111 protein-coding genes, 2 tRNA genes and 1 pseudogene (1 of these 114 cut by a window edge) are annotated in these 113,203 nt (G+C 69.0%); 54 read left to right on the forward strand and 60 right to left on the reverse strand.

All coding sequences use genetic code 11. The features are described 5' to 3' along the window. Positions 1–66: 66 nt before the first annotated feature. Genes IEY88_RS19670 through IEY88_RS19695 form a run of 6 tightly spaced genes read left to right on the forward strand, consistent with a single transcriptional unit; the run spans position 67 to position 6,781 of the window. Positions 67–1,278 carry an ROK family transcriptional regulator gene (locus IEY88_RS19670; RefSeq protein ID WP_189156248.1) on the forward strand — a complete coding sequence of 404 codons (1,212 nt, stop codon included), beginning with the start codon at positions 67–69 and terminating at the stop codon, positions 1,276–1,278. A gap of 16 nt (positions 1,279–1,294) precedes the next feature. Next, positions 1,295–2,620, forward strand: coding sequence for an extracellular solute-binding protein (locus tag IEY88_RS19675; protein WP_189156249.1), 1,326 nt, complete (start codon positions 1,295–1,297; stop codon positions 2,618–2,620). 12 nt (positions 2,621–2,632) lie between these two features. Beyond that, on the forward strand, positions 2,633–3,607 hold the full coding sequence (locus tag IEY88_RS19680; RefSeq protein ID WP_189156250.1) for a carbohydrate ABC transporter permease: 975 nt from the start codon (positions 2,633–2,635) through the stop codon (positions 3,605–3,607). Continuing rightward, entirely contained in the window at positions 3,604–4,497 is an 894-nt protein-coding gene (locus IEY88_RS19685) for a carbohydrate ABC transporter permease (RefSeq protein ID WP_189156251.1), read from the forward strand. Before IEY88_RS19680 ends, IEY88_RS19685 begins: the two co-directional genes overlap by 4 nt. Continuing rightward, on the forward strand, positions 4,494–5,762 hold the full coding sequence (locus IEY88_RS19690; RefSeq protein WP_189156252.1) for a 6-phospho-beta-glucosidase: 1,269 nt from the start codon (positions 4,494–4,496) through the stop codon (positions 5,760–5,762). The genes IEY88_RS19685 and IEY88_RS19690 overlap by 4 nt, the downstream gene beginning before the upstream one ends. Positions 5,763–5,767: 5 nt before the next feature. Continuing rightward, positions 5,768–6,781 (forward strand): N-acetylglucosamine kinase, encoded by a 1,014-nt coding sequence (locus IEY88_RS19695; RefSeq protein WP_189156253.1) that lies wholly within the window; start codon positions 5,768–5,770, stop codon positions 6,779–6,781. A gap of 176 nt (positions 6,782–6,957) precedes the next feature. Here the strand turns inward: IEY88_RS19695 and IEY88_RS19700 are convergent, their stop codons facing one another. Next, positions 6,958–7,212 carry a hypothetical protein gene (locus tag IEY88_RS19700; RefSeq protein ID WP_189156254.1) on the reverse strand — a complete coding sequence of 85 codons (255 nt, stop codon included), beginning with the start codon at positions 7,210–7,212 and terminating at the stop codon, positions 6,958–6,960. Positions 7,213–7,435: 223 nt separating this feature from the next. Between IEY88_RS19700 and IEY88_RS19705 the strand changes: the two genes are divergently transcribed. Beyond that, positions 7,436–8,233, forward strand: a complete 798-nt coding sequence (locus tag IEY88_RS19705) for an SGNH/GDSL hydrolase family protein (protein ID WP_308426001.1) — start codon at positions 7,436–7,438, stop codon at positions 8,231–8,233. Between the two features lie 12 nt (positions 8,234–8,245). Here IEY88_RS19705 and IEY88_RS19710 read toward each other — a convergent pair whose 3' ends face one another. After that, positions 8,246–8,860 carry a polysaccharide deacetylase family protein gene (locus IEY88_RS19710; RefSeq protein WP_189156636.1) on the reverse strand — a complete coding sequence of 205 codons (615 nt, stop codon included), beginning with the start codon at positions 8,858–8,860 and terminating at the stop codon, positions 8,246–8,248. A gap of 196 nt (positions 8,861–9,056) precedes the next feature. Continuing rightward, positions 9,057–11,822 (reverse strand): AfsR/SARP family transcriptional regulator, encoded by a 2,766-nt coding sequence (locus IEY88_RS19715; RefSeq protein WP_189156256.1) that lies wholly within the window; start codon positions 11,820–11,822, stop codon positions 9,057–9,059. Positions 11,823–11,944: 122 nt separating this feature from the next. Here IEY88_RS19715 and IEY88_RS19720 point away from each other — a divergent pair, with 122 nt between their 5' ends. Further along, positions 11,945–12,958, forward strand: coding sequence for an ADP-ribosylglycohydrolase family protein (locus tag IEY88_RS19720; RefSeq protein WP_229693560.1), 1,014 nt, complete (start codon positions 11,945–11,947; stop codon positions 12,956–12,958). A gap of 225 nt (positions 12,959–13,183) precedes the next feature. Here IEY88_RS19720 and IEY88_RS19725 read toward each other — a convergent pair whose 3' ends face one another. Genes IEY88_RS19725 through IEY88_RS19735 form a run of 3 tightly spaced genes read right to left on the reverse strand, consistent with a single transcriptional unit; the run spans position 13,184 to position 15,800 of the window. Further along, positions 13,184–13,924 (reverse strand): FAD:protein FMN transferase, encoded by a 741-nt coding sequence (locus tag IEY88_RS19725; RefSeq protein WP_229693561.1) that lies wholly within the window; start codon positions 13,922–13,924, stop codon positions 13,184–13,186. A gap of 2 nt (positions 13,925–13,926) precedes the next feature. After that, positions 13,927–14,427, reverse strand: a complete 501-nt coding sequence (locus tag IEY88_RS19730; RefSeq protein WP_189156258.1) for an FMN-binding protein — start codon at positions 14,425–14,427, stop codon at positions 13,927–13,929. A gap of 14 nt (positions 14,428–14,441) precedes the next feature. Further along, positions 14,442–15,800 carry a ferredoxin reductase family protein gene (locus tag IEY88_RS19735; protein WP_229693562.1) on the reverse strand — a complete coding sequence of 453 codons (1,359 nt, stop codon included), beginning with the start codon at positions 15,798–15,800 and terminating at the stop codon, positions 14,442–14,444. Between the two features lie 135 nt (positions 15,801–15,935). Here IEY88_RS19735 and IEY88_RS19740 point away from each other — a divergent pair, with 135 nt between their 5' ends. Both IEY88_RS19740 and IEY88_RS19745 read left to right on the forward strand, forming a co-directional pair. After that, a complete protein-coding gene (locus IEY88_RS19740; protein WP_211335635.1) occupies positions 15,936–16,634 on the forward strand; it encodes a response regulator transcription factor in 699 nt (232 codons plus the stop codon). An 8-nt stretch (positions 16,635–16,642) separates the two neighbouring features. Beyond that, positions 16,643–18,058 (forward strand): sensor histidine kinase, encoded by a 1,416-nt coding sequence (locus IEY88_RS19745; RefSeq protein ID WP_189156639.1) that lies wholly within the window; start codon positions 16,643–16,645, stop codon positions 18,056–18,058. Between the two features lies 1 nt (position 18,059). Here the strand turns inward: IEY88_RS19745 and mgrA are convergent, their stop codons facing one another. After that, on the reverse strand, positions 18,060–19,088 hold the full coding sequence (gene mgrA / locus IEY88_RS19750) for an L-glyceraldehyde 3-phosphate reductase (protein WP_189156259.1): 1,029 nt from the start codon (positions 19,086–19,088) through the stop codon (positions 18,060–18,062). A 40-nt stretch (positions 19,089–19,128) separates the two neighbouring features. On the opposite strand from mgrA, the gene IEY88_RS19755 reads away from it, so the two are divergent. Then, positions 19,129–20,790, forward strand: coding sequence for a hypothetical protein (locus IEY88_RS19755; RefSeq protein ID WP_189156260.1), 1,662 nt, complete (start codon positions 19,129–19,131; stop codon positions 20,788–20,790). 63 nt (positions 20,791–20,853) lie between these two features. Here the strand turns inward: IEY88_RS19755 and IEY88_RS19760 are convergent. Further along, a tRNA-Thr gene (locus IEY88_RS19760) sits at positions 20,854–20,926 on the reverse strand. A 259-nt stretch (positions 20,927–21,185) separates the two neighbouring features. Between IEY88_RS19760 and IEY88_RS19765 the strand changes: the two genes are divergently transcribed. The 3 genes from IEY88_RS19765 to otsB all read left to right on the forward strand — a co-directional run bounded on the left by IEY88_RS19765 (position 21,186) and on the right by otsB (position 26,614). Continuing rightward, positions 21,186–22,529 carry a threonine/serine exporter family protein gene (locus IEY88_RS19765; protein ID WP_229693563.1) on the forward strand — a complete coding sequence of 448 codons (1,344 nt, stop codon included), beginning with the start codon at positions 21,186–21,188 and terminating at the stop codon, positions 22,527–22,529. Positions 22,530–22,598: 69 nt separating this feature from the next. Beyond that, positions 22,599–24,032 (forward strand): alpha,alpha-trehalose-phosphate synthase (UDP-forming), encoded by a 1,434-nt coding sequence (locus IEY88_RS19770; protein ID WP_189156640.1) that lies wholly within the window; start codon positions 22,599–22,601, stop codon positions 24,030–24,032. 50 nt (positions 24,033–24,082) lie between these two features. Next, positions 24,083–26,614, forward strand: a complete 2,532-nt coding sequence (otsB, locus tag IEY88_RS19775; protein WP_189156262.1) for a trehalose-phosphatase — start codon at positions 24,083–24,085, stop codon at positions 26,612–26,614. Between the two features lie 78 nt (positions 26,615–26,692). Here otsB and IEY88_RS19780 read toward each other — a convergent pair whose 3' ends face one another. Genes IEY88_RS19780 through radA form a run of 3 tightly spaced genes read right to left on the reverse strand, consistent with a single transcriptional unit; the run spans position 26,693 to position 29,136 of the window. Further along, entirely contained in the window at positions 26,693–27,226 is a 534-nt protein-coding gene (locus IEY88_RS19780) for a hypothetical protein (protein ID WP_189156263.1), read from the reverse strand. After that, positions 27,195–27,743, reverse strand: a complete 549-nt coding sequence (locus tag IEY88_RS19785; RefSeq protein ID WP_189156264.1) for a hypothetical protein — start codon at positions 27,741–27,743, stop codon at positions 27,195–27,197. Before IEY88_RS19785 ends, IEY88_RS19780 begins: the two co-directional genes overlap by 32 nt. Beyond that, positions 27,736–29,136, reverse strand: coding sequence for a DNA repair protein RadA (radA, locus tag IEY88_RS19790; RefSeq protein ID WP_189156265.1), 1,401 nt, complete (start codon positions 29,134–29,136; stop codon positions 27,736–27,738). The genes IEY88_RS19785 and radA overlap by 8 nt, the downstream gene beginning before the upstream one ends. A gap of 154 nt (positions 29,137–29,290) precedes the next feature. Between radA and IEY88_RS19795 the strand changes: the two genes are divergently transcribed. Next, complete coding sequence (locus IEY88_RS19795) at positions 29,291–29,722, forward strand: DoxX family protein (RefSeq protein ID WP_189156266.1); 432 nt, start codon at positions 29,291–29,293, stop codon at positions 29,720–29,722. Positions 29,723–29,854: 132 nt separating this feature from the next. Here the strand turns inward: IEY88_RS19795 and IEY88_RS19800 are convergent, their stop codons facing one another. Beyond that, positions 29,855–30,613: a hypothetical protein gene (locus IEY88_RS19800; protein ID WP_189156267.1), complete on the reverse strand. Its 759-nt coding sequence runs from the start codon at positions 30,611–30,613 to the stop codon at positions 29,855–29,857. A gap of 254 nt (positions 30,614–30,867) precedes the next feature. Here IEY88_RS19800 and IEY88_RS19805 point away from each other — a divergent pair, with 254 nt between their 5' ends. Genes IEY88_RS19805 through IEY88_RS19820 form a run of 4 tightly spaced genes read left to right on the forward strand, consistent with a single transcriptional unit; the run spans position 30,868 to position 32,952 of the window. Next, complete coding sequence (locus IEY88_RS19805) at positions 30,868–31,356, forward strand: CarD family transcriptional regulator (protein WP_012782996.1); 489 nt, start codon at positions 30,868–30,870, stop codon at positions 31,354–31,356. A 42-nt stretch (positions 31,357–31,398) separates the two neighbouring features. Continuing rightward, positions 31,399–32,091 carry a 2-C-methyl-D-erythritol 4-phosphate cytidylyltransferase gene (ispD, locus tag IEY88_RS19810; protein WP_189156268.1) on the forward strand — a complete coding sequence of 231 codons (693 nt, stop codon included), beginning with the start codon at positions 31,399–31,401 and terminating at the stop codon, positions 32,089–32,091. Further along, positions 32,088–32,555: a 2-C-methyl-D-erythritol 2,4-cyclodiphosphate synthase gene (gene ispF / locus IEY88_RS19815; protein WP_189156269.1), complete on the forward strand. Its 468-nt coding sequence runs from the start codon at positions 32,088–32,090 to the stop codon at positions 32,553–32,555. Before ispD ends, ispF begins: the two co-directional genes overlap by 4 nt. A 4-nt stretch (positions 32,556–32,559) precedes the next feature. Next, the gene (locus IEY88_RS19820; RefSeq protein WP_189156270.1) at positions 32,560–32,952 is read left to right on the forward strand and encodes a PPOX class F420-dependent oxidoreductase; all 393 of its coding nucleotides are present in this window, start codon (positions 32,560–32,562) and stop codon (positions 32,950–32,952) included. 13 nt (positions 32,953–32,965) lie between these two features. Here IEY88_RS19820 and IEY88_RS19825 read toward each other — a convergent pair whose 3' ends face one another. Next, the gene (locus IEY88_RS19825; protein WP_189156271.1) at positions 32,966–33,262 is read right to left on the reverse strand and encodes a DUF6191 domain-containing protein; all 297 of its coding nucleotides are present in this window, start codon (positions 33,260–33,262) and stop codon (positions 32,966–32,968) included. A gap of 52 nt (positions 33,263–33,314) precedes the next feature. Here IEY88_RS19825 and IEY88_RS19830 point away from each other — a divergent pair, with 52 nt between their 5' ends. The 6 genes from IEY88_RS19830 (at position 33,315) to IEY88_RS19855 (ending at position 40,774) form a co-directional block, all read left to right on the forward strand. After that, positions 33,315–34,259 (forward strand): toll/interleukin-1 receptor domain-containing protein, encoded by a 945-nt coding sequence (locus IEY88_RS19830; protein ID WP_189156272.1) that lies wholly within the window; start codon positions 33,315–33,317, stop codon positions 34,257–34,259. Between the two features lie 26 nt (positions 34,260–34,285). After that, positions 34,286–34,909 (forward strand): HAD family hydrolase, encoded by a 624-nt coding sequence (locus tag IEY88_RS19835; protein WP_189156273.1) that lies wholly within the window; start codon positions 34,286–34,288, stop codon positions 34,907–34,909. Beyond that, positions 34,906–36,300, forward strand: a complete 1,395-nt coding sequence (gene cysS / locus IEY88_RS19840) for a cysteine--tRNA ligase (RefSeq protein ID WP_189156274.1) — start codon at positions 34,906–34,908, stop codon at positions 36,298–36,300. The genes IEY88_RS19835 and cysS overlap by 4 nt, the downstream gene beginning before the upstream one ends. 5 nt (positions 36,301–36,305) lie before the next feature. Beyond that, positions 36,306–37,277, forward strand: a complete 972-nt coding sequence (gene rlmB / locus IEY88_RS19845; protein ID WP_189156275.1) for a 23S rRNA (guanosine(2251)-2'-O)-methyltransferase RlmB — start codon at positions 36,306–36,308, stop codon at positions 37,275–37,277. 591 nt (positions 37,278–37,868) lie between these two features. Further along, on the forward strand, positions 37,869–39,098 hold the full coding sequence (locus IEY88_RS19850; RefSeq protein WP_189156276.1) for an MFS transporter: 1,230 nt from the start codon (positions 37,869–37,871) through the stop codon (positions 39,096–39,098). A gap of 317 nt (positions 39,099–39,415) precedes the next feature. Beyond that, positions 39,416–40,774 (forward strand): GGDEF domain-containing protein, encoded by a 1,359-nt coding sequence (locus tag IEY88_RS19855; RefSeq protein ID WP_229693564.1) that lies wholly within the window; start codon positions 39,416–39,418, stop codon positions 40,772–40,774. Positions 40,775–40,898: 124 nt separating this feature from the next. Here IEY88_RS19855 and IEY88_RS19860 read toward each other — a convergent pair whose 3' ends face one another. The 7 genes from IEY88_RS19860 to IEY88_RS19890 all read right to left on the reverse strand — a co-directional run bounded on the left by IEY88_RS19860 (position 40,899) and on the right by IEY88_RS19890 (position 47,862). Beyond that, positions 40,899–41,714 (reverse strand): metal ABC transporter permease, encoded by an 816-nt coding sequence (locus IEY88_RS19860; protein ID WP_189156278.1) that lies wholly within the window; start codon positions 41,712–41,714, stop codon positions 40,899–40,901. Next, the gene (locus IEY88_RS19865) at positions 41,711–42,502 is read right to left on the reverse strand and encodes a metal ABC transporter ATP-binding protein (protein ID WP_189156279.1); all 792 of its coding nucleotides are present in this window, start codon (positions 42,500–42,502) and stop codon (positions 41,711–41,713) included. The genes IEY88_RS19860 and IEY88_RS19865 overlap by 4 nt, the downstream gene beginning before the upstream one ends. Further along, complete coding sequence (locus tag IEY88_RS19870) at positions 42,499–43,410, reverse strand: metal ABC transporter solute-binding protein, Zn/Mn family (RefSeq protein ID WP_189156280.1); 912 nt, start codon at positions 43,408–43,410, stop codon at positions 42,499–42,501. The genes IEY88_RS19865 and IEY88_RS19870 overlap by 4 nt, the downstream gene beginning before the upstream one ends. Before the next feature lie 98 nt (positions 43,411–43,508). Next, the gene (locus IEY88_RS19875; RefSeq protein ID WP_189156281.1) at positions 43,509–44,603 is read right to left on the reverse strand and encodes an ABC transporter ATP-binding protein; all 1,095 of its coding nucleotides are present in this window, start codon (positions 44,601–44,603) and stop codon (positions 43,509–43,511) included. A gap of 126 nt (positions 44,604–44,729) precedes the next feature. After that, positions 44,730–45,626 carry a sugar ABC transporter permease gene (locus IEY88_RS19880; RefSeq protein WP_189156282.1) on the reverse strand — a complete coding sequence of 299 codons (897 nt, stop codon included), beginning with the start codon at positions 45,624–45,626 and terminating at the stop codon, positions 44,730–44,732. Further along, entirely contained in the window at positions 45,626–46,543 is a 918-nt protein-coding gene (locus IEY88_RS19885; protein ID WP_373294144.1) for a carbohydrate ABC transporter permease, read from the reverse strand. The genes IEY88_RS19880 and IEY88_RS19885 overlap by 1 nt, the downstream gene beginning before the upstream one ends. Before the next feature lie 59 nt (positions 46,544–46,602). Further along, a complete protein-coding gene (locus IEY88_RS19890) occupies positions 46,603–47,862 on the reverse strand; it encodes an extracellular solute-binding protein (protein WP_189156283.1) in 1,260 nt (419 codons plus the stop codon). A 222-nt stretch (positions 47,863–48,084) separates the two neighbouring features. Here IEY88_RS19890 and IEY88_RS19895 point away from each other — a divergent pair, with 222 nt between their 5' ends. Next, the gene (locus tag IEY88_RS19895) at positions 48,085–49,122 is read left to right on the forward strand and encodes a LacI family DNA-binding transcriptional regulator (protein ID WP_189156284.1); all 1,038 of its coding nucleotides are present in this window, start codon (positions 48,085–48,087) and stop codon (positions 49,120–49,122) included. 134 nt (positions 49,123–49,256) lie between these two features. Further along, positions 49,257–50,360 carry a LacI family DNA-binding transcriptional regulator gene (locus IEY88_RS19900; RefSeq protein ID WP_189156285.1) on the forward strand — a complete coding sequence of 368 codons (1,104 nt, stop codon included), beginning with the start codon at positions 49,257–49,259 and terminating at the stop codon, positions 50,358–50,360. Between the two features lie 3 nt (positions 50,361–50,363). Here the strand turns inward: IEY88_RS19900 and IEY88_RS19905 are convergent, their stop codons facing one another. Next, a complete protein-coding gene (locus tag IEY88_RS19905) occupies positions 50,364–51,035 on the reverse strand; it encodes a hypothetical protein (RefSeq protein WP_189156286.1) in 672 nt (223 codons plus the stop codon). A 153-nt stretch (positions 51,036–51,188) separates the two neighbouring features. Between IEY88_RS19905 and IEY88_RS19910 the strand changes: the two genes are divergently transcribed. From IEY88_RS19910 to IEY88_RS19920, 3 genes are all read left to right on the forward strand, one after another. After that, the gene (locus tag IEY88_RS19910) at positions 51,189–51,701 is read left to right on the forward strand and encodes a beta-class carbonic anhydrase (protein ID WP_189156287.1); all 513 of its coding nucleotides are present in this window, start codon (positions 51,189–51,191) and stop codon (positions 51,699–51,701) included. Positions 51,702–51,759: 58 nt separating this feature from the next. Further along, positions 51,760–52,629, forward strand: a complete 870-nt coding sequence (locus IEY88_RS19915; protein ID WP_189156288.1) for an HhH-GPD family protein — start codon at positions 51,760–51,762, stop codon at positions 52,627–52,629. A 306-nt stretch (positions 52,630–52,935) separates the two neighbouring features. Further along, complete coding sequence (locus IEY88_RS19920; RefSeq protein ID WP_189156289.1) at positions 52,936–53,445, forward strand: 2'-5' RNA ligase family protein; 510 nt, start codon at positions 52,936–52,938, stop codon at positions 53,443–53,445. On the opposite strand, the gene IEY88_RS19925 is transcribed toward IEY88_RS19920, so the two are convergent. Next, on the reverse strand, positions 53,394–54,140 hold the full coding sequence (locus IEY88_RS19925; RefSeq protein WP_189156290.1) for an alpha/beta fold hydrolase: 747 nt from the start codon (positions 54,138–54,140) through the stop codon (positions 53,394–53,396). The genes IEY88_RS19920 and IEY88_RS19925 overlap by 52 nt on opposite strands. 15 nt (positions 54,141–54,155) lie before the next feature. Between IEY88_RS19925 and IEY88_RS19930 the strand changes: the two genes are divergently transcribed. The 3 genes and pseudogenes from IEY88_RS19930 to IEY88_RS19940 all read left to right on the forward strand — a co-directional run bounded on the left by IEY88_RS19930 (position 54,156) and on the right by IEY88_RS19940 (position 56,721). Next, a complete protein-coding gene (locus tag IEY88_RS19930; protein WP_189156291.1) occupies positions 54,156–55,604 on the forward strand; it encodes a M1 family metallopeptidase in 1,449 nt (482 codons plus the stop codon). A 10-nt stretch (positions 55,605–55,614) separates the two neighbouring features. Beyond that, positions 55,615–55,926, forward strand: a complete 312-nt coding sequence (locus IEY88_RS19935) for an antibiotic biosynthesis monooxygenase family protein (protein ID WP_189156292.1) — start codon at positions 55,615–55,617, stop codon at positions 55,924–55,926. Then, positions 55,923–56,721, forward strand: a pseudogene (locus IEY88_RS19940) (SIR2 family NAD-dependent protein deacylase). Before IEY88_RS19935 ends, IEY88_RS19940 begins: the two are co-directional and overlap by 4 nt. On the opposite strand, the gene IEY88_RS19945 reads toward IEY88_RS19940, so the two are convergent. From IEY88_RS19945 to IEY88_RS19970, 6 genes are all read right to left on the reverse strand, one after another. Next, entirely contained in the window at positions 56,693–57,715 is a 1,023-nt protein-coding gene (locus tag IEY88_RS19945; RefSeq protein ID WP_189156293.1) for an endonuclease/exonuclease/phosphatase family protein, read from the reverse strand. The pseudogene IEY88_RS19940 and the gene IEY88_RS19945 overlap by 29 nt on opposite strands. A gap of 62 nt (positions 57,716–57,777) precedes the next feature. Next, on the reverse strand, positions 57,778–58,512 hold the full coding sequence (locus IEY88_RS19950) for a hypothetical protein (protein WP_189156294.1): 735 nt from the start codon (positions 58,510–58,512) through the stop codon (positions 57,778–57,780). A gap of 32 nt (positions 58,513–58,544) precedes the next feature. After that, the gene (locus tag IEY88_RS19955) at positions 58,545–59,705 is read right to left on the reverse strand and encodes a WXG100 family type VII secretion target (protein WP_189156295.1); all 1,161 of its coding nucleotides are present in this window, start codon (positions 59,703–59,705) and stop codon (positions 58,545–58,547) included. Positions 59,706–59,715: 10 nt separating this feature from the next. Next, on the reverse strand, positions 59,716–60,036 hold the full coding sequence (locus IEY88_RS19960) for a WXG100 family type VII secretion target (protein WP_189156296.1): 321 nt from the start codon (positions 60,034–60,036) through the stop codon (positions 59,716–59,718). Then, positions 60,033–60,710, reverse strand: coding sequence for a YbaB/EbfC family nucleoid-associated protein (locus IEY88_RS19965; protein WP_189156297.1), 678 nt, complete (start codon positions 60,708–60,710; stop codon positions 60,033–60,035). Before IEY88_RS19965 ends, IEY88_RS19960 begins: the two co-directional genes overlap by 4 nt. Positions 60,711–60,908: 198 nt before the next feature. Further along, on the reverse strand, positions 60,909–63,470 hold the full coding sequence (locus IEY88_RS19970; RefSeq protein WP_189156298.1) for an ATP-dependent Clp protease ATP-binding subunit: 2,562 nt from the start codon (positions 63,468–63,470) through the stop codon (positions 60,909–60,911). Positions 63,471–63,787: 317 nt separating this feature from the next. On the opposite strand from IEY88_RS19970, the gene IEY88_RS19975 reads away from it, so the two are divergent. The 5 genes from IEY88_RS19975 (at position 63,788) to IEY88_RS19995 (ending at position 66,904) form a co-directional block, all read left to right on the forward strand. Next, positions 63,788–64,585, forward strand: a complete 798-nt coding sequence (locus tag IEY88_RS19975; protein WP_189156299.1) for a (2Fe-2S)-binding protein — start codon at positions 63,788–63,790, stop codon at positions 64,583–64,585. A 215-nt stretch (positions 64,586–64,800) separates the two neighbouring features. Then, positions 64,801–65,118, forward strand: a complete 318-nt coding sequence (locus IEY88_RS19980; RefSeq protein ID WP_189156686.1) for a helix-turn-helix domain-containing protein — start codon at positions 64,801–64,803, stop codon at positions 65,116–65,118. After that, a complete protein-coding gene (locus tag IEY88_RS19985) occupies positions 65,115–66,314 on the forward strand; it encodes a helix-turn-helix domain-containing protein (RefSeq protein WP_229693565.1) in 1,200 nt (399 codons plus the stop codon). Before IEY88_RS19980 ends, IEY88_RS19985 begins: the two co-directional genes overlap by 4 nt. Next, positions 66,311–66,658, forward strand: coding sequence for a toll/interleukin-1 receptor domain-containing protein (locus tag IEY88_RS19990; protein WP_189156300.1), 348 nt, complete (start codon positions 66,311–66,313; stop codon positions 66,656–66,658). The genes IEY88_RS19985 and IEY88_RS19990 overlap by 4 nt, the downstream gene beginning before the upstream one ends. A gap of 15 nt (positions 66,659–66,673) precedes the next feature. Next, positions 66,674–66,904, forward strand: coding sequence for a hypothetical protein (locus tag IEY88_RS19995; RefSeq protein ID WP_189156301.1), 231 nt, complete (start codon positions 66,674–66,676; stop codon positions 66,902–66,904). 4 nt (positions 66,905–66,908) lie between these two features. On the opposite strand, the gene IEY88_RS20000 is transcribed toward IEY88_RS19995, so the two are convergent. The 5 genes from IEY88_RS20000 to lysS form a co-directional block, all read right to left on the reverse strand. After that, positions 66,909–67,706 carry an ABC transporter ATP-binding protein gene (locus IEY88_RS20000; RefSeq protein WP_189156302.1) on the reverse strand — a complete coding sequence of 266 codons (798 nt, stop codon included), beginning with the start codon at positions 67,704–67,706 and terminating at the stop codon, positions 66,909–66,911. Continuing rightward, positions 67,703–68,770 (reverse strand): FecCD family ABC transporter permease, encoded by a 1,068-nt coding sequence (locus IEY88_RS20005; protein WP_229693566.1) that lies wholly within the window; start codon positions 68,768–68,770, stop codon positions 67,703–67,705. Before IEY88_RS20005 ends, IEY88_RS20000 begins: the two co-directional genes overlap by 4 nt. A gap of 11 nt (positions 68,771–68,781) precedes the next feature. After that, positions 68,782–69,774, reverse strand: a complete 993-nt coding sequence (locus tag IEY88_RS20010) for a FecCD family ABC transporter permease (RefSeq protein WP_229693567.1) — start codon at positions 69,772–69,774, stop codon at positions 68,782–68,784. A 303-nt stretch (positions 69,775–70,077) separates the two neighbouring features. Further along, positions 70,078–70,428 (reverse strand): histone-like nucleoid-structuring protein Lsr2, encoded by a 351-nt coding sequence (locus IEY88_RS20015; RefSeq protein ID WP_189156303.1) that lies wholly within the window; start codon positions 70,426–70,428, stop codon positions 70,078–70,080. A gap of 114 nt (positions 70,429–70,542) precedes the next feature. Beyond that, positions 70,543–71,997 (reverse strand): lysine--tRNA ligase, encoded by a 1,455-nt coding sequence (lysS, locus tag IEY88_RS20020; protein WP_189156646.1) that lies wholly within the window; start codon positions 71,995–71,997, stop codon positions 70,543–70,545. Positions 71,998–72,340: 343 nt separating this feature from the next. Between lysS and IEY88_RS20025 the strand changes: the two genes are divergently transcribed. After that, positions 72,341–73,096 carry a class I SAM-dependent methyltransferase gene (locus IEY88_RS20025; RefSeq protein WP_189156304.1) on the forward strand — a complete coding sequence of 252 codons (756 nt, stop codon included), beginning with the start codon at positions 72,341–72,343 and terminating at the stop codon, positions 73,094–73,096. Here IEY88_RS20025 and IEY88_RS20030 read toward each other — a convergent pair. From IEY88_RS20030 to IEY88_RS20050, 5 genes are all read right to left on the reverse strand, one after another. Then, a complete protein-coding gene (locus tag IEY88_RS20030; protein ID WP_189156305.1) occupies positions 73,086–73,883 on the reverse strand; it encodes a type III pantothenate kinase in 798 nt (265 codons plus the stop codon). The genes IEY88_RS20025 and IEY88_RS20030 overlap by 11 nt on opposite strands. A 10-nt stretch (positions 73,884–73,893) precedes the next feature. Next, positions 73,894–74,364, reverse strand: coding sequence for an aspartate 1-decarboxylase (gene panD, locus IEY88_RS20035; RefSeq protein WP_189156306.1), 471 nt, complete (start codon positions 74,362–74,364; stop codon positions 73,894–73,896). Positions 74,365–74,374: 10 nt separating this feature from the next. Next, positions 74,375–75,265: a pantoate--beta-alanine ligase gene (panC, locus tag IEY88_RS20040; protein WP_189156307.1), complete on the reverse strand. Its 891-nt coding sequence runs from the start codon at positions 75,263–75,265 to the stop codon at positions 74,375–74,377. Between the two features lies 1 nt (position 75,266). Continuing rightward, positions 75,267–76,157: a Rossmann-like and DUF2520 domain-containing protein gene (locus tag IEY88_RS20045; protein ID WP_189156308.1), complete on the reverse strand. Its 891-nt coding sequence runs from the start codon at positions 76,155–76,157 to the stop codon at positions 75,267–75,269. A gap of 102 nt (positions 76,158–76,259) precedes the next feature. Continuing rightward, positions 76,260–77,405: a PrsW family intramembrane metalloprotease gene (locus IEY88_RS20050; protein WP_229693568.1), complete on the reverse strand. Its 1,146-nt coding sequence runs from the start codon at positions 77,403–77,405 to the stop codon at positions 76,260–76,262. Between the two features lie 30 nt (positions 77,406–77,435). Here IEY88_RS20050 and IEY88_RS20055 point away from each other — a divergent pair, with 30 nt between their 5' ends. From IEY88_RS20055 to IEY88_RS20065, 3 genes are read left to right on the forward strand one after another with little or no spacing between them, the layout of a single operon-like run. After that, positions 77,436–78,350 (forward strand): SAM-dependent methyltransferase, encoded by a 915-nt coding sequence (locus IEY88_RS20055; protein ID WP_189156309.1) that lies wholly within the window; start codon positions 77,436–77,438, stop codon positions 78,348–78,350. Next, positions 78,344–78,790 carry a DUF1203 domain-containing protein gene (locus IEY88_RS20060; RefSeq protein WP_189156310.1) on the forward strand — a complete coding sequence of 149 codons (447 nt, stop codon included), beginning with the start codon at positions 78,344–78,346 and terminating at the stop codon, positions 78,788–78,790. The genes IEY88_RS20055 and IEY88_RS20060 overlap by 7 nt, the downstream gene beginning before the upstream one ends. A gap of 31 nt (positions 78,791–78,821) precedes the next feature. Next, on the forward strand, positions 78,822–79,907 hold the full coding sequence (locus IEY88_RS20065; RefSeq protein WP_189156311.1) for an NADH-quinone oxidoreductase subunit D: 1,086 nt from the start codon (positions 78,822–78,824) through the stop codon (positions 79,905–79,907). 76 nt (positions 79,908–79,983) lie between these two features. Here the strand turns inward: IEY88_RS20065 and IEY88_RS20070 are convergent, their stop codons facing one another. Genes IEY88_RS20070 through ftsH form a run of 7 tightly spaced genes read right to left on the reverse strand, consistent with a single transcriptional unit; the run spans position 79,984 to position 86,525 of the window. Continuing rightward, positions 79,984–81,498, reverse strand: a complete 1,515-nt coding sequence (locus tag IEY88_RS20070; protein ID WP_189156312.1) for a DUF6779 domain-containing protein — start codon at positions 81,496–81,498, stop codon at positions 79,984–79,986. 50 nt (positions 81,499–81,548) lie between these two features. After that, on the reverse strand, positions 81,549–82,001 hold the full coding sequence (locus tag IEY88_RS20075; protein ID WP_189156313.1) for a DUF3180 domain-containing protein: 453 nt from the start codon (positions 81,999–82,001) through the stop codon (positions 81,549–81,551). Then, the gene (gene folK, locus IEY88_RS20080; RefSeq protein ID WP_189156314.1) at positions 81,998–82,492 is read right to left on the reverse strand and encodes a 2-amino-4-hydroxy-6-hydroxymethyldihydropteridine diphosphokinase; all 495 of its coding nucleotides are present in this window, start codon (positions 82,490–82,492) and stop codon (positions 81,998–82,000) included. Before folK ends, IEY88_RS20075 begins: the two co-directional genes overlap by 4 nt. Further along, positions 82,489–82,878 (reverse strand): dihydroneopterin aldolase, encoded by a 390-nt coding sequence (folB, locus tag IEY88_RS20085; protein WP_189156315.1) that lies wholly within the window; start codon positions 82,876–82,878, stop codon positions 82,489–82,491. The genes folK and folB overlap by 4 nt, the downstream gene beginning before the upstream one ends. Continuing rightward, positions 82,871–83,656, reverse strand: coding sequence for a dihydropteroate synthase (folP, locus tag IEY88_RS20090; RefSeq protein ID WP_189156648.1), 786 nt, complete (start codon positions 83,654–83,656; stop codon positions 82,871–82,873). The genes folB and folP overlap by 8 nt, the downstream gene beginning before the upstream one ends. A 32-nt stretch (positions 83,657–83,688) precedes the next feature. Then, on the reverse strand, positions 83,689–84,336 hold the full coding sequence (gene folE, locus IEY88_RS20095; protein WP_189156316.1) for a GTP cyclohydrolase I FolE: 648 nt from the start codon (positions 84,334–84,336) through the stop codon (positions 83,689–83,691). Then, positions 84,333–86,525, reverse strand: coding sequence for an ATP-dependent zinc metalloprotease FtsH (ftsH, locus tag IEY88_RS20100; protein ID WP_189156317.1), 2,193 nt, complete (start codon positions 86,523–86,525; stop codon positions 84,333–84,335). Before ftsH ends, folE begins: the two co-directional genes overlap by 4 nt. A gap of 326 nt (positions 86,526–86,851) precedes the next feature. Between ftsH and IEY88_RS20105 the strand changes: the two genes are divergently transcribed. Then, positions 86,852–88,549, forward strand: a complete 1,698-nt coding sequence (locus IEY88_RS20105; protein ID WP_189156318.1) for a substrate-binding domain-containing protein — start codon at positions 86,852–86,854, stop codon at positions 88,547–88,549. Positions 88,550–88,729: 180 nt separating this feature from the next. Here the strand turns inward: IEY88_RS20105 and hpt are convergent, their stop codons facing one another. The 4 genes from hpt to dacB are packed head-to-tail and all read right to left on the reverse strand — an operon-like array spanning position 88,730 to position 93,333. After that, positions 88,730–89,278, reverse strand: a complete 549-nt coding sequence (gene hpt, locus IEY88_RS20110; RefSeq protein WP_030477529.1) for a hypoxanthine phosphoribosyltransferase — start codon at positions 89,276–89,278, stop codon at positions 88,730–88,732. Positions 89,279–89,295: 17 nt separating this feature from the next. Beyond that, a complete protein-coding gene (tilS, locus tag IEY88_RS20115) occupies positions 89,296–90,207 on the reverse strand; it encodes a tRNA lysidine(34) synthetase TilS (RefSeq protein WP_189156319.1) in 912 nt (303 codons plus the stop codon). Further along, positions 90,204–91,247 (reverse strand): Rv3626c family coenzyme F420 biosynthesis-associated protein, encoded by a 1,044-nt coding sequence (locus IEY88_RS20120; protein ID WP_189156320.1) that lies wholly within the window; start codon positions 91,245–91,247, stop codon positions 90,204–90,206. Before IEY88_RS20120 ends, tilS begins: the two co-directional genes overlap by 4 nt. A 28-nt stretch (positions 91,248–91,275) precedes the next feature. Then, on the reverse strand, positions 91,276–93,333 hold the full coding sequence (gene dacB, locus IEY88_RS20125; RefSeq protein WP_189156321.1) for a D-alanyl-D-alanine carboxypeptidase/D-alanyl-D-alanine endopeptidase: 2,058 nt from the start codon (positions 93,331–93,333) through the stop codon (positions 91,276–91,278). A gap of 124 nt (positions 93,334–93,457) precedes the next feature. Between dacB and IEY88_RS20130 the strand changes: the two genes are divergently transcribed. Continuing rightward, positions 93,458–93,964 carry an inorganic diphosphatase gene (locus tag IEY88_RS20130; RefSeq protein WP_189156322.1) on the forward strand — a complete coding sequence of 169 codons (507 nt, stop codon included), beginning with the start codon at positions 93,458–93,460 and terminating at the stop codon, positions 93,962–93,964. Positions 93,965–94,024: 60 nt separating this feature from the next. Here the strand turns inward: IEY88_RS20130 and IEY88_RS20135 are convergent, their stop codons facing one another. Together IEY88_RS20135 and IEY88_RS20140 are read right to left on the reverse strand one after the other, a co-directional pair. Beyond that, a complete protein-coding gene (locus tag IEY88_RS20135) occupies positions 94,025–95,659 on the reverse strand; it encodes an MDR family MFS transporter (RefSeq protein ID WP_189156323.1) in 1,635 nt (544 codons plus the stop codon). A 2-nt stretch (positions 95,660–95,661) separates the two neighbouring features. Further along, the gene (locus tag IEY88_RS20140; protein ID WP_189156324.1) at positions 95,662–96,189 is read right to left on the reverse strand and encodes a MarR family winged helix-turn-helix transcriptional regulator; all 528 of its coding nucleotides are present in this window, start codon (positions 96,187–96,189) and stop codon (positions 95,662–95,664) included. A 174-nt stretch (positions 96,190–96,363) separates the two neighbouring features. On the opposite strand from IEY88_RS20140, the gene IEY88_RS20145 reads away from it, so the two are divergent. The 3 genes from IEY88_RS20145 (at position 96,364) to IEY88_RS20155 (ending at position 98,617) form a co-directional block, all read left to right on the forward strand. Next, positions 96,364–96,816 carry a DUF4442 domain-containing protein gene (locus IEY88_RS20145; RefSeq protein ID WP_189156325.1) on the forward strand — a complete coding sequence of 151 codons (453 nt, stop codon included), beginning with the start codon at positions 96,364–96,366 and terminating at the stop codon, positions 96,814–96,816. Between the two features lie 118 nt (positions 96,817–96,934). Then, on the forward strand, positions 96,935–97,630 hold the full coding sequence (locus IEY88_RS20150) for an excalibur calcium-binding domain-containing protein (RefSeq protein WP_229693570.1): 696 nt from the start codon (positions 96,935–96,937) through the stop codon (positions 97,628–97,630). A 24-nt stretch (positions 97,631–97,654) separates the two neighbouring features. Then, positions 97,655–98,617: a TIGR03617 family F420-dependent LLM class oxidoreductase gene (locus tag IEY88_RS20155; RefSeq protein ID WP_189156327.1), complete on the forward strand. Its 963-nt coding sequence runs from the start codon at positions 97,655–97,657 to the stop codon at positions 98,615–98,617. Here IEY88_RS20155 and IEY88_RS20160 read toward each other — a convergent pair. Then, a complete protein-coding gene (locus tag IEY88_RS20160) occupies positions 98,599–98,772 on the reverse strand; it encodes a hypothetical protein (RefSeq protein ID WP_189156328.1) in 174 nt (57 codons plus the stop codon). The two genes, IEY88_RS20155 and IEY88_RS20160, sit on opposite strands and share 19 nt — an antisense overlap. A gap of 144 nt (positions 98,773–98,916) precedes the next feature. Between IEY88_RS20160 and IEY88_RS20165 the strand changes: the two genes are divergently transcribed. Beyond that, positions 98,917–99,522 (forward strand): ArsR/SmtB family transcription factor, encoded by a 606-nt coding sequence (locus tag IEY88_RS20165; protein WP_189156329.1) that lies wholly within the window; start codon positions 98,917–98,919, stop codon positions 99,520–99,522. Beyond that, a complete protein-coding gene (locus IEY88_RS20170) occupies positions 99,519–100,259 on the forward strand; it encodes an SRPBCC family protein (RefSeq protein ID WP_189156330.1) in 741 nt (246 codons plus the stop codon). Before IEY88_RS20165 ends, IEY88_RS20170 begins: the two co-directional genes overlap by 4 nt. Here IEY88_RS20170 and IEY88_RS20175 read toward each other — a convergent pair. After that, complete coding sequence (locus IEY88_RS20175; protein WP_189156331.1) at positions 100,232–101,050, reverse strand: endo alpha-1,4 polygalactosaminidase; 819 nt, start codon at positions 101,048–101,050, stop codon at positions 100,232–100,234. The genes IEY88_RS20170 and IEY88_RS20175 overlap by 28 nt on opposite strands. A 152-nt stretch (positions 101,051–101,202) precedes the next feature. Between IEY88_RS20175 and IEY88_RS20180 the strand changes: the two genes are divergently transcribed. Next, complete coding sequence (locus IEY88_RS20180; RefSeq protein ID WP_189156332.1) at positions 101,203–101,859, forward strand: HNH endonuclease family protein; 657 nt, start codon at positions 101,203–101,205, stop codon at positions 101,857–101,859. 92 nt (positions 101,860–101,951) lie between these two features. Here the strand turns inward: IEY88_RS20180 and IEY88_RS20185 are convergent. Continuing rightward, positions 101,952–102,025, reverse strand: a tRNA-Thr gene (locus tag IEY88_RS20185). Between the two features lie 108 nt (positions 102,026–102,133). Here IEY88_RS20185 and IEY88_RS20190 point away from each other — a divergent pair. From IEY88_RS20190 to IEY88_RS20205, 4 genes are all read left to right on the forward strand, one after another. After that, on the forward strand, positions 102,134–103,480 hold the full coding sequence (locus IEY88_RS20190; RefSeq protein ID WP_189156333.1) for a hypothetical protein: 1,347 nt from the start codon (positions 102,134–102,136) through the stop codon (positions 103,478–103,480). 97 nt (positions 103,481–103,577) lie between these two features. After that, positions 103,578–104,405: a 5-dehydro-4-deoxy-D-glucuronate isomerase gene (kduI, locus tag IEY88_RS20195; protein WP_189156334.1), complete on the forward strand. Its 828-nt coding sequence runs from the start codon at positions 103,578–103,580 to the stop codon at positions 104,403–104,405. Then, on the forward strand, positions 104,402–105,127 hold the full coding sequence (locus IEY88_RS20200; protein ID WP_189156335.1) for an SDR family oxidoreductase: 726 nt from the start codon (positions 104,402–104,404) through the stop codon (positions 105,125–105,127). The genes kduI and IEY88_RS20200 overlap by 4 nt, the downstream gene beginning before the upstream one ends. Then, entirely contained in the window at positions 105,124–105,861 is a 738-nt protein-coding gene (locus tag IEY88_RS20205) for an IclR family transcriptional regulator (RefSeq protein WP_189156336.1), read from the forward strand. The genes IEY88_RS20200 and IEY88_RS20205 overlap by 4 nt, the downstream gene beginning before the upstream one ends. Before the next feature lie 6 nt (positions 105,862–105,867). Here the strand turns inward: IEY88_RS20205 and IEY88_RS20210 are convergent, their stop codons facing one another. The 6 genes from IEY88_RS20210 to IEY88_RS20235 form a co-directional block, all read right to left on the reverse strand. After that, on the reverse strand, positions 105,868–107,064 hold the full coding sequence (locus IEY88_RS20210; protein WP_189156337.1) for a DNA polymerase III subunit delta': 1,197 nt from the start codon (positions 107,062–107,064) through the stop codon (positions 105,868–105,870). Positions 107,065–107,087: 23 nt separating this feature from the next. Beyond that, positions 107,088–109,124: a bifunctional MFS transporter/dTMP kinase gene (locus tag IEY88_RS20215; protein WP_189156338.1), complete on the reverse strand. Its 2,037-nt coding sequence runs from the start codon at positions 109,122–109,124 to the stop codon at positions 107,088–107,090. A 72-nt stretch (positions 109,125–109,196) separates the two neighbouring features. Then, positions 109,197–109,622, reverse strand: coding sequence for a hypothetical protein (locus IEY88_RS20220; RefSeq protein ID WP_189156339.1), 426 nt, complete (start codon positions 109,620–109,622; stop codon positions 109,197–109,199). 10 nt (positions 109,623–109,632) lie between these two features. Further along, positions 109,633–112,398 (reverse strand): type I DNA topoisomerase, encoded by a 2,766-nt coding sequence (gene topA, locus IEY88_RS20225; protein ID WP_229693571.1) that lies wholly within the window; start codon positions 112,396–112,398, stop codon positions 109,633–109,635. 141 nt (positions 112,399–112,539) lie between these two features. Next, positions 112,540–113,112 (reverse strand): hypothetical protein, encoded by a 573-nt coding sequence (locus IEY88_RS20230; protein ID WP_229693572.1) that lies wholly within the window; start codon positions 113,110–113,112, stop codon positions 112,540–112,542. Positions 113,113–113,177: 65 nt separating this feature from the next. Beyond that, positions 113,178–113,203: the 3' end of a hypothetical protein gene (locus IEY88_RS20235; RefSeq protein ID WP_189156342.1), read on the reverse strand. It continues 538 nt past the right edge of the window; only the last 26 of its 564 coding nucleotides appear in the window; the start codon falls outside the window, past its right edge; it ends in the stop codon at positions 113,178–113,180.

Consider the following 113,203-nt stretch of genomic DNA (forward strand, 5'->3'; position numbering starts at 1 on the left):
GGGTGAAGCAGGTCACTACCGTCTCCTCGAAATCGTCTGGAAAGTTAACAGACAGGAGCGGACCTAATGCGTGCCGGAAGCCCACGACTGCTGCGGGAGATCAACGACCGCGCAGCCATCGAGGCTCTGCTGCGCAACGGGCCGCTGACCAGGTCGGAGTTGGAAGGTCTGATCGGCCTCTCCAAGCCGGCGACCGCACAGCTGCTCACCAGGCTCGAAGACGCCGACACCGTGGTTCGCAACGGACTGCGTGGCGGTGGCCGCGGACCGAGGGCTCAGCTGTGGTCGGTCAACGGGGCGCTTGCGCACATCGCCGCTGTCGATCTCACCCCCGAGACGGTCGACATCGCGATCGCGGACATCTCCGGTGCCGTGCTCACCGAGCACAAGGCGCCGATGCCCGCGAAGCACGGCGTGCTGGAGGCGTTCGTGAGCGCGGTCGGCAAGGCCTGCGGTCAGGCAGGTCTGAGCTCCGACCAGTTGCTGCACGCCGTGGTGGGCTGCCCGGGAGCGGTGAACCCCGCGAACGGCGAGCTCGCCTACGCACCACACCTGCCCGGCTGGAGCGGTTTCGACGTGCCCGGCCAGTTGCGGGAGCGGCTCGCGACGTCGGTGAGCGTCGAGAACGACGTCAACCTCGTCGCGCTGGAGGAGATGGTCGCCGGACGGGCCACCGAGGTGAACGACTTCGTCGTCATCTGGCCCGCGGACCTCGTCGGTGCCGCCGTCGTCGTCAACGGATCGCTGCTGCGCGGCGCTTCGGGTGGCGCGGGTGAGATCGACGGGTTGATGATCCCCGACCGCGCGGCGGCCGACACGGACACGGACCGCTCCGGCGGGACGTTCGGTGAGCTGCTCAGCAGTACAGCGATCTGCAAGCTCGCACGCGCCCACGGGCTCGCCGCGCGCAACGGTCATGGTGCCGTGCGCAAGGCGTTGGCCGCGGGTCCGGCGGGCCGTGAGTTCATGGCCGATCTCGCCAAGCGCATCGCCACGGGCGTGGCTAGCGTCGTCGCGGTGCTCGACCCGGAACTCATCCTCCTGTCCGGCGACATCGCGCAGGCAGGCGGAACCACGCTGAACGACCTCGTTGCCGCGGAACTGCGGCAACTGGTGGTGCCGAGAACACCCATCCAGCTGGCCTTGGTGACCGGGAAACCGGTGCGCAGCGGCGCACTGCACTCGGCCCTCGCCGTGGCACGTGAACAGGTGTTCGGCCTCCCGGCAGCCACCACGGCTCCATTCCGCGGCCCAGTGGTCGCCGGGTCCCCACGTTGATCGAGAAGGAGTGCACATGCGCAAGCACACCCGTGCTGCCTTGCTCTGTGTCGCCGCAGCGCTGACCCTCACCGCATGTGCGGCGGGCAAGGGTGGTGGCGCGAATTCCGACGCCGCAGCTGCTCCTGGCAAGGACGAGAAACTCACCCTCACGGTCTGGAGCAACTACTCCGACCGCGAGTACGAAGAAGTCACGAAGGCCCTCAAGACGTTCAACCAGAAGTTCCCGAACATCGAGATCAAGCACGAGGGCTCGCAGGACGACGACAAGATCACCGCGGGCATCCGGTCGGGCAACACGCCGGACGTCGCGCTGTCGTTCACGACGGACAACATCGGCCAGTTCTGCTCCTCCGGGGCGTTCCAGCCGCTGAAGTCCTACATCGACCGCGACAAGGTCGACCTGAACCAGCTCACCCCCGCGGTGCAGCAGTACACCGAGTACAAGGGCAACCGCTGTGCGATGCCCATGCTCACCGACGTGTACGCCATGTACTACAACAAGGACAAGCTCACCGAGGCCGGCATCACGGCACCGCCGAAGACCCTGGACGAGCTGTACGACGCGGCCGTGAAGGCGACCAAGAAGGCACCGAACGGTGACATCGAGGTCGCGGGTTACCTGCCCACGATGGGCTTCTACGCGAACCGACCGACCATCCTCGCGCCGACGTTCGGCGCGGAGTGGGAGAAGGACGGCAAGTCCTCGCTCGCCACCTCCGCCGGCTTCACCGAGATGATGACGTTCCAGAAGAAGCTCGTCGACTTCTACGGCTACGACGCCCTCGAGCGGTTCCGCGCGGGTCTCGGCCAGGAGTACTCGGCCGACCACGCGTTCCACCAGGGCAAGATCGCGATCATGGTCGACGGTGAGTACCGCACCGCGTTCCTCAAGGCGCAGGCACCGCAGATCAAGTTCGGCACGGCACCGTTCCCGACGAGCAAGAACGCCGAGTACGGCACCGCCTTCACCACGGGCACGATCATGGGCATCCCCAAGGGCGCCAAGAACCCCGGCGCCGCCTGGGAGCTGATCAAGCACCTGACGTTCGACACCGACACGATCGTCGGCCTGTCCAACGCCATCAAGAACGTCCCGAGCACCAAGGCCGCCATGGAGAGCCCGAAGCTCGAGGTGGACGAGCAGTTCAAGACGTTCATCGACCTGGCCAAGAGCGACAAGCTCAAGGGCAACCCGGTCACCCCCATCGGTGACGCGCACATCAAGGCCGTCACCGACTTCTCGGTCTCCTACCAGTCCGGCAAGGTCCCGGACCTGGCGGCAGGCCTCAAGGAAGTCGACAAGAACATCGACGACCTGATCGCCAAGAGCGGCAAGTAGAGGATTCGCAAGATGACCGCCACGCTCGGCGCCAAGCCCGCCCCCGGCAGGGGGCGGGCACGGTCCCGCCACCGATTGGCCGTGCTCGGGTTCATGGCCCCGGCAATCATCGGCTTCGTCCTGTTCTTCGGTTATCCCCTGGTCACCACGATCGTGCTCTCGTTCACGAAGTACGACCTGATCAACCCGCCGGAGTTCAACGGCCTCGACAACTACGCGTTCATGTTCAAGGACCCCTTGCTCGGCAAGGCGATCGCGAACACGCTCTGGTTCGTCGTGGTGCTCACGATCGCGCGGACCGTGTTCGCGCTGGGCGTGGCGTCGGTCATCGCTCGTCTGAAGTCGGGCGTCGGCTTGATCCGCACGCTCTGCTACCTGCCCTCACTGGCACCGCCGGTGGCCGCGACCCTCGTGTTCTTCATGGTGATGCGCCCCAACGGTGGTCCGCTCGACACCGTGCTCGGCTGGTTCGGGGTCGACTCGCCGCTGTTCTTCTCGGACCCGGCGTGGGCCAAGACCGGCATCACCGCGATCATGCTGTGGATCTCCGGCGACCTGATGATCATCATCCTCGCCGCGATCCTCGACGTGCCGCAGGAGCAGTACGAGGCGGCCGAGCTCGACGGCGCCGGCCCGATCCGGCGCTGGTGGCACGTCACGCTCCCGACGATCTCCCCGGTGCTGCTCTTCGGCATCGTGAACTCGGTGATCCTCGCGTTGCAGCTCTTCACACAGGCGGTCGTCGCGGGGTCGGCCGGCTCGGGAGCGGCGGACGCGACGGGATCGACCAAATATCTCGGTTTCCCGGACAACTCCACGCTGACGTTCCCGGTTTACCTGTACACGCAAGGCTTCCGCTACTTCGACATGGGCTACGCGGCCGCCATGGCCACGGTCCTGTTCATCATCTCGTTCGCCTTGACCATCGTCCTGGTCCAGCGGATGCGCAAGAACTCCACCGCTGAGGAAGGGGGGCCGGGAGCATGACCGCCACGCTGGCCAAACCACCGGTCGACGTCCCGGCGGAACCGGAGCAGCCGCGCAGGAAGCTCAACGTCAGCGCAGTTCTCAACTGGGTCGCGACGCACGCGATCGGTCTCGCGCTCGGCCTGATGTTCGCGACGCCCGTCGTGTTCGTCTTCCTCACCGCCGTGATGTCGGACAACCAGGCGTTCACCTCGGACCTGTGGCCGCGCGAGTGGCACTGGGAGAACTTCGTCGAGGTCTTCGACAAGGCCCCGCTGTTCCAGTACCTGGTCAACAGCCTCACGTACTCGCTGCTGGCGACGCTGGGCATGCTGATCTCGTCGATCCCCGCCGCCTACGCCCTGGCCAAGCTGCAGTGGCGCGGCCGGAACGTGGCCTTCATCCTCGTCATCGGCGCGATGATGCTGCCGCCGCAGGTCGTGGCCGTGCCGCTGTACGACACGTGGTCGGGCCTGGGCCTGACGGGCACGCTGGTCCCGCTCATCGCGCCGTACTTCCTGTTCGACGCGTTCAGCATCTTCCTGCTGCGCCAGTTCATGCTCACCATCCCGCAGTCCTACGTGGACGCGGCGCGGGTGGACGGCTGCTCGGAGTTCCAGGCGCTGGTGCGGATCATCGTGCCGATGGCGAAGCCCGGCATCGCGGCCACCGCGCTGTTCTGCTTCCTCTTCACCTGGAACGACTACTTCGGTCCGTTGCTCTACACCGGTGAAGTGAAGGACCAGTGGACGTTGTCGCTGGCTCTGGCGACGTTCAAGGGCATGCACATCGTCCAGTGGAACTCCTCGATGGCCGTCACGTTCCTGACGATGATCCCGGCCGTCGTCCTCTTCGTCTTCGCCCAGAAGTCGTTCGTCAAGGGAATCACGTTCACGGGGGTCAAGGGATGAAACTCACCGTCGTCGGTGGCGGGTCCACCTACACACCAGAGCTGATCGACGGCATCGCCGGCCGCCGCACCAGCCTGGCGGTGGACGAGATCGTCCTCGTCGACCCGGACCAGCACCGCCTCTCGCTCATCGGCCCGTTCAGCCAGCGCCTGCTGGACCACGCGGGTCACCCGGCGAAGGTGCGCACCACCTCGTCGCTCGAGGAGGGCATCGAGGGCGCTTCCGCTGTCCTGCTGCAACTGCGGGTCGGCGGGCAGAAGGCGCGTGCCTCGGACGAGACGTTCCCGCTGAGCTGCGGGTGCGTCGGCCAGGAGACCACCGGCGCGGGAGGCCTCGCCAAGGCCCTGCGGACCGTGCCGGTGGTCCTGGACATCGCGGACAAGGTGCGCCGGCTCGCCGGGCCCGACACGTGGATCGTGAACTTCACGAACCCGGTCGGCATCGTGACGCGCGCCCTGCTGCAGGAGGGCCACAAGGCGATCGGCCTGTGCAACGTGGCGATCACGTTCCAACGTTGGACCTCCGCGTTGCTCGGCGTGGATCCGTCCACTGTGGAGCTGGAGCACGTCGGCCTGAACCACCTCACGTGGGAACGCGGCGTGTACGTGGACGGCGTCGACCGCCTGCCGGAGCTCCTCGCGGACCACGTCGAGGGCCTGGCGGAGCACATCGGCATCGACGGCGAGCTGATGCGGCGCCTGAACATGGTGCCGTCGTACTACCTGAACTACTTCTACAACCACGACGCCGTCGTGAAGAAGCAGCTCACGGAACCGCCGCGCGCCGAGGTCGTGGCCGCGGTCGAGAAGGAACTGCTCGACATCTACGGCGACCCGTCGGTCGTGACGAAGCCGGAGCAGCTGTCGCAGCGCGGCGGCGCGTACTACTCCGAGGCGGCCGTGCAGCTTGTGCACGCGCTGACCGGTGGCGAGGGCGCCGAGAAGCACGTGGTGAACGTGCGGAACAACGGCTCGCTGCCCTTCCTGCCCGACGACGCCGTGGTCGAAGTGTCGTCCACTGTGGACGGAAACGGTGGCAGGCCGCTGCCGATCCGCCCGGTGGAACCGTCCATCTCCGGCCTGATCTCGCACGTCACCGCGTACGAGTACCTGGCGCTGGAAGCCGCGAAGCACGGCGGCCGGGACCGGGTGGCGAACGCGCTGCTCGCTCACCCGCTGATCGGGCAGCACGCCATCGCGGACCAGCTGGCCGACGAGCTGATCGCGCAGAACCGCGATCTGCTGCCGTGGGTGAAGGGAAATTGACAACGATGACCGACCGGGTGCTCGCCATCGACGGCGGGAACAGCAAGACCGCGGTGCTCTTGGTCGACGCGGACGGCAAGGTGCTCGCGCAGGTGCGCGGGCCCGGTGCCCCTCCGCAGACCGTGGGCATGAAGCGCGGACTCGACGTGTTCGAGGGACTGGCACGCGAGGCCGCGGCTCAGGCGGGACTGTCCCCCGACGAGCCGATCGCCGCGCACACGTCCGCCTACCTCGCGGGAGCGGACCTGCCCCGCGAGGAGGAGGACCTGACGCGGGCGATCACCGAGCGGGGCTGGTCGAGGACGACGTTCGTCGGCAACGACACGTTCGCGTTGCTGAGGGCAGGGACCGCCGCCGCTGGGGGTGTGGCGGTCGTCTGCGGAGCCGGGATCAACGCCGTGGGTGTGGCCCGTGACGGTCGTACGCACCGCTTTCCCGCCCTGGGCGCGATCTCGGGTGACTGGGGTGGCGGTGGCCAGCTCGGCAACGACGCCCTCTGGCACGCGGTGCGCGCCGAGGACGGCCGGGGCAAGCCGACCCTGCTGCTGCCCGCGCTGTTGAAGCACTACGGCGAGACCTCGATCTCCAACGTGGTGGAGAAGATCCACTTCGAGGAGATCGAGCTGGACCCGCACGCGTTGTGCCCGTTGGTCTTCGAGGTGGCCGCGCAGGGTGACGCCGTGGCGCTCGCCCAGGTCGACCGGCTCGTCGAGGAGATCGTCGTGCTCGCCACCGTCTCCCTGCGCAAGCTCGACCTGATGGACGAGCCCGTGGACGTGGTGCTGGGCGGCGGGGTCCTGACGCACACCGGTGACACGGTGGTCGGCCCGGTCCGGCAGCAGATCCTGGAAGCCGCCCCGCTCGCCCAGGTCCGCCTGGTCGACGTGCCACCCGTGGTGGGCGCGGCGCTCCTCGGCCTCGACCACATCGGGGCCTCGCCGGGCGCGGAGCTGAGGCTGCGCTCGGCGTACAGCGAACAGGTGCCGGCGGCCGCCCTGGACGTGGCCGTCAGCGGCTGACCCCCAGACCCCGTCTCAGGGGGTGGATCGGCGGCGGCGCCCCCTGAGACGGTCCCAGTCCCACTGCTCGGGGCAGATCGGCGGCGGCGTCCCGGGCAGTGGTCCCACCCCTTTCCGAGGGGGCAAGTCCGGCGGCGGCGCCCCTTCGGAAAGGCCCAGCGACCCCCGCGGTGACCTCACGCGCCGAGGTCGCCGCGGGGGTTTTCCGCGTTCTGGGCAGCGGGAGGCGTCACGGTCGTGCCCACCACGCTTTCGCGGGGCGGCACGGTCTCCGGCCTGACGACGGGGTTGGAGTGCGGGGGTGGTGTGACCTCGAGGCTCCCGCCAGCCCCAGGAGAGGCGGGGCCACCCAGGGCGACGGCGGTCAGAGCCCCGGCTGTGAGAAGCGCGACACCGACCGAAACGAACGGAAGCGGCAAAACAGAACGCATCCGGCACAAGTTAGCGAGCGAATCAGACGAATCCGCTGGAACGTGCTCAAGCTTCCCTCGATCGAGTGGTAAAAGAATCGTCACGCACTGCGACCAAACTTACGATGCCATAACCGACGGTGGCGTAACCACGGGTTCGTTGTACATGCTAACCAGTCGCCTTCGGACGGGAGCCCGCCGGCGAGTGGTCAGACCGGCACTTCGCACGATCAAGGGGGATGTTGTGCTGCTGCGATGGAACAGTCTCGTGTCCCTGGGGGACAGCTTCACCGAGGGCATGGATGATCCGGGCCCGCAAGACACCTACGTGGGCTGGGCGGACCGCCTAGCGGGCATGATCGCCCAGCAGGCACCCGAGTTCAGGTACGCCAACCTCGCCGTCCGGGGCAAGATGCTGCAGGAGATCATCGACGACCAGGTGCCGCTCGCGATCTCGCTCAAGCCCGACCTGGTGACGTTCTGCGGTGGCGGCAACGACATCATGCTGCCCAACAGCGACCCGGACGCGCTGGCCGAGGTCTACGAGGTGGCCGTGGCCGAACTCCGCTCCACCGGCTGCGACGTCGTGATCTTCACCGGGTTCGACACGCGCTCCACGCCGTTGCTCCGGAGCATCCGCGGCAAGGTCGCCATCTACAACACGCACCTGTGGTCGATCGCCGAGCGCTACCACTGCCGGATGGTCGACCTGTGGGCCATGCACCCGCTGCACGACCGGCGCGCGTGGAGCGCCGACCGGCTGCACCTCTCGCCGGAGGGGCACCAGCGGGTCGCGCTCAAGGCCGCCGAGGTGCTCGGACTGATCGACGACCGCTCCTGGGACGCGCCGTGGCCCGCCGCCTTGGAGCAGGCGGACTGGGTCACGCAGCGCAAGGCGGACCTGAAGTGGGCGCGCGAGTACGTGGTGCCGTGGATCGGCCGCACGCTGCGCGGTGAGTCGATGGGGGACGGCCTGGCGCCCAAGCGACCGGACCTGCTGCCCGTCGCCCGGTGCAGCGACGAGAGCCGCATCGGCGGCTGAGCAGAGCGCGGTTCACAGCGCCGTGAACCGCGTCCCCCGGTCTCGCAGCACGGGCAGGACCTCGCGCAGGGCCGCCACCGTGCCGGACCTGTCACCACCGCCGTCGTGGCACAGCACGATGTCCCCCGGCCGGCTCCCGCCGACCACCCGCGCCACGTGTTCCGCGCCGGGCTCGCTCCAGTCCTCCGGGTCGACGCTCCAGTCGACGCCTCGGAGCCCGTGCGCGTGAAGTCGCCGCAGCACCAACGGCGACCAGTCGCCGTAGGGCGCGCGGAACCACGTCGCCGCGACTCCCGTCACGTCCTCGATGCATCGCTGCGCGTCCACGACCTCCTTCTCCAGCAGGGTTTCCGGCAGGGCCGCGAACGACTGCGGGTGGTGCATCGTGTGGTTGCCGACCGAATGCCCTTCGGCGACGATCCGCCGGGCCAGCTCGGGGTGGGCGCGGACCTCGCTGCCGATCAGGAAGAACGTCGCGCGGATCTCGTGGCGCGCCAACAGGTCGAGCAGCTCCGGTGTCCAGAGCGGGTGCGGGCCGTCGTCCACCGTGAGCGCGACCGCTTCCGGGTCCGCGCCGAGATCACCGAGCACGTGGGCGGGACCACCGGACCCCGGCCACTCCGCCATGTCTCCCACGCACCGCAGGCTAACGGCTCCGCCGCCCACCCGGAGGTGCCCGAACAGAGGAAGGCCCGACCGGCACTCTCCCCCGAATGCCGGTCGGGCCCTCCAGAAGCAGGCGCCTTACCCCCTCGGTAATCCCCCACTCGGCGGCCTGCTCGTCCAACATCCCATGCTTTGGGACCAGATGACTAAACGTCCGCTAAACCTCGGACGACAACGAGTCCAGAGCGGCTCTGACCGCGACCGCGCGGGCCGAGTTGACCTGCGCGTACAGGCGCAGCGCCTCCGTCAATTCCGCTGCCGCAGCAACCCATTCCGCCCGACGGAGCAACACCCCGCCCAGCACGTGCCGGCCGAAGCCCTCCAGGTAGGTCACCTCGGCGACGGCGGCCTGGTCCACGACCTGGCGGGCCAGCATCTCGGCCTGGTCCAGGGCGCCCGCCTGCAGGTTCAGTTCGGCGAGGTTCGCGAGACCGCGGATCAACGCGACGTTGTCACCGGAGCGCCGGTACACCTCGACCGCGTGAGCCTGGTGCCGCAGCGCGATTTCCACGTGCCCGCGGGCCTGCTCGACCTGCGCCACGTTGTTCAGGCCGTGCGCCTCGCCCACGACGTCGCCGGACTGCTGCGCGAGCTGCACGGACTCCCAGAAGTGCAACAGGGCCTCGTCGTGCTGCTCCAGCCGGAACAGGACGTCGGCGAGCTGGGCGAGCGTCAGCACGAGGTACTGGCGCTCACCCAGTTCCACGGCGAGCCGGTGCGCGCGACGTGCGTCCGGCAGCAGGACGGGACGGCCCAGCCGGGCGTTCGTCGTGTAGGTCGTGTCCAGCATGAGGACCTGGCCGAGGCGGCTCCCCGTCACCTCGGCCGCGGCCAGCCCGAACCCGACCAACGCCACCCACTCGCCGGTGAGCGCGCGCACGGTCGCGTAGTGGTGCAGCAGCCGGACCAGCTGCCATACCTGGTCGTGCAGGCCCCTTTCGGCGGACGCGTGCACGACCGCGACGATGTTGGGCCACTCCTGGTCGAACCAGTCGACCGGGTCGCCGAACGCGGGCAACGCGGTGGAACCGTTGTCCGCCACCACGAAGTCGAGTCCGTCGCGCGCCGGCCGGATGGCCCTGCGGACGTGGTCGCACGCCACGAGGTAGTAGTCCACCAGGCGCCGCAACGAGTCCAGGTCCGGACGGCCCGCTCCGCGAACGTACAGGCGCACCAGCTCGTGCATCGTGAAGCCGTCCGGCCACGGTTCGACCAGCAGGTTCACCCCGACGAGCTGCGCCAGCCGGGACCGGGCCGCCTCGACCTGGACGCGGGTCAGCGCGGCGACGGCGTGCGACGACATCCACCGGCCGGGCGCCATGCCGACGGACTGGAAGACCTCGCCCAGCTCCGACGGGAGGTCACGGGTCGACAGGTCGAGCGCCCGCGACACCCCGAGTCCCGCCTCCGGCAGGTCGAGGCCGCGCATCCGCTGCCCGTCGTCGGCCAGCTCCCCCACCAGCTCCTCGACCGTCCACTCCGGACTGATCACGAGCTTCGCGGCGGCCACCCGCAGCGCGAGGGGCAACCCCCCGCAGAGCTCCGCGAGCTTCTGCGAGGCCGCCGGGTCCCGCACGGACAACGGCTTGCCCAGCACGTCGTCCACCAGCGCACGGGACGACGAGTCGTCCAGCGGGCCGAGCTTGCGCACGCGGGCGCTGTTGGTGACGACCAGCCGTTCCAGCTGCGACCGCGACGTCACCAGGACCACCGAGCCCGAGCCCGGCGGCAGCAACGGCTGGACCTGGTCGAACGCCGTCGCGTCGTCCAGCACGACCAGCACGCGGCGGCGGTTGAGCAGTGAGCGGTACAGCCCGACGCGGTCCTCCACGCCGACCGGCACGCCGTCCGCCGGCACGCCCATCGCCACCAGGAACCGGGTCAGCACCTCGCCCGGTTCGGTGTCGCCCAGCGAGGCGAACAGCACGCCGTGCGGGAACAGCTCGGAGTTCTCGTGCCCCCACGTGATCGCGAGGGCGCTCTTGCCGACACCGGGGGCGCCGGTCAGCACGGCCACCGCCGTCGCCAGCAGGTTCCTGGTCGCCACCACGGTGTCGAGCCACGCCCTGTCGTCGTCGCGGCCGAACAGCCGGGACGCCGACGCGGGCAGCAACGCGGGCGCCACGATCCCGGCCCGCGGCGCCACGGGACGGGACTCGACCGGGCCGATCACGCTCAACGACGGGTCGTCGCGCAGCACCTGCTCGTGCAACGCCCGTAGCTGCGGACCGGGGTCGATGCCCAGTTCGTCCACCGCACGGCGCTGGAAGCGCTGGTAGGCCTCGAGGGCGTCGGCGCGCTGGCCGGACCGGTAGAGCGCCCGCATGCTGTGGGCGACCAGGCGTTCCCGGAACGGGTACTCGGTGCACAGCCCGCGCAGCTCGCCGACCAGCTCCAGGTGGCGGCCGAGCTCGAGCTCGGCGTCGATGCGCTCCTCCAGCGCCGACAGCCGCAGCTCCTCCAGGTCGGACGTCATCGGGTCGCCCGGCACGTCCGCGAGCACCGGACCGCGCCAGAGCCCCAGTGCCTCGCGCAGCAAGCCCGCCCTGATGGCGGCGGGCTTGCCGCGAGAAGACGCCACGAGCTGCTTGGCGCGGTGCAGGTCGAGGCGCCAGGGATCCACCGTCAGCTGGTAGCCCGTCGGCGTGGTGCGGATGGTCGCGGAGCCCGCGGGATCGGACTCCTCGAGCACCTTGCGCAGCCGCGAGACGTACCCGTGCACGATCGTCCGCGCCGTGGCCGGAGGCGTGTCCGTCCACAGCGCGTCGACGATCTGGTCGATCGAGACGGGTCGGTTCGCCTCGACGACCAGCATGGCGAGCAGCCCGCGCATGCCGCGGCGGCCCAGTTGGACGAGCCGTCCGTCCGCGAGCACCTGGAGTGGACCGAGCACGCCGAACTCGAGTCCGGTTTTGCTCCGCATGCCCCTCCTCAGGTGCGCTGACCTCGTCACTTCAGAAGGTGCGCAAGCCCGAGTCTCAGATACAAGTAAGGGCCAAGTTCGCGGGACGCTACTGTTCACCTGTGCCGCGAGACAGGAATTCCGTGGTTGACCGCGGCGCCGGGTGCCTTCTCGGCGGCGCTCTCGGTGATGCGCTCGGTGCCCCCGTGCAGTACCTCGGCTGGGCCGACATCCAGCGCGAACACGGTTCCGAGGGCGTCATGGGGCCGCCGAAGCCCGCGCTGTTCACGGACGACACCCAGCTGACCCTGTTCACCGCCGACGGTTACCTGCGCGCCTGGGTGCGCGGCAAACGCACCGGCGAGTGGGAACCGTCGCAGATGGTCTGGCACAGCTACCGGCGCTGGCTGATCACCCAGCAGCAACCGGCCCCCGAGCGGGGTGCGATCGGGCTGCTCGCCGACGAACGGCTGTACGAGAGCCGCTCACCGGGCCTCACGTGCCTGCGCGCGCTGGCCGCCGAGACACCGTCCACTCCGGAGAACCCGCACAACGAGTCGTCCGGCTGCAACGGCGTCACGCGCACCGCACCGGCGGGCTTCGCGCCGTCCGCGGCGATCGCGTACGACCTCGGCTGCCGGTTCGCCGCCCTGACGCACGGCGGCACGGGCGGCTGGGTCTCCGGCGGCGCGCTGGCGTTGCTGGTCCACCTGCTCGCCGTGAAGGCGCGCCCGTTGCGCGAGGCGATCGACCAGGTCATCGGCCGCGTGCTGCGCGACGACACGTACACGGCGACGGTGCTGACACGGGCCGTGGTGCTGGCGGACGAACACGACGGTTCGTCGCCCGTGCGCGTCGACCGGCTCGGCAGCGGCTGGACCGGTCCGGAGGCGCTGGCCATCGCGGTCTACACCGTGCTGACGCACCCGAAGCCGTCGCAGTTCGTGGACGCCATGCGCGCCGCCGCGAACCACTCCGGCGGCAGCGACGCCACGGCGGCGTTGACGGGCAACGTGCTCGGCGCGTTGCACGGTACGGAAGCGTTGCCCCGCGACTGGCTGATGGGGCTGGAGATGGTGGACGTGCTGGACGCGATGGGCCGCGATCTCGGCATGTCCGCGGTGAACCTGGACTTCAACGAAGACCGCTACGCGTAAGCGAGTTCGCGACTTCCCGGCGAACTCGCCGCCGTCTGCGGAGCAGCGACCAAAAAACACAGAAAAGGCCCGCTGTGGCGCGCTCCCGAATTCGCGCCACAGCAGGCCTTCTCGCACGATCACTTGGTCAACAGCAGGCCGGGACTTGCCCCGAGCGCGAGCTCCGATCAGCTCTTGATCAACGAAAAACGTGCCCCGGAGTCAAGGCTCCGTTGGGCGAGCATGTTAACAGATGTGTACGGGAAGTCCAGGACTCGAGTACACGCGACGATCTTCGTCGACGATGAAGACCTCGCACTCCTCCTGCGCCGCCGCCCACTCGATCCCGTCCCTGCCCAGCGCAAACGCTGCTGTGGCAGTGGTATCCGCGATCGCGAGGTCGTCGGAGAAGACCGTGACCGACAGGAGTCCCGACACCGGCTGACCGGTGCGGCCGTCGAGGATGTGCTGTCCGCGTTCGTACAACGCTGACGTGGCAACGGCTCCGTCCCGCACGCCGAGCACGACGCTGAGCTGGTCGGCGACGTCGGGATGCCGAACGCCCACGCGCCAAGGCTTTCCGGGCTCGGGCTCGCCGGCCGTCACGACGTCGCCGCCCGCGTTGACGCAGAACGACGTCGCGCCGCCCGCCCGCAGCATGTCCGCCGTCCGTTGCACGGCCCAGCCCTTCACCACCGCGCACGGGTCGAGCCCGCGGCCCGGCACCCGCGCCGTGAACGCGCCGCCCGTCGACTGCTCGTACCAGTCGCACAGTGAGAGCACCTCGACCAGGTCCGGGGTGAGCTCTTCCCTGGTGAGCTCACCCCGGTCCAGCCGCGAGACCTCGCTGTCGGGCTTGAACGGCGAGAACCGGGCGTCCGCCTCGCGCAGCCAGGCGAACGCCCTCTCGGCCAGTGCGGCGTCCCCGTCACGCAGGTCCACCGAGATCGGCAGGCCCATGATCTGTTCGACGCGCCGCACGGCCACGGTTACTTCGCCCCGTCGAGGGCGGCCTGCAGCGACTGCTTGTAGCCGTCGGAGGTCGCGGTCGCGCCGGACACCGTGTCGATGTCCGCGCTCTGCGCCTTCAGCGCCGACTCGCGCAGCAGCGGCAGCGCCATCCTGGTCGGGTTGCTGTTGGGCGCCCGCAACGCCTTCACGTCGACGATCTTGGTGCCCTGCAACGTCACCTGCACCTGCACGGTGCCCTCGGACGTGTTCACCGCAGGCCCGGGCACGGTGCGGTTCTGCGCTTGCTGCTGCGGAGTCGTCGTCTTCGGCGCGGCTCCGATCGTCTTCGGTGCGGCGCCGGTGGCCTTGGGCGCCGTGGTCTGGGGTGCGGTGGTCTGCGGCACGACCTGCTGCTGTTCCTGGGCCGGCGGCGCGGCGGCCTCGTTGATCTCGCCCTCGTGCGCGGCGCCCGGTGAGTAGAGCCAGACCGGAACCAGGCCGGCCACGCTGAGCACCGCTACGGGAATTGCCCACTTCACGTCGTCGAACCCCTTCAGTTGGCCAGCGCGAAGCGCTCGGCGTGGATCTGGCTGCTGGGCACTCCCAGTTCGTCGAGGCTGGTGATCACCGCGTCGGTCATGCCGTTCGGGCCGCAGATGAAGACGTCGCGGTCCTGCACGTCCGGCACGAGCGCGGCGATGTTCTCCGGGCCGAGCAACGGGCCGTTCGCGGTGATGGACTTCGACGAACCGGTGACCAGGCGCAACACCGCGCCCTTCGCCCTGGCGAGGCCTTCGAGCTCGCGCAGCAGCACCGCTTCACGCGGGTCGCTGACCCGGTAGAGCACCACGACGTGGCCCTTGATCTCCTCCAGCAGCGCGCGGACCGGCGTGACGCCGACACCACCCGCGACGAGGAGCGCGTTCGGCTTGGTCTGGTGCATCGTCGTGAACGCGCCGTACGGGCCCTCGGCGAACACGCGGGTGCCGACCTTGATGTTGCGGATGTCCGCGCTGCCGGTGCCCAGGGCCTTCGCGGTGAGCCGCAGGTACTTGCCGTTCGGCGCCGCGGACAGCGAGAACGGGTTGGCCTGCCACCAGCGGTCCTTGGTCAGGAAGCGCCACAGGAAGAACTGGCCCGCCTTCGCGCCCAGCTGGTCGAGGTCCTTGCCCTCGATGTAGACCGAGACGACGTTGTGCGCCTCCGGCACCACGGCGGCGACGTGGAACTGGTGCTTCCAGTTGCGGTAGAGCGGGAGCACGACGCGGCCGAGGAGGACGGAGCCGAGCGCGAACGCCCACAGGCCCCACCAGTAGCCGGTCGCGAGCGCGGACTTGCGGAACGTGCTGCCCACCGCGACCTGGTGCGAGAACGCCAGGAAGATCGCGATGTAGGTGTACAGGTGGATGAAGTGCCAGGTCTCGTAGGCCATCCGGCGCCGCGCGAAACGGGCCGAGACGGTGCCGACGACCATGATGATCGCCCACGCCACCAGCGCGCGGAGGATGCCCTCCAGCTCGGTCGCCTGCCGCACGACCTCGGCGATCGGGCCGTCGGCGCCGGCGTTGCCGAACGCGATGAAGACCAGGTGGCCGATCAGCGTGAAGAAGATCGTGAAGCCGACCCAGCGGTGCCACGAGGTGAGCTTGTCCATGCCGAGCCGCCGGTCGAACCAGGGCAGCCGCGCCACCAGGAGCAGCTGGAAGGCCATGGCGAGCGCGCCGTACAGACCCGCCAGCCGGCCGAGGTTGACCAGCTTGTTCGAGCCGACACCCGCCGCGTTGAACAGGTACGTCACGAACGCCGCGTTGGCCAGGAGGAACACGTACAGGCCGGCTTTGGCCAGCACCTTGTGCGGCGTCGCACGGCCGGCCGCAGCCGGTCGCACAGGAGGCTGCAGGGTGGTCGTCACGGCGGGCTCCTCGGTCAGGCGGTCTCTGGCGGTCGGTCTCGATCCTTGGCGTTCGAGCTGTGGCTCCGCTTTGCACCCGCTGTCGACTTCCTGTCGATCGAGCGCCGGGGCCACCAGGTGACGCACCATGAGCACGTGGACAAGGGGAACTCGGTTCGATTGCTCGTCGTGGACGACGAGCCGCACATCGCTGACCTGGTCGCGACGGTCGCCCGCTACGAGGGCTGGCAGGCCGCGACCGCACTCAACGGCGAAGAGGCGTTGAGAGAGGCGGCCGAGTTCCAGCCGGACATCGTCGTGCTCGACCTCATGCTGCCTGACCTGGACGGATTCACCGTTCTTGATCGGATGCGGGCGGCCGGTGCGATGGTCCCGGTGGTCTTCCTGACGGCCCGTGACGGCACCGCCGACCGGGTCGCGGGGCTCACCAGGGGCGGCGACGACTACCTCGTAAAACCTTTTTCGGTCGAGGAGCTGATGGCCCGGCTCAGGGCCGTGCTGCGCCGCTCGACGGGTCCGTCGTGGAAGCGTTCGGTGCTGAAGGTGTCCGATCTGGTGATGGACGAGGACACGCGAGAGGTCCGTCGCGGCGGCAAGCTCGTGACGCTGACGCCGACCGAGTACGAGCTGCTGCGGTACCTGATGCGGCGCTCGCCGGCCGTGCTGACGAAGGCGCAGATCCTCGACCACGTGTGGGAGTACGACTTCGGCGGCCGTTCGAACGTGGTCGAGCTCGTCATCTCCCACCTGCGCCGCAAGCTCGACGACGGCCGCGAGCCGTTGATCCACACCGTGCGCGGTGTGGGGTACGTGCTCCGCCGAGCAGCTGAGTGAGCACCTCGATGAAGTTCCGGTTGAAGCCGGTCCGCGACTGGCGTCTCGGCACCCGCCTCGCCCTGGGCCTGGGCGCGCTCGCGCTGACGGTGTTCGTGATCGTCGGCTGGGTCATGGTCACGTCGATGAAGGACTTCCTCGACCGCCGCCTCGACGACCAGATGATCATCAGCCAGCAGGGCTCGGTGAAGGAGCTGGAGTACTCCGGCAAGATCACCAAGATCCCGCCGGACTGGTTCGCGGTCGTCTACAAGATCGACGGCGGTGAGCTGCGGCCTCAGCCCGGCGACCAGCAGCCAGAGGACCGCGAGGAGTTCGACGCGCTCGCCAAGAGGGCGCTGACCGCGGACGAGTTCCAGACCGAGTACCTGCGCGACGAGGGCAAGTTCCGGCTGCGCGCCTGCCAGGTGATCAAGGGCGAGTACATCGTGGTCAGCGCGGCCCCGATGCAGGACCGCGACGGCACGATCTCCCAGCTGGTCACGGTCGGGGTGATCGCGTTCCTGGCCGCGCTGGTCGCGTTGGTCGTGGGTGGTCAGGCGTTGATCCGCAAGGGCATGCAGCCGTTGTCGGACATGGCCGACACCGCGCACGACATCTCGTCGCACGACCTCACCGACTCGGGCGACCTCACCGTGCGCGTGGACGGACGCGGCGGTGGCGTCGAGGTCGAGGAATTGCGCGAGGCGTTCAACAAGATGCTCGCGCACATCGACTCTTCTTTGGCCGCCCGCACGGCCGCAGAGCAACGCCTGCGCCGGTTCATCGCCGACGCCTCGCACGAGCTACGCACGCCCCTCACGTCGTTGCGCGGCTACGCCGACCTCTTCCGGTACGCGGCGGCCAACGAACCGGGCGAGCGCGAGAAGCACCTGGAGAAGCTGCGGTCGGAGGCCTCGCGCATGAGCGTGCTGCTCGACGACCTGTTGTTGCTGGCCCGCCTGGACTCCGCGGCGACCGAACCGCCGTTGCGCCCGGAGGAGCTGGACCTGTCGGTGGTCGCGGAGGCGGCGGCGGACGCGTTCCGCGCGGGCAGGCCGTCCCACGAACTGTCCCTGGACGCCGACACCGTGCGCATGACCGCCGACCCGACGCGACTGCGGCAGGTGCTCGACAACCTGCTGACCAACGCGGCCGTGCACACGCCGGCGGGCACGTCGGTGGCGTTGAAGGTGACGGCGGAGAACGGCTGGGCGGTGATCAGGGTGAGCGACACCGGCCCCGGCATCCCGGCCGCGGACCAGGCGCGGATCTTCGACAGATTCTACCGCGTGGACGACTCGCGGACCCGCCAGCGCGGCGGCAGCGGCCTGGGGCTCGCCGTGGTCCAGTCGCTGGTGGAGGCGCACGGCGGCACGATCGAGCTGGCCAGCCGGCCGGGGTCGACGGTGTTCACGATCCGTCTCCCCCGGCACCAGGCCTAGATCATTCGGCCTGCGAGCTCGTCGCCCACAGGTCGATGCCCGACTCGACGGCGTACTTGTCGATCTCGGCGAGCTCGTCGTCGGTCAGCGGCGGCGCCTGCAGGGCCGCGAGGTTCTGCTCCAGCTGCCCGACCGAGGACGCGCCGATCAACGCCGACGTGACGCGCGGGTCGCGGATCGTCCACGTGAGCGCGAGCTGGGCCAGCGACTGCCCGCGCGACTTCGCGACCTCGTTGAGCGACCGGATGCGGCCGAGGTTCTGCTCGGTCAGCAGGTCCGTCGACAGCGACTTGCCCTGCGACGCGCGCGACCCCTCGGGCACCCCGTCGAGGTAGCGGTCGGTCAGCATGCCCTGCGCGAGCGGCGAGAACGCGATGCAGCCGGCGCCGACCTCCTCCAGCGTGTCCAGCAGCTCCGGCTCGATCCAGCGGTTGAGCATCGAGTACGACGGCTGGTGGATCAGCAACGGCACGCCAGCGCTCTTGAGGAGTTGGGCGGCCTCGCGGGTCTTCGCGGGCGAGTACGACGAGATGCCGACGTAGAGCGCCTTGCCCTGCTGGACCGCGCTGACCAACGCGCCCATGGTTTCTTCGAGCGGCGTCTCCGGGTCGAACCGGTGCGAGTAGAAGATGTCGACGTAGTCGAGGCCCATCCGGGTCAGCGACTGGTCGAGGGAGCTGAGCAGGTACTTGCGGCTGCCCCACTCGCCGTACGGCCCGTCCCACATGTCGTAGCCGGCCTTGGTCGAAACCACGAGCTCGTCGCGGTACGGCCTGAGATCATCCTTGAGGATCTGCCCGAACGTGATCTCCGCCGAACCGTAGGGCGGACCGTAGTTGTTGGCGAGGTCGAAGTGCGTGACACCGAGGTCGAACGCCCTCCGCGCAATCCCGCGGCCCAGTTCGTAGGGCCGGTCACCGCCGAAGTTGTGCCACAGGCCGAGCGAGATGGCGGGCAGCTTGAGGCCGCTGCGTCCCGTCCGCCGGTAAGTCATCTGGTCGTAGCGCGCGCTATCCGCGAGGTAGGACATGGTGCCCACAATGTCACGTCCTAACGAGACAGTGCAGGACATGAATCGCGCCGCTGAGGCGGGTGAGGTGCTCAACCTCTCACGGCGTGGGAACAACGTGGTGCCGGCCACGGCGATCCGGGATCTGGTGCGGTCGGGCGACGTGGATCCGCGCGGGCTGCGGGTGCGAGGGGCGCGAGTCACCGGCGCGCTGAACCTCGACTTCATCACCACCTCGACGGCACTGCAGCTGGACGACTGCGTCTTCGAGGAACCGCTCTCACTGCACGACGCCGACCTGCCGGCGCTGTCGCTCGACGGGTCGACGTTGCCCGAGATGAACGCGGAGAACCTGCGCACCCGCTACCTCACGATGGAACGCACCCGTTGCACCGGGACCGTCGACCTGGAGAACGCGCGCATCGACGGTTCGTTCCTGCTGGACGACGCCATGTTGAGACGGTTGTTCGCGTCCGGACTGCACGTCACCAGGACCATGTGCGCCGACCGGTTGTTCACGCACCGGATGTGGCTCGACGGCTGCGAGATCGGCGGCGACCTGGACCTCTGGAACGCGGTGATCGTCAACGACGACCGGTTCGCGTTCTACGCCAACAACGCGAGGATCGGCGGGGACATCAGGCTCGTCCGCGCGTTCGTCAAGTCGGGCGGCGAGGGCTCGGCCGTGGTGCTGACCGACGCCACGTGCCGCATGCTGCGGCTGCAGGACACGGTGCTGCGGGCGGCATCGGGTTCGGCGCTCCTGCTCGACGGCGCCGAGTTCGCCCAGGAGGTCTGCCTGCTCGGGCTCGACGCCCGCTCCTCCGGCGAGGACGCCGTCCGCATGACCGACACGCACGTCGGCGCCGGGCTGATCGTCCAGGGAACCGTGCGCGCCGACGACCGCCAAGCCGTCGTGCTGCACCGGACCGCGATCGGGGCGAGCGTCACGATCACCGACTCCGTCATCTCGGCGGACAGCAGGCTCTCCGCGCTGGACCTCACCGGCGCGAAGGTGAACGGCGAGCTCTCCCTGCACGCGACGAAGCTCGTCAACCACGGCCCCGGTTACGAGCTCGGCCTGGTCGGCACGAAGGTCGGCAACAGGCTCGACCTCGGTGAGGCGGAGCTGATGGGCGCGGGCGTCTTCACCACGACGCTCGACGGCCTGACCTATCCGCAGCCGCCGCGCAGCACCGACGTGTGGCTGCGGATGTTGAGCGACCACACCCGCCACTACGAGGCCCAGCCGTACCAGCAACTCGCCGCCGTCCACCGCGCCGCGGGCCACGAGCACACCGCCCGGCGCGTGCTGATCGCGCAGCAGAAGGACCTCCGCCGCTACGGCGACCCCGGCAACAAGCTGTGGCACTGGTTCCTCGGCGTCACTCTCGGCTACGGCTACCGACCGTCGCGGGCGGTGATTGGCCTACTCGTGACGTTCCTGCTGGCGCTCTGTCTCGTGTGGACAACGAACGCCTATAACGGCCTGACACCGGCCAAAGACCGCCCGGCCGACGCGTGTTCACCTGTGAACAGGATCAGTCTTGCGGCGGATCTCGCGATCCCGCTGGTGAAGCTCGGTGGCACACCGAGATGCGAACTGGCGAACGGTCCAGCCGGGCAGTGGGCGACCGGAGCAGGCTGGGTGGTGCAGATCCTCGGGTGGTCGTTCGCCACGCTGAGCGTCGCGGGCTTTACCGGACTCGTTCGCAAAAGCTGACGGACCGTGCGGCTGAAATGAGAAGAGGGTCCGCCCACCTGGGCGAACCCTCTTCTCCGAAAGAGCCGGCGAGGGGAATCGAACCCCTAACCTTTCGCTTACAAGGCGAGTGCTCTGCCAATTGAGCTACGCCGGCCGGCGCGTGTTCGCGAACATCGTAAGCGCCCGTTGCGGGTGCTACCTGCGGCGAACGGTCTGCTCTCAGTGTGATCGGATTGCTCCAACAGGAGTCAGACCAACCAACCGAGTGGATCAATGCGTCGGAGTGACCGCCCTGACCAGGTCAGGAGGGTAACCAACGGACAGTGATCATGTCCTCCTTTTCGGGTCGCCCGATCGGAGGTGGCAGACGACACAGCAACAGTCGAACTGCCTGCCACGATCACACGACGGAGGTGCACGAGATTTCCACGAACAGCCTGCACGGCCCTGCTCTGCCCGATGACACCACGGTTCACCTGGTACTCGATCTCGCCCTGAAGATCGGTGAGGTCCAAATGTCCAGCGGAGCCGGCGCGGCCGATGTGACAGCCACGATTCTCTCGGTCACCGAGAGCTATGGACTTCCGCACACGGAAGTCGACGTGATCTACACCTCTATCAGCGTGTCGTGTCATCGCGGCACAGAGGCGCTGCCGATCACGTCGATCCGTGTCGTCCGCCAGCGCAGTCTCGACTACACGCGGCTCGCGGACGTCGAGCACCTTGTGCGCAATCTGGGGCCGATCGAGGAAGCGCACGCACGGCTCGAAGACATCACGAACGCCGCGCACCCGTATCCGCGTTGGGTCGCGACGGTCGCGTGGGGTGGCATGGCCGCCGCGGTCGCGTTCCTCGTGGGCGGCGGACTGGTGCTCGCGCTCACCGCCGCGGTCATCACCGCCGCGGTCGACCGGGTCGGCCGGATCCTCAACCGGCGCAACCTGCCGTTCTTCTTCCAGCAGTTCGTCGGCGGCGCGCTCGGCACGGGCGCGGCGCTCGCGATCTACTCGACCGGGTTGCTGCAGGTGCGGCCGAGCCTGCTGGTCGCGGTCGGGATCGTCGTGCTGCTGTCCGGGCTCGCGCTCGTCAGCACCGTGCAGGATGCGATCTCCGGCTACAACGTCACCGCCGCGGGCCGCACCGTCGAGACCGTGCTGCTCAGCGCCGGTCTGATCGCGGGCGTCGCGCTGGCGATCCGCGCGGCCGTCCACTTCGGACTGGACATCCGGCTCAGCGACCCGTTGCCCGCGCTGATCTCCGCGGTGCCGATGCAGTTCGCGGCCGGTGCGGCGACGAGCGCGTTCTTCGCGCTCGCCTGTTACGCCCGGCCCCGCGCGCTCGTCGCCGCCGCCATCTCCGGCGCGATCGGCACGGCCGCCTACGGCCTCATGACGAGCCTCGGCCTCGACGCGCTGCTGAGCTCCGCCGTGGCCGCCGCGATCACCGGGTTCGGCGGCGCCACGATGACCCGCCGGCTGCGCATCCCGACGCTCGTCGTCGTGCAGGCGGGCGTCGTCCCGCTGCTGCCCGGCTGGACCACCTACCGGGGTCTGTTCCAGCTCACCGCCGAGGGCGATCCGGCCGGTCTGAGCACGCTCGTGTTCGCGAGTGGCATTGCTCTCGCGCTGGCCGGAGGGGTCGTGTTCGGCGAATACCTGGCCCAGCCGGTGCGCACCGGACTGGGTCGTCTGGAGCGCAAGTTCGCAGGTCCGCGCATGTCCGGGCCGCTCAAACCCTCGAAGCGTCGTTTGGAGTGAAACTCGCTGTGACGGGGGTTACACGACACGCCGACCGGACGCGCAGCGACTAGCGTCTTTCGGGTGAGCATGGACATAGGCGAGAACGGGGCAGAGTTCGTAGTCGTGGCCAACCGGCTGCCGGTTGACCTGGAGCGCCTCCCTGACGGGACGGAGCGCTGGAAGCACAGCCCGGGAGGGCTGGTGAGCGCGCTCGAGCCGTTCCTCCGCTCACACAGCGGCGCCTGGGTCGGCTGGCCCGGAGTGTCCGACACGGAAGTGGCGCCGTTCGAGGACGACGGCCTGCTGCTGCACCCCGTCGAGCTCTCGGCCAAGGAGGTCGAGGACTACTACGAGGGCTTCTCCAACGGCACGCTCTGGCCGCTCTACCACGACGTCGTGGCTCAGCCCGCCTTCCACCGGCACTGGTGGAACACGTACGTGAAGGTCAACCAGCGGTTCGCCGACGCGACCGCGAAGGTGGCCGCCCAGGGCGCGACGGTGTGGGTGCAGGACTACCAGCTGCAGCTCGTCCCGGCGATGCTGCGCGAGCAGCGGCCCGACCTCAAGATCGGCTTCTTCCTGCACATCCCGTTCCCGCCGGTCGAGCTGTTCATGCAGCTCCCGTGGCGCACGGAGATCATCCGCGGCCTCCTCGGCGCCGACCTGGTGGGCTTCCACCGGCCCGGCGGCGCGCAGAACTTCCTCTGGCTGGCCCGCCGCCTCGTCGGCCTGGAGCCCAGCCGGGGCACCGTCGGCGTCCGGACCCGCCCGGGTGTCGTGCAGGTCGGCGACCGCACCGTGCGCGTCGGCGCGTTCCCGATCTCGATCGACAGCGCGGGCCTCGACGCCGTGGCCCGGCGCAAGGACACGCAGGCCCGCGCGAGGCAGATTCGAGAGGATCTCGGCAACCCGAAGCGCATCCTGCTGGGAGTGGACCGTCTCGACTACACGAAGGGCATCGACGTCAGGATCCGCGCTCTGTACGAGCTGATCGCGGACGGACGCGTGGACCCGGAGGACGTCGCGATGATCCAGCTCGCGACACCCAGCCGCGAGCGGGTCGACCACTACAAGACGATGCGCCAGGACATCGAGCAGTCCGTCGGCCGGATCAACGGCGAGTTCGGCCGCGTCGGCAAGCCCGTCGTGCACTACCTGCACCAGTCGGTGAACCGCGAGGAGCTCGTCGCGTTCATGAGCGCGGCGGACGTCATGGTCGTCACACCCGTTCGGGACGGAATGAACCTCGTGTGCAAGGAGTACGTGGCCTGCCGATATGATCTTGGTGGAGCTCTGGTGCTCAGTGAGTTCGCCGGTGCTGCCGCAGAACTGACCAGCGCGTTCCTGGTGAACCCCCACGACCTGGACGGTGTCAAGAACGCTCTGCAGGCCGCCCTCGACATCGATCCCGCCGAAGGCCGCCGTAGGATGCGCGCGCTGCGCCGCCAAGTCCTCACCCACGACGTTGACCGCTGGGCGAGGTCGTTCCTGGAGGCGTTGGGCACGCAGACCTCGGTCTGAATCCTTTCAGACCGTTTTTATCCGACCCATCGAGTGCTCCAGGAGGGGCGTTGACCGCCGAGGCCCTCCCCGCCGAACTGCGCCGAGCGATCGTCCAGCTCGCGCGGACCCCGCGACTACTTGTAGCCAGCGACTACGACGGAACACTCGCGCCGATCGTGAGCGATCCGGAGGCGGCCCGCCCGCTCCCGGAGTCGGTGAACGCGTTGCGTTCACTGGCGTCGCTGCACGAGACCACATCGGCAGTGATCTCCGGCCGTGCGCTGCGCGACCTGGCCACCCTTTCCCGCCTGCCGGGCGAGGTCCACCTGGTGGGCTCGCACGGTTCCGAGTTCGACGTCGGCTTCGTGCACGCGCTCGACGGCGACGCCAAGGCGTTGCTGCGGCGCATCGAGGCCGACCTCGAAGAGATCGTCGACGGCCAGGAGGGCGTGCACCTCGAGGTCAAGCCCGCGTCGATCGCCGTGCACGTCCGCCGCGCGGCGACCGAGGCCATCGGCGCGGCGGTGCTCGACGCCGTGCGCTCCGGCCCGTGCACCTGGGAGGGTGTGCAGGTCACCGAGGGCAAGGCCGTCATCGAGCTGGCCGTCGTCGAGACCAACAAGGGCCACGCCCTCGACATCCTGCGCCACCAGGTCGGCGCCACCGCGGCGATCTTCCTGGGCGACGACGTGACGGACGAGAAGGCGTTCGAGCGCCTGCACGGCCCGGACCTCGGCATCCGCGTGGGTGCCGGCGAGTCGCTGGCCCAGCACTACGTGTCCGACCCCGCCGACGTGGCGACGGTGCTGGCGTTCCTCCTCGAGGAGCGCCGCGCGTGGCTGCACGGCGACCAGGCCGTGCCGATCGAGCGCCTGACGATGCTCGCGAACGAGCGTTCGGTCGCTCTCGTGACGCCGGACGCCAAGGTCAACTGGTTGTGCCACCCCGAGCCGGACTCCGCGGCGATCTTCGCGGACCTGCTCGGCGGCCCGGCCGCCGGCCACTTCTCGATCAAGCCGGAGCACGGTTCGCTGCCCCTGGGCCAGCGGTACCTGCCGGGCACGATGATCGTGGAGACCCGCTGGTCGCGCCTCCTGGTGACGGACTACCTGGAGCACGACCTAGCGTCGCACCGCACGGACCTCGTCCGGCGCATCTCCGGCTCGACCAACGCGGTGATCACATTCGCGCCGCGTCCCGAGTTCGGCCAGGTGCCGGTGCGGCTGCTGCGCGAACGCGAGGGCCTGCGCGTCGTCGGCACCTCGGACCCGATGGTGCTGCGTTCGCCCGGCGTCGACTGGGAGATCACCTCGGACGGCGTGCAGGAGACCGCACGCGCCGTGGTGCGCCCTCGCGAGGGTGCACCGGTGTTGCTGGAGCTGCGTTGCGGCACGGACGACCTGTCCGAGCACGAACAGGCCGAGTCGGTCCGCCGTGACCGCGCCGCGGGCTACTGGTCGGACTGGGCCGCGGGTCTGCACCTGCCGAAGGTGCAGACCGACCTGGTGCTGCGTTCGGCGCTGACGCTGCGCGGCCTGGTCCACAAGGACTCCGGCTCGATCATGGCGGCGGCCACCACGTCACTGCCCGAGGAGCTCGGCGGCGTCCGGAACTGGGACTACCGCTACTGCTGGCTGCGCGACGGCGCGATGACCGCCGCCGCACTCGTGTCGGTCGGCTCGTTCGCGGAGGCCGACGGCTTCCTGGCGTGGCTGCACGGCGTCCTGGAGACCATCCCGGGCCCGGAGCGCCTGCACCCGCTGTACACGCTGCACGGCACCCAGCTGGGCGCCGAGGCCGTCATCGAGTCGCTGCCCGGCTACGCGGGCTCACGGCCCGTGCGCGTCGGCAACCTCGCGAACCAGCAGGTGCAGCTCGACGTGTTCGGCCCTGTCGTGGATCTCGTGGTCCAGCTGGCCACGGCGCGGGGTGCTTTGTCGGACGCCGACTGGACGATGGTCCAGGCGATGGCCGAGGCCGTCTCACGGCGCTGGCACGAGCCCGACCACGGCATCTGGGAGGAGCGGCACGCGCCGCGCCACCACGTGTACTCGAAGGTCATGTGCTGGCTGACGATCGACCGCGCGATCAAGCTCGGCGAGCAGTTCGGCCGCTCGTTGGACCAGTCGTGGGTGCCGCTGCGCGACACGATCGCCACCGACGTGCTCAAGAACGGCTGGAACGACGAGGTCCAGTCCTTCACCACGGCCTACGACGGCGACGACCTCGACGCCGCCTCGCTGTTCGTGGGCCTGGCGGGCCTCATCGACCCGGCCGACGAGCGCTTCCAGTCGACGGTGACGGCCATCGAGGCGGAGCTGCGGTCCGGTTCCACCGTGTACCGCTACCACCGCGACGACGGCCTGCCGGGCGACGAGGGCGGCTTCCACCTCTGCGCCGCCTGGATGATCGAGGCGTACCTGCTGACCGGTAGGCGCACCGAGGCCGAGGAACTGTTCGCCCAGATGGTGGACGCGGCCGGTCCCACCGGCCTGCTGCCAGAGGAGTACGACCCGGTCGCGGAGCGCTCGCTGGGCAACCACCCGCAGGCGTACTCGCACCTGGGCCTGATCCGGTGTGCTCAGCTGCTCTCGCAGTGATCTAGTAGTTCTGCTGCCGCCGCGGTCCTGTTCAGGGCCGCGGCGGTGCCATGTTCCCGGTTGTCGCGGGTCCGGCGTTCAGGGCCGCGGCGGTATCTTTTCGATGATCTTCGCCGTCCCCGGTGAGCTGCCCAGCAACGTGATCGTGTCGCCCCGGATCAGGTGCGCCCACGCCGGCGGCACGAACGGCCTCAGCCGGGCCGTGGCGCGTTCGCCGGGCCCCAGCACCGGCTTGGACTCGATCCACAGCGCGGCCACCCGCTGGTGCTTGCCCGTGACGTCCCACGACGGGCGCTCTCCCCTGGCCCGCAGCGGTTCCGCGGTGACGGCCGTGGTCAGCTCGACCCGCAGCACGCCTTGGATCGACTCCACGCACCGCCACTGGAACCAGGCGTCGTCCTGGTCCATCTGCGTGGCCGCCTCGGCCAGCAGGGCCCAGTAGCGCGGTGTCTGCCAGGTGTTGCCGTCGGACTCCCCCAGCAGCTGGAGCACCAGCTCCCACTCTTCGAGGTCGAGGTAGTCGAGCAGGTCCGCGCTGCGCACCTCGGAGGGCACCAAGGACGCGGCGAACCGCAACAACTCACCGATCTCGCTGTCGTGTCTCCCCAACACCGGCCAATTCGATCACAGTCGCCACACCCGCCACGGGCTGGCGTTCGTGAAACGCGATCACGGCGCCCTCGGCGAGGTGCGGCCACGGGTCCGCGGGCCTGAGCCGGACGACCGCCTTCCGGCCTGGTTCCAGCACCGGCATCGACTCGATCCGCATCGTCGCGAGCCGGAGCACGCCGTCCCCGAGGTCCCAGCGCGTCCCCTGCCTCTCCCCGGCGGTGATCGGGGCGGCGTCCGTCGCCAGTTCGAGTTCGGCGCGGAGGAGTCCGTGCCTCGTCTCCCCTCGGCGCCAGGTGATCCAGTCCGTGCTCAGGCGCATCTGCCGCGCGGACTCCGCCAGCAGGTCCCAGAACTCGTCGGTCTGCCACGCGATGCCGTCGAAGTCCTCCAGGATGCCGTGCGCCACCTCCGGCTCGTTGTGGTCGAGGTAGTCCAACACGTCCGCGGAGGTGCACCCCGCGTCGCTGCGCGCGTCGGCGGGGATCAACGCCGCCGCACGGCGCAGCGGGTCAGTCATCCTCGCTCTTGTCCTCGCCGCCCTTGCCACTGCTGCGCTTCCGGTTCAGGCCCAGCACCTCGAGCGCCGACACCAGGTCGTTCGCCACCAGCGCCCGCACGCCGTCCGGCAACGGGCCGTGGTCCGGCGGCACCAGGGCCTTCTTGAACCCCAGCCGCGCGGCCTCGCTGAGGCGCTTGCCCACGCCGTTGACGCGGCGGATCTCGCCGGCCAGGCCGACCTCGCCCAGCACCACCAGGTCGGCGGGCAGTGCGATCTCCCGTTCGGCCGAGGCCACCGCCAGCACCACCGCGAGGTCCGCGGCCGGCTCCACCAGGCGCATGCCGCCGACCGTGGCGGTGAAGACGTCCTTCTGGAACAGGTTGACCTTGCCGCGCTTCTCCAGCACGGCCAGGGCCATCGAGATCCTGGCCGAGTCGAGGCCGCTGACCGCGCGCCGGGGCGCGGGCAGGTTCGTCTTGGCCACCAACGCCTGCACCTCGCCGAGCATCGGGCGCTTGCCCTCGACGATCACCGTGACGCAGGTGCCCTCGACGGCCTTCTCCCGGCGCGTGAGGAAGAGGCCGGACGGGTCCGGCACGCACGCGATTCCGTCGTCGCGCAGCTCGAAGCAGCCCACCTCGTCCGCCGCGCCGTAACGGTTCTTGATGCCTCGCAGCAGCCGCAGACTGGAATGCCGGTCGCCCTCGAACTGCAGCACCACGTCGACCAGGTGCTCCAGAACCCTCGGCCCCGCAACGGATCCGTCCTTCGTCACGTGTCCCACCAGGACGACCGGGAGGCCGCGTTCCTTGGCCATCGCGATCAGTCCTGATGCGACGGTCCGCACCTGCGTGACGCCGCCGGGCACGCCCTCGACGCTCACCGTCGACATGGTCTGGATGGAGTCGACGATCAACATCGACGGCTTCACCTGGTCGACCTGCCCGAGCAACGCGCTGAGCTCGCTCTCGGCCGCCAGGTACATCTCGGCGTGGAGGTTCCCCGTGCGCTCGGCGCGCAGCCGCACCTGCCCCGCGGACTCCTCGCCCGTCACGTAGAGGCAGCGGCCGTGCTCCTCCGCCCACCGGTGCGCCGTCTCCAGCAGCAGCGTCGACTTGCCGACGCCGGGCTCACCGGCGAGCAGCACTACGGCACCCGGCACCAGGCCGCCGCCCAGCACCCGGTCGAACTCGCTGACGCCCGTCGAGAGCGCCCGCGCCGACTCGATGTCGACCTCGCCGATCGGCCTCGCCTTGGAGGTCGGCGCTCCCGCCACGACACGGGTCACCGAGGCTGTGCCCCGTTCCTCGATGCTGCCCCAGGCCTGGCACTCGGGGCAGCGGCCGAACCACTTCGCCACCTCGTGCCCGCACTCGGCACAACGGAAGATCGGCCGCGCTGTCTTCGCCACGACCAGAACGGTAGAGGACAGGTCTGACACTTCCGATCGCCGCAGGTCACAGCCACGCACAGAAGTTTCGGAGATTTTATGGGGCGTTGTGTCGATCCGGTGCGGGGCCCGTTCGACGCATCAGTGGAAGGACACGACACACCTGGAGGACACAGTGAGCACCGCAACCGCTTCCGCGACGCAGACCCGCAAGTTCGCCATCGGCCGCTACGCCACCGTCGTCACCCGCGTGCTGACCGGCCTGCTGTTCGCCACGACCGGCCTGAACGGCTTCCTGATGTTCATGCCCGCCCCGGACCCCAGCACCATGGCGGCCGACGGCGTGGCGTTCAACGCGGCCCTCTACGCGACCGGCTACATGGTGCAGCTGACGTCCGGCGTCCAACTGCTCGCCGGCGTCCTGCTGGTGATCGGCCGGTTCGTGCCGCTGGCGCTGGCCCTGCTCGCCCCGGTGGTCGTGAACATCTTCCTGTTCCACGTCTTCCTGGAGCCGAGCGGCATGGTGATGGCACTGCTCGTGGTCGCCGCCGAGATCGGCCTCGCGTGGGCCTACCGCGACAAGTTCGCCCCGATGCTCAAGCCCTGACCCCTCGACAGTCCGGACCCCCCAACGCCGAACGCCGCCCCCTGGATGCCAGGAGGCGGCGTTTCGCACGTCGTTGCGAGCTCGCGACTTCCCGGCGAACGAGCCGGAGTCTGCGGAGCAGCGACCAAAAATTCAGTGACCGCCGGACTCGTGGTTCTCGCTCGTGCGCTTGTGGTCGGACGGCGCCATGGGCACCTCCAGCGTCAGGGAGCCGGCCTTCTCGAACAGGAAGGTGATCTTGACGGTCTGGGCCGCCACCACCTCGCGGTTCAGCTTCTTGAGCGTGCAGCGGATCTGCAGCACCTCGAGGTCCGGGTCGACCGCCACCGGAGCAGAGGAGGACGGGCGGCCGGTCGTCGACGGGGCACCGGACGAGGACGCGTTCGACGACGGGGCGCCGGACGACGACGGGTTGCCCGACGTCGAGGACGGGGTGCCCGCGCTGGACGACGGCGTGCCCGCGTTCGACGAGGGGGCGCCCGAGGTCGGCGCGACCGACGAGGACGAGACAGCAGAGGACGACGGCGAAGAGGACTTCACCGGGGCCTTCGAGGCGTCGTACTCGGCCCGCAGCGCGAACTGCGCCGGGATCTCCTTCGAACCGACGATCTCCGCCTCGGCCTCGGACGCGTCCGACTTGATCGACAGCAGCTTGTCCGGGGTGGACCCCGTGTTCGCGATGACGAACGTCAGCGGCACATCAGCGCCGTCGGGGTACCGGTTGCCGTCCGGCGGGAAGGCGAGCATGGCGTTGCGCACCGCGATCGGGCCAGCGTTGCCGCTCGCACCGTCCACGGCGGCGACCTGGGTGTCGGTCTGGGTGACCTGACCGGCGCTGCAGCCGACCGCCACCAGGCCGAGGCCCGCGGCCAGCGCTGCCGTCACGATCATCCGGCGAGACACTCCTGAGTTCACGGCTCCAGCGTCCTTCCTAGGGAACAACCACCAGGCAAGGAGCCTAACCGGGACCCGAATCGAGGGCGCGACTGGCTGCCAGTCGATCTTCGATGAGACGTACCTTGCACGCGAACAGGTGGTTTGTCAACCCCCCGCATGGCCCTGACCAGCGCTAACGGATCATCGAGCAGCGATCGGAGGGTTGCCGGACGTGTTAGGATGGAGGCATCGAAAGGGGCAGAGGACACATGGTTTTCAAGGTCGGAGAGACCGTCGTCTACCCGCACCACGGTGCCGCTCTCATCGAAGCAATCGAGACCCGCGTGATCAAGGGCGAGGAAAAGAAGTACCTCGTTCTGAAGGTAGCGCAGGGCGACCTCACCGTACGGGTTCCCGCTGACAACGCCGAAATCGTAGGCGTGCGTGACGTTGTCGGCCAGGAAGGGCTCGACAAGGTTTTCGAGGTCTTGCGTGCTCCCCACACCGAGGAGCCGACCAACTGGTCTCGGCGGTACAAGGCCAACCTTGAGAAGCTCGCCTCCGGCGACGTGAACAAGGTTGCGGAAGTGGTGCGCGACCTCTGGCGGCGCGAAAAGGATCGCGGGCTTTCCGCGGGCGAGAAGCGGATGCTGGCGAAGGCGCGGCAGATACTGGTCAGCGAGCTGGCGCTGGCCGAGGGCACCGACGAGGACAAGGCCGAGGTTCTCCTCGACGAAGTTCTCGCCACTGCCTCGTAATTCTCGAAGAACCACAACTGAGCATCGGATGTTGTCGCGAACATGAGTGTTGTCGCGCTCGTGCCCGCGGCAGGGCGGGGTGAGCGTCTGGGCTACGGGATGCCCAAGGCGCTCGTGCCGGTCAACGGTGTACCGCTGTTGACTCGTGCCGTGCGGGGCCTGTTCGAATCGGGCCACGTCCAGCACGTCGTCATCGCCGCTCCACCGTCCGATGTGGACCAAGTGCACACCGCAACCGCCTCGCTGGCCCCGGCCGGCGGGGCGGTGCACGTGCTTTCAGGGGGAGCGCAGCGCTCCGACTCGGTGCGACTCGCCCTCGAACACGCGCTCCGCGTGATTCCGGACACCTCGATCGTGCTGGTCCACGACGCCGCTCGTGCCTTCACCCCTCCCGAGGTCATCGCCGGTGTGGTCGCCGCCGTGCGCGACGGGTTCGACGCCGTCGTCCCGGTGCTCCCGGTCGCCGACACGATCAAGCAGGTGGACGAGGCCGGAGTGGTCGTCTCCACACCTGATCGAGCCGGTCTGCGGGTCGTGCAGACCCCGCAGGGTTTCCGCGCAGAGACTCTCAAAGCCGCCTACAGCTCCGGTATCGCCGCGACTGACGACGCCGGTCTCGTGGAGAAGAACGGTGTCGCGGTGCACACGGTTCCCGGCCACCCCCACGCCATGAAGATCACCACCCCGTTCGACCTCGCGGTCGCGGCGGCACTGTTCAGCGGAGGCCAGCGGTGAGGATCGGCCAGGGCGTCGACGTCCACCCGATCGAGGCAGGACGTGAGTGCTGGGTCGCCGGCCTGCTGTGGGAGGGCGTGGACGGGTGCGCCGGTCACTCCGACGGCGACGTGGCCTCGCACGCCCTGTGCGACGCGCTCCTCTCGGCGGCGGGCCTGGGTGATCTGGGCGCTGTCTTCGGCACGTCCGACCCGCGCTGGTCGGGTGCGCACGGCGTGGTCCTGCTCACGGAGGTGCGCCGCCTCGTCGAGGAGGCCGGCTTCCGTGTGGGAAACGCCACAGTGCAGGTCATCGGCAACCAGCCGCGCATCGGCAAGCGCCGCGAAGAGGCCCAGAAGACGCTCTCGGAGGCCGTCGGCGGGCCCGTCTCGGTCGCCGGCACCACCACGGACGGCCTCGGTCTCACAGGGCGGAACGAGGGCATCGCGGCGATCGCGACGGCTCTGCTGTTCCCCGTAGCCTGACCTCATGGCCACGCTTTCAGATGCACAGCGCGAACTCCTGGACAGCCCCAACTACGGCACGGTCGCGACGCTGACCAAGGACGGCAGCCCGCAGACCTCCGTCGTCTGGGTCAAGCGCGACGGTGACGACGTGCTGTTCTCCACGGTCGTCGGCCGCGCGAAGGAACGCCACCTGCAGAACGACCCGCGGGTGAGCATCACCGTCATCAACAAGGACAACCCCTACCAGTACAGCGAGTTCCGCGGTGACGCGTCGCTGACGACCGAGGGCGGCGCCGAGCTCATCAACGAGCTCTCGCACAAGTACCTCGGCAAGGACTACCCGGGCGACGCCGGCACGGACAACGTCCGCGTCATCGTGCGCGTGAAGGTCGCCAAGACCACCGGCAACGCATAAGGCGTGTCCCGCCCTAACGGGGCTGCCTCTGCACGGGCACCTTCAGCACGGCCGTGCCGCCGTCGAGGTCCACCCGGCTCCGCGGCGGCGCGTGATCGCCCTCGTCGTCGCGCAGCTGCCGTTCCTCCTTGCGGAACTCCAACTCGTCGCGCTTGCCGGCCTCGAACGTGGCTCCCAGCTCACCGATCCCCGCGCTCGACATCGGCATGCCCTTCTTCCTGCCGCGGACGAACCTCTCGAACACGGCGAGGAAGAACAGGGCCGCCACCAACGCGGGTAACGACATCGCGAACAGGAACCCCAGGCTCATACCTTCCCAACTCCCCGCACAGCGGTGTGGTTCCCGCCACTACGATCGCCTGGTGCCCAAGTACGACGTGTGCCTCTCCTTCGCCGGCGAAGACCGCCCCTACGTCGACGAGGTGGCCCGCCACCTCACCGAACTGGGCGTGACCCGCTTCTACGACACCGACGAGCAAGCCGATCTCTGGGGGAAGAACCTCGTCGAGCACCTCGACCAGATCTACCGCCACGACTCGCGCTTCTGCGTGATGTTCGTGTCGCAGCACTACGCCAGGAAGATGTGGACCAAGCACGAGCGGCAGGCCGCGTTCGACCGCGCGCTGGTCTCCGACACCGAGTACGTGCTGCCCGTCCGCTTCGACGACACCGAGATCCCCGCGCTGCGGGCAGGCACCGGCTACCTGGACATCCGCCACAGCACTCCGCGCGAGCTGGCGGAGATGATCGCCAGGAAGGTCGGCACCGCGGTTCCCGGGCCGAAGGCCGGCTGGGAGTACCAGCTGTTCGCCGACACCGTCGGGCTGCACATGCGCAACCTCAAGGACAAGCGGACGCGTCACGAGATGGGCGGCGCGAAGCCGACGCGCATGATCACCCAGGACGTCGACGCGCTCGACACGTTCATGGCGCGCAGCCGGGCGTTCGACAAGATCATCAACGGCGTCGCGGACCTGCTCTCCCCCGGCAGGTTGCAGAGCGCGTTCGGTCCGGCCGGGCGTCCCGGCGACAGCGACAAGATCAAGTACCTGGCCAACAGCTTCGTGGAGGCCTACGAGAGCCTGCTCGACTGGTCCGCCGAGCTGCGCGGCACCACGACGCCGGACCGGTTCACCGCGCTCTACTCCACCGCGGCGCACCTCTCCGACCAGCCGCTGAAGCAGATCGAACAGTTCGTCGAGGAGTTCCAGGCCGCGAGCAACCGCGGCGCGGGCGACCTGCAGCTGACCCTCTCCTACGACGCGTCCGCCGTCGAGGCCGAGCTCAAAAAGGTCCAGACCAACTAGCCGCTCGGGCACGTAGAGTCGGGGGCGTGACGATCCGCGCCGCGCTCTTCGACTTCTCCGGCACGCTGTTCCGGCTCGAGCACCCCGAGCTCGAGTCCAACGGTGCCCTGATGCGTGCCCTCACCGCCCCGGTCGGCATCGCCGACGACATGGACCCCGAACTGGTCGACGCCTGGCACCGCCGCGACCTCGACCCCGACGTGCACCGCTGGGTGCACGTGAAGGTCCTCAGGGACTCGCTCGTGCCCGACGCCGAGGCGTTCTACGACCAGCTGCTCGCGCCCGAGTCCTGGGTGCCGTACCCGGACACCAGGGCGACGCTGGAGCACTTGAAGGACGTCCCGGTCGCGGTCGTCAGCAACATCGGCTGGGACATCCGCACGGTGTTCGAGCTGCACGGCCTGACGCACCTCGTCGACGAGTTCGTGCTGTCCTACGAAGAAGGCGTCATCAAGCCGGACCCGAAGATCTTCACCACCGCGTGCGAACGGCTGGGTGTGGATCCCCGGGATGCCGTGATGGTCGGCGACAGCGAGGAGGCGGACGGCGGCGCGGAGGCCATCGGTTGCTCCTTCCGGCTCGTCAACCCGGTTCCGACGAGTGACCGCCCGGACGCTCTTTTGGATGTGGCCCGTACCATTCCCGTGTGAGCCTCCACATCTACGACACCGCGAGCCGGTCCATGCGGGAGTTCCACCCGCAGGTCAACGGAACGGCGTCGATCTACGTGTGTGGGGCGACGGTGCAGGGTGTGCCGCACATCGGGCACGTCCGCAGCGGTCTGAACTTCGACGTCCTCCGTCGCTGGCTCGCCCGCGACGGGGTCGACGTCACGCTGGTCCGCAACGTCACGGACATCGACGACAAGATCCTCACCAAGGCCGCCGACCACGGCAGGACCTGGTGGGAGTGGGCGTACACGCACGAGCGCGCCTTCGAGGACGCGTACGACGCACTGGGCTGCCTGCCGCCGTCGTACGCGCCGCGCGCCACCGGCCACGTCACGCAGATGGTCGAGCTGATGCAGCGGCTGATCGACAAGGGCCACGCCTACGACGTCGACGGTGACGTCTACTTCGACGTGCGCTCGTTCCCCGAGTACGGCGCGCTGTCCGGGCAGAAGCTCGACGCCGTGGAGCAGGGTGAGACGGCGGTGCGCGGCAAGCGCGACCCGCGTGACTTCACGCTGTGGAAGGCCGCGAAGCCCGGTGAGCCGTCCTGGCCGACGCCGTGGGGCGAAGGCAGGCCCGGCTGGCACCTCGAGTGCTCGGCGATGGCCACGACGTACCTCGGCAGCACGTTCGACATCCACGGCGGCGGGCTCGACCTGATCTTCCCGCACCACGAGAACGAGCAGGCCCAGTCCCGCGCGGCGGGCGACGGCTTCGCGAACTACTGGATGCACAACTACTGGGTGACGCTGTCCGGCGAGAAGATGGCCAAGTCGCTCGGCAACACCGTGTCCATCCCGGCGATGCTGGAGCTGGTCCGCGCCCAGGAGCTGCGGTACTACCTGGTGGCGCCGCACTACCGTTCGCACATCGAGTACTCCGAAGAGGCCCTGCAGGAGGCGGTGACGTCCTACGGGCGCATCGAGTCGTTCCTGCGCCGGGTCGCCGAGCGCACTGGTCAGGTCCAGCTGCGCGGCGACATGTGCCCGGACTTCGTGGTCGCGATGGACAACGACCTGAACACGCCCCAAGCCGTGGCCGCACTGCACAACAAGGTGCGCCAGGGCAACACGGCGCTGGCCGAAGGTGATCACGACAAGGCCCGTGAAGCGGCCGAGTGCGTGCGCCGGATGGCCGACATCCTCGGCGTCGACCCGTTGTCGCCGAAGTGGAACGACCAGTCGTCTGCCGACCTCGGCATGCGGCAGGCGTTGACCACGCTGGTGGACCGACTGCTGGTCGAACGCCAGGAAGCCCGCAAGAGCAGGGACTTCGCACGCTCTGACGCGTTGCGCGACCAGCTGCACGACGCGGGCATCGCCGTCGAGGACACCCCCGACGGTCCGCAGTGGACTTTGAAGGACGACTGACTTCCGTGGCTGGCAATTCCAAGCGCAAGGGCGCGATGCGCAATCCGGGCTCGAAGAAGGGCGCGGTCGCCGGCTCCGGCGGGCAGAAGTCCAAGGGCCTGCAGGGCAAGGGTCCGACGCCGAAGGCGACCGACCGCCCGAACCACCCGGCGTACCGCAACGCCAAGATGGCGGCGAAGTCCAGTGCCGCCAGGACCCAGCGCAGGCAGACGAAGGAGAAGGCCTCCGCGGAGACCGTGGCGGGCCGCAACCCCGTCGTCGAGTGCCTGCGCGCGGGCACGCCCGCGACGGCGCTCTACGTGGCGCTGGGCATCGACACGGACGACCGCGTGCAGGAGGCCGTGCAACTGGCCGCCGAGCGGGGGATCTCCGTGCTGGAGGTGTCCCGCGGTGAGCTCGACCGGATCACCGCCGGCGCGATGCACCAGGGCCTCGGCCTCCAGGTGCCGCCGTTCGAGTACGCGACGCCGGACGAGCTGCTGGAACTCGCCCAGCGCTCCACCCGGCCGCCGCTGCTGGTGGCGCTGGACGGCGTGACGGACCCGCGCAACCTGGGTGCCGTCATCCGCTCCGCCGCCGCGTTCGGCGCGCAGGGTGTCGTGGTGCCGCAGCGCCGCAGCGCGTCGATGACGGCCGTGGCCTGGCGCACCAGCGCGGGCACGGCGGCCAAGCTGCCGATCGCGATGGCCACGAACCTCACCCGCACGCTGCGCGACTGGGCGGAGGCGGGCCTGATGATCGTGGGCCTCGACGCGGACGGTGACGTCGACGTCGACGGCCTCGAGCTCGCGACGGGTCCGCTCGTCGTCGTGGTGGGGTCGGAGGGCCGCGGTCTCGGCCGTCTCGTCAAGGAGACGTGCGACCAGACCGTGTCGATCCCGATGGCCACCGGCGTCGAGTCGCTCAACGCGTCCGTCGCGGCCGGTGTCGTGCTGGCGGAGGTCGCTCGTCGCCGCCGCATCGATGCCCAGGGCTGACCCTACTTTCGGCCCTTGTCCGGCGGTTGCCTGACGTTATTGATCAGTTTGCGACGCCATGCGCGTCCATAACCGACGTTAGTGATCGTTTTCCTCGCCCGCGAAACCGGTTTCGTCACGCGGGCGAGGAAACGAGATCTCCACACTTGCCAGAACTCCACCGCTCAACGGGATGACAAACCGCGTGGCCTATTTCGCGCCACTCCCGAGCGCGGGTACCTTCGTGCAGATCGGAATTCGCAGGTCACCCGGGGCAGGAGTCGGAGCAGGTTGCACCGGTCGGCCGAGCCGCCGACGCCCGTTTGGCACCAGCTGACACGGAACGTGACCATTTGGGATCCAATCAGGCGACCCCCAGGTCAACTGTCAAGAAGATCAGCTCTACGTTTCGCTATTGTAACTACTTTATGTAACTGCTCTGCTCCGTTTAGGTACACACTGTGGTAGGACAGACGTTGAACGGTCAGGCAGCTTCTACCGTGATTGTCGATAGGAATTGATTACCACCGGCGGGGGCGACGTGACTCGGCGTAGAGCGAATCGGGACGTGCCGATTCGCCGCGCGCGGGCAGCGGCCCCGCGAGGTACCGCATGACGACGCGCGGGACCCTCCGCGAGCTCGCGGGTATGCGCGAGTTCCGTGCGATGTGGATCGGTTCGACGCTTTCGACCGCCGGTGACCAACTCGCCGCTGTCGCATTGTCACTGCTCGTATTCGAGCGGACACAATCCGTTGCCGCGACCGCTCTCACCTGGTCTTTGACACTCTTCCCGCCGCTGATTTCGGGCCCGTTGCTCGGCTGGGTCGCCGACCGGTTCCCCCGGCGCACGGTAATGGTGACGACGGCCTGGTTGCAGGCGGCGCTGATGGCCGCGATGGCCATTCCGGGCATGCCGCTGTGGGCGATGATCGTGCTGCTGGTGGTGGTGCTGGCGATCTCCTCGCCGTACCTCGCGGCCCAGGAGGCGAGCCTCCCGAACGTGCTGCCACCCAAGCGCTACGACGACGGGGTGGCGTTGTTCGGCACGTCCGTCGACATAGCCCAGATGGCAGGCCTCGCGGCCGCGGGCTTCCTCGTCGCGCACACGAGTCCGGGCCTGGCGCTCGCGATCAACGCCGGCACGTTCGTCGTCCTGGCGATCTTGGTGCAGACGTCGGTGAAGCACCGCCCGGCCGCGGATCCGCTGGGCCGCAAGAAGAAGGACGACGGGGAACAGCCCCGCGGCGTGCTGACGCTGATGGTGGCGGAACCGCGCCTGAGGACCCTGCTGGGCGTCCGGATGCTCGCGGGCCTCGCGATGGTCCCGGAAGGCCTCGCGGTCCCCCTGGCGGCGAGCCTGAACGCGGTCTGGGCGGTGGGCCTGATCCTCGCCATCGAACCCGCCGCGAACGTGCTGGGCGTGGCGCTGCTCTTCCGCCTCGTACGAGATCCGGCGAAGCGAGAACGCCTCATCGGCCCGCTGGCGATCCTGTCGCTGGCGCCGTTGATCATGTTCGCTTTCAACCCGAACCTGACCTGGACGATCGTTTTGCTGGTGATTGCCGGTATAGGCGGGGCTTATCACACACCCGCTCGTTCGGCGTGGATGCGGCTGCTACCGGACCAGTACCGCGGAAGGGCTTATGGCATTGGGCGTGCGGCGCTGCGCTCGAGCCAGGGCGGCGGAATGGCGCTGGCGGGCGTGGTGGCCCATTCGATCGGGTCGGTGACGGCCACGATCGCGGGAGCGGGCGGCATCGGACTGCTGCTGGCAACACAAGCTACCTTCGCCTGGCGACGCGCTCGGGGTCGCAACGACACGAAGGTGGTGGCAATCTGAAACAGAACAGTCACCAATAGCGATATCCGTCGTGAGGCACCAAGATGATCCAGGTGCGCTTTGAAGCCGGGTAGAGGAAGGGTGGCGTTCAGAAGTCTCGGTTGCACATGGAAGGACACCTCCTCGTTGCGACGAGCGGCAGCGTGGTGGTCTACGACCTGGTCAGCGGCGGCTTAGCTCATGAAGTTCCATGAGCGTAGGGGGTCGTGGTGAAGAACAGTTTGACTGATCGCAGGCGATCGCGGGCACTCGGCTTGACTCCGATTCGCAACTGGGACCTTTGGACCGTTGCGCCTAGTGCGATCGCATACTTTTTCGTGCTCGAAGCAGCCGTAGCCGTAGCGGCCATCTGGCTCCTGACGAAGCTCACCGCCGTCTCGAACGACGACTGGCTCCGCTTCGCCGCACTCATCGCCGCCATCACGATCCACCTGACCGTCGTGCGCAGAGCCGAAGAGGCCCGCCGCAACGAGGCCTCGGGCCCACACATAGACCTGACCTCGGTCTGGACGTTCGCAGCAGCCGTGGCACTACCGGGCGGCCTGGCCGTGATCGCCACGATCTGGATGCGCATCCTGATCCAGCCGATCGCCAGACGCCAGCCGTACCGCTTCGTCTTCGGCACCGCCTCCATGCTCGCCTCCACGCTCCTGTCGTGGGCACTCGTCCACCTGTCAGGTGTCTCTTTGGCGGCCACGGGAAACGTCCCGGCAGACCTGAGCCTCGTCCTGATCCTCGCGATAGCCGCAGTCGTCTACTGGTTCGTCCAGGTGATGACCGTCGCCGCGGCCTTCAAAATCGTCACCCCGAACTCGAAGGTCCTCGACTTCCTGGGTTCCAAGGTCGACAACATGCTCGAAATGAGCACCCTCGGCGCCGGCGCGATGCTCGGCATGCTCATGACGAGCCACTGGGTGGGCCCACTGCTGCTGATGGTCCCGGTGATCCTCGTGAACGCCCTGCTCTCCAGAGCAGGCGAACGCCGCACCCACCTCGAACGCCTCCTGCGAGAACAGGAACAACTCCACCAGCGCCTGGCAGCAGACGCCCACACCGATTACCGGACGGGCCTGCTGAACACCAACGGCCTGACCGAGTACGCGGGCCGCCTGGCAGAACGCTGCCGCCTGGACGGCGAACCGATGACAGTCCTGGTCATCGACCTCGACCACTTCAAGCGCATCAACGACACCTGGGGCCACCCAGCAGGCAACGCAGTACTAGCAGAGGTGGGCAGGATCCTCCGCGAAAAGCTCCGCCCAGGAGACGTAGCGGGCCGAGACGGCGGCGAGGAATTCGTAGTAGCGCTGAAGGACACCCCGGTGGCCCAAGGCGTGACGATCGCAGAACGCATCCGCGAGGCAATCGGCTCCCTGGCAGTCCCCACCACGGACAAGCACCGCAACGTGGTCACCCTCTACGGCCGCGAAATCCAGCCACCAGAACCAGAAGGCGAGTCGCTGCAAGCGATCTCAGCCTCGATCGGCGTAGCGGTCATCCCGGACAACGGCCCGGACATGGCCACGGCCCAACACTCCGCAGACGCCGCCTTGTACAAGGCCAAGGAGAACGGCCGCAACCAGGTACGAGTAGCAGGCCTCGACATTCCCCCGCGCCTGATGCCAGCCCCACGACAAGACGACGTGACAAAGCCGATCGGCTCCCGCACAGCCTGACGCCTGATCGAACGCGATGCCGCAGGCGTGCATCTACCTACGGGCGGCGTGGACCCCGGCTTTGGATCAGATTGGCGGGGTCTGGGGCCGGAGCCCCAGGTCCTTCAGCCCGAACGCCAGTCAATCAAACAGACCGCCGCTGAACAGCCCCAACCCCCCGGCAAACCAGATAAATCACAAAACTGACCGCCGTAACCAGAGCAGAAACCGGCAACCCAGGCTGCAACGACAACAAAATCCCACCAACAGCCGCAACCTCCGCGAACACCACGGACAAAACCGTGGCCCGCACCGGCGAAGCGGTGACGCGCATGGCAGCCGCAGCAGGCGTGATCATCAACGCCAGCACCAGCAACGCCCCGACAACCTGAACCGACAACGCTGTGGCGATACCCACCAGCACAGCGAACACGATCGACAACGTCCGCACCGGAACCCCGCGCGACACAGCCACATCAGGATCGACCGACGCGAAGAACAACGGCCGATAGATCACCGCGAGCACCGCCAGCACAGCAACAGACGAGATCACCAGGAGGTTCAGGTCGGTCGAGTCGACCCCGACGATCTGCCCGGTCAACAACCCGAACTTGTTGGACGCACGCCCTTTGTAGAGCGCGAGCATCAAAATGCCCATGCCGAGTCCAAAGGCGAGGATCGCCCCGATCACCGAGTCACGATCACTCTCCCGCCGGGACAGCACCCCGAGCAGCACCGCGGCGATGATCGACCCGGCCAGCGCGCCGTACCCGATCCCCACCCCGAGCAACAGCGCCGCGGCGCCACCGGTGAACGCGAGCTCACTGGTCCCGTGCACGGCGAACGCCATCTTGCGGGTCACCACGAGCGGGCCGAGCACACCGGCGACCAGGCCCAGCACGGCGGCCGCGATCAGGGCGGTCTGCACGAAGTCCAGTTCGAGCAGGTCGAGAAAGCTCACGACGCGGCCCCCGCCGAGAGGTGGTGCGTCTGCTCCTCGCAGGCGCCGGCGCCGACGACCAGGATCTGGTCGCGCACCCGCACGACGTCGACCGGCGTCCGGTACAGCTCGGACAGCGTGCGGGAGTTCATGACCTCTTCCGGCGTGCCGATCCGGAACCGCCCGCCGACCAGGTACAGGACCCGGTCGACCAGCGGCAGCACCGGGTTCAGCTCGTGCGTGACGAACAGGACGGCCGTGTCGGCCTCACGACGGCGCTTGTCGATCAGCTCGGACACCACCCGCTGGTTCGCGAGGTCCAACGACAGCAGCGGCTCGTCGCAGAGCATCACGGTGGGGTCGCCGACCAGCGCCTGGGCGACCCTCAGCCGTTGCTGTTCACCACCGGACAACACCCCGACGGGCGAGTCCGCGTACCGGGTACCGCCCACGGCCTCGATGGCCGCGTCGACACGGATCCGGCGTTCACGACGGCCCCGCAGGCCGAAGCCCCACGAGTGGCCGTCGAGTCCCAGGCCCACGAGGTCGCGGCCGCGCAACGTCATGGACTGGTCGAGCGCTCGCTGCTGCGGGATGTACCCGATGGCGTGGTTCCCGCCGGCGATCGAGACCGTGCCGGACGACAGCGGCTGCAGACCGAGCAGCACGCGCATCAGGCTGGTCTTGCCGGAGCCGTTCGGCCCCAGGACCGCGAGGAACTCACCGGGCTCGACGTCGAGGTCGAGCCCGTCCCACAGCACCCTGTCCCCGTAGGACAGCCGTGCTCCGCGCAGCGAGATCGCGCTCATGCCTTGAGCGCCTGCGTGAGCGCGTCAACCTGCTTGCTCATCCAGTCAAGGTAGCCGGTCACGCCCTCGGGCAACGTCTCGGTGACCGGGACGACCGCGATGCCGGCCGTCTTGGCCTTCTCGACGACGCCCTTGGTGACCTGGTTCTCGGTCTGGGTGTTCTCGACCAGCACGGTGACCTGCTTGCCTTCGACGAGCTGGTTCATCGACGCGAGGGCGGCGGCCGGCACGTCGGTCTCCTCCTCGATCGCCTCGCTGAACTCCTCGGGCGTCACGTCCTCGGCGCCGGTCGCGTCGATCAGGTAGTGCGCGATGGGCTCGGTGGAGGCCACCTTCTTGCCCTTGCCGATGCCGTCGACCTTCTTCTCCAGCTCTTCGAGCTTGGCCTTGAAGTCCGCGGTGTTCTTCTCGAACGCCGGCTTCTTGTCGGGAGCGATCGCGCCCAGCTCGTTCGCCGCGGCCTCGGCCACCGCCCCGACGGTGTGCAGGTCGTACCAGACGTGCTCGTTGACGCTGTGGTCGTGACCGTCGGCGTCGGGCGCACCGGTCTGCGGCTCCGCGTGGTTGTCGGCCAGCGGGAACGCCTCGACCTTCTTGGTGGCGTCGCTGGTGATCAGCTTCGCGAAGAAGTCGTCGTAGCCGCCGCCGTTGAAGACGACCAGCTTGGCGTCCTTGACCAGCGCCGCGTCCGCGGGCTTGCTCTCGTACGAGTGCGGGTCGGCGCTCGGGTCGTCCAGCAGGGCCTTGACCTCGACGTCGTCGCCGCCGACGGCCTTGACGACGCTGCCCCAGACGTTCGTGGAGGCGACGACCTGGATCTTGCCGCTGTCGGAAGACGGCGTGGAGGTGCCGCAGGCGGCCAGGCTCACGACGGCGAGAGTGCCGACCAGAGCGTTGCGGAGAGTCATCACGCCGTCCCTCGATCAGGTAATGGAAACCGTTGTCGAGTTCAGCTTACGACACGAAAAAGCCCCCGACGGTCACGCCGGGGGCTTGAACGTGTGAATCACGCCTCCAGGCGCTCGCCCGACTCGGGGTGGAACAGGTGGATCTCGGTGGTGTCGCGGACGGCCACCTTGACGTGCTGACCCAGGGTCGGCGGCGTGCGGCCGTCGACGCGGACGACGAAGCGCTGCGACGAGTCACCGATCTTCACCGCACCGTGCACGAGCGCGTCGGCGCCGAGCTCCTCGACCAGCTCGACGGTCATGTCCATGCCCTCCTCGCTCGACGGCACGATGCCGAGCGCCTCGGGCCGGATGCCGAAGGTGACCTCGTCCAGCCCACCGGCGGCGGCGATCGCGTCACGCGAGAGCGGCACGATGACGCCGTCGAGCTTCGCGCCCTCGGACGTGATCGGCACGGTCTTGAGGTTCATGGCCGGCGAGCCGATGAAGCCCGCGACGAACGCGTTGGCCGGGCGGTCGTACAGCGCGCGAGGCGTGTCGCACTGCTGCAGCAGGCCGTCCTTGAGCACCGCGACGCGGTGGCCCATGGTCATGGCCTCGACCTGGTCGTGCGTGACGTAGATCGTGGTGGTGCCGAGGCGCTGCTGGAGGGCGGCGATGTTCGCACGCGTCTCGACGCGCAGCTTGGCGTCCAGGTTGGACAGCGGCTCGTCCATGAGGAACACGGACGGCTCGCGCACGATGGCGCGACCCATGGCGACGCGCTGACGCTGACCACCGGAGAGCGCCTTCGGCTTGCGCTCCAGGTACTTCTGCAGGTCGAGCATCTTGGCGGCCTCTTCGACCTTCGCCTTGATCTCGGGCTTCGGCACACCGCGCAGCTTGAGCGCGAAGCCCATGTTCTCCGCGACGGTCATGTGCGGGTACAGCGCGTACGACTGGAACACCATCGCGATGTCCCGGCCCTTCGGCGGCACGTTCGTGACGTCCTTGCCACCGATGTGGATGGCGCCCTCGTCGATGTCCTCGAGGCCCGCGAGCATGCGCAGAGCGGTGGACTTGCCGGAACCGGACGGCCCGACCAGCACCAGGAACTCGCCGTCTGCCACCTCGAGCGAGAGCTCGTCGACCGCGCGGACCGGCGGGTTGCCGGAGAACACGCGTGAAGCCTTGACGTAGGACACCTCTGCCATGTGACGCACCTTTCACCGCTTGTCTGGGGGCGACGTTAGGTGTTGCAAGCGCTTACGTGAACAGACGTAAGCGCTTACGTTTCGGGATGGGGAAACGTAAGCGCTTACGTTCAGAGGTGTGAACGATCAGCCCTTCACGGCGCCGGACGCGAGGCCCTGCACCAGGAACTTCTGCACCAGGTAGAACACGACGATCGCCGGGATCGCGACCAGGATGGACGCGGCGGCGAGGTGCCCCCACTCGGTCCTGTTCTGCTGCACGAACACCTGCAGCCCGACCGCCAGCGTCTTCGACTCGTCCGCGGCGGACAGGAAGGCGGACGCGAACGCCACCTCGCCCCAGGCCGTGAGGAACGCGTAGAAGGCCGTGACCGCGAGACCCGGCTTGGCCAGCGGCATGATCAGCCGCCAGAACACGCCGAACGGCGACAGCCCGTCCACGCGGCCGGCCTCGTCGATGTCGCCCGGCACCGTGTCGAAGTAGCCCTTCAACATGTAGGTGCAGAACGGCACCGCGGTCGTGCAGTAGACGAGCACGAGGCCGAGCGAGGTCCCGTTGAGCCCCAACGCGATCAGGATGTTGTACAGCGGCACGATGAGCACCGCGAACGGGAACATCTGCACCAGCAGGAACGACATCATCAGGCCGCGCTTGCCGGGGAACCGGAACCGCGACGCCGCGTACCCGGCGGTGGCCGAGATGAACACACCGATGACGGTGGTCATCAGCGCGATCAGCACGGAGTTGCCGAACCAGGCGAGGAAGTCGCCCTTCTCGCCGGACAGCACGCGGGTGTAGTTGTCCAAAGAGGACTCGTTGAACAGCTTCGGGGTCGGCTCGACCGCACGCGCGTCCGGCTTCAGCGAGGTGACGAGCACCCAGAAGACCGGGAACACCGCGATGATCGACGCGACGATCAGCGTGGCGTGCAGGGCGATCGAGGCGCCCTTGGACCGGTCGGCCCGGCTCAGCCGGCGGCCGGTCCCCTGCACCATCTTGAGGGACGAAGCGTCGAGCGTCATCACCACACCTCGCCCTGCTTGCGCAGCGCTCGCCGGTAGATCGTGGCGAACACCAACAACACCGAAAGGATCAGCACGCCGTACGTCGACGCGACGGCGTAGTCACGGGACGCGCCGGAGAAGAAGCGCTCGAACGCGTAGGTGACCAGGATCCGGGCGTTCGGGTTCGGTCCGGCGATCAGGTAGATGATCGGGAACATGTTGAACGTCCAGATGATGCCCAGCAGGACCACCGTCGACGACACCGAACGCAGGCCCGGCAACGTGACGTGGCGGAAGCGCTGCCACGGCGTCGCACCGTCCACTTCGGCCGCTTCGTAGAGGTCGCCCGGGATCGACTGCAGGCCACCGAGGAGCGCCACCATCATGAACGGCACGCCGAGCCACACGTTCACGATGATCACGGACACCAGCGCCCAGTTCGACTGGCCGAGCCACACCGGGTCCGGCAGGCCGACCGAGCGCAGGAGCTGGTTGATGATCCCGTACTGCGCGTTGAACATGTACTTCCACGCGAACGCGCTGATGAACCCGGGCACGGCCCACGGCAGGATCAGCAGCACGCGGTAGAGCGTGCGGCCCTTCACCTGGCGGTTCAGCAGCATCGCGAGGCCGAGACCGATGGTGTAATGGAAGAACACGCACGAGAACGTCCAGATCAGCGTGCGGACGAGCGTGCCCCAGAACGCGCCGAACGACTCGCCGCCCGACAGGACGTTGAGGTAGTTCTTGAACCCCACCACGTCGTAGGTCGCGGGCCGATCGAGGATCGGGTTGGCGATGTTGCCCTCGTTGATGTTCGTGAAGGTGAAGAACACGCCCTGTGCGAGCGGGTAGAGCACCAACACCGCGATGACCACCACGACCGGCAGCACCATCGCATACGCGTACCAGTACCTGTCCAGGAACCGACGCACCGAGACTCCCCTTCCGGCGAACGGCCGGGGCTCTCGCGAACCCCGGCCGTTCAACACGATCAGCCGATCGAGTACTCGGTGACGACCTTCTCCTTGTACGCCTTCGCGACGTCGTCAAGGGCGGTCTTGGCGTCCTTCTTGCCGGCCAGGAAGTCCGCGTAGCCGACCTTCAGCGGGTCGAACAGCTCGCCGCCCTCGGGGATCCACGGACGCTCGTGCGCGACCTTCGTGACCGGCTCGAACGCCGCCACGACCTCGTTGGCCTTGACGTCGGCGTTCTGGTAGGCCGACTTGCGGGTCGGCAGCAGGCCCAGTTCCTTGGCGATGGTCGCCTGCGACTCGACCGAGGCCATGCAGGTGATGAACTTGATCGACGACTGCTTCGCCTTCGTGCCCTGGCGGATCACGTAGTCGTGGCCACCGACCGGCGCGCTGCCCTTGCCCGCGGACGGGCCCGGAACCGGCGCGATGCCGAGGTTCGCCTTGTCGGTGAACGCGGCGCCCTTGAGGTAGTCGGCGACGGCCCACGGACCGTTGACGACCATGGCGGCCTCACCGGACGAGAACGCGGCCTGCATGTTCGAGTACGAGTTCGTCGCGTCGAGCGCCGTGGTGGCGGCCTTCGCGTCGAGCAGGCCCTTCGCGGTCTCCAGCGCCTTCACGTTGGCGGCGGAGTTCACGACGATCTTCTTGGCGGCCGCGTCGACCAGGTCGCCGCCCTCGCCGTAGATGAACGGCAGCGCGTAGTACGCGTCGTTGTTGAGGAAGAACGACTTCTCGCCGCCCAGCTTCGCGGCCGCGGCCTTGAGCTCGTCCCACGTCTTCGGCGGCTCGACGCCGGCGTCGGCGAGCTTCTTCTTGTTGTAGAGCAACGCGAGCGAGTCGGTCACCTGCGGCACCGCGTAGGTCTTGCCCTCGTACTTCGTGGAGCCCAGCGGGGCCTCCAGGAAGTCGGAGGTGTCCTTCGCGAGGTCGGTGTCGGACAGGTCCGCGACGTAGCTCAGCTTCGCGAGCTGCGGCACCCACGCGACCTCGGAGCGGAAGACGTCGGGGCCCTGACCACCCTGGGCGGCGGTCTTGTAGTTGTTGAGCGCGCCGTCGAAGGCCTGCGTCTCGACCTTGACCTTGTAGCCGTCCTTGGTGGCACAGCCTTCAGCGATCTTCTTGAACACCGGGCTCTCGTTGGGACCACTGGTGTCCCAGAAGGTCACCTCACCCGAGTCGGATCCGCTGTTGCTGCTCGATCCGCCGCTACCGCACGCGGTGAGCACGAGGGCGACACCCGTCGCCATGGCGGTCACGAGGGTTGTCCGTCGCATCGTTGCTGCCGTTCCCTCCAGCTGGGGCCCCGACTCCGAGTGAGACGAGGGTGTTGCAAGGTTTTGCGATAATGTTGCGGGCGATTTCACTACCCGAACCATGGTCAGGTCAAGACATGGACCGTAACCAAGCCGTAACGGCCCTGTCTTGCAAACGCTCGTTGCAAAATTTTTCCGAACCGGGCAGGCTTGCGCCGAACCTGATCTGAGCTGGGAGGCAACGTGTCCGGACTGTCCGAGATCGCCAGGGCAGCCGGGGTGTCCATCTCGACCGTGAGCCGAGTTCTCAACAGGCGCGCGGGTGTGAACGAGGAGACCCGGCAACGGGTGCTCTCGGTGCTCGCGGAGATGCCGTACACCCCACGAGGCCTCGGTGCGCTGCAACGCACCGGCGTGATCGGCCTGCTCGTGCCGGAGCTCTCGAACCCGGTCTTCCCCGCGTTCGCCGAGGCGCTGGAGACGCGGGCCGCGCGCCTGGGCTACTCGTCGCTGCTGTGCAACACCCGCAGCGGCGCGCCGATGGGCGAGGAGGAGTACGTCCGCATGCTCCTGGCCCGCGGGGTCGAGGGCATGGTGTTCGTGTCACCGGAGATCACCAACGTCGAGGTGCCGCTCGGTCAGGCGCCACGCCCGAGCTACTACGCGAAGCTCCTCGCCGACGGCGTCCACATGGTCTTCCTCAACGGCGCCACGCCCGCGCTGGACGTGCCCGACGTGACGGTCGACGAGCAGCTCGCGGGCTACATGGCGACCCGGCACCTGATCGAACTGGGCCACCAGCGCATCGGGTTCGTCTCGGGTCCGGCGCGCTCGCTGCCGTCGCGGCTCAAGCGCGCGGGCTGGGCGGCCGCGCTGGAGGAGAACCACCTGCCGGCCGGTGGTGAGTACGTCGCGCACGCGCCGTTCAGCGCGGAGGGCGGCGGCCAGGCGCTGGCGCACCTGCTCGACACGGTGAACCCGACGGCGGTGATCTGCTCGTCCGACCACATGGCGCTCGGCGTCATGCGCGAGGCGCACCAACGAGGGATCTCGGTACCGGACGAGCTGTCGGTCGTCGGGTTCGACGACATCCCGCTGGCTGCCTACTCGTCGCCCGCTTTGACCACGCTAGCTCAGCCGATCGAGGAGATGGCGGCGGCCGCGATCGACGAGCTCGTACTGCGCCTGGACCCGGATCGCCGCAGGCAGAGCACCGACAACTACACCCGCGTGTTCCGGCCGCGGCTCGTCGTGCGGGAATCGTCCGCACCGCCGAAGTGAGATGACCTGTTGACCTAATTGGTCTGGACCAAATTCTGAACAAGGCAGATGGGTCAACCTGCGCGGATGCGTCATTGGAGGGACGCAGGTCACCCTGACTTCACGAATTGGTTCTGAACCGTTACGGTCCTTTCATGGCGCGGTCGATGCATGTGCGACGTCCGGCAACGTTGGCCTCACTGGCCGCTGAGCTGGGCGTTTCCCGGACAACGGTGTCCAACGCGTACAACCGGCCCGACCAGCTCTCGCCCGAGCTGCGTCGGCGGGTGTTGGACACGGCCCGAAGGCTGGGTTATCCCGGCCCGGATCCTGTGGCGCGCTCGTTGCGCACGCGCAAGGCCGGTGCGGTGGGCCTGTTGCTCACCGAGAACCTGTCGTACGCGTTCCGCGACCCGGCCGCGATCGGGTTCCTGGAGGGCCTCGCACTCGCGTGCGAGGACGCCGGGACCGGTCTGCTGCTGGTGCCCGCGAACCCCGAGCGCGAGGACGTGGCGTCCGTGCACCGCGCCGGTGTCGACGGCTTCGTCGTCTACTCGGTGCCGGACGACGACCCGCACCTCGCCGCCGTGCTGGAGCGCCCGGTGCCCACCGTCGTCTGCGACCAGCCGGACCTCGGCACCGTGGACCGCGTCGGCATCGACGACCGCGGCGCGATGTACGAGCTCGCGAAGCACCTGATCGATCTGGGCCACCGCCGCATCGGCGTCGTGTGCATGCGTCTCGCGCGTGACCGCAACGACGGCTTCGTGACGCCGGACCGCCAGCACGCCGCGCACTTCCACGTGCAGCGCAACCGCCTGTCGGGTCTCGCCGAGGCGTTCAGCGAGGCCGGTGTCGACTGGTCGCAGGTGCCCGTCGCCGAGCGCTTCGACCACAACACGGCCTCCGGCGCGTCCGGCGCGGCCCAGGTGCTCGACCGCGACCCGCAGATCACCGCGTTGATCTGCACCTCGGACGTGCTGGCACTGGGTGCGATGAACGAGGCGGCCCGCCGCGGCCTGCGCGTGCCGCACGACATCACCGTCACCGGGTTCGACGGCATCCGCGCCGGCGAGGAGGCCGGACTCACGACGGTCCGCCAGCCGGTGCTCGAGAAGGGCCGGGCGGCGGGCAAGCTGCTGCTCGACACGAACGAGCGCTCGCGGCCGCGGTCGGTGAACCTCGCGACCGAGCTGATCATCGGCAAGACGTCGGGGCCGCCGCGCGGTGGTGCCGAGGAGCGCTGGTTCGGGCCGTGAGGTCTAGCGCTCCAGCCTGAAGACGACGGGTGAGCTGGCCTTCCCGGCCAGCTTCGCCACCAGCAGGTAGTCGCCGGGCCCGACCTTCGTGTGGGCCCCGCACCCCGGCCGCGACGTGGAACCCGCCCACCTCGTGCCGTAGTTGAAGTTCTCCTTGGGCGCCAGCACGCGGGTCTCGGAGCCCACCGCCGACAGGCAGTGGTTGCTCGACCAGAGCACCGTCGCGCCGTCCGCGGTCAGGACCGTGAGCTCGCGGTGCTGCCGCCCGATGTCCCTGATGCACGGCACCGCCCCGGTGTTCGAGACGTCCATGGACAGTTCCGGCTGGTCACCGACGGTGTAGAGGGGCTTGTTGGCCTTCGCCACGACCCCGATCACGTCGTCCGGGCACGGCTGCGGCGGACCGGGAGGCGGGGGCGGCGGTGCCTCGGACGTCGGCGGGGGCGGCGGTGCCGTCGAGGAGGACGACGCCGCGGCGGGGCTCTCCGACATGCTCGGCGGCGGGTTCGAGGACGACGCCGCGGCCGCGTTCGTCGGCTGGGCCGACTCGCCGTCGGAGCCGAACATCCCGACGATCCAGATCACGAGCAGGAGTGTGACCAGCGCTGCCCCGATCGCGGCGAGACGGCGGCGCCAGTACACCGTGGACGGCAGCGGACCAGTGGGCTCGATCACGGCCCGAACGTAGCCCGACCAGGTCTGATCCAGGCGTAGGCGAGCGTCGCTCGATCCGGTGAACGTGATATTGAGCGGAACCCCTTGTGAACGTGCGCTAACTCCGGTTCCAATCGACGCGGGGTCCGCCGGTAGGCCATGGAGGTGTGTCACATGACCGCGATCGACGAACTGCTCAAGCGGAACTACGAGCTCGGGAACGTGGTTCCAGGAGACCGTTCGTCCGCGAAGCCGTCCCTGCAGGTGGCGATTCTGACCTGCATGGACTCGCGCATCCGGGTGTTCGAGATCTTCGGTTTGAAGCAGGGTGAGGCGCACGTGCTGCGCAACGCGGGAGGGGTCGTCACCGACGACGCCATCCGCTCTCTCGCGCTGAGCCAGCGCAAGCTCGGCACGCGCGAGGTCCTGCTCGTGCACCACACGAACTGCGGCCTCGAGATGGTCACCGAGGACGACTTCAAGGACGAGCTGGAGGCCGACACCGGCCTGCGCCCGACCTGGGCCGTCGAGGCGTTCAAGGTCGTCGAGCAGAGCGTGCGCGGGTCGATGGCGCGGCTGCGGCACAGCCCGTTCATCCCGCACACCGACAAGATCCGCGGGTTCGTCTACGACGTGCACACCGGCGAGCTGCGCGAGGTCGACGCCGCGGAGACCGCCGCCGCCTGAGGTTGCTTCGGCAGGGCCCCCTCCGGGGGGCCTTTTCCTTGCGCGACAATGGCAGGCGATGAATCACGAGTTGCTTCTGGGCTGGTGGGACACCGCAGCCCGCGACCTGCCGTGGCGCCGTCCCTCGTGCACCGCCTGGGGCGTGCTGATCAGCGAGATCATGTTGCAGCAGACCCCGGTCTCCCGCGTCGAACCGATCTGGCACGAGTGGCTGGCGCGCTGGCCCGTGCCCTCGGCGATGGCCGCGTCCTCGCAGGGCGAGGTGCTGCGGATGTGGGGCAAGCTCGGCTACCCCCGTCGCGCCATGCGCCTGCACGAGGCCGCCACGGTGATCGCACGCGATTTCGACGACGTCGTGCCGTCGGACATCGAGACCCTGGAGTCGCTGCCGGGTATCGGCAGCTACACGGCTCGTGCGGTGGCCACGTTCGCATACGGGCAAAAGTGCGCCGTCGTCGACACGAACGTCCGGCGCGTCGTCGCCCGCGCGGTGCACGGGGCCGGGGACGCGGGGCCGCCGTCGACCAAGCGCGATCTCCGTGACGTCGAGGCGATCCTGCCCTCCTCGCAGGAGGACGCCGCGGTGTTCTCGGCGGCGTTGATGGAGCTCGGCGCGTTGATCTGCACGGCGCGGAACCAGAAGTGCGCCGACTGCCCGTTGTTCGCCGAGTGCGCTTGGCAGCTGGCCGGCCGTCCCGCCTACGCGGGGCCGGAGAAGAAGGTGCAGAAGTTCGCCGGCACCGACCGGCAGGTGCGGGGGCGGCTGCTGGACGTGCTGCGGGGCGCGCCCGGACCGGTGCCGAAGCTGCAGCTGGACGTCGTCTGGAACGACATCACGCAGCGCGAGAAGTGCCTGGTGTCGCTGCTGGACGACGGCTTGGTCGAGCAGACGCGCGACGGCCTGTTCGCACTGCCTGGGGAGCACTGATTTTGTCCGAATGTTAACAAGCGGACAATCTGACAATCGCAATGTTGACATCCGGACAAGGCGGGCCGGTGCACCTGCTGGTGGCGTTCTCGCTGCGGACCGCGTCCCGGCCGAGTGCCCAGGTAGCGGCTCGGGTCGCTGCGGTCCGATGTGGTCTTGACGATGTCGGCGCCGTTCGTCTCGGCCGCTCGATCACGATCGCGTTGAACGCGCCCATCGCCGGTGCCCGTCCGCAAGCCGCCGAGCAACGCGGTCCGTCTGTCGGCTTGTTAACAATCGGACAATCGAACAAGAGGACAAGCTGACATGCACGCGCTGGTGGCGTTCTTCGACGACGAGGCGGACAAGCGTGTCCGTGACCTGCAGAAACGTGTCGGCGCGAAGCACAAGTACCCGCCACACCTGACGTACGCCGTCGCGAGCACCATCGGCCCGAAGGTCCGCAAGGAGCTGCGCGAGGACCTCGAACGGCTCTGGATGCCGGACCTCTACCTGCACACCCTCAGCACGTTCTCCACGTCCGAGAACGTGCTGATGCTCGCCGCAGTGGTCGACACCGAACTGCTCGCGGTCCACTCGGCCATTCACGACGTGCTGGCGAGCAAGGTCAAGAACCCGAGCGCGTACTACCTGCCGGGCAACTGGGTGCCGCACTGCACGCTCGTCCACGACGTCGACGACGAGGCGATGAAGGCCGCGTTCGCCGCCGTCTTCCCGGTGGAGCCGATCCGCGCGAAGGTCCGCGAGGTGTCGATCGTCGACACTCAGACCGGCGAGATCGACGTGCTCAAGAAGGCCTCCACGGCGCCCCGGTAGACCCACGGCGCGCTGTCGTGCACGACGTGACCGGCCTCCTCGACGTAGAGGTACCGGCCGCCGGACCGCCGTGCCGCTTCCGCCATCTGTCCTGGTAGCTGACCGCCGCGACCTGCTTCGATGACGAGCGAGGGGCACGCGACGGCGTCGATGAAGTCCCAGTACGCCCGCGTTCCCCAGTGGCCGGCGATCTCGTACAGGTCGTCCATCGCGGCGATCAGGTGCCAGCCGTCCTCGCGTTCCTCGAAGTAGTCGCAGAAGATCGCCGCGCCGAAGTACGACCGGACGTGGCCCAGGGATTCGAAGGGCACCGGCCAGGCGTCGAAGAGCCACTTCCACTCGTCGATCGTGCGGCCCCGGTTGTCCGGGGCGAAGTCCTCGACCACAATCGCGCGGACCAGGTCCGGACGGGTCGCCGCGAGACACCACGCGTGCAGCCCGCCCATGGAGTGCCCGATCACCACGGCGGGTCCGAGGTCCAGGTCCTCGATGGCGGCAGCGGCGTCGGCGACGAAGTCCTCGGTGCGAAACGGTCCCCGCCGCGGGTTGCGGCCGTGCCCGCGCTGGTCGAAGCCGACCACCCGGCCGAACGGCCGCAACCACTGGGCGACGGGCCACCAGGCGGTGGCCCTGCTCATCAGGCCGTGCAGGAGCAGCACGCCTTGACCCGTTCCGCCGAACTCCACGACCGACACAGGGATGATTAACGCATGAAGGCCCGCCCGTACCTGATCGCCCTGGTGTTGATCGTGCTCGTCGCAGGTCTGCTCGTCGTGTTCAGAACGCCGGGCGGCGATCCCGCGAAGCAGCAGGAGACGTCACCGCAGGCAGCGGTGGAGGCCGGGGCGGGCGCGGGCGACGCGTACTACCCGACGGACGGCAACAGCGGCTACGACGTCACGCTCTACGACCTGGCGATCACCTACGACCCGGGGTCGAAGAAGCTCGACGGCGTCGCGTCCGTCACCGCGACCGCTTCCGCCGATCTCGCGCGCTTCAACCTCGACCTCGAAGGTTTGAAGGTGAGCGAGGTGAAGGTCGCCGGGCAGCCCGCGAAGTTCGTGCAGGAGGGCGACCACGAACTGGTCATCACGCCCGCCGCGCCACTAGCGAAGGGCAAGCCGTTCACCGCGGTCATCACCTACGGCGGCCAGCCCACGACGATCGACGACGCCTCGCTCGGCCGCAGCGGCTGGCAGATCTCGTCCACCGGTGGAGCGTTCGCCGCAGGTCAGCCGCACTCCGCGACGACGTGGTTCCCGGCCAACGACACCCCGCGCGACAAGGCGGCGCTGAAGGTCGCGGCCCGCGTCCCGGACGGCTGGACCGCGATCTCGAACGGCCTCGAAGGCCCTGCGACCCGCGACGGCGGCTGGACGACGTTCACCTGGTCCGAGGAGACCCCGCTCGCGACCTACCTGGCCACGGTGGCGATCGACAAGTTCGAGGTCGTCCGCTCGAAGCTGCCCAACGGCACGCCGGTGGTCGACGCCTACGCGCCCGGCACGTCCGCGGCGAAGAAGCCGATCCAGTCGCAGGGCCCGGAGGTCCTCGCGTACCTGGAGACGAAGTTCGGCCCGTACCCGCAGCGCGCGGCGGGCAGCATCTGGGTCGCGGACCAGATCGGGTTCTCGCTGGAGACCCAGACCAGGCCGATCTACGCCGCCTGGGCCGACCTGGAGACCGTCGTGCACGAGAACGCCCACCAGTGGTTCGGCGACTCGGTGTCGATCGAGAACTGGGCGGACATCTGCCTCAACGAGTGCCTCGCGTCCTACGCGCAGTGGCTGTGGCTGGAGCACGAGGGCACCGACCTCGACCAGCGCTACCGCGACCAGGTCGAGCAGCGGCGCGAGCGGTCGTCGTTCTGGGCGCCGAAGCTCTACGACATGGGTCGCGGCAACGAGTTCCGCGGTGTGTACGACAAGGGCCTGATGGGCATGCACGCGCTGCGCAAGCAGGTCGGTGACGACGTGTTCTTCAAGGCGCTGCAGTCGTGGCTCGTGAAGCACCGCGACAGCAACGCGTCGTGGCCGGAGTTCGAGGAGCACTTCAAGCAGGCCTCGGGGCAGCCGCTGGATCCGTTCTTCAAGGCCTGGTTCCGGGACTCGGGCATTCCGGACGACCAGTACCTGCTGCCTGTCGGGGTTCGTCGCTAGAGTCGGTGGCATGGCAGTCGTGAAGATCAACGCGATCAAGGTCCCCGAGGGCAACGGCCCCGAGCTCGAGAAGCGGTTCGCCGCCCGTCTGGGCGCGGTCGACGACCAGCCCGGCTTCCTCGGCTTCGAGCTCCTGCGCCCGGTCGCGGGCGAGGACCGCTACTTCGTCGTCACGCACTGGGAGACCGACGCCGACTTCGTCGCGTGGCGCGATGGCCAGGCCGGTGCGGCCGCACACTCCGGTGAGCGTGCACGGCCCGTGTCGAGCGGTGCCGACCTGCTGGAGTTCGAGGTCGTGCTGGGCAGCAAGCCCAAGCAGTGACCGAAGAGGCTTACGACAGAGCCGCCGAGCTGATCACCGGCGCGGACGCCGTCCTCGTCTGCGCCGGTGCCGGCATGGGGGTCGACTCGGGTCTCCCCGACTTCCGCGGCACCGAGGGCTTCTGGCGGGCGTACCCGCCGTACGAGCGGCTCGGGCTGAAGTTCGAGGAGATCGCCGACCCGGTGCACTTCGCCGACGATCCCGCGCTGGCGTGGGGTTTCTACGGCCACCGGCTCGGCCTGTACCGCGCCACCGTGCCGCACGAGGGTTTCGCCGTGCTGCGGTCGTGGGGCGCGCGGGTGTTCACGTCCAACGTGGACGGACAGTTCCAGAAGGCCGGCTTCGCGGACGTCGCCGAGGTCCACGGGTCGATCCACCACGCCCAGTGCGTGGAACCGTGCACGGACGAGATCTGGGAGTGCTCGTTCGACGTCGCCGTCGACCCGGTGACGATGCGGGCGGTGGGTGAGCTGCCCTCGTGCCCGAACTGCGGCGGGCTGGCGCGGCCCAACATCCTGATGTTCGGTGACTGGGGCTGGGTGCCGCACCGCAGCCAGCGGCAGCTCGACGAGCTGACGGAGTGGCGTCGTTCGCACCGGAAACTCGCCGTGGTCGAGATCGGCGCCGGCACCGCCGTGCCGACCGTGCGGCGTCAGGCCGAGCTGGCCAGCGCCGCGTCCGGTGCGTTGATCCGGATCAACGTTCGCGAGCCCGAAGTGCGGCACGGCCCGCGGGGTGTCGCTGCCGGTCGGCGCGCTGGAAGCACTCACAGCCTTGGCACGACGAACTGCGTGACGACGGCCCGGTGATCGCTGCCGGGCACGTCGAACACGTCCACCGTGTCCACGAGGATCTTCGAGTCCACCAGCACGTGGTCGATGGTGACCGGCGGCGGCCAGAACCCGCTGTCGGAGGGCCACGTGTGGATCAGCCCCTTGCCGACCTGGTCAGCCGCGTCGACGTACCCCTTGTTCAGCAGCCGCGTCATGCCGACGTGGTCGAGCGTGGCGTTGAAGTCGCCCGCGAGCACCCTGATCGCGCCGGTCGAGTCGGGTGCAGGCAGGCCGGCGAGCTCGCGCTGCCACGCCTCCGGTCCGTCGGTGACCACGGGCGGCAACGGGTGCACCGAGACGACCTCGATGTCCTTGCCCGGCAGGTCGACCAGCGCTCCTGCCTGCTGCAACGAGCCCGGTGGCGTCAGGTTCCGCTGCGAGAGCGGGAACCGGGAGGCGAGCCCGCTGCCGGACCCGCCCGGCTCGTCGAGGAAGACCCGGTTGGGCAGCACCTGCCGCAGGCCGGCCCGGTCGAGGTCGCTCACCATGTCCGGCGTCAGCTCCTGCAACGCCAGGACGTCGATGTTGCGCTTCCTGACCTCCTGCACGACGAACTGCGCGTCCGCGATGCCGACGAGCAGGTTCGCGGTCATCAGCCTGACCTGCTGCCCCACCCCGTTGGGCCGTGCGTCGGGAAACGCCCGCGGCGCGACGTTCGCGACGAGCACGACCGCCACGATGGTCATCGTCAGCCCGATGACCCACCTCTTGCGGAACAGCGCGAACAACCCGATGAGCAGCCCTGCGACGGTGATGTACGGGGTCAGCGACGTCGCGGCGATCATGTACCGCGTGCCGTCGATGCCGAGCAGCCTGACCAGGGCGGCGGTGACGAACGCCAGCGCGCACAGGACCAGCAGGAACGTGGTGAAACCGCTCTTCTGCGGCTTCACCTCGGTGGTGACCACGTCGTGCAGTGTGCCCGAACGCGCGTCGGTCTCCGGTGTGGTGCCCATGCTTCAGAGGACGGCCGCCAGCCCCTCCCGTTGCCCTCCGAAACTGTCGGAGGTGCTCGCGGCTACACCGCGACGTCGCGCTGACTGCCCGGCACGAGGCTGAGGAGGTCGATGATCGCGTCGACCTTCCGCATCACGAACTGCGGCAGGATCGGCCCGTCAACGACGCAGTAGGCGACCCCGGCCTCAATGCACAGGTTGGGCAGTTCGTGCTGCTTGGTCTGCTTGAGCAACCACTCGACGACGTCCACGTTGAAGAAGTCCGCCGCCTCTGACAGATCGCTGGCGTACGCCACGAACGCGTGGCTGATCGACAAGGGCAACCGCAACGGCATCCACAGCGGATGGTCCCCGCGCTCGACGCTGACCGGCATCTCGCCGGCCCAGCGCGACCCGAGCCCTCCGCCTCGGACCTGCGTGATCTTCAGCGCCACCAGGTCCGCGGTGGCGACTTCAACCCGCATCTCGTAAGACGTGTTCGTGCCAACCGACGAGACCAACTCCATCGACGCCTCGGTGACCCGCACCTGCCACCCGTTCCGCGAGAAGTCCAGTGCGTAGTCGAACTTCGCCCCCGATGCACGCCCGAGCCACTTCACCAGCGTGCCGTACTCGTCGTCCATCGCGCGCTCGAAGTCGGCCGACCACGGCCGCGTGTCATCGCCCTCGTCCACGAGGGTGCCACCGATGCTCGCCGCGAACTCGCTCAACTCGGCGCGCCGAGCACGTTCGGCCTTCTTCCGACCGCGCCGGACCAGCGCGTAGATCAGAGCCACGAACGCGGCCAAGAACGCCACGAGGAGCAAGAGATTCAGCTCGTACGAGTCCGTCACAGGTCGAGGTCCCCTTCGATCCGCTGTTTCGGGCGATCTGCACCGGTGTTGTCGTATTCGTCGCTCTTCAGGTAGTTGCCAAAGTTCCGCACGGGCTTGTCGACGCCGGCGTTCGCTCCCGTGCCGACACCGAACTGACTGCGCACCGCGTCGATCGCCGCAGTCCCCATCGCCTTCGGGAACCCGCCCTCGACCCGCTGGCCGATCATTCCCTTGTCGCTGCCCCACAGCTTGGCCATCGCGGGAACCGGAACACCGGGCAGACCCCTGTCCGGGTCCTTCTTGCTGATCTCCTTGGTGAGGTCGGCGAACGCGACGTTCGTCTTCTTGTCCGCCATGGACTTCTTGATCGCCGTCCCGACGTTCTTGAACCGACCACCGAGATTGCGCAGGAAGGCCACGATCTTGTCGAGGAACTGGCGCAACTTGGCTACGATGCGGGCGACTCGGCTGCCCGTCGTCGCGACGCGCACGCCGGTGGCGGCACCAGCGGCGGCGGTCGAAGCGCCGAAACTCGGCACTGCGGCCGCCAGCGCGGGAATCCAGATCATGACCAGCCAGGTGATCAGTTCGGTGAGGATCGCCTTGATGAAGTCCTCGACGATGGTCATGATCATGCTCGAGGTCTGCAGCATGCGAGCGAGCTCACCGGCCTGCCCCGCGACACCGTCGATGCCGTTGGCGAACTCGCCGAGCTTCGTGGCAGCCACTTCGGACGTCTGCCCACCCCAGGTCTGCACCGCGTTCTTCAGGTCCTCGTCGAACTTCGCCCTCATGTCGGCGACGCCCTTGGCGATGTTGTTGAAGTTCTCCGCGGCCTGCTGCAACGCGGGACCATCGCCGCTGACGAGGTGGATTGCGTCCTCCAGCGGCTGCACCACGCTGATCAGGAAGTTCAGCCCCTGCCCCACCAACCAGCCGATCGGGTCGGTCGCGATGCCGTAGGCGGACGTCCCGAGCGCGCCGAGCACCGCCGCACCCTCCGAGACCAGTCCGGTCACCTCCGAGCCGTCCGCGCCGTCGCTGAACTTGCCCGCGGCTTCGGCGGTTTTGAGGTAGTTCCCGAGGAACGGGGTGGCTTCCGCCATCTTCCTGCCGGTGGTCTTCTCGCCGACCGTGATCTCGACGCCACCGGCGGGGATCTTCTGTTCCACCATGCCCGCGTCCCTACTTCCGGTCGATCTCGACCGGAATGTCGTTGAAGATCCTCTTCAACGCCTCTTCCTGGTCCGCGTAGCCGTCAGCGGTGCCTCGGAACTTTTCCGCACCGGACTGCATGCCCGCCTGCATGTCGGCGAAAAGTTCTTTCAGGTCAGCGAGCCTCTGCGTGTACTCGCTCTTGGTGACCCAGCCCACCACGCCCCAGGACTTGTCACCGACATCCGCCTTGGCGACGAGACCGGCGATCTCGCCCGCCCTGCCGAGGTGACCGTCCATCTTGCCCGCGAACTGGCGGAGCTCGTCCGGGTTGACGTCGAAACCGCTCATCGGCCGCCGTCCTCGTCGTCGTAGAGGTTCAAGAACCGATCATCCTTTGAGGATGGCGGAGCTTGCTTGGCCGAACGTGCGTCCCACGAGTCGCCGCGAAGCACGTTCTGGTCCGAGAAGTCCTCAGCCGGTTCGGGCGCAGGACGACGAGGAGGCGCCGGCGAACTGGGGGGTGCCTGCGGACCGGGAGACGCCGGCGGGCGCATCTGGCTTGGGAGCGGCGGGGGCGTCTGCGACGGCGAGGGTGCGGGCGCCGGTGGAACGGCTTCGTCCGCCGTCGCACGGCGCAGCTCGTCCGGTGTCATACCGAAGAGCTGGGCCTGGGTCTCCAGCACCTGATCCTTGAGATGCATGTCGTCGCCCAACGCACTCTCGACGATGCCCGCCTGCCGCCGTGCGGCTTCCGCAACCGCCTTCTGCAACGTCGACATCAGCTCGGCGGCGAGTGCATGCGGCGGGCGGCGCATGGCCTGGTCGGTCAGCCTGATGTCCTTGATGGTCCCGGACGGACCTGCGACGACCGTCACCGCGCGGTCGGCCGAGGTGGCGACCGCCTCCATTTCGGTCAGCTTCTGCTGCATCTCGTCAAGGTTGGAGAACTGCTGGTCCACCCGATGCATTTGGGTCTGGAACCGTTCGAACTGTGCAACCAACTGGTCGAACTCCGCCGACACGAACAGAACCTCCCTAGTTCTGATCCCGCATCCGGGACCTTCACCTCGACTTCTTCGAAGCAGGGAAATAGTGCCAGCGAGCAGCCTGGCAGGCAGCAAAACCGGCAAATCGACAACCTATCGAGGCGATTGCCGCGCACACGAGAACGGCCCCCAGGCCGGGGCCTGGGGGCCGTTCTTGTGTGCTGTCTAGCTAGATCACTCGCTGTCGTTCGCCGGGGCGTCCTGCGGTTCGGCGGCCGCCGTGGCGGTGAGGTCGACGGGCGGGGCGTCCGGGACGCGGGTTGGCTTGGCCTCGCCGCGGAACACGAACTTCGCCTTGTCGTGCTGGTCGGACTCGCCGTCCCAGCCCTCGACGTCGGTGATGATGATCTGGCCCGGCTGGAGTTCGCCGAACAGGATCTTCTCCGACAGGGTGTCCTCGATCTCGCGCTGGATCGTCCTGCGCAGCGGACGTGCGCCCAGGACCGGGTCGAAGCCGCGCTTCGCGAGCAGGGACTTGGCCCTGTCGGTCAGCTCGATCGCCATGTCCTTGTTCTTCAGCTGCGTCTCGACGCGGGCGATCATCAGGTCCACCATCTTGATGATCTCGTCCTGAGTCAGCTGGTGGAAGACGATGATGTCGTCGATGCGGTTGAGGAACTCGGGGCGGAAGTGCTTCTTCAGCTCGTCGTTGACCTTGTTCTTCATGCGCTCGTAGTTGGACGCGCCGTCCTGACCCGAGGTGAAGCCGAGGCCCACTGCCTTGCTGATGTCCGACGTGCCCAGGTTCGACGTGAAGATGATGACGGTGTTCTTGAAGTCCACCGTCCGGCCCTGACCGTCGGTCAGGCGGCCGTCTTCCAGCACCTGGAGCAGCGTGTTGTAGACCTCCTGGTGGGCCTTCTCGATCTCGTCGAAGAGCACGACGGAGAACGGCTTGCGGCGCACCTTCTCGGTGAGCTGGCCGCCCTCTTCGTAGCCGACGTAACCGGGAGGGGCACCGAAGAGCCGCGACGCGGTGTAGCGGTCGTGGAACTCGCCCATGTCGATCTGGATGAGCGCGTCGTCCTCGCCGAACAGGAAGTTCGCCAGCGCCTTCGAGAGCTCGGTCTTACCGACGCCGGACGGGCCGGCGAAGATGAACGAGCCGGAGGGGCGCTTCGGGTCCTTCAGGCCGGCGCGGGTGCGGCGGATCGCCTTCGACACGGCCTTCACCGCGTCGACCTGGCCGATGATCCGCTTGTGCAGCTCGTCCTCCATGCGGAGCAGACGCGTGGTCTCCTCCTCGGTGAGCTTGAACACCGGGATGCCGGTCCAGTTGGCGAGGACCTCGGCGATCTGCTCGTCGTCGACCTCGGCGACGACGTCCAGGTCACCGTCCTTCCACTGCTTCTCCCGCTCGGCCTTCTGGCCCAGGAGCTGCTTCTCCGCGTCACGCAGCTTCGCCGCGCGCTCGAAGTCCTGCGCGTCGATCGCGGACTCCTTGTCGCGACGGACGTCCGCGATCTTCTCGTCGAACTCGCGCAGGTCCGGCGGCGCCGTCATCCGGCGGATGCGCATGCGGGCGCCCGCCTCGTCGATGAGGTCGATCGCCTTGTCCGGCAGGAACCGGTCGTTGATGTACCGGTCGGCCAGCGTGGCGGCGGCGACGAGCGCGGAGTCGGTGATCGAGACGCGGTGGTGCGCCTCGTACCGGTCGCGCAGGCCCTTGAGGATCTCGATGGTGTGCTCGAGCGACGGCTCGCCCACCTGGATCGGCTGGAAGCGGCGCTCCAGCGCGGGGTCCTTCTCGACGTGCTTGCGGTACTCGTCGAGCGTGGTGGCACCGATCGTCTGCAGCTCACCGCGAGCCAGCATCGGCTTGAGGATCGACGCGGCGTCGATCGCGCCCTCGGCGGCACCCGCGCCGACGAGCGTGTGGATCTCGTCGATGAACAGGATGATGTCGCCGCGCGTGCGGATCTCCTTGAGGACCTTCTTCAGGCGCTCTTCGAAGTCACCGCGGTAGCGCGAGCCCGCGACCAGCGAGCCGAGGTCGAGCGTGTAGAGCTGCTTGTCCTTGAGCGTCTCGGGCACCTCGCCCTTGACGACCATCTGCGCGAGGCCCTCGACGACGGCGGTCTTGCCGACGCCGGGCTCGCCGATGAGGACCGGGTTGTTCTTGGTGCGGCGGGACAGCACCTGCATGACCCGCTCGATCTCCTTGGTGCGACCGATGACCGGGTCGAGCTTGCCCTCACGGGCCGAGGCCGTGAGGTTGCGCCCGAACTGGTCGAGCACCAGGGACGACGACGGGGTGCCCTCGCCACGACCGGGCGACTCCGACGTGCCCTTCTCCGTCGAGTAGCCGGACAGCAGCTGCAGCACCTGCTGGCGCACCCTGTTGAGGTCGGCCCCGAGCTTCACCAGGACCTGGGCGGCGACGCCCTCGCCCTCGCGGATCAGGCCGAGCAGGATGTGCTCGGTGCCGATGTAGTTGTGGCCGAGCTGAAGCGCCTCGCGCAGCGAGAGCTCCAGGACCTTCTTCGCACGTGGGGTGAAGGGGATGTGACCGCTGGGGGCCTGCTGGCCCTGGCCGATGATCTCCTCGACCTGCTGGCGGACGCCTTCCAGCGCAATCCCCAACGACTCGAGCGCCTTGGCGGCGACACCTTCACCCTCGTGGATCAGACCCAGGAGGATGTGCTCGGTGCCGATGTAGTTGTGGTTGAGCATCCTTGCCTCTTCTTGGGCAAGAACAACCACCCGCCTCGCGCGGTCGGTGAACCTTTCGAACATTCGCACTCCCTGACTGCTGCGTCGGCGGTCCTCGGCTCCACCGATCTACCCTGGTGAGCGCGGCACCGTGGCTCCACTGTAGTGGGCGGTCCCGAGGCCTGTGGCTCCCATCAGCGGCAAGCCGCGTCCGGTGAACGTTGACATCAGCATCAACGCAGGTCGGGCCCAACGGATTCCACAGATCGGGCGATGTCCGCTGAACGCGAACAAACAACCGTTGAGCGATACTCCTGTGACCGGGGCCACCGAGGAGGCGCAGGAGAGGCGATCTTAGGTAAGGTTAGGCAAGCCTCATGCAATGAGATTGGACTTGCGCGTTGACCGTACCTGCGAGGGTCTCACAGCAGAACCCGCGTGCGCTCACGCCACTGGCCGAATCCATCGCCCGCCTGCAGACCGGCACCGAGATCGTCTTCGGCACGCCCTCTGACGACTGGACGACCTGTTCGGACCTGCTGGCCGAGCCCACGCGCTTCGACCTGTGGCGCAAGGACCTCGCCGAGTGGATGGTCGAGCAGTACGGCGAGTCCGACGACAGGGCCACCGCCGGCTACATCATGGGCTGGTACCTGCACGTTCCCGGTCACCTGGCAGGCCTCCTCTTCCACACGGCCCGCCGGGTGCCGACCCTGCGGCCCTCGGACATGGCGTTCCGCCTGAACACCCCTGGCCGCCCGCACCCGGTCGGCACGGCGCTGTTCTGCGACGAGTTCGCCTGCCTGCCCGACGACCCGGCCTCGAACCACCCCGCCGCCACCGTCGTGCCGAACGAGGCGGCCCTCGCCGCCGTCCTGCGCGCCCGTTACGCCGCGCACGCCGCCCAGTTCGTGGCGTCGTTCGGCCAGGTGGTCCGCTTCGGCCGCCGCCAGCTCTGGGCAGCGGCGACCGACATGCTGGAGTACGGCCCGTGGGCGGCCGGCCGCCTGTTCGGCGATGAGAACGCGGGCGTGACCGACGCGGCGATGATCCTCCCCGAGAAGCTCGAACCCTTCGTGGCGGCGTCGTCGCTGCACTTCACCGACGAGGGCTGGAAGCGCAAGCGCAACAGCTGCTGCTTCCACTACGTGCTGCCGGGCGCGGAGCCGTGCACGGCCTGCCCGCGCACCTGCAACTGACTTCACCAGCAAGAAGGCCCCCTCACGACGGCGAGGGGGCCTTCCTCGTTCTGCGGGGTCGCCTGTCGCCAACGTGACCTGTCGCCTGTCGCCAACGAGTTCGTCGCCTGTCGCCAACGAACACCACGCATTTAATTCCAATGCTGCCCTCGAACTTCCTAAAAGGAAATGGGTAGGTCATCCTTGCGATGAGCGAGCAGCTGGAGGTAACACCGATGACGACGAGGAGTCGTCCCGAACCCGCGCCGAGCACCCCCGGATCAGGACGACGCGAGACTCCCCTGACCGGACCGGCGGACTGCCCGAAACGGCTGTTCGCGGAGGCTTTGCGCGCATTGCGGGACAGCACCGGCAGACCGCCCTACACCGAGCTGGCCAGGCGCGTTCCCGCCTCGGAGAGCGCGCTCTCCAAGACCGCGAGCGGCCGGAAGCAGCCGACCTTGGAGATGGTCCGGACGTACGTCGTGGCCTGCCGCGGCGACGTCGAGCACTTCGAACGCCTTTACCTCGGACTGTTCGGGAGTGCCCGGTGAACGACTTCGGCAGCACGCTTCGCCGTCTGCGTCAGGAGCGGGGCCTTTCGCTGACGCAGCTGTCCCACCTGACCAACTACTCCAAGGGCTACCTGAGCAAGCTCGAACTCGGCGAACGCACGGCGGCGACGGCCACCGCGAGGGTCTGCGACAGCGTCCTGGCAGCGAAGGGGCAACTGCTCGCGACGCTTCGGGACGACGAAGCTGCCCGAGCCGAGCAGGAGCAGGCGTTCAGCGTCCTGTCCGCTCTCGCCACCACCGACGACAACAGCGGGTACAGGTTCCGCGGCAGCGTCGACGTCTACTCGACGCAGCTGTGGGGGATCTACTCGACGTTGCGGAACATGGGGCACCACATGAGCCCCGAGCTCATCCTCCCGATGGCGCTCACGAACGTCGGCACGGCGAACGAGATGCTCAGGTCGGCGAGGCCGGGAAGCGTCACGGAGCTGTTCAACGCGCTCGCCGCGATCAAGGAGTACGCCGGCTGGATGGCCCAGGAACGGGGGCAGAACGAGTTGTGCAAGCGCCTGACGCAGGAGGCCGCCCAACTGGCCCTCGAGGCCGGCGACAGGACCCTGGAGCACTGGAAGCTGATCAGGATCGCCGACATCGCCCTGTACCTGGGTGACGGGCTGCAGATCCTGGACCTGACCCGCAGGACGCTCGCGCAGGACGGTCTCGACGACCGCACCCGTTCCTTCGCGTGGCAGCGGCAGGCCCAGGGCCACGCGCTGCTCGGCGACCACTCCGGTTGCCTGCGCGCCCTCGACGAGGCCCAGCTGTTCTTCGACGCGGCGACGGCGGCCGACCCGCAGTCGCTCGGCATCAAGAGCGTCCCCCTGCCGGTCGAGATCACCAGGGGGTGGGCGCTGGTCGACCTGTGCGTCTACGACGAGGCGGTCGAGGTGTTGCGCACCCAGATCGACGCGATCGGGACCCAGTACGTGCGGTCGAGAACGCGGTTCACGACGCGCCTGGCGCTGGCCCACGCGTCCAACGGCGACCGGGGGGAAGCCTGCGAGACGGTCCGCTCGGTGCTCCACGACATCCACCGCGTGGACTCCAACACCATCCGGGTCGACCTCAAGGCGCTGGCCGAGGTGCTGCGGCGCCGCTGGGCGGGCGACCCCGCGGTCGAGGACGTCCTGGCGGAGCTGAAGCCCCAACTGGACGGATCGGCGGGACTCGGATGAAGGTTTTCGTGAGCTACGCCCGCAAGGACAACGACGTCGAGGCGCTCCGCGAGATCGAGCGCCAGCTCAAGACGTTGCTGCCGGGCTGCACCCCCTACATCGACGACCTGCACCACGACGCGCATGGCGACCGCTACTACGGCCTGAAGCGCGCGTTCGTGGAGTCGAGGGTGTTCGTGGCCGTCCGCTCGCCCTCGTACGCGCGGACCAGGTGGACCAGGAGAGAGCTGGTTTGGGCCGGCGTCAGCGATCACAAGAGGTACCGCCTGCTCCGGGAGCCCGACCACGACCTCCCGGTCTACAAGCTGATCTCCGAGCAGGACAACGCGGCGCTGACCGCCTGACCCGAGGACGAGGCGATGACCACTCCCACCCCACCCTGCCCGACCTGCGGGCACACCCCCACCCCGACCGGCCAGCGCGGGTTCGTCGGCCTGCGCACGATGCTGATCGTCATCAGTGGCGTGCTGTTCGGCGGCACCGTCGGCGCGCTGACCTTCCTGATGAACCACAACGTGCCCGGAGCGGTGCTCGCCGGCCTCTTCGCGCTGGGCACCGTGATCGTCACCCTGCACATGCTGCTCGACTAGGTCGTCACGGCAGGCGGTGCCGCGACCCCACCGGGACGACGAGCGGCGTCCCGGACACGGGGTCCTCGACGACCCGCGCGTCCAGCCCGAACACCTCCAGCAGCATCTCCTCGGTCAGCACCTCGGCGGGCGAGCCCTGGGCGACGATCCGCCCGGACCGCATGGCGACGACGTTGTCCGCGTACCGGGCGGCCAGGTTCAGGTCGTGCAGCACCATCACGATGGTGCGTCCCATCGAGGCGTGCAGCTCCTGCACCAGGTCCAGCACGTCGATCTGGTGGGCCAGGTCCAGGTAGGTGGTCGGCTCGTCCAGCAGCAGCAGATCGGTCCCCTGGGCGAGCGCCATGGAGATCCAGGCCCGCTGCCGCTGCCCACCGGACAGCTCGTCGACGGTCCGTTCGGCCAGGTCCAGGATTCCCGTCATCTCCAGCGCGGCGTCGACGGCCGCGGCGTCGTCGGAGGACCACTGCCGGTACCAGGACTGGTGCGGGTGCCGGCCGCGGGCGACGAGGTCCGCGACCGTGAGCCCCTCGGGAGCGGACGGGGCCTGCGGCAACATCCCCAGCACCCGGGCGACGTCCCGGGTGGACATCGACTCGATCTGCTTGCCGTCCAGCAGCACCGCGCCGGACCGGGCGGGCAGCAACCGCCCGAGGGCCTTCAGCAGGGTCGACTTGCCGCACCCGTTGGGCCCGATCACGGCGGTGACGGTCCCGCCGAGGATCGACAGGTCGAGGGAGTCGACGACCAGCCGCTCCCCGTAACCGATCGACAGCGACGAAGCTTCGAGACGCACACTCATACCCGCGCCTCCCGGCGGCTTCGGATCAGCAGGAACATCAGGTAGGGCGCACCCAGCACGGCGGTGACGACGCCGACGGGGAGCTCGGTCCGGTAGATCGTCCGCGCGACCAGGTCCGACAACATCACCAGGGCACCGCCGATCACCACCGAGCCGAACAACGGCGGCTGCGCGGTCCCGGACAACCTCAGGGCGATCTGCGGCGTGGCCAGCGCGACGAACGTGATCGGCCCGGCTGCCGCGGTGGCCACGGACGCCAGCACGATCGCCACGACGATCAGGAACGACCGCGCCACGTTGACCCGGATCCCGAGCCCGCGCGACGTCTGGTCGTCGAACTGCAGAGCCCCGAGCACATGCCCGCCGATCAACGCGACGGGGATCAGCACGACCAATGCCAGAGCCACCGGCACGACGTGCTCCCAGCCGCGGCCGTTCAACGAGCCGGTGATCCACACCATCGCGCGCCCGGCGTCCTGGACGTCGCCGACGGTCAGCAGGTAGTGCGTGAAGTTGCCGGCCACGGCGGTGATGCCGATGCCGACGAGCACCATCCGGAAGCCCTCGATGCCCTGCCGCCACGCCAGCGCGTAGACGAGCAGGCCCGCGGTCAGTCCGCCGAGGAGCCCCGCCAGCGGCACACCGATCGACGCCGCGCTGCCGGTCACCACGCCGAGCGAGCCGGCGAAGGTGATCACCGAGACCGCGCCGGCGCCCGCTCCCCACGTCACGCCGAGGATGTCCGGTGAGGCCAGCGGGTTGCGCACGATGGCCTGGAAGATCGCGCCGGACAGCCCCAGCGCGCCGCCGACCAGCAGGCCGGTCAGCGCTCGGGGCATCCGCAGTTCCACCACCACGAACTGGTCGCGGCGCGTGCCCCCGCCCAGCAGGGTGTCGACGACCTGGGCCACGGTCAGCGGGAAGTCGCCGACCATGATGTCGGCGACCAGCACGGCCGCGAGCACGACCAGCGAGGCCGCCACCACCAGCAGCGGACGGCGGCGCAGTCGGAACGAGGCCGCGCCCACGCGCAGTGCGGGCGCCTTGGCAGCGGGGGTCTTCACCGCGGTCGTCGTCAAATCTTCACCAGCTTCTTGCGCCGCACCAGGAAGATGAAGAACGGGGCACCGATCAGCGCCAGCATCACACCGACCTCCACCTCGGACGGGCGGGCGACCACCCGGCCGACGATGTCGGCGAACAGGATCAGGATCGCGCCGAGCAGCGCCGAGAAGGGCAGGATCCAGCGGTAGTCCGGGCCGGTGAACGCACGCGCGACGTGCGGCACCACGAGCCCGAGGAACCCGATCGGCCCGCACGCGGCGACGGCCCCGCCCACCAGCAACGTGATGGCGAAGATGCCCAGCGACCGCGTCCGGCGGACGTTGACGCCCAGCGACTTCGCCACGTCCTCGCCCAGCGACATGGCGTTGAGCCCCGGCGCGTTGAACGCGGCGATGAACAGGCCGATGAGCAGGAACGGCGCCACCTGCGTCAGCACCGTCAGGTCGCGGCCCGCGATGGCACCGACCTGCCAGAACCGGAACGCGTCGAGCGACTGCTGGTCGAGCAGCACGATCGCCGACACCAGGCCGTTCATCAGCGCGGAGACAGCGGCTCCGGCCAACGCGAGCGTCACCGGCGAGGGCCCGCCCCGCCCGGCCGAGCCGAGCAGGAACACCAGGACGCTCGCGATCATCGCGCCGGCGAAGGCGAACCAGATGTAGCCGACCAGCGAGTTCACGCCGAGCAGGAAGATGGAGAGCACGACCGCCAGGGCCGCGCCGTGCGTGACGCCGAGGATGCCGGGGTCCGCCAGCGGGTTGCGCGTGTGGCCCTGCATGAGAGCGCCACCCACACCGAGTGCGATGCCCACGGCGATGCCGAGCAACGTCCGCGGGATCCGCAGCTCGCGGATCACCACGTCGTCCTCGGCACCGGTCGGCGTGAAGAGACCGTGCCACACCCCGGACAGCGGGATCTCCTTCGAACCGACCGCGATGCTCGCCAGGCACACGGCGACCAGCACGACCAGCAGGAAGAGCAGGCCCAACGACCTACGACCCAAGGCCCACCCTCCTCGATCCAGACAGGAGAGGTAAGCCTAACCGAACCGGCTGGGACGACTGGGCCACCGGAGCGACGTTCTGGTCACATCAGCACCACGCACCACGACGAGGTCGAGAACTCGCGGAGAAATATCAACCCGTTGTCAGATCAACTAAAAGATCAGAAGTAAGAGCGCTTCACGATCTCGTTTGGACAGCACCGTTCTCACGACTGATGCCGGCTGGTCGTCGAGCCGTCACCCGGAAAACACGAAGGGGTTCCGAGGAATCTTCCCCGGAACCCCTTCGTGCTTTACCGAATTTCAGCCCTGCTGGTGGTAGGCGTCGAGCACCTCGGCCGGGATGCGGCCGCGGTCCGACACCTTCATGCCCTGCTTGCGGGCCCACTCGCGAATGGCCTGGTTCTGCTCACGATCCGCCGATGCGGGACGCGCCTTCACCGCACCGGCCGGACGACCCGGTCCGATCCGCTTGCGCCCACCCGCACGACGTGCACTTCCCACGAAGTCGGCAAGAGCGTCCCGCAGTTTGCCCGCATTGCCCGAGGAAAGGTCGATGGTGTAGCTGACACCATCGAGTCCGAACTCGACGGTCTCCTCAGCAGCGGAACCGTCCACGTCGTCGACGAGGGTCACCGTGACCTTCTGCGCCATGCGTATCCTCCTGGACCCCGAATGCGCGGTCACCCGCGTCGCCAACTAAAGCCTTCTTCGAGGCAGGTTAGCGCACGGGTGCCGCATTGCACCTATCGACATCCGGAAAGTTACTCATTCAGGGCGAACGAGCGGGAACAAGATGGTCTCGCGGATACCCAGGCCGGTGAGGGCCATCAGGAGCCGATCGATACCCATTCCGACGCCACCACTCGGTGGCATTCCGTACTCCAGTGATCGCAGAAAGTCTTCGTCGATCGGCATGGCCTCGTGGTCACCGGCGGCACCAAGACGCGCCTGTGCTTCGAGGCGTTCCCGCTCGATGACCGGGTCCACCAGTTCGGAGTAACCGGTGCCGAGTTCGAATCCGCGCACGTACAGATCCCACTTTTCGGCCACCCCCGGCTTGCTGCGGTGCTGCCTGGTCAGGGGGGACGTCTCGACCGGGTAGTCGCGCACGAACGTCGGCTCGTAGAGCGAGTCGCACACCAGGTGCTCCCACAGCTCCTCGACCAGCTTGCCGTGCCCGAACTTCGGGTTCACCTCGAGTTCGTGCCGGTCACAAAGCTTGCGCAGCGTCTCCGCAGGCGTCTCGGGGGTGATTTCCTCACCAACAGCTCCGGACAACGACTCGTAGATGCTGAGCGTCGTCCATTCACCCGAGAGGTCGTACTCGCTGCCGTCCGCCAGCGTGACGATCTGAGAACCCGTCACGGCTTCCGCCGCTTCCTGGATCAGCTCGCGCGTCAGTACCGCGTTCGAGTCGTACGTGGCGTAGGCCTCGTAGTACTCCAGCATCGAAAACTCGGGCGAATGCGACGAGTCCACACCCTCGTTGCGGAAGTTGCGGTTGATCTCGAAGACCTTCTCGATGCCACCGACGACGCAACGCTTCAAGTAGAGCTCCGGCGCGATGCGCAGGAACAGGTCGATGTCGAGCGCGTTCGAGTGCGTGATGAACGGACGCGCGGAGGCACCTCCCTGCAGCGTCTGCAACATCGGCGTCTCGACTTCGAGGAATCCACGCCGGTGGAACGAGTCGCGCAGAGAACGAACGACGTTCGCACGGGTCCGAACAGTGTCGCGCGCCATCGGCCTGAGGATCAGGTCGACGTAACGCTGACGAATGCGGGTTTCCTCGCCGAGTTCCTTGTGCGCTACCGGCAACGGGCGCAGCGACTTCGACGTGAGCTGCCACCCGTCGGCCATCACGGAAAGCTCGCCACGACGTGAGCTGATGACCTCACCGCTCACGAAAACGTGGTCGCCGAGGTCGACGTCGGTCTTCCACTCGGAAAGGGCTTCTTCACCGACGCCGGCGAGGCTCAGCATCGCCTGCAGTTCGGTGCCGTCGCCTTCGCGCAACGTCGCGAAGCACAGCTTTCCGGTGTTGCGCATGAACATCACGCGCCCGGTGACGCCGACCTGCTGACCGGTCTGCGTGTCGGGTTCGAGTTCGGGATGGGCGTCGCGAATCTCGCGCAACGTGTGCGTGCGCGCGACTTCGACGGGATACGGCTCCTTACCGGAAGCGAGCAGCCGCGCACGCTTCTCCCGGCGCACGCGCATCTGCTCTGGCAGGTCTTCTTCGCTGGTCACGAGGTTTTGCTTCGGCTGCTCACTCACGCGGAGAAGGGTACGGACTCCCGTGAAGTCAAAGCGAACCGGATACCGCTAATTCGCCGGAAGATCGGCAGGCGGCGCCGACCGGACCAACATGTGCACCGGTCTTCTCACCGGTGGCGTGGCTCAGAACGTTGCCGGGCGGATTCGCGGTCAGACGGGTGCGTCGTGGTGCCGCCCCCACGTTCTCGTACTGGTTGTACGGGGGCGTGGGGGCGGTGCCGCGAGGCGCCCTGCTGGGCGTGAATCCGCCCGCCGACGAGCTGGGCCACGCCACTAGGTTGGACGGATGGATCTACACGCGAGGCGAGCGGACTCGTTCGGCGCGCAGGCCGAGGCCTACGCCGAACACCGGCCTGACTATCCCGTGGCGGCCATCCGGTGGGCGCTGGAGCCGCTGGGCACCGACGAGCACTTCGACGTGCTCGACCTCGCCGCCGGCACCGGCAAGCTGACCGCGGGGCTGTGCGGGGAGGGCCACCGCGTGACGGCCGTGGAGCCCAACGAGCAGATGTTGTCCGAGCTGGTCCGCCGTGTGCACGGCGTGCGCGCGCTGCCGGGCCACGCCGAACACATCCCCGTCCCCGACCAGACCGTCGACGCCGTGTTCGTCGGCACCGCGTTCCACTGGTTCGACCAGGAGAAGGCGCTGCCGGAGATCGCGCGCGTGCTGCGGCCCGGCGGCGTGCTGGCGGCCATGTGGGTCGAGCCGGTCACGGACGTCGAGTGGGTGCGCGAGCTGGAGCAGGTGTCGGCGACCAGCGTCGAGTCGCAGCGGCAGGACCCGGTCGCGTTCATGGCGCACCCGTCGTTCACGGCGGCGGAGCACGCCACGTTCCCGCACTCCCACCGCCGGGACTCGCCGGAGGCGGCCATCGCGTGGATCAACACGCACTCGCGCATGATCGTCATCGACGAGGCCGAGCGGGCGGCGATCAGCGACAAGATGCTCGCGTACCTGCGCAGCCGCCCGGAGACGTCGAACGGGCCGTTCGACGTCCCCTTGCGCGCGAAGGTCTACCGGACGGTGCGCGTCAGCGGGTGACGGCGGGCATGTTGCGCTCGAAGACCATGCGCAACCCCAGCAGGGTCAGGTCGGGCACGTGGTGCGCGATCGTCGAGGACTCCGACACCACCAGCGGCGCGAGGCCGCCGGTGGCGATCACGGTCACGGGACCGGGGTCGGTCTGCTGGAGCTCCTCGGTGATCTTGCGCACCAGCCCGTCCACCTGGCCGACGAACCCGTAGACGATGCCGGACTGCAGGCACTCCACGGTGTTCTTGCCGATCACGCTGCGGGGCTTGATCAGCTCGACCTTGCGCAGCTGGGCGGCGCGGGAGGCGAGGGCGTCGACCGAGATCTCGATGCCCGGTGCCAGCGCGCCGCCCAGGAACTCGCCGCGCGACGAGATCACGTCGAGGTTCGTGGACGTGCCGAAGTCGACCACGATGCACGAGGTCGCGTAGAGGTGGTGCGCGGCCAGCGTGTTGATCACGCGGTCCGAGCCCACCTCCTTCGGGTTGTCGACGAGCAGCGGGACGCCGGTCTTCACGCCCGGCTCCACCAGGATCTTCGGCACGGCGTCGTAGTAGCGGCCGAGCATGACCCGCAGCTCGCGCAGCACCGCGGGCACGGTGGACAGCGCGGAGATGCCGGTGATCTTGTCGGCGTACTCGCCGAGCAGGCCGCGCATGGTCAGCGCGAGCTCGTCGGCGGTCATCCTGGCGTCGGTGCGCATGCGCCAGTCGCGCACGAGCGGGGCCGAGTCGCCGAGCCCGTCGTACAGACCGAGCACGATGTTGGTGTTGCCGACGTCGATGGCGAGCAGCACGGTGTGTTCCTCAGTTCTCGGTCTTGATCAACGCGTCCAGCGCGGTCGCCTCAACGGTCTCAGAAGACGGCGCGCTCGTGGAGCCGTTCACCAGACCGGAGCCTTCTGGGGCGTGCGCGGGGTCGGTGCCGAGGTCGGCGACCTTGTTGTCGGCGTCCACGAAGACGACGCGCGGCTTGTAGGCGCGCGCCTCGGCGTCGTCCATCTGCCCGTACGCGATCAGGATCACGATGTCGCCGGGGTGCACCAGGTGCGCCGCGGCGCCGTTGATGCCCAGCACGCCGGTGCCGCGCTCGCCGGGGATGACGTAGGTCTCCAGGCGGGCGCCGTTGGTGACGTCGACGATGGCGACCTGTTCGCCCGCCAGCAGGTCGGCGGCCTCCATCAGGTCCTCGTCCACCGTCACCGAGCCGACGTAGTGCAGGTCGGCCTGCGTCACGGTCGCGCGGTGGATCTTGGACTTCAGCATCGTGCGGAACATGTCATTCCCCCTACTCGTCGCCGTCGCCGAGCAACACCGCGATGTTGTCGATCAGGCGGGTGGAACCGACGCGGGCCGCGACGAGCAGCCTGGCGTCGCCGTTCTCCGGCGCGGGACCGAGGCCGGGCCCGCGCAGTTCCAGGTAGTCCAGCTCGATCTCGGGCGTCTGCGCCAGCACCTCGTGCGCGGCCTTGAGCACCGCTTCTCCGCCCTGGGCCGACACGTGCGCGCCGGCGGTCAGCGCGGCCGACAGCGTCACGGCGTGGTGGCGCTGCTCCGGCGTCAGGTAGGCGTTGCGCGACGACAGCGCGAGGCCGTCGTGCTCGCGGACGGTCGGCACGCCGACGACGTCCAGCGGGAAGTTGAGGTCGCGCGCCATCTTGTGGATGAGCTGCAGCTGCTGGTAGTCCTTCTGCCCGAACACCGCGAACGTGGGCTGCACGATGTTGAACAGCTTCGACACGACCGTGAGCACGCCCGCGAAGTGGCCGGGGCGCACGGCGCCCTCCAGCTCGTCGCCCAGCGGTCCGGGGTGGACGGTGACCTGCGCGCCCTCGGGGTACATGTCCTCGACGGAAGGCGCGAACACCAGGCCCACGCGCTCCTCGCGGCAGATGTCCACATCGGACTCGAACTGGCGCGGGTACTTCGCGAGGTCCTCGTTCGGCCCGAACTGCAGCGGGTTCACGAAGATCGACACCACGACCACCGTGTTCTGCATGACCTTGGCCTCGCGGATCAGCTGCCGGTGGCCCGCGTGCAGGGCGCCCATCGTGGGCACGAGTGCGACGTTGCGCCCGGCGTTGCGCAGGGTCCTGACGACCCTGTTCAGCCGCGCGGGATCGCGGTGCACCGTGACGTCGTCCGGGCGGTAGTCGTCCTTGGTCAGTGGCTTCGTCACGTCAGTCCTCGAGAGTGGTGCGAACGTCGTTGGCCGCGTCGGGTTTGAGCAGCCCGGAGTGTTCGGCCCGCTCGGCGGTGCGGCGGGCCAGCACGCGGTAGCTGGGCAGGGTCTCGGGTGCCTGTCGCGCGAGCACGCCGAGGTGCTTGCGCAAGGTACCCGTGTCGCCGCGGGCGACCGGACCGGTGAGGGCGCGGTCACCGTGGCGCAGCGCGTTGTCGAGCGCGGCGGACAGCAGTGGGCCGAGCAGGCGCTCGGCGTTGGCGACGCCGGCGTTCGTGAGCAGGTCCGCGGCGTCCCGGACCAGCGTGATCAGGTGGTTCGCGCCGTGGGCCAGCGCCGCGTGGTAGAGCGGGCGGACGGACTCGGGCACCCGGACCGGTTCGGCGTCCATCTCGACGACCAGCGCCTCGCCGACGCTCCAGGCCACCTCGTCGCCGTCCGCGGCCGTGACCCCGACGCACGCGGAGTTCATCCGCTGCAGGTCCTCCGAGCGGCCGGTGAACGTCATGACGGGGTGCAGCGCGAGCGTGAGCGCGCCCAGTTCGGCAGCGGGTTCGAGAACTTGCACGCCCTGCGCGCCGCTGGCGTGCACGACGATCTGGCCCGCGCGCAGCGAACCGGTGGCGACGAGGCCCTTGACCAGGCCTTCCAACGCGTCGTCCGGCACGGCCAGCAGCACCAGGTCGGCACGTGCGGCGACCTCGGTGGGATCGGCGAGGGGGACGCCGGGCAGCAGTTCGTCCGCGCGGTCGCGGGAGGCCTGGGAGACGGCGGAAACGCCGGTCACCACGTGGCCCGTCCTGGCCAGCGCGGCGCCCAGCACGGAGCCGACGCGGCCTGCCGAGATGACACCGACGGCGAGCCTCGCCGGACGTGGGGTCGCGTCCATGCGACTAACTCCTTCTGACGTTCCAGTCCCTTGTGCGGGTACCAGACGACGCCGCCGAGGGTAGTCCCGGACCGACCGGCTTTCGCCCGTCGGTGACGGGACTCACCGGCGGGCGGCGGCCCTGGCGGCGTGCAACGAGTCGAGCAGCACCCCGTGGCGGTGCTCGGCGCTCTGACCGGCCGTCCCCTGCTCGATGCGGTACCGCAGGAAGGCCAGTTCGGTGACGGCGATCTGGTAGTTCTTCACGGCCTTGACCGAGGCCTCGCCCGACTTGCGCTTGACCGCCCGCAGCCAGTTCCTGCGGCCGTTGAGGCTCGCGAGCAGGGCGACCTCGCTGTTGGCGATCCACCGGTTCTGCGCCATCGCGGCGAGCTGCCCCGCGACGATCCGCTGCTCGCGCCGGCGCTGCCACACCACGATCGTGACGGCGCCGGCGAACACCGGCACCATGATCAGGAAGTACAGGTTGATGAACGCGGACCCGGTGCCGACCGTGGTCGAGAAGTTCCACAGGGAGTGCAGCCCGACGGCGGTGAGGTAGCCGCCGATCGGCGCGAGGACGCGGACCGTGGAGTTGCTCGTGGCCACCGCGACGCCGACGCCGATGCCCGTCATGGCCGTGAAGAGCGGGTGCGCGAACGGCGAGAGGACGCCTCGCAGGACGAACAGCGCGACGACGCCGCCACTCATGTTGCCGAGGCCGTCCTCCAGGAAGACCCGGCCGAAGTACCAGATGTTCTCGGTGAACGCGAAGCCCGCGGCCGTGATGCCGGCGTAGACCATGCCGTCCACGACACCGTCGAACTCGTGGCGGCGGCGGACGAACACGGCGATGAGGAACGCGGCCTTGGTGGCCTCCTCGACGATCGGCGCCCCGATCACGGCGGTGAACGTCGCACCGTCCTGGCCCAGCAGGTCACCGAGCACCCTCGACGTCTGGTTGAACGCGAGCGAGCTGATCGTCGCGCCGCACGAGCCCCAGACGAACGCGAAGAGCAGCATCCTCGCCGGTTCCGGTTCCCAGCGGTCGATCCACAGGAACGCGCTCACCACGAACGCGACGGGGATCAGGGCCGCGGCGGCACCGACCAGCAGCGGCTCGATGCCGATGCTCGACGTGCCCAGTGCGAACAGCACGAGCCCGGCCGCGGCGAGCGCGATCAGCGCCACGACCGGGAAGAGAACGGTCCAGCGGCGCTGCTCGATGCGCTTCTTCGTCGGCGTCGGCGTCAGGTCGGCGTCGGTCACGGGAAATGACCTTAGATGCACACTTGTCCGATGTTCGACTGGGAAGCCGCTTGGCACGCCGCGCTGTACGGGCCGGGTGGCTTCTTCGCGCGCGGCGAGAAGCCTTCTTCGCACTTCCGGACGTCTCCGCTGGTCGGTCCGGAGCTGGCACTCGGACTGCTGGAGCTGCTGTCCAGGGTGGATGCCGCGCTCGGGTCTCCCCCGGTCGTGGACTTCGTGGACGTCGGTGCCGGTGGTGGTGAGCTGGCGTTCGCGGTGCGTTCACTCGCGTCGGGGTCGCTGGCCGCGCGGCTCCGGGTGACCGCGGTCGAGGTCGGTCCCTTCGTCGACCTGCCCGGGGTTCGGTGGACCTCCTCGGTCCCGTCGTGCGTCGGGCTGCTGGTCGGGCACGAGTGGCTCGACGCGATCCCCTGCCCGGTGGTGACCGGGCCCTCCGCCGATCCGTGGATCACCCGGTGGTGGCCGTCGCTGGCTGACGGTGAGATGGCCGAGGTGGGAGCGCCTCGGGACGCGGCGTGGGCTGCCGCGGTGTCGTCGGTGCGCGGGGCGGCGCTGGCGATCGACTACGGGCATCTGGTGTCGTCGCGGCACTTCTCGTTGACCGGGTACCGGGACGGGCGTCAGGTTCCTCCGGTCTTCGACGGTTCCTGTGACATCACGGCGCACGTCGCCCTGGACGCTTGTGCCGCTGCGGCCGGTGGGGACTTCGTGCTGGTGTCGCAGCGCGATGCGTTGGGGGCCTTGGGGTTGAGCGGAGAGGTGTCCGGTTCCGGGTGGGACTGGCTGGAGTCCGCCTCGCGGGCTGGGCGGATCGCGGAGTTGCGTTCGGTTCGTGGGCTGGGGTCGTTCGGGTGGTTGTTGCACGCGCGTGGGGTGGCCTTGCCGGACCTGTTGCCCGTGTTGCCGCCCTGGCGTCCGAATCCCGCCAGCTATTCAGGGTGCTGACGACGATCGTTAAGGGCATGCGAATCCACACCGTGTCCCCGTCCGACTCGTTCTCCGACGCCGGCCGCGAGTACCGCGCGTCTGAGCCTGGGGTGCCGTTGCGGTGCTGCCTGCGGAAGTCGCTGGAGGGTGAGCCGGTGTGGCTGTTCCGCTACTCGCCCTCGTCCGGCAAGGGCCCCTACTCGGAGATCGGCCCGGTGTTCACGCACGTGGACTGCCCGGGCGGCGCTTCGTTGGATCGTCTCCCCGTAGAATTGTTGAACAATCCCCGGATCCTACGTTCCTACAACGCTGCAGGTCAGATCCACGATGGCGAGGTGGTGGAACCCGGATCGTTCGATCGTACGATCGTCGATTTGTTCAACAATCCCTCAATCGAGTCGATCCAGGTCCGCAGCGTGTCGCACGGCTGCTTCTTCTTCGCGATCACCAGGGCCTGAGCGCCGCCCCGGCTCGTGAAAGCATGCTCGGGTGAGCGAGCAGATCACCGTCGGCGTGGGCGCGGGCGCCCGGTACCTGGGCGTGGACCGCGTGATCGACCTGGGCCCGCTGCACCCGTCGGCCCACGGCGCCTACCGCCTGCGCCTGACCGTGACCCCGGACCTCGTGATCACCGCGGCGGACCCGCTGGTGGGCCACCTGCACCGCGGCGCCGAGAAGCTCTTCGAGGTGCGCGACTACCGCCAGGTCCTCACTCTCGCGAACCGCCACGACTGGCTCTCGGCGTTCTGCAACGAACTCGCCGTGGCGCTGGCCGTGGAACGCATGACGGGCATGGACGTCCCGGCCCGAGCCCAATGGCTACGAGCCCTGCTCTGCGAACTGAACCGCCTCATGGCGCACATGGTCTTCCTGACCCCGTTGTCCCCCAACGCCGCCACGTACCGCGAGGGCGTGCAGGCGTTGATGGAGGAGGCGTCGGGCGGACGCATCCACTTCATGTTCAACAGGATCGGCGGCCTGCGCGAGGACGTCCCGGCAGGCTGGACCACGCGGGTCGCCACCTTCCTGTCCACAGTGGACGCAGCGGCGCTGACCATCGACTTCGCCGCCCTGGAAGGACTCGGCGTCCTCCCGCACGAGGACGCCCTGGCGTACGGCGTCACGGGCCCCATCGGCCGGGCCAGCGGCGTGGACTTCGACCTGCGCCGCGACGACCCACTGCCCGCCTACGAGACCTTGGGCTTCACACCCGTGGTCCGCACCGAAGGCGACGCGGCCGCACGCGTCCGGTGCCTGGTCGACGAGGTCCAGAAGTCGGTGGAACTGGCGCACGCGTGCCTGGACCAGCTCCCGCAGGGCCCGGTGAACCTCAGGCTGCCCAAGGCGATCAAGGCTCCGGAGGGCTCCGTCTACACGCGAGTCGAGGCCCCGCTGGGCACCTCGGGCGTACACCTGTCGTCACGCGGCGAGAAGACTCCGTGGCGCCTCAAGCTCCGCACGCCGTCGTTCAACAACGTGCAGGCCCTGTCCGCGTTGCTGCCCGGCACGAAGGTGGACGACCTGCCGGCCGTGCTGAGCTCGTTCGCCGTGATCGTCGGCGACATCGACAAGTAACCGGGACCGGCCGGTGTCACGACACCGGTCTCCCTGCTGCAGCAGCGACCTGAGAGCAGCACCGCCGACCGTGGACCTAGTCGTCGCGACGACGCCGCCGACGAGGCGCGTCGCCCCCGCCCAGCGACGCCAGCAGCTCGCTCACCGACTTGCCGTCCGCGTGCGCACCCGACGGGTCCTCCGGCGCGGCACGGCGGCCCGTCGAGACCGCGGGCAGGCGCGTCGAGGAGTCCTCGGCGACCCTGCGGCCCGAGACCGGGGGCTCCTCGGCCGGGGAGCGGCGGGGCGTGACCGCCGGGAGCCTGGCCGACGACTGTTCCGACGCGGGGCGGCGGGTCACCGGGGGCAGCGACACCAGTGAGTCCTCGGAGGCGGTGCGGCGGGCCGGCTGCTCGTCGGCGCGGCGGCGGCTCGGGCTCGGGGCCGGGGCGTCGGGCTTCAGGGTTTCCCACGAGCCGCTGTCCTGGACCGGGGTCGGGGCCGAGCGGTCGTCTGCCCGGCGGCGGCCGCCTCCGGCCGCCAGCGCCTTCGGGTCGATCATCTCGGTGCGTTCGGCCACGCGGGAACGTGGTTCCGGCTTGCGGGTCTCGACCGGCTTCGCGACGGCCGCGGGAGCCTTCGGAGGCTGGTCCGGGCGGGAGAGCGCCTCGGTGCGGGCCGGGGGCTGCGGCTGCCTCTGCACGCGCTCGGTGCGGTGGACCTGCGCCTGCACCGGCTGTGCCTTCACGGTCGGCGGCGCCACCTTGGGCGGCTGGGGCTTCTGCGCGACCTGGGGGGCGGCCGCGTTGCCCAGGCGGGCCGACACGGACGCGGCCGCCGCGCCGGGACGGGGCTGGGGGCGTGCCGGTTCCTGCTTCGCGGCCTTCACGGGCTCGCGGCGGACCACGGCGGGCTGCGGGCGCGGCGAGTTCCTGGCCGGGTCCGGGCGCACCGGCTCGGGGCGGGCCGGCTCGCGGCGCGGGGCCTGCAGCTTGGCGTCGAGGGCGACGCGCTCGATCAGCTCGGTGCGCTCGGACGGCTTCTCCGCTGAGATGGACGACGTCGCGGTGATCACCGGCTTGGCGTTGATGACGCGCTGCTCCGGGGCCGCGGCCAGGCGGGCCGCCTCCGAGCCGAGCGACCGCAGGCGGGTCGACTCCGCGCGCAACGCGACGCGTTCGACGAGGACGTCGCCGCCCAGCAGCACCTGGAGGTTGTCGCGCAGCGCGTGGAGGTCGGCGCGCAGGGCCTCGATGTCCGCGCGCGACTCCTCCTCGATGCGCTTGCGGGTCTCCGACTCGATCTCGAGCTCGTACTCGCGGCGGGCGGCCACCTCGCGCTCGAGCTCGAGCTCGTAGACGGACTGGAGGTCGGCCACCTCGTCGTCACGTTCGGTGACCTGCTTGCGGTACTTGGCGGCGAGGAAGGCACCCACCAGAGCCGCCCACAACGCGGCCACCACGGCCAGACGCAGCATCCGGGCGCTGTCACTCAGCACGAGCACCGCCGCGGCCACGAGGGCGAGCGCCAGTGCCGCTACTAACAGCAATCGCCCTGAGCCACGACCGTGATCATCCTGCTCGTCGTCGTTCGACGCGCCTCGCCCGGTCATGCGCACTACGGTACCGCGTAGTTATGTGACTGAGACCTACGGCCGGGTATCTATTCGTTCCCGGAACTCTCTTTCGGCGTCTTGCAGCAGTGCTCCAGCCACAGCGCCGCAGCGGTCAGCACGACTGCCGCGATCATCCCGACAACGGCCGCCACCAGGTCGTTCGAGGCCGCCGCGAACGAGTCCCTGACGGGGATCACGAAGATCAGCAACCCGGTCCAGGCACCGAACATCAAAGCGCCCAGAACGGACGACGCCTTCGCCAGCGCGACCGCTCGGGCGGCCGTCAGCGGCTGCACCGGACGCGCGCCCGCACGACGCTGGATCCTGGCCCGCAACGAGAACGCGAACACGACCTCGACGACCGCGATCACGAACAACGTCGACCCGGCCAGCACGGGCAGTGGCGGCAACGAGTCGTAGGAGAGCCGCAGCAGCAGATGGGCCAGCAGACCGCCGACGATCGCAACGGCGGCCAGGTCGCGGGGACGCGTGAACTTCACTCGTCCATCCAACCCGAAAGCACGAGATCGTCGCGCCGGCGCACGCCCTCGGCCGAGAACTCCAGGCCCGCAACGGGTCCGTGGCCCGCGAGCACCGCGTCCGGCTCGACGTCGAGCCACGGGATCAACACCGTTGCGCGCTCAAACGCCCCAGGATGCGGCAGGAGCAGCTCGGGGTGGTCCGAGGTCACCTCGTCCACCGAAACCACGTCCACGTCCAGCGTGCGCGGTCCCCAGCGCTTCTCCCGCACGCGTCCGGCGGCGTTCTCCAGCGCCTGACCGCGGCGCAGCCAGCCCCACTCGTCCACGTCGTCCGCGGCGACGATCACGATGGCGTTCAAGAAGTCCGGCTGGTCCTCGACGCCCCACGCCGCCGTCTCGTACACCGGCGAAACAGCGATCACGAAGGGGCGCAACCCGTCCACCACGGACTGCAGGAAGGCGAACCGGTCACCCAGGTTCGAGCCGATCGAGAGAACCGCGCGGCTCAACGGTTTTCCTTCACCGGCGCGGCGAGCCGGCGCGAACGGCGGATCGTCACCGACACGTCGTCGAACGTCAGCGGGATCGGCGCGGACGGCTTGTGCAGCGTCACCTCGACGGCGTGCAGCCGTGAGTCCGCCATCGCGGCGTCGGCGATCTTGCCCGCCACCGTCTCGATCAGGTCGTACGGCTCGCCACCGATGATCGCCGCGGCCATCTCGGCCAGCTCTCCGTAGTGGTAGGTCTCGCGAAGGTCGTCCGTGCGCGACGCGGCCGAAAGGTCCAGCCACAGCGTGATGTCGACGACGAACTCCTGCCCGTCGCGCTTCTCGTGCTCGAACACCCCGTGGTTGCCCCGGACCCGCAGGCCCGTCAACGCGATCCGGTCAGCCATGTCCCCGCCTCCACGCACCGGCGACGGCGACCGCGTCCAGCGTCCGGTCGACGTCGTGCACCCGCACACCCCACGCCCCGTTGAACGCGGCCAGAGCGGACACCGCCGCGGTCGCGTCCTCCCTGCCGTCCGGTGGACGGTGGCCGAGCAACGTGCCGAGGAAGCGTTTGCGCGACGCCCCCACCAGCACCGGGAACCCGAGCTCGACCAGTTCGTCCAGGCGCTGCAACAACTCCCAGTTGTGGTCGCCCAGCTTCGCGAACCCCAGGCCGGGATCGAGCACGATCGACGACTCCGCGACGCCGGCGGCCAGTGCGGCCTCGACGCGCTCCAGCAGCTCGGAACGAACGTCCGTCACCACGTCGTCGTACGTCGCCAACGCGTCCATCTCCGTGCTGTGCCCGCGCCAGTGCATCAGCACGTACGGAACACCTGCGGCGGCGACGACCGCGGCCATCCCGGCATCGGCGAGGCCACCGGACACGTCGTTCACGATCGACGCGCCCGCCTCCAACGCCGCCGTGGCAACGGAAGCGCGCATGGTGTCGACGCTGACCGGCACGCCTTCGCCGACCAGCGCCCGGATCACCGGCACGATGCGTGCGATCTCCTCGGCCGGCTCGACGCGCTCGGCACCGGGCCGGGTCGACTCGCCGCCGACGTCGATCACGTCCGCACCGCGCCGGTACATCTCGACGCCGTGCGCCACCGCGTCCCGCCGGTCGACGTAGCGACCGCCGTCGGAGAACGAATCGGGCGTCACGTTCAGCACGCCCATCACGACACAGCGGCCGGGCTTCGGGAGAGAACTCACCTGATCCGGCCCCTGATCAGTTCGATCGCCTCCGCCCGCGAGGACGCGGAGGTGCGCAGCAACCCCCGCACCGCTGAGGTCGTGGTGCGCGAACCGGGCTTGCGCACACCGCGCATGCCCATGCACAGGTGCTCGGCCTCCATCACGACGATCACGCCGCGCGGTTCGAGCTTGCGCACCAACGCGTCCGCGACCTGCGACGTCAGCCGCTCCTGCACCTGCGGCCGCTTCGAGTAGAGGTCGACGAGCCGCGCGAGCTTCGACAGCCCCGTCACGCGGCCGTGCTCGTTCGGGATGTACCCGACGTGCGCGACGCCGTGGAACGGCAGCAGGTGGTGCTCGCAGAAGCTGAACATCGGGATGTCCGTGACGAGGACGAGCTCCTCGTGGCTCTCGTCGAACGTCTTGTCCAGCACGCTGTCCGGCTCGGTGTAGAGACCGGCGAACAACTCCTGGTAGGCACGCGCCACCCGTGCGGGTGTCTCGCGCAGCCCTTCCCGGTCGGGATCTTCACCGCACGCGAGCAGCAACTCACGGACCGCAGTCTCCGCTCGGGCGTGGTCGAAGACCCGCCGCGCGGAGACGCCGGCCTCCCCGTTGCGGGTGAGGCCGGCGTCTCCGTCGAGCTGGTGTTGCTCGGTCACTGCCGCTCGTCCTGGTCGGGCTGCGGCTTCTTCGGCTCCCAGACGTTGTGCGGCTTGCCGCCGGGCACCGTCGCCGGGGTCCATCCGGGCGGGGCGCCGTAGTTCGGCGGACCCGCCTGGTTCGACGGCTGACCGGGCTGGTGCACGCCGTTCGAGCCGTTCGGGGAGGGCAGCTGCTCGGTGACCGGTTCCGCGGCTGCGGCCTCGTCGTCCTGCCTCAGCTCCTCCGCGATCGTGTCCTCCACGACGGGAGGCCACGGCTCGCCGCGCTCCTTGGCGAGCTCGCCGGGGGTCTTGACCGGCGGGATGTCGGACGGCGTGCGGTCACCGAAGTCGTTGAACTGGGTGATGCGCGGCCGCTTCTCGACGCGGGCGAAGATCCGCTCCAGGTCCTTCTGGTGCAGGGTCTCCTTGTCGATCAGCTCGAGCGTGAGGTCGTCGAGGACGTCGCGGTAGGTGACGAGCACCTCGTACGCCTCGGTGTGCGCGGCCTCGATGAGTTTGCGCACCTCCTCGTCGATCTCGTGCGCGACCTCCAGCGAGTAGTCCGCCTGACGGCCGGCCGAGCGACCGAGGAACGGCTCGCCCTGCTCCTGCCCGTACTTCACGGCGCCGAGCTTCGCGCTCATGCCGTACTCGGTGACCATCGCGCGGGCGATCTTCGTCGCCTGCTCGATGTCGTTGGACGCACCCGTCGTGGGCTCGTGGAAGACGAGCTCCTCGGCGGAACGGCCACCCAGTGCGAACACCAGTCGCGCGATCATCTCGGACCTGGTCATCAGGTCCTTGTCCTCTTCCGGCACCGAGAGGGTGTGACCACCCGTGCGGCCGCGGGCGAGGATCGTGACCTTGTAGACCGGGTCGATGTCCGGCATCGCCCACGCGGCCAGGGCGTGCCCTGCCTCGTGGTACGCGGTGATCTTCTTCTCCTTCTCGGAGATGATCCGGCTCTTGCGGGCCGGACCGCCGATCACGCGGTCGACCGACTCCTCCAGGGCGGCACCGTCGATCGTGTGGCCGTTCTGGCGGGCCGTGAGCAGCGCGGCCTCGTTGATGACGTTCGCGAGGTCGGCGCCGGAGAACCCGACGGTGCGCTTCGCGAGGCCGTCGAGGTCGGCGTCCGCCGCCAGCGGCTTGCCCTTCGAGTGCACGCGCAGGATCTGCTTGCGGCCCTTCAGGTCCGGCGCGGACACCGGGATCTGGCGGTCGAAGCGGCCGGGGCGCAGCAGGGCCGGGTCGAGGATGTCGGGACGGTTCGTCGCCGCGATCAGGATGATCCCGCCGCGCGAGTCGAAGCCGTCCATCTCGACGAGCAGCTGGTTGAGGGTCTGCTCGCGCTCGTCGTGACCACCGCCGAGACCGGCACCGCGGTGGCGGCCCACCGCGTCGATCTCGTCGACGAAGATGATGCACGGCGCGTTCTGCTTGGCCTGCTCGAACAGGTCACGCACACGCGAGGCACCGACACCGACGAACATCTCGACGAAGTCCGAACCGGAGATCGAGTAGAACGGCACGCCCGCCTCACCGGCGACGGCCCTGGCGAGCAGCGTCTTGCCGGTTCCCGGCGGGCCGTAGAGCAGCACGCCCTTGGGGATCTTCGCGCCGAGCGCCTGGTAGCGGCCGGGGTTCTGGAGGAAGTCCTTGATCTCTTCCAGTTCCTCGACGGCCTCTTCGGCGCCGGCGACGTCGGAGAACGTCGTCTTGGGCATGTCCTTGGACAACTGCTTGGCCTTGGACTTGCCGAAGTTCATGACGCGGTTTCCGCCGCCCTGGGCGTTGTTCATCATCCACATGAGCAGCAGCAACAACAGGCCGAGCGGCACCAGGTAGATCAAGATCTGCATCAGGATGGACTCCTGGCTGACCTTGGTCTCGAGGGTCGGCTTGTTGCTGGCCTGGTCGATGACGGTGAAGATCTCGTCCGTCGAGCTGGCCGGGAACTGCGTGATCAGGCGGTTGCTGCCCTCGAAGGTCGTGCCGTCGGTGAGGGTGAGCCGGAGACGCTGCTCCTTGTCCTCGATCGTGGCTTCCTTGACCTTGCCGTCCCGCACCTGTTGGAGCGCTTGCGACGTTTTCACGGGGTGGTAGCCCCGCGCGTCGTCGAAGAGCACGGTGAAGACGAAGTAGAGCAGCAACACCGCAGCGATCCACAGCAGCGGGTTGCGAAGCAGGCGCTTGCGGTCCATGCACTTACGGCCGGGGGCGGCCTCGACCCTCCCTGACTTGCGCGTCGGGCAGTGGAAGACCCACATACCGCGTCCGACCAGCCTACCGCTCGCTGGCCGGGTACTGAGCAACCAACGGGCGGCGGCGTTCCGGGGTTCCCGCGGGTGACCCCCACCACGCACGTTCACGCAGTTTGGTTCATCCGGAACAAATACCGCCGCCCAGACGAGTGACGCAGGTCACGCCGTCTCAGTACGTTTGGCGGTCACATGTCATCCTCATTCATCCCCCGAGTGTTCCCCCGCCACTCGAAAGAGTGAACACGTGACCGAAGGTAAGTAACTGTATGTCAGCACGTCATACGTCCCCCGGCTTGTTCCGGCGGGTTGCCATCCCCTTGGGCGCCCTGCTCGGGGTGGTCGCGGCGGCGGGCGTCACGGTCGTGGCACTCCGTGTCACCAGCGGCGCCGACTGCTCCGGCGCACTGCCGTTGAAGGTCGCCGTCACCCCAGCAGCGCTGGACGTGGTGAACGCGGCTGCCCAGGACTACCAGCGGTCACAACCCGTCGTGCGCGGCCGGTGCGTCCAGGTCCAGGTCGAGTCGCGCAACGCGGCCGACGTGGCCAACGAGCTCCCGACCGCGCAGATCAACCCCCACTCCCTCTGGATCCCGGACTCCTCGATGTGGGCCGCCGAAGCCCAGCGTCAAGCCGCCGAGACCGGTCCCGAGGCCCCGAAGCTCGACATCAAGCCCTCGCTGGCGTCCAGCCCGCTCGTGATGGCGGGCTCCGAGCAGGCGATGTCCAAGATCGGCTTCCCGGTCACGCCCGTCTCGTGGGCCAAGGTCGTGGACCCGAAGGTGCAGATCTCGATGAGCGACCCGACGATGACGTCGGAGGGCCTCGCCTCGCTGTTCGTGATCCGCACGTTGCTGGGCAACGCCGACGGCACTCCCAAGCCAGAGCTGGTCGGCACCCTTCTGCGCGTGGGCCGCAGCGCCGTCCCGTCGGTCCGCGACGCGTTCGGCAAGGTCACCACGGACGCCGAGAAGGCCCCGCTCTTCGCCGCCACCGAACAGTCCGTGGTCGCGAACAACCGCTCGATGAAGGACAACGCCGTCCTGGGCGCCCCGCCCAAGGAGGGCACGCTCTCGTTCGACTACCCCCTCGTCCGGGTCTCCCGCCCGAACGAGCAGGAGGGCATCGGCGAGGCAGCCGCGGAGTTCGAGAAGGTCCTGCGCTCCGGCGACACCGCGAAGCGCTTCGGCGAGGCGGGCTTCCGCACCGTGAACGGCGCCGCCCCCGCCAAGTGGTCCACCGAGGTCGAGGGCGTCCAGGCGGGCGACGTGAAGCTGATCGAGACCCCGGGCGCCGACCAGGTCTCCGAGCTCCTGCGCACCTGGGGCGCCATCAGCCTCGACATGCGCATGCTGACCGTCATCGACGTCTCCGGCTCGATGATCGAGAAGAGCGGCAACGGCAAAACACGAGTGGAAGCCGCCACCGAGGCCTCCATGACCGCCCTCTCGATGCTCCCGGACACCACGGCGATCGGCCTCTGGGCCTTCTCGACCGACAAGAAGCCGCCGAACGACTGGATCGAACTGGTTCCGATCGGCCCACTGGGCGAACCCCTGGCCGGCGTGACCCGCCGCAAGCGCCTCGAAGCCGGTGCTTCCCAGCTCCCAGGCCTGGTAGGCGGCGGCACGGCCCTGAACGACACGACCCTGGCCGCGTACCGCCACGTCCTGCAGGGCTACGACGCGTCGAAGGTCAACTCCGTCGTCCTCATGACCGACGGCCGCAACGACGACATCTCGTCGATCGACACGGCCGCCCTGATCGAGACCCTGAAGCGGGAGTCCGACCCCGCGAAGCCGGTCCCGGTCATCATGGTCGGCCTGGGCGACCAGGTGGACATGGACGCCCTGCGCTCCATCTCGGCGGCCACCGGCGGCAAGGCGTACCAGGCGACCAATCCGGAGGACATCCGCAGCGTGCTGCTGGACGCGGTGTCGCAGCGGCGGTGCCGTCCGAACTGCTGATTTCGTTCCGCAGAAACGCCGGGCTTCCTCGCAGGGGAGGCCCGGCGTTTTCATTGCCCTGGGCAGACAAAGGCGACGCGACCAACCCCGCTGGAACCGGCACCAGCCACCGCAAACCGGCCCGCGACAACAAAACGGGGGCGCCACCGAAAACCGGCAACGCCCCCGCCCAAAGCAAACTCAGCTGGAGTACACCTTCGGGTCCAGCGTCCCGATGTAAGGCAGATCCCGGTACCGCTCCGCATAGTCCAGCCCGTACCCCACAACGAACTCGTTGGGGATGTCGAACCCGACGTACTTCACCGGCACCTCCACCTTGACCGCGTCCGGCTTGCGCAACAACGTGCACACCTGGAGCGACCGGGGCTTCCGGGACTGGAGGTTCTTCAACAGCCAGGACAACGTGAGCCCGGAATCGATGATGTCCTCGACGATCACCACGTTCCGGTCCGCGATGTCCCGATCCAGGTCCTTCAGGATGCGCACCACGCCGGAGGACGACGTGGACGACCCGTAGGACGAAACGGCCATGAATTCGAGCTGCACCGGAACGGGCAGCGCTCGGGCGAGGTCGGCCATGAACATCACAGCGCCCTTGAGCACAGTGATCAGCACGAGGTCGGAGTCACCTTCTGGGTGATCAGCCGCGACCTGCTTGGCGAGTTCGGTGACCTTGTCGCTGATCTCCTGCTCGGTGATGAGCACGGATGCGATGTCGCCGTCGTACACGGACAGGTCCCCTCTGCTTAAGACTGTGGTTCCACAACGAGCCTGCCATGCGCGCGCCGCACGACAAAGCCGCCAGGTAGCCAGACACCGCCCTGACCGCGCCATTCACTCACCAGTGCGTCAACGCGGCGCAGGTGCGAATCGGACAGTTCAGGCACTCCCTCGGCGATCAGCCACGATCTGACCACTCTCCGTCGAAGCGCGACCGGCAACTCGGCGATGTCGTCGACAGCACAGCAGTCGCCGGCGAAGGCTTCCGCGAGAGAGTCGAGTGCGTCACAGTCCTCCCGCAACTGGGCGGCCGTGCGCGCCAACGACGACGCGACGCCGCCCTGCAGCACCGCCTCCAGCAACGGCAGGACCTCGGACCGCAGCCGCACGCGGGTGAACGACGGGTCGACGTTGTGCGGGTCCTCCCACACCTCGATCCCCTGCTCAACGCACGCGGCCCGCGTCACCGCACGGGACACGCCGAGCAGCGGCCGTCCCCACGGCGCGTCGAACGCGCGCATCCCGGCGATCGACCGGGGTCCGGACCCGCGCCCCAGGCCCAGCAGCACGGTCTCCGCCTGGTCGTCCAGCGTGTGCCCGAGCAGCACGACCCCGGACGTCGGCCTCAGAGCCGCGTAGCGGGCCACGCGGGCCGCGGCCTCGGGCCCACCAGGGCCTGACACCACGACGGGCTCCACGCGCGCCACGAGCCCGAAATCGGCGCACTGCCGGGCGGCGCGCAACGCCACCTCGGCGGACCCCGGCTGCAGCTGGTGATCGACGACCACGGCCGACGCGCCGGGCACCAGTCGTCCGACACAAAATGCCAAGGCCAATGAGTCGGCGCCCCCGGAGACCGCGACGGTCACGGCCTCCGGCTGCACGAGATCGAGGAACCTGCGGACCGCCGTCCGGATCTCGGCGACCGGTCCGTTCACGGCGACACGCGACGCAGCCAGCTCATCGGCTCGGTGATCTCGGCACGCGTCGGCAACGTCTCGGCGGACGTCCAGATCGCGTTGAAGCCGTCCATCCCGACGCGCTCGACGACGTACGAGGTGAACTCCGCGCCCTCCTCGTACTGGCGCACCTTCGCCTCGACGCCGAGCACCGTGCGCAGGATCCGGTCGAGCAGGCCGCCGCCCTTTCGGCGCGCGCTGAACCGAGTGCGGATGGTCGACACGGACGGCACGACCGACGGCCCGACGGCGTCCATCACGTGGTCGGCGTGGCCTTCGAGCAAAGTGGACAGTGCGATGAGCTTGTCCAGCAGGAGCTTCTGCTGCGGCGACTGGATGAGGTCGATCAGGCTCATCGGACCGTCGCCCGCGCGCAGCTTGGTGCGGAAGTCGCGGATCACGTCCGACAGCGGCGCGCGCTCATCGTCCATTGAGGACAGCAGCGCGGTGACCTGCTCGGAGAAGTACCTGCGCAGCCAAGGCACACCGGTGAACTGCAACCGGTGCGTGCACTCGTGCAGGCACACCCACATGCGGAAGTCGTCGTCCGGCACGTCGAGAGCCTGTTGCGCCCCAACGATGTTCGGCGCGACGAGCAGCAGGCGTCCGGCGAGCTGCTCGTTCGGGCTGAACGGGTCGTACTGGCCGAGCACCCGCGAGGACAGGAACGCCAGCACCACGCCGGCCTGCACCCCGGCCGTCCCGGCGAGGATGCCCGCCATCGGGCCGGACGGTCGCGGCATCGAGGGCCCGGTGAGCGCGGCCAGGCCCTGGGCGGCGGCCGCGACCCACGCCGGCCGGTCCACGACCTCGCCCGGCAGCAGCGGCAGGCCCTGGCCCAGCGTGGTCAGCTCGCGGACGTGCACCTCCGCCTGCGGCGCGAGCTCGCGAAGTCTGCCTACGACGTGGTCAGCCTCGTCCTTGCCGATCACGGGGCCCGGGCGGACGAGTCGCGTGGCAGTCGTTACCGCCAGCTCCCAGTCCACCGGGCCGAGCTCTGCCTCCGTCGCGCCGTTCACGCTTCCGACGCTACCTGCGCACGGCCCGCTACGAACAGCCACAACCCCGCAACGCGGCGGCCAGCACGTCCAGCGCGGGCCGGACCTCGGTCTCCGGGTTGCGGTTGCTCGCGGACATGAACGAGAACACGAGCACCCGTCCGTCCACGTCGACGACCACGCCGGCGAGCGCGTTCACGCCGGTGAGCGTGCCGGTCTTGGCCCGCACCCAGCCCTTGCCCGGCGCCGCGGTGCCGCCGTAGCGACCGGCCAGCGTGCCACTGCCGCCCGCGACCGGCAGCGCCGTCAGCAACGGCCGCAGCTTCGCGGTGCGCGCGTCGTCCAGCGTCGGCTTGGCCGCGGTGGTGAGCACGTCGGTGAGCAGCTTGGCCGGGATCTTGTTCGTGGCGGACAGCCCGCTGCCGTCGACGAAGTTCGCCCCGGTGAGGTCGAAGCCGTTCTTGGTCAGCACGTCCCGCACGGCCTTCACGCCGCCCGCGAACGACGGCTCGCCGCCCGTCTTGATGGCGATCTCGCGCGCGATGGCCTCGGTGAGCACGTTGTCGGAGATCTGCATCATGTTGTCGACGAGCTGCTCGACCGGTGCCGACTTGATCTCGCCGAGCACTTGCCCGCCCGCCGGCGCCGTGCCCGCCGTGGCGCCGGGGGCCCCGATGCGCTGCGCGAACGCGTCCGCCGCCGCCTGGCCGGGGCTGCCGGTGCGCGCGCCGTTGACGTTGGACTGGTCGATCCGGCCGCCGTCGAGCATGAACGGCACGATCGGCGCGACCGAGCCGCCCGCGATGTCCACGCTCTCCCACTGCGGCCCGAGCGCCTCGCCGGTGTACCGGGTGAGGTCGAACTGGACCTTGGTGACCGGGCCCTTGGCCTTGACCTGGCCGACCAGGTCGTCGAGCGTCGCGGCGCCGGGGTAGACCGACTTGCCGGGTGCGCCGGAGATGGTCGGGTCGCCGCCGCCGACGATCACCACGGTGCCGGGCTCCGCGCCCTGCACGACCTTGGTGGACAGCTGGTCGGTCTTCTCGAGGCTGAGCAACGCCGCCGCGGCCGTGAGGATCTTGAGGCTCGACGCGGGCGTCGCGGGCGTGGTGTCGCCCTGCTGCCACAGCGGGGTGCCGCCGGCGGGGTCGATGACGCTGCCGGTGAGCGTGCCCAGCGCGCTGTTGCCCGCGGGGCCGGTCAACGCCCGTTGCACGCCGGCCGGGGTCGGTGCCTGGCCGCCCGCGGTGACGGCCTTGACCAGTGGCTGGACGTTCGCGGGCGCGGCCGGCGGCCTGGTCTCGATCGCCTCGGCGCCGCCGAGCTCGTTGACCGCGTAGACGGTGGCGCCGGCCAGGGCCGCGACGACCAGCAGGCTCAGGACCACCAGAAGGGGCTTGCGGCTCTTCTTCGGCTCGTCGGCGAGGCGGTCCTCCGGCTCTTCCTCGTAGCCGGTGACGGGGAGGTCGCGGGGCTCCTGGCGGGGAGGCGGCACCGGACGGGGCTGCTCGGGTCGCTGAGGCTCCTGCCGCGGGGGCGCCTGGGCCTGGAGCTGGTCGACGCGCTTGGTCTGCTCCGGACGCGACGGCTCGGGGCGGGCACGGGGAGGCGGCGCGGGCTGCGGGTCGGGCCTGACCGTCTGGTCGAACCAGGACTGCTCGAGGTGCGGGAGCTGGTCCACGCGCGCGGTCTTCGCGGGCGGGACCGAGAGCTCCGCGGTCCGCTGCTCCGGCCTCGGCACTACACGGGTCTGGTCGTTCTTCGGCTCGATGCGCACCGGGACGGCCCGAGGTTGGCCGACTTCTGGACCAATCGCCCCGTGAGACTTCCCACCGGCGTTCTCACCGGAAGGCCCGCCGGAGCCGCCGGAACCGGCCTTCGACACACCTGGCGTGGCATGACCGGAGCCCCCGGCGTTCGGGGCGGAACGGACCGGCGACGAGCGCAGCGGCTCCTGAGTGGACGGAGCGGAGAGCACGGCGGCGAGCGGGAAACGCATCGTCGGCTGGTCGACGGACGGGCGGCTGACCTGCACCGTTGGCTCTTGTGCGGCGGCGACCGACCCGGCGTCGTCGTCCTCGGTCGGCCACTGGGGCTCGTCCGGCAAGTGGGCCTCCGTCAACTCGGTACGGGCAATCTCACACCCACCAACCGCCGCTCCGATGAGGGTTGACAAGGCGTCGTGGTCCACACTAGTGGGCATCACGAATGGGCTACATGAGCGAGGACCAGTGGAATTCGACGTCCTGATCGAGATCCCCAAGGGCGTGCGCAACAAGTACGAGGTGGACCACAAGAGTGGCCGCATCCGCCTCGACCGCACGTTGTTCACGTCGACGCAGTACCCGGCCGACTACGGGTTCATCGAGAACACCCTGGGTGAGGACGGCGACCCGCTGGACGCCCTCGTCCTCGTCCAGGAACCGACGTTCCCCGGCTGCCTGATCGCCGCTCGTGCGATCGGCATGTTCCGCATGACGGACGAGAAGGGCGGCGACGACAAGGTTCTGTGCGTCCCGGCCCACGACCCGCGCCACGAGCACCTGCGGGACATCCACCACCTCGCGGAGTTCGACCGCCTGGAGATCCAGCACTTCTTCGAGGTCTACAAGGACCTGGAGCCGGGCAAGAGCGTCGAGGGCGCGTCCTGGGTGGGCCGCACCGAGGCCGAGGCCGAGATCAAGCGCTCGTACCAGCGCCTGAAGGACGCCGAAGCTCGGGGCGAGACCTTCCACTAAGCCCCACGGAAAAGAGGGAGCTGCTCGGAGCAGCTCCCTCTTTTTCATGCTTTCGAGACCTCAGACCGCGAGGGACTCCGCGTCCGCCACGCGCTCCAGACCCGACCTGGTGGAGAGCGGCTTCTCGCGCAGGAACCACACGAGGACGAACGCCGCGATCATCACGATGCCGCCGGTCAGGAAGACCGTGTCGATCGCGCTGGAGAACCCGTCGAGGAACGGCTTCGCCAGGACCGGGTCGAGGTGGTTGAGGAACTCGGTGTTGTTGATGTCCACACCGGACCCGCTCTGCAGCGACTTGGCGAACTCCGGGTTCTGGGCCAGGGCCGCCCTGAACGCGTCGGTCTGCATCGCGGACCTCAGGCCCTCCGCGATCTTGTCGCCGACCGTGCTGAACAGGATCGACAGGAACACCGCGGTACCGACGGTGCCACCGATCTGGCGGAAGAACGTCGCGGAGGCGGTCGCCACGCCCATGTCCCGCGGCTCGGCGTCGTTCTGGATCGCCAGCAGCAGCGTCTGCATGCACTGGCCGAGGCCGGCGCCCATGATGAACATGAAGACCATGACGAGCCAGCTCGGCGTGTCCGTGCCGATGGTGCTGAGCAGGAACAGCGCGGCCGCCATCAGTCCGGCGCCGATGATCGGGAAGATCTTGTAGCGCCCGGTCGCCGACGTGACCTTGCCCGCGATCGCGGTGGCCGACATGATCCCGAACGTCATCGGCAGCAGCATCAGACCGGCCGTGGTCGGCGTGACGCCCTTGACGATCTGCAGGTACAGCGGGATGGAGACCATGCCGCCGAACATGCCGATGCCGAGCACGAAGTTGATCGTGTTGCCGAGCGAGAACGTGTGGTTGCGGAACATCCGCATCGGCAGCATCGCCTCGTCGCCCATGCGGTTCTCGACCCACACGAACGCCACCAGGCCCACCACGCCGATCACGTACATGGCGATCGACAGCCCCGAGGCCCAGCCCCACTCACGGCCCTGTTCGGCCACGATCAGCAGCGGCACCAGGCCGACGGTCAGCGCGATGGCGCCACCGAAGTCGATGCGGTGGTTCACCCGCTGGTGCGGGATGTTCAGCACGCGGGCCACGACGAACAGCGCGAGCAGCGCGATCGGGACGTTCACGAGGAACACCCAGCGCCAGCCGGTGACACCGAGGAACGAGCTGAGACCGGCGAACACGCCGCCGATGACCGGCCCGAGCACGCTGGCCGTACCGAACACGGCCATGAAGTAGGCGGAGTACTTGCTGCGCTCACGCGGCGAGATGATGTCCGCCATGATCGCGAAGGCCAGCGACATCAGACCGCCGGCGCCCAGGCCCTGCACCGCGCGGAACGCGGCCAGCTCATACATCGACGTCGCGATGCCCGAGAGCAGCGAGCCGACCAGGAACAGCGAGATCGCCGCGAGGTACATCGGCTTGCGCCCGTAGATGTCCGACAGCTTGCCGTACAACGGGGTCGTGATGGTCGCGGTGATCAGGTAGGCGGTGGTCGCCCAAGCCTGCAGCGTCTGTCCGTGCAGCTGGTCGGCGATGGTCTTCATGGCGCTGGCGACGATCATCTGGTCCAGCGCCGCGAGGAACATGCCCAGCAGCAGACCGGACAGGATCGTCATGATCTGGCGATGCGTCAGGGAGACCCCTGGCGTGGGTGTCGCATCGGTTGTTGATGACATTTCTAGTCTTCCCCTCCTGCGCGGGTCCCCGTCCCGCGGTCGGTCATGAACGCCGGAACCGTGCGCTCGTAGTCCTGTACGAAGCGCTCGAACAGCTCCGCGAAAAGCTTGTAGTCCTCGTCCGGCCACTCGGCGAACATCCGCTCGATGGCCTCGTTGCGCTGCCGGCGCCGGTTCTTGATGAGCGTGCGTCCCGCCTCTGTCACCGCGAGGACGCTGGCTCGACCGTCGGCCGGGTCGGCGCGCCTCTCCACGAGCCCGTCCTTGACCAGCGCGGCCACCTGCCTGCTGACCGTGGACGGGTCGGAGAGCACCGCCTCCGCGAGCGCGCTCGAACGACATTCCCCGAGACCGGAGAGCGTCGCGAGGAGCACGAAGGCGGACTTGTCCATGCCCTGCTTGGCCATCTGGTGCGACATCTGGGCGTGCATCTTGTTCAGCCGCACCATCGCCATGCCGACCCGGTCCGCGAGCTCGTGCTCGGGTCCGACGTCGATGGCGAAGCCTGTGCACCTGCCCGGATCGACCATCTGACACCTCGTTGCTTGTATCACCCAACTAGTTGCTCGGTACAAGCATCCATCTCGGTCCACCGAATTGCAAGTGAGTTCCGAGTCTCACTCCACAGAGGAGTGGTACCGGTGCGGCCAGTAGTGGTTACCGATGAGTAGCCGCGCGGGTTACCCGCCGGTAGCATGCGTTTCATGAGCCAAGACGTGTCGTTCGTCGCCGATGCCATGAAGCAGGCCGTGCCCTACGTGAAGACCACGGGCATCGAGTTCGAGGAGGTCTCCGCCAGCCGCGTCGTCGCGTCGCTGCCGGACACCCCGGAGCTGCACAACCACATCGGCGGGCCGCACGCCGCCATGATGTTCGGCCTCGGCGAGTCCGCGTCCGGCGCCGTCGTGATGGCCGCGTTCTCCGCGCACCTCGCCAAGGCCACGCCGCTCGCCGTCCGCGCGGAGATCGCCTACAAGAAGATCGCGATGGGCCCGATGCGCGCGGAGGCCGTGCTGGGACGCTCCGCGGACGAGGTCCTGGCCGAGCTGGAGTCCGGCACGCGGCCCGAGTTCCCCGTGACGATCACGATCACCAACGCCGAGGGCGTGACCACCGGTGAGATGACCGTCGTCTGGACGCTGAAGCCCGCCCGCTGAACTGGGCGTCTCCGTATTTCGGTTCGGAATCGAAGTGAACCGATCCGATCCAAATACGTAACCTTGGCCACACCGCTCCGGGCAGGCACCATTGCTGGCTATGTCGGGGTGGAGAAGTGTGGGCGGAGTCGTGCTTGTCCTGCTCACCGCGGGGTGTGCCGCGCAGGTGCAGCAGTCGAGGCCCGTCGCCGTCGAGAAGCCGGCGGAGGACACACCGGTGACCGCGTCGTCGACGTCGGCCACCGTGCCGCCGGCCCAGCTCGGCATCAGCGTGGCGTCGATCGTCGACGGCCGCTCCGTGATGCTCTCCGACGGCTCGAAGGCCGAGGTCAGCGCCCTCGCCCAGCCGGGACCGTGCTGGGCCGACGCCGCCGGCAGCTTCGCCAAGGCCATGCTGCTGGGCCAGCAGGTCCGCTACGACCGCACCACCGGCGCGCTCAGCCTCACCGACGGCACCGACTACGCGTTGCTCGCGCTGGGCAACGGCGCGGGCCGCACCACCGGCACCCCGACGCCGGGTCAGCGGGAGGCCGAGGGAGCAGCGCAGCGCGTTCCGATGGGCCTCTGGGGAGCGCCGTGCGGCGGCAAGGACGCCCTGCAGACCTCCACTCCCCCGCCTCCGCCGCCACCACCGCCGGCGCCCACCACCACGACGAAGCCGCCCGCACCGCCCAAGCCGAAGCCCGTCTTCTACGCGACCTGCGACGACGCGCGCAGGGCCGGCGCGGCACCGCTCTACTGGGGCCGGCCGGGGTACCGCGTCGAGCTCGACGAGAACCGCAACGGCATCGCCTGCGAATCCCGCTACCGCTGACCGGCGCGCAATAACCTCAGCGGCATGAAGCTGGACAGCAGTGCCGTCGACTACACCCCCGGTGACGCCGGGGCCATCGCGAGGCAGGCGGAGGACCGGGGTTACGACGGGTTCTGGCTCGCCGAGACCAAGCACGACCCGTTCCTCGCGCTGGCCGGTGCCGCCGCGGCGACCGAGCGGATCGAGCTCGGCACGGCGATCGCGGTGGCGTTCGCGCGCAGCCCGATGACCGTCGCGACCACGGCGAACGACCTCCGGCTGCTGTCGGAGGGCCGCTTCAACCTCGGGCTGGGCTCGCAGGTAGAGGCCCACATCACCAAGCGCTTCTCGATGCCGTGGGGCAAGCCCGCCGCGCGCATGCGCGAGTTCGTGCTGGCGATCCGCGCGATCTGGCACGCCTGGGAGACCGGCGAGCGGCTGGCGTTCCGCGGCGAGTTCTACAAGCACACGCTGATGACGCCGTTCTTCGACCCGGGCCCGAACCCGCACGGGACCGCGCCGATCTACCTCGCGGGTGTCGGCGGGCTGATGACCGAGGTGGCGGGTGAGGTCGCGGATGGCTTCCTGTGCCACAACTTCACGACCGAGCGGTACCTGCGCGAGGTGACGCTGCCGGCGCTGGCGCGTGGCCGGGAGAAGGCCGGGAAGACGCTGGAGGGCTTCGAGATCAGCGGCCCGGTGTTCGCCGCGACGAACGACCAGGAGGTCGCGGACGTCAAGCGGCAGATCGCGTTCTACGGGTCGACGCCCGCCTACCGGCCGGTGCTGGACCTGCACGGGTGGGGCGCGCTGCACGAGGAGCTGCACCGCATGTCACGGCGGCAGCAGTGGGCGGAGATGAGTGAGTTGATCACGGACGAGGTGCTGGCGGAGTTCTGCGTCCTCGGCACCCCGGAGAGCGTCACGGCCGCGCTTCTGGACCGTTACGGCGACGTCGTCACCCGGATCTCTCCGTCGACGAGCGCGGCTCAGCGTCCGGAGAAGTGACTCAGGCCCTGTCGTGCCAGCTCCGCGTGGAACCCGCGGAGTTCGGCGCGCACTCTCGCGACGCCCCGCTTGCGGATCCACCGGCGTCTGCCGACGTTGGCCGCGGTCAGGGCGAACGGTAGTGCCAACAGGGTCAGCACCAGCATCAAGATCATCTTGTCTCCTCAGGGGTTGCGAACAAGCAACGACCAATCGAGACGTCGCTTACGGTACCGGGTCGAACGCCACCCAGGTGGAGCAAAGTCACCGACAGCAAGTCAGTTCTTGACTAATTTTGTTTTCGGTGCGACCTTGGGTCCATGTTCGAAGTGGCGGTGATCGAAGACCCGTCCGCGGCCGAGGTGTCGCTGGACCCGGTGCGAGCGCGACTGCTCGCGGAACTGGTGGAGCCCGGATCGGCGACGATGCTCGCCGCGAAGGTCGGCCTGCCGAGGCAGAAGGTGAACTACCACCTGCGCACGCTGGAGCAGCACGGCCTGGTGGAGCTCGTCGAGGAACGGCGCAAGGGCAACGTGAACGAGCGCCTGCTGCAGGCGACCGCCGCGTCCTACGTCATCTCCCCGACCGCGCTCGCGGCCGTGCAGCCCGACCCGGCGCGTTCGCCCGATCGGTTGTCCGCCCGGTGGCTGCTGGCGGTCTCGGCCAGGCTGGTACGCGACGTCGGCACGTTGATCACGGGCGCGACCAGGGCGAAGAAGCGGCTCGCGACCTTCGCGCTGGACGGTGAGGTCCGGTTCGCCACGGCGGCGGACCGCGCGGCGTTCGCCGAGGAGCTCGCCGGGTTCATGACCCAGCTGGTCGCCAAGTACCACGACGAACAGGCAGAAGGAGGGCGGCCGCACCGCGTCGTCGTCGCCCTGCACCCGAGCGTGAACGCCAACGCGTCCAAGGAGGACGAGTCGTGACCCACGAGTTCGAGATCAGCAAGGAAGTCGAGGTCGACGGAACCCCGGAGGAGGTCTGGGACGCCATCGCGACCGGTCCGGGCATCGACTCGTGGTTCATGGGCCCGCACACGGTCGACGGGCGCGTGGGCGGCCGCATGACGCTCGACCTGGGTTTCTTCCAGGAGTCCTCGACGATCACGGCCTGGGAGCCCGGCAAGCACCTCGCCTATCAGAGCGACAAGGGCGAGGACGGCACGTTCCACGCCATGGAGTACCTGATCGAGGGCCGTGACCAGGGCACGACCGTGCTGCGGTTCGTGCACACCGGCATCCTCGCCGACGGCTGGGGCGACGAGTTCGTCGACCAGCAGTCGAAGGGCTGGGACATGTACCTGTTCACGATGGCCCAGTACGTGAAGCACTTCACGGGCAGGCCCGGCACGTACGTGTTCGCCCAGTGGCCGGAACAGCCGGAGGGCGCGAACAACTGGCCGGTGCTGCTCAAGGCGCTCGGCGTGCCCGAAGGCGCTCAGGTCGGCGACGAGGTCGTGCTGGAACCGTTCGGCGTCAAGGGCGTCGTCGACTACCTGGTCGAGAACGACCTGCACAACTTCCTCGGTGTGCGCGGCCCGGAGGGCATCTACCGGTTCCACGGCACCAACGCCGTCGGCCACCACCTCTTCGGTGACACGACCGGGCAGGCCGAGAAGTGGCAGGCGTTCCTGAATCAGACCGTCGGCGGGCAGACCTCGTAGACGTAGTCGTCGTGCCCGTACGGCACGACGTTCCGGTCGCGGCGGATGACGGAGACCCGTCCGCCGCGATCGGCGCAGGACTTCCGGAAACCCTCGTCGGTGTACTCGATCTGGAAGAAGTCGTTGCCGAAAGCGTCCTGATAGGACCGGCACTCGTCATGTGCCTGGCAGTCCTCGGCGATCGCGAAGTCGAAGCCGATCTCCTTCTTGCCCGCCTGGCCCAGTTCGGCCGTGTTCTTCTGCGCGACGGCGAGCCCCTGTTCGTGCGCGTACTGCACGAACGACTTCATGAACTCCTTGGTGGCATTGAGGTCGAACGCCCCCTCGGCCCTGGTGTAGGAGTCGAGGTTGTCCGGCTCGACGCCCTTGTAGAACGACGTCTTGCAGTCCCTGATCCACTTCTTCTGGATCTCCAGGATCCTGCTCCGCTTGTCGCCGGTGGAGATGTCGAGGATGCCCTCCGCCCACTCCGGGTCGATCGCGACCTCACCGTTCGGCTTCTTGACCAGCAGGTCGTCGTGGTTCTTGCGCCACCAGTCGAGACCGCCGTCCATCGTGCCCGGCTGCGTCTGCAACGCGTTGAGGTAGCAGATGTTGTAGCGCCGGCCGTCAATGATCTTGCTGCGGTCGCGCACCACGATCTTGACCGGCACGTCCGGCTGGTAGGCGCCGCCGAGCTGGTAGTCGAGCTGCCCGCCGGCGGGCGGCAACTCGCGCGGCGGCAGGTCCGGCCCGCTCGAGCACGACGGCACGAGCGCGAGCAGAACGGCAAGTGCCGCAACAGTTTTCATCAGGTGTCCGAGATCCACGTGTCGACAAACCTCTTCGGGTAGGACGAGTGTCGAGCGGAACAGCCTGCTCCACCAAGTGTCTCACCAGCGTGAGGCCGCGGTTACGCCGTTGAGCGGCCATGACGCCCGTCCGCGACGGGTAAGTCCAGACCATGCGCTGGTTGTTGCTGATCGTCCTGCTGACCGGCTGTTCCGCGATACCCCTGTCCTCCGCGGGACCACAGGTGGACCGGGTACCGCAGGGCACCCTCGACGCCGTCACCGCGCGCACGTCGCTCGCGGCGCTGCCAGTCAACACGCCGGGACGCCTCGACGGCTACGTCCGCGACTGCTCCGGAGGCAAGGCGTGCGTCTTCGGCCAGCCGTGGTTCGACACCGACGGAGACGGCTGCGACCAACGCAGCCAGGTCCTGGCCCGCGACCTGACCGGCGTGGAACGCAAACCGGGCCGCTGCGGCGTCCAGGCCGGCACGCTCGACGACCCCTACACGGGCACGAGCGTGACCGGCGTGTCGAAGATCCAGATCGACCACGTGGTGCCCCTGGCCGAGATGTGGCGCAGCGGCGCGGCCTCGTGGGCGCCCGAGCAGCGCCTGGCCGCGGCCAACGACCTGCGCAACCTCGTCGCGGTGTCCGGGAAGGTCAACCAGTCGAAGAGCGACAAGACGCCCGACGAGTGGATGCCGCCCAATGCCGGGTACGCGTGCTCGTACGGGCGGATCTACGTGACGGTGAAGGCCGCTTATGGGCTTTCGGTGGCGCCTGCGGAGCGTTCGGCGTTGGAGCGTGCGCTCACGACGTGCGGTTGACGTTCTCGGTGCGTTGGTGCGCGCATTTGGCATCGGACTGAAGAATGCGGAAGGGCCAGGTCAGCGAGTGACCTGGCCCTTCCGTCTCACCGAGCCGCCTATCGGAATCGAACCGATGACCTGCTCATTACGAGTGAGCTGCTCTGGCCGACTGAGCTAAGGCGGCGAGACGAGATAACTATAACCGACCCGCAACCGCGTTACTCACGGGGGTCGGCATCGTTGTACGGACCGTGACCGACGTCACCACCTCCTAACCGCTGGGGAGAGGTTCATGCGCCGTTCGTTGTCCGTGCCGCTGGCCGGGTTGCTGCTCGCGCTCGTCGCGGCGCCCGCGCTCGCCCAGCCTCCGACCACTCCGGTGCCGGGGCCGCGCGATCCGAACCAGCCGCCGGCGTCGGCGCCGAACGGACCTCAGCCTCTCGCGCACGCGGTCGGTGATGCCGGTACCGGGCTGAGCGTCATCAGGCTCGGGCCGCAGGGGGTGCCGACGAACACGATCCTGCCCGGGTTCGGCGAGCAGTTGCCGAAGCAGTCGGTGGCCGAGTTCGGGCTGGGGCTCGCGAGTGCGCAGGTCAACACCGAGGCGTTCCTGAGCACCGAGCGGGTGGTGACGCAGGCCAACCCGTTCGGGTTCGCGGTGGCGGGGCGGGCGCCGCAGACGCCGGGGACGTTGGTGCAGACGGCGATCCCGGACAACCCGCAGCCGACGAACGGTGGGCTGCCGATTCCGGAGACGCCGCTCGCGCGGCTCAAGGTGCTGAACGGCAGCGTGCACGCGCGGTGGGACGAGAAGGTCGGGCCCTGCGTCAGTCCGCTGGCCACGGCCAGGACGTCGCTTGCGGGGCTCGAGGTGCTCAGCGCGTTGCCGGCCGAGGTGCCGTTGCCGGCGAAGACCAGTCTGATCAGCATTCCGGACGCGTTCGAGGCAAGTTCGGTCGTCAAGCTCGTCGACCTGCCGGGCAGCAAGAACAAGGCGGTCGAGTCGACGTCGACGATGCGGGCGGTCAGCGTCGAGCTGGCGGGCGGCATCAGGATCGACGTCGCGACACCGCCCACGCTCACGGTCACCGCCACCGGGGACGAGAAGACCTCGAAGATCACGTACACCGCGCCGGTGTTGAAGGTGAGCCAGAACGGCAAGGACCTCGGCACGCTCGACGCCGCGCACCCGACGCTCGACATCCCGTTGCTGCTGGACCTGGTCGTGATCAAGCTGCAGATCGCGGGGCTCAACGAGAAGAGGGCCGCGTTCACCGGCAACGGGTTCAGCGGGTTCCAGCTCGGGGCCACGGCCCGGATGCTCGACGTGCAGGTGCTGCCGACGGACAAGCTGAAGCTGCCGAGCCTGCCGTCCGCGCTCGCGCAGATCTCGCTCGGTGAGCAGATCGTGCGGGCCGCGGCGCCGCAGGGTGGCGTGATCTGCGGGACCTCCCAGCCACCGACGACCGTGCCCGCGCAGCCCGGTGCGCCGGCGGCACCGCCCAAGGGTGCGCCGCCACTGGCCTACACGAACGCCGCGTACAACTCGATCCCGCTGTTCTGGACGGGCACGGCTCTGCTGCTCGCCGGTGTGGTGATCTTCGCGGCGTTGCCGGCCCGGCGCAGGTCACGCGGCTAGCGAACCTTCCGGTCGGGGCTTGTTCCGTGTCGCGGAACGTAGTTCCATGGTCGGCGGACACGGTGTCCTCCGCCGCCAGAACGGAAGGCATCCACCGATGCAGACCAGGCACTCGACCCACCCGGCGCAGTTGCCGGGCTTCGACACGGACGGGTTGCGGCAGCACTACCTCGTCGACGACTTCTTCGTGCCGGGCGAGATCCGGACCGTCTACACGCACGAGGACCGCATCGTCCTGGGCGGAGCGACCCCGAAACCGGGCGAACCGCTCCGGCTGGAAAGCGCTTCCCCGTTGCGATCGCAGTACTTTCTCGAACGACGTGAGCTCGCCGTGGTCGCCATCCGCGGGACCGGGACGATCACCGTGGACGGAACCCGGCACGAGCTCGGTACGCGCGACTGCCTCTACGTCGGCCAGGGCTCGCAGGACGTCGAGTTCCACGCCACCGACGAGGACACCCGCTTCTACCTCTTCTCGACGCCCTCGCACGCCTCGTACCCGACCTCCGTGGCGCGCTACGACGAGGTCGACGTGATGAACGCGGGTGACCAGAGCACCGCGAACCGTCGCGAGATCCGCAAGTTCGTGCACGCGGACGGCATCCGCTCGTCGCAGTTGGTGCTCGGGGTGACGTCGCTGGCACCGGGCAGCGTCTGGAACACCATGCCGCCGCACACCCACGACCGCCGCACCGAGTGCTACCTCTACTTCGACCTGCCGGAGGACCACCGCGTGATCCACCTGTGCGGCGAACCGCAGAACACGCGGAACATCGTGGTGCGCAACGAGGAAGCCGTCATCTCGCCGTCGTGGTCCGTCCATAGTGGAGCGGGAACGCACTCGTACACGTTCGTCTGGGCCATGGGCGGCGAGAACCAGGCCTACGACGACATGGACCAGGTCGCCGTGACGGAGCTCCGATGAGCTTCTCCCTCGAAGGCAAGACAGCGCTGGTGACCGGCGCCCGCACGGGCATCGGCCGGGCCATCGCCCGCGGCCTGCACGACGCGGGCGCGCGGTTGGTCCTGGTGGGCCGCGGCGACCTGTCGGACGTGGCACCCGCCGTGGCCACGGTCTCGGTGGACCTGGCGGACCCGGCGTCCGTCGAGCCCGCGCTCGCACCGGTCCTGGCCGAGCACCGCGTCGACGTCCTGGTCAACAACGCCGGCACCATCCACCGGGGCGCCGCCGTCGACGTCTCGCTGTCCGACTGGCAGCGGATCATGGCGGTCAATCTCGACTCGGCGTTCGAGATCTCGAAGCTCTGCGGCCGCCAGATGATCGCCAACGGCGGCGGCAAGGTCGTGAACATCGCGTCCCTGCTGTCGTTCCAGGGCGGCATCCTGGTCTCGGCCTACACCGCCTCGAAGCACGCCCTGGTCGGCATGACCAAGGTGCTCGCGAACGAGTGGGCGGGATCGAACGTGCAGGTAAACGCCATCGCGCCGGGCTACATAGAAACCAACAACACCGCTCCGCTGAAGGCCGACCCCGACCGTGAACCCGCGATCCGCACCCGGATCCCGGCAGGCCGCTGGGGCACGCCGGAAGATCTCGTGGGCCCGGCGGTGTTCCTCTCGTCCGCCGCGTCCGACTACGTGACCGGACACGTCCTGGTCGTGGACGGGGGCTGGCTGGCGAGATGACCGACACCGCCGTCGAAAAGACGCTCGCCGTGCTGGAGGCCCTCGCCGACCACTCGCGCATCGCGGACATCGCGCGGGTGACCGGCCTGCCGAAGTCGACGGTCCACCGCCTCCTGCGGGCGATGGTGGACCGCGGCTTCGCGACCGCGGCGCCGGACGGCTACCTGACGGGCCCGCGCGTGCTGGCCCTGGCAGGCAAGGTCCTGCGGCCGCTGGACACGGTGGAGCGAGCGCGGCCGTCCCTGCGCGCATTGCAGCAGTCGACGGACTGCACAGTGCACCTGGCCGTGCTCTTCGGCGACGAACTGGTCTACGTGGACAAGATCGAGGCCGACAAGCCGTACCGGATGGCGTCCCGCCCGGGCATGTCGCTGCCGGCCCACGGCACCGCCATCGGCAAGGCGGTGCTGGCCTCGTTCTCCCCGTCCGAACTGGACGCCTACGTCTCCCGCACCGGCCTGCCGGGCCGCACACCGCGCACGATCACCTCGCCGGCCCGCCTGGTCTCGCAGCTCACGCGAGTCCGGCGGTCGCGGTTCGCGCTCGACGACGAGGAGAACGAGGTGGGCGTCCGCTGTGTGGGTTCCGCGATCAGGGACCACTCGGGCGCGGTGATCGGCGGGCTGTCGGCGTCTTCGCTGGCGATGGAGCACTCGCTGTCCGAGCTGATCGCGCTCGGGCCGCGGGTGCTGCGGGCGGCGGACGAGGTGTCCGCCGCGCTGGGCTGGCTCTGACCGCCGTCAGCCCCGGTGCAGCGTCGTCACCATCGCCTCGACGGCGATGCGCGGCTTCACGTTGACCTCGATCGCCTCCCGGCACGCCAGCACGGCCTCGATCCGCCGCAGGATCGACTCGGACGACCACTGCGCGGCGGCGGTGCGGGAGTCCTGGGCCCGGTCCGGGTGCATCAGCGCGGCCTCCGACCCGGTCTTGGTCACCAGCGCGTCCCGGTAGAAGCCGGCCAGGTCGACCAGCGCCATGTCGAGCGAGTCGCGCTGCGTCCGGGTCGCACGGGACTTCTGGCGCTTCTCCAGGTCCTTCAACGCGCCCTTGGCGCCACGGGTGGCGGCGGCGGTGCCCTTGCCGGTGCCGCCTGCCCCCATTGCGGTCTCCAAGGCTTCGCGTTCGGCCTCGTTGCGCGACTCGTTGGCGGTGGAGGCGTCCTCCTCGGCAGCCTTGATCAGCTCGTCCGCGCAGGTGAAGACGTCGGCGGGCTTGCGCAGCGCCAGCGGGATGCGCAGCACGGACTCGCGCCGGGAACGGGACTGCTCGTCCGCGGCCAGCCGGCGGGCACGGCCCACGTGGCCGCCGCACACCGACGCCGCCCACTGCGCCATCTCCGGCGACACCCCGTCGACGGTCTCCAGGGCCGAGGCGATGGCGGCGGGCCGGGGCGAGCCCAGCGACACGAGCCGGCAGCGGGAGCGGATGGTCACCGACACGTCGTCGGGGTGGTCGGAAGGCGCGCACAGCAGGAAGACCGTGCGCTCCGGCGGTTCCTCGACGGCCTTCAGCAGTGCGTTGGCCGCGCCCTCGGTCAGGCGGTCCGCGTCCTCGATGATCACGACCTGCCAGCGGCCGGAGGTGGGGCGGCGGGCGGAGATCTGGACCAGCGAGCGCATCTCGGCGACGGAGATCGACAGGCCTTCGGGCGCCACCACGCGCACGTCGGCGTGCGTGCCGTGCAACGTCGTGCGGCAGCCGTTGCACTCGCCGCAGCCCGGGCGGTCGTCCGTCACGGCGCACTGCAGCGCGCCGGCGAAGGCGCGGGCGGTGGACGAACGGCCGGAGCCGGGCGGGCCGGTGAACAGCCAGGCGTGGGTCATCACGCCGGGCGCGGGGGTGCCGCCCGCGACGATCGTGGCCGCGGCCTCCGCGGACGCCGACAGGGTCGCCACCGCGTCGGGCTGGCCGACCACCTCGTCCCACACGCTCATGGGTGCAGTCTTCCAGCGGGCGGTCAGACGACGGCCTGGGGGACCGCGCGCCTGCGCCTGGCCAGCAACGGGACCACGGCCGAGCGGACCCGGTCGGCCACCTCGTCGGTGTCGCCGACGGCCTCGACCACGACGTAGCGGTCCGGTGCGGCGGCGGCCATCTCGCTCAGCAGCCGCTGGACGCGCCAGTGGTGTTCCGGGCCGATGCCCTTGCCGTCCACCGCCGGGCGGTCCAGCAGGATCGTCAGGTCCGGGCGCAGCCGGCCGGTGGCCCAGTCGACCAGGCCTTCGAGCTCCTGGTGTTCCAGCGTGCTCGTCGCGGTGAAGTGCGCGAGCGGTGAGTCCACGTAGCGCTCCATCACCACGATGGAGCCGCCTTCGAGCGCGGGACGCACCTGCCGTTCGACGACATCGGCTCGTACGGCGGCGGCTACGAGAGCCTGCGCGCGCACACCTGCCAGTTCGGCGGACGACAGCATCGTGCGCAGACGGCGTTCGTCGTGTTCGGGGTCGGCGGCCAGCAGCACGTCGAGGCCCTCGGCGCGCAACGCGGCGGCCAGGCGGCGGGCCTGCACCGACGTGTCCTCGCGGGTGTCGCCCTCGACGGCGATCAGCATGCCCTTGGTGTGCCGGCGGCCGCGGATCGCCGCGAACAGCGACGACAGCACCGGCTCCTCGCGGCGGTCGTCCATCTGCCGGTACGCGACGAGGCCCAGCACGATCGCGATCACGGCGCCGCCGACCATCACCGGACGGCTGGCGTCGACCTCCATCGGGTGGCCGAACACGCTGACCTGCCGCTTCTGCAGCAACGTGAGCAGCAGTGGCGCGCCGGCCGAGGCACCGAACAGGACGACCTTCAGCAACGTCTGGATCAGCGCGACCGTGCGGCCGCGCATGTCGTCCTCGACCTGCGAGCCCACGATCGTGAGGCCCGTCAGGAACGCCACGCCCGCGCACGCACCGACCAGCGCCACCGTCAGCAGCGCGATCCACAGGTGCGGAGCGAACGCGACCAGCGCGAGGGAGATGCCGGCGAGCACGATCGTGACGCCGAACAGGCGGTTGTAGGCGAGGCGCTGGGCCAGCCGCGGTGCCGTCGCCATGCCCACCGCAAGCCCGAGGAACACGGCCACGAACAGCAGGCCGAACGTCGAGGCCCCGCCCAGCAGCGACAACGCGTAGAGCTTGGCCGTCCCGATCACGACACCGGCCGCGGCGAACGCGCCGATCATGCCGATGAGCAGGCCGCGGACCAGCGGCGTCCGGCCGGCGAACCTCAGGCCGTCGCGGAACATCGCGACGAACCCGAGCTTGTCCTGGTCGTCTTTCTTACGGGTCGAGGAGACACGCCCGGAGAGCTCCGGCAGGCGGGTCGCGACCAGGATCGCCGAGGTGAAGTACAGCAGGCCGTTGATCACCACCGCGATCGTCGCGATGGTGAACTCCAGGTTCCCGCCCTGCAGGTTCAGGTACGCGGGGATGCCCGAGATCAGCGAGTACAGGCCGAAGCCGCTGATCGTGGAGATGCCGTAGGTCATCACCAGGCCGAGCTGGTTCGCCGACTCCACCTGGTCGGGGCGGCGCAGCAGGTTCGGGACCGCCGACTCCTTGGCCGGGATCCACAGCATCGCGCAGCAGCCGACCAGGAAGTTCGCGACGAAGAGCCAGATCGGGGAGCCGACCAGCGCGATCGAGATGAACAACGAGCCGCGCAGGACGTCGCAGACGACCATGACCTTGCGCCGGTCGAACTTGTCCGCGAGCACGCCACCGATGGGCGCGAAGAGGATGCCCGGCAGCAGCTGGGTGAGCACGACCAGGGGCAGCGCGAACGACTGCCACTCGTAGCTCTTCATCATCGTCGAGACGAGACCGGTCAGCGCGAGCAGTGACAGCCAGTCACCAACGCTGCACAGGTAGGTGACGAGCCAGAGCCGCCGGAACGGGCGGATGGCGAGTACCGATCGAAGCCGGTGAACCGTGGACACGCTGGACTGGGCCTGCCCTGCCTGGCCTGCCTCGGTCGCCGGTGTGTCCGCGTCCTGAATTTCAGTCACCCCTAAGTCGCCACTCCCGTGCGGTCAGCGTAACCGGATGTGGTGAGCCAGGTCTGCGGACTCAGGGCACGGCTAGCTGAAGATCGCTCCGAGGATGCCGACGAGGACCAGCACGAAGAACCCGATGACGAGCAGGCAGCCGACGAACGCGGCCACGCCACTCGTCTGCTGCGCGGGTTGCTGCTGTTGCTGTTGTTGTTGCGGCGCAGACATCTGGTACGTCGGAGCGAACTGCTGCGGAGCGTACTGGTGAGGTGCTCGCGGTGCCTGGGCACGCGGCCGCCGCTGCTCCCGCCGCATCTGGGTGTGGATCGCCTGACGTATCTCTTCGGTGGGCTCGGGCGGTGTAGGCACCACCACACGTGAGCTGAGAGACGTCCATTGAGGAGAGACGAAGCTGTCAGCCGTCACCAACCCCGCGACGGGGTCGGGGAACAGCCGGGGAGGCGGCGGGGCCTGAGTCCCGTCGGGTCCGAACTCGTTGATCGGCACCGCCACCCCCTCGGGTTCAGCTCTTCGACTTGGCCGGAGCCTTCTTGGCCGCGGGCTTCTTCGCCGCCGCCGGCTTCTTGGCCGGAGCCTTCTTCTTGACCGGCCCCTTGGCGCGCTTCTCGGCCAGCAGCTCTGCCGCGCGCTCGTCGGTGATCGACTCGACGCTGTCGGTCTTGCGCAGCGACGCGTTCGCCTCACCGTCGGTGACGTACGGGCCGAAGCGGCCCTCCTTGATCACCATCGGCTTGCCGGACACCGGGTCGTTGCCCATCTCGCGCAACGGCGGTGCGGCGGCGGCACGTCCGCGCTTCTTCGGCTCCGCGTAGATCTTGAGGGCCTCTTCGAGCGTGACCGTGAAGATCTGGGCCTCGTCGACCAGCGACCGCGAGTCCGTGCCCTTCTTCAGGTACGGGCCGTAGCGACCGTTCTGCGCGGTGATCTCGGCGCCCGTCTCCGGGTCCTTGCCGACCACGCGCGGCAGCGAGAGCAGCTTCAGCGCGTCGTCGATCGTGATCGTGTCCAGCGACATCGACTTGAACAGCGAGCCGGTGCGCGGCTTCGGGGCCTTCGCCTTCGACGTCGCCCCGTTCTCCGCGGGCTCGGGCAGGACCTCGGTCACGTACGGGCCGAAGCGGCCTTCCTTGGCCACGATCTCGTTGCCCGAGACCGGGTCGGTACCGAGCGAACGGCCCTCCTGCGGCGTCGAGAAGAGCTTCTCGGCGATCTCCGCGGACAGCTCGTCCGGCGCCAGGTCGTCCTGCACGTTCGCGCGCTGCGCGGTGCCGTCGACCTCGCGCTCGAGGTACGGGCCGAAGCGGCCGACGCGCACGACGACCGTGCGGCCCTCGGCGTCGCTGAACAGCGGGATCGAGTTGACCTCACGCGGGTCGATGTCCTCGACACCCGTGCCGACCAGCTTCTTCAAGCCGCCGGACCGGCCGATCGAGCCGTCCGGGCCGATGCTGCCGCCGAAGTAGAACCCGGACAGCCAGTTCGTGCGGCCCTGACGACCTGCGGCGATGCCGTCCAGCTCGTCTTCGAGGGCCGCGGTGAAGTCGTAGTCGACCAGGCGGCCGAAGTGCTGCTCCAGCAGCCCGACCACGGCGAACGCGACCCAGGACGGGACCAGCGCCGCGCCCTTCTTCCACACGTAGCCGCGGTCCTGGACGGTGCTGATGATCGACGAGTAGGTGGAGGGACGGCCGATGCCGAGCTCCTCCATCGTCTTGATCAGCGACGGCTCGGTGTAGCGCGAGGGCGGCGAGGTGGAGTGGCCGTCCGCGGACAGCTCCGCGATCGTCAGGTCCTGGTCCTTGACCAGCAGCGGCAGGCGCGACTCCGCGTCGTCCGACTCGCCGCCGGCCTCGGCGTCGACGGTCTCGACGTAGGCCTTGAGGAAGCCGGCGAACGTGATCGTGCGGCCGGACGCGGCGAACGTGACCTCCTGGCCCGTGCCCGCACGGCCCTGGATGCGGATGCTGGTCGTGTTGCCCCGCGCGTCGGCCATCTGGGACGCGATGGTGCGCTGCCAGACCATCTCGTAGAGCTTGAACTCGTCCGAGTCGAGCTCGGCGGCCACCTGGCCAGGCGTGCGGAAGACCTCTCCGGCCGGCCTGATCGCCTCGTGGGCCTCCTGCGCGTTCTTGACCTTGCGCGTGTACTGGCGGGGCTTGTCCGCGACGAACTGCGCGCCGTAGAGGTCCGTGGCCTGCGTGCGGGCCGCGTTGATCGCCGTCTCCGACAGCGTGGTGCTGTCGGTGCGCATGTAGGTGATGTAGCCGTTCTCGTACAGCTTCTGCGCCGTGCGCATCGTGCGGTCGGCCGAGAACCGCAGCTTGCGGCCCGCCTCCTGCTGCAGCGTCGAGGTCATGAACGGCGCGTACGGCTTGCGCGTGTACGGCTTCTCCTCGACCGAGGAGACCTTGACCGGCGCGTTCTGCAGCCCGGCGGCGATGGCGCGGGCCTGCGCCTCGTCCAGCACGGTGACGTCGGCCTTGCCGGTCAGCTTGCCGTCCGAGCCGAAGTCGCGGCCCGTCGCGAGACGCGTGCCGTCGACGGCCACGAGACGCGCGCCGAACTGACGCGGCGTGGCCTGCTCACCGGCGTCCATCTGCGCGGAGATGTCCCAGTAGCTCGCGGAGACGAACTTCATCCGCTCGCGTTCGCGCTCCACGACCAGACGGGTCGCCACGGACTGCACGCGGCCCGCCGAGAGCTTCGGCATGACCTTCTTCCACAGGACCGGGCTGACCTCGTAGCCGTAGAGGCGGTCGAGGATGCGGCGGGTCTCCTGCGCGTCGACCAGGTCCTGGTCGAGGTCGCGGGGGTTGGCCGCGGCGGCCTGGATCGCGGACTCGGTGATCTCGTGGAACACCATCCGGCGGACCGGGACCTTGGGCTTCAGCGTCTCGAGGAGGTGCCAGGCGATGGCCTCACCCTCGCGGTCACCGTCTGTCGCGAGGTAGAGCTCGTCGACGTCCTTCAGGGCTTCCTTGAGCTCCGTGACCAGCGACTTCTTGTCTGCGGAGACCACGTAGAGGGGCTCGAAGTCGTGGTCGACGTCGACGCCGAGCCTCGCCCAGGCCTGGCCCTTGAACTTCGCGGGCACGTCGGCGGCACCGCGCGGCAGGTCCCGGATGTGTCCCCTGGAGGACTCGACGACGAAGTTGGCGCCGAGGTATGAGGCGATCTTGCGCGCCTTCGTGGGCGACTCGACGATCACCAGTCGTCGGGTGCTGCCCCCGCCTCCGCTGCTCTTCTTCGCCCGTGTCGATCCAGCCACTCGCCGTCCCGCTCTCTTCCAAACCCGGTTCCCAGGCCCGCCAGTGTTGCCCAGCGTCGGCCGAAAAGCACACCCATCCGTCATGTCCCGGCAACGCCCGTACGACGAGACAGGGTGACACAACCATGCCCGACCGCCCGCTCAGGCCGCCGGCCAGGTGCTCATCGCCACTCCCTGAGGAGGGCTTCCGACCAGCTCAGCGAGCCGTGCGAGCCGTCGCCGGCCCGTCACCCGCAACGCCGGTGCCCCTACCAGGGTGCACGGAAGTCCGGATGCGAGCAGCGCATTTTGCAACGGCAGGTGTGTCTGCGGTGCGTTGGGGTCCAAACCGAGCAGGTAGGCGGACTCCATCCAGCTGCCCGCGGCGAGCGCCCAGACGCGCAGCACTGCTCCGTTCAGCTCGAAGTCCGCCGGCACCCTCTTGGCGGATCCGTCCAGCCAGCGGGCGGCCAGAGGGGTGAGATCGGTGCGGAACGGCGTGCGGACGAAGTGCGTTCCGGCCTCGTTGACGCACAGCTCGGTGGTGACGCCGCGCTCGGCGCAGGCCTGCTTGAGGGGACGCAGCCGCCAGTCGTCGCGCAGCTCGGTGTACACGCGGGCGGCTGTACCGCGCGCGAAGCTGACGGCCTGACCCGGCCCGCAGAGGAAGCCGGCGAGGTCCGCCTTGGCCGGGCTGCGCGCCTCGGCCGAGAAGAAGGACAGCTGCCCAACCACGGCCAACAGGGTAGAACACACGTTCGACTGTGACCAGTGGTGCGCCTGTGACTACGCCAGTCGAGCTACTGCGGCTGGCCGATCCCCTGGC

Origin of the sequence: Lentzea pudingi, from assembly GCF_014646255.1 — a bacterium.
GTDB lineage: Bacteria > Actinomycetota > Actinomycetes > Mycobacteriales > Pseudonocardiaceae > Lentzea > Lentzea pudingi.

What these genes read in the sequence shown, in the direction of transcription:
- IEY88_RS19670 (WP_189156248.1), top strand. Translation starts at nt 67, where the DNA reads ATGCGTGCCGGAAGCCCACGACTGCTGCGGGAGATCAACGACCGCGCA.
- IEY88_RS19675 (WP_189156249.1), top strand. Translation starts at nt 1,295, where the DNA reads ATGCGCAAGCACACCCGTGCTGCCTTGCTCTGTGTCGCCGCAGCGCTG.
- IEY88_RS19680 (WP_189156250.1), top strand. Translation starts at nt 2,633, where the DNA reads ATGACCGCCACGCTCGGCGCCAAGCCCGCCCCCGGCAGGGGGCGGGCA.
- IEY88_RS19685 (WP_189156251.1), top strand. Translation starts at nt 3,604, where the DNA reads ATGACCGCCACGCTGGCCAAACCACCGGTCGACGTCCCGGCGGAACCG.
- IEY88_RS19690 (WP_189156252.1), top strand. Translation starts at nt 4,494, where the DNA reads ATGAAACTCACCGTCGTCGGTGGCGGGTCCACCTACACACCAGAGCTG.
- IEY88_RS19695 (WP_189156253.1), top strand. Translation starts at nt 5,768, where the DNA reads ATGACCGACCGGGTGCTCGCCATCGACGGCGGGAACAGCAAGACCGCG.
- IEY88_RS19700 (WP_189156254.1), bottom strand. Translation starts at nt 7,212, where the DNA reads ATGCGTTCTGTTTTGCCGCTTCCGTTCGTTTCGGTCGGTGTCGCGCTT.
- IEY88_RS19710 (WP_189156636.1), bottom strand. Translation starts at nt 8,860, where the DNA reads ATGGCGGAGTGGCCGGGGTCCGGTGGTCCCGCCCACGTGCTCGGTGAT.
- IEY88_RS19715 (WP_189156256.1), bottom strand. Translation starts at nt 11,822, where the DNA reads ATGCGGAGCAAAACCGGACTCGAGTTCGGCGTGCTCGGTCCACTCCAG.
- IEY88_RS19745 (WP_189156639.1), top strand. Translation starts at nt 16,643, where the DNA reads ATGAAGTTCCGGTTGAAGCCGGTCCGCGACTGGCGTCTCGGCACCCGC.
- mgrA (WP_189156259.1), bottom strand. Translation starts at nt 19,088, where the DNA reads ATGTCCTACCTCGCGGATAGCGCGCGCTACGACCAGATGACTTACCGG.
- IEY88_RS19755 (WP_189156260.1), top strand. Translation starts at nt 19,129, where the DNA reads ATGAATCGCGCCGCTGAGGCGGGTGAGGTGCTCAACCTCTCACGGCGT.
- IEY88_RS19770 (WP_189156640.1), top strand. Translation starts at nt 22,599, where the DNA reads ATGGACATAGGCGAGAACGGGGCAGAGTTCGTAGTCGTGGCCAACCGG.
- IEY88_RS19785 (WP_189156264.1), bottom strand. Translation starts at nt 27,743, where the DNA reads ATGACTGACCCGCTGCGCCGTGCGGCGGCGTTGATCCCCGCCGACGCG.
- IEY88_RS19800 (WP_189156267.1), bottom strand. Translation starts at nt 30,613, where the DNA reads ATGATCGTGACGGCAGCGCTGGCCGCGGGCCTCGGCCTGGTGGCGGTC.
- IEY88_RS19805 (WP_012782996.1), top strand. Translation starts at nt 30,868, where the DNA reads ATGGTTTTCAAGGTCGGAGAGACCGTCGTCTACCCGCACCACGGTGCC.
- ispD (WP_189156268.1), top strand. Translation starts at nt 31,399, where the DNA reads ATGAGTGTTGTCGCGCTCGTGCCCGCGGCAGGGCGGGGTGAGCGTCTG.
- IEY88_RS19820 (WP_189156270.1), top strand. Translation starts at nt 32,560, where the DNA reads ATGGCCACGCTTTCAGATGCACAGCGCGAACTCCTGGACAGCCCCAAC.
- IEY88_RS19825 (WP_189156271.1), bottom strand. Translation starts at nt 33,262, where the DNA reads ATGAGCCTGGGGTTCCTGTTCGCGATGTCGTTACCCGCGTTGGTGGCG.
- IEY88_RS19850 (WP_189156276.1), top strand. Translation starts at nt 37,869, where the DNA reads ATGACGACGCGCGGGACCCTCCGCGAGCTCGCGGGTATGCGCGAGTTC.
- IEY88_RS19865 (WP_189156279.1), bottom strand. Translation starts at nt 42,502, where the DNA reads ATGAGCGCGATCTCGCTGCGCGGAGCACGGCTGTCCTACGGGGACAGG.
- IEY88_RS19870 (WP_189156280.1), bottom strand. Translation starts at nt 43,410, where the DNA reads ATGACTCTCCGCAACGCTCTGGTCGGCACTCTCGCCGTCGTGAGCCTG.
- IEY88_RS19875 (WP_189156281.1), bottom strand. Translation starts at nt 44,603, where the DNA reads ATGGCAGAGGTGTCCTACGTCAAGGCTTCACGCGTGTTCTCCGGCAAC.
- IEY88_RS19880 (WP_189156282.1), bottom strand. Translation starts at nt 45,626, where the DNA reads ATGACGCTCGACGCTTCGTCCCTCAAGATGGTGCAGGGGACCGGCCGC.
- IEY88_RS19890 (WP_189156283.1), bottom strand. Translation starts at nt 47,862, where the DNA reads ATGCGACGGACAACCCTCGTGACCGCCATGGCGACGGGTGTCGCCCTC.
- IEY88_RS19900 (WP_189156285.1), top strand. Translation starts at nt 49,257, where the DNA reads ATGGCGCGGTCGATGCATGTGCGACGTCCGGCAACGTTGGCCTCACTG.
- IEY88_RS19910 (WP_189156287.1), top strand. Translation starts at nt 51,189, where the DNA reads ATGACCGCGATCGACGAACTGCTCAAGCGGAACTACGAGCTCGGGAAC.
- IEY88_RS19915 (WP_189156288.1), top strand. Translation starts at nt 51,760, where the DNA reads ATGAATCACGAGTTGCTTCTGGGCTGGTGGGACACCGCAGCCCGCGAC.
- IEY88_RS19920 (WP_189156289.1), top strand. Translation starts at nt 52,936, where the DNA reads ATGCACGCGCTGGTGGCGTTCTTCGACGACGAGGCGGACAAGCGTGTC.
- IEY88_RS19930 (WP_189156291.1), top strand. Translation starts at nt 54,156, where the DNA reads ATGAAGGCCCGCCCGTACCTGATCGCCCTGGTGTTGATCGTGCTCGTC.
- IEY88_RS19935 (WP_189156292.1), top strand. Translation starts at nt 55,615, where the DNA reads ATGGCAGTCGTGAAGATCAACGCGATCAAGGTCCCCGAGGGCAACGGC.
- IEY88_RS19945 (WP_189156293.1), bottom strand. Translation starts at nt 57,715, where the DNA reads ATGGGCACCACACCGGAGACCGACGCGCGTTCGGGCACACTGCACGAC.
- IEY88_RS19955 (WP_189156295.1), bottom strand. Translation starts at nt 59,705, where the DNA reads ATGGTGGAACAGAAGATCCCCGCCGGTGGCGTCGAGATCACGGTCGGC.
- IEY88_RS19960 (WP_189156296.1), bottom strand. Translation starts at nt 60,036, where the DNA reads ATGAGCGGTTTCGACGTCAACCCGGACGAGCTCCGCCAGTTCGCGGGC.
- IEY88_RS19970 (WP_189156298.1), bottom strand. Translation starts at nt 63,470, where the DNA reads ATGTTCGAAAGGTTCACCGACCGCGCGAGGCGGGTGGTTGTTCTTGCC.
- IEY88_RS19980 (WP_189156686.1), top strand. Translation starts at nt 64,801, where the DNA reads ATGACGACGAGGAGTCGTCCCGAACCCGCGCCGAGCACCCCCGGATCA.
- IEY88_RS19990 (WP_189156300.1), top strand. Translation starts at nt 66,311, where the DNA reads ATGAAGGTTTTCGTGAGCTACGCCCGCAAGGACAACGACGTCGAGGCG.
- IEY88_RS19995 (WP_189156301.1), top strand. Translation starts at nt 66,674, where the DNA reads ATGACCACTCCCACCCCACCCTGCCCGACCTGCGGGCACACCCCCACC.
- IEY88_RS20000 (WP_189156302.1), bottom strand. Translation starts at nt 67,706, where the DNA reads ATGAGTGTGCGTCTCGAAGCTTCGTCGCTGTCGATCGGTTACGGGGAG.
- IEY88_RS20015 (WP_189156303.1), bottom strand. Translation starts at nt 70,428, where the DNA reads ATGGCGCAGAAGGTCACGGTGACCCTCGTCGACGACGTGGACGGTTCC.
- lysS (WP_189156646.1), bottom strand. Translation starts at nt 71,997, where the DNA reads ATGCGCGTGCGCCGGGAGAAGCGTGCGCGGCTGCTCGCTTCCGGTAAG.
- IEY88_RS20025 (WP_189156304.1), top strand. Translation starts at nt 72,341, where the DNA reads ATGGATCTACACGCGAGGCGAGCGGACTCGTTCGGCGCGCAGGCCGAG.
- panD (WP_189156306.1), bottom strand. Translation starts at nt 74,364, where the DNA reads ATGTTCCGCACGATGCTGAAGTCCAAGATCCACCGCGCGACCGTGACG.
- IEY88_RS20045 (WP_189156308.1), bottom strand. Translation starts at nt 76,157, where the DNA reads ATGGACGCGACCCCACGTCCGGCGAGGCTCGCCGTCGGTGTCATCTCG.
- IEY88_RS20055 (WP_189156309.1), top strand. Translation starts at nt 77,436, where the DNA reads ATGTTCGACTGGGAAGCCGCTTGGCACGCCGCGCTGTACGGGCCGGGT.
- IEY88_RS20070 (WP_189156312.1), bottom strand. Translation starts at nt 81,498, where the DNA reads ATGACCGGGCGAGGCGCGTCGAACGACGACGAGCAGGATGATCACGGT.
- folB (WP_189156315.1), bottom strand. Translation starts at nt 82,878, where the DNA reads ATGGCTGACCGGATCGCGTTGACGGGCCTGCGGGTCCGGGGCAACCAC.
- folP (WP_189156648.1), bottom strand. Translation starts at nt 83,656, where the DNA reads ATGGGCGTGCTGAACGTGACGCCCGATTCGTTCTCCGACGGCGGTCGC.
- ftsH (WP_189156317.1), bottom strand. Translation starts at nt 86,525, where the DNA reads ATGGACCGCAAGCGCCTGCTTCGCAACCCGCTGCTGTGGATCGCTGCG.
- IEY88_RS20105 (WP_189156318.1), top strand. Translation starts at nt 86,852, where the DNA reads ATGTCAGCACGTCATACGTCCCCCGGCTTGTTCCGGCGGGTTGCCATC.
- IEY88_RS20135 (WP_189156323.1), bottom strand. Translation starts at nt 95,659, where the DNA reads ATGTCATCAACAACCGATGCGACACCCACGCCAGGGGTCTCCCTGACG.
- IEY88_RS20140 (WP_189156324.1), bottom strand. Translation starts at nt 96,189, where the DNA reads ATGGTCGATCCGGGCAGGTGCACAGGCTTCGCCATCGACGTCGGACCC.
- IEY88_RS20145 (WP_189156325.1), top strand. Translation starts at nt 96,364, where the DNA reads ATGAGCCAAGACGTGTCGTTCGTCGCCGATGCCATGAAGCAGGCCGTG.
- IEY88_RS20155 (WP_189156327.1), top strand. Translation starts at nt 97,655, where the DNA reads ATGAAGCTGGACAGCAGTGCCGTCGACTACACCCCCGGTGACGCCGGG.
- IEY88_RS20160 (WP_189156328.1), bottom strand. Translation starts at nt 98,772, where the DNA reads ATGATCTTGATGCTGGTGCTGACCCTGTTGGCACTACCGTTCGCCCTG.
- IEY88_RS20165 (WP_189156329.1), top strand. Translation starts at nt 98,917, where the DNA reads ATGTTCGAAGTGGCGGTGATCGAAGACCCGTCCGCGGCCGAGGTGTCG.
- IEY88_RS20175 (WP_189156331.1), bottom strand. Translation starts at nt 101,050, where the DNA reads ATGAAAACTGTTGCGGCACTTGCCGTTCTGCTCGCGCTCGTGCCGTCG.
- IEY88_RS20180 (WP_189156332.1), top strand. Translation starts at nt 101,203, where the DNA reads ATGCGCTGGTTGTTGCTGATCGTCCTGCTGACCGGCTGTTCCGCGATA.
- IEY88_RS20190 (WP_189156333.1), top strand. Translation starts at nt 102,134, where the DNA reads ATGCGCCGTTCGTTGTCCGTGCCGCTGGCCGGGTTGCTGCTCGCGCTC.
- kduI (WP_189156334.1), top strand. Translation starts at nt 103,578, where the DNA reads ATGCAGACCAGGCACTCGACCCACCCGGCGCAGTTGCCGGGCTTCGAC.
- IEY88_RS20200 (WP_189156335.1), top strand. Translation starts at nt 104,402, where the DNA reads ATGAGCTTCTCCCTCGAAGGCAAGACAGCGCTGGTGACCGGCGCCCGC.
- IEY88_RS20205 (WP_189156336.1), top strand. Translation starts at nt 105,124, where the DNA reads ATGACCGACACCGCCGTCGAAAAGACGCTCGCCGTGCTGGAGGCCCTC.
- IEY88_RS20210 (WP_189156337.1), bottom strand. Translation starts at nt 107,064, where the DNA reads ATGAGCGTGTGGGACGAGGTGGTCGGCCAGCCCGACGCGGTGGCGACC.